The sequence below is a fragment of the Trinickia sp. NRRL B-1857 genome, from assembly GCF_050470685.1.
Classification (GTDB): Bacteria; Pseudomonadota; Gammaproteobacteria; order Burkholderiales; family Burkholderiaceae; genus Trinickia.
This window is the reverse complement of sequence record NZ_JBFLUK010000011.1, coordinates 1-115,343: the sequence shown is the minus strand read 5'-3', so window position 1 is coordinate 115,343 and position 115,343 is coordinate 1. Positions and strand designations below refer to the sequence as shown.

Sequence of the window (115,343 nt, the reverse complement as noted above, 5' to 3'; positions counted from 1 at the left end):
CGCGCTGTACTGGCTCATGCCCCGGCTCGCGGAATTTCAAACGGACTTCCCCGACATCGACGTCCGAGTCTCGACAACTTCGCGCAAGCTCCGCTACGTCGGCGATGCCTTCGATATCGGCGTGCGCTCGGGCCGCGAAGACGCCGCCGGTCTCACGTCGACCACGTTGATGCCCGATATGCGTCTACCGGCGTGCAGTCCGGCCGTCCTGCGCAGCCGGCCGATCGCGACTGTCGCCGATCTGCGCAACCACACGCTCCTGCACTCAACGACCACTCGCACGGCTTGGACCGATTGGTTGCGCCAAGCCGGCGCGCCAGGGTTGCAGGGCAGCCGCCATCTCGACTTCGATCACGTCTTTCTGCAATTGAGCGCTGCCGTAGAAGGCCTCGGCTTGACCTTGGCGTCGCTGCCGCTCATCGAACGCGAAATCGCCGCGGGACGTCTCGTGTGTCCGCTATCGGAGCCCGTATGGCGCGCGCCCGATTACACGCTCGTCGTCAATATCGAGCGTGCGGAGGACAAAGCCGTCCTGGCCTTCAAAAAGTGGATCCTCGCGAAAGCAGCGCCCTTGCGCTCGGAGTCCTCACGGAAGGGAGTCAAACAAAAGGCGCGTCGATAGCAATAGCGATCGCGCGCGTCTCACGCATAAGCGCGATGTAAAGCGTCGACAGCATACCGAAAGGTCACCTTCACGACAGATTCGCATTCGTCATAGACAGTCATTGGCTCGCGCAGATCCGATTCCTGTCTAATAACGATGAGGTGACAACATGCAAGGACGCAGAAGGTGGTCGTACTTGGGCACGGCGGTCACGAGCGCCGTGATCGCCATGGCCGCGGCGCACAACGTGGCACAAGCAAGCGAATTCGGCGGCGATCACGACCATGATCGTGACGCCAAACGCGTCGAGCGCGTGCTGTTGATCAGCATCGACGGTCTCCACGAACAAGACCTCGCGCGTTGCATCGGCGCGAACTCGTGTCCGAACTTGGCGTCCCTCGCGCAATCGGGTATTACCTACACGGGCGCGCATACGCCCGGTCTCTCCGATTCGTTCCCGGGTCTCGCGGCGCTCGTGACGGGCGGCTCGCCGAAGAGCGCCGGCCTCTTCTACGACGTCTCCTACGACCGCACGCTCTATGCGCCGTCGGATACGAATTGCACGGGCAAGCAAGGCTGGAACGTCGTCTTCGACGAAACGACGGGTATCGACGCGCAAAACGGCGGCGCACTGGTTCACCTCGACGGCGGCGGCGCATTCAATCCGCAGGCGATTCCGCACGCGCTCGTCGGCGGCGTCTGTCAGCCCGTCTATCCGCACAACTACGTCAAGACCAACACGATCTTCGAAGTCGTCAAACAGCACATGCCCACGGCGCGCACGGCCTGGGCCGACAAGCACGCTTGGGGCTACGACTGGCTCAATGGACCGTCCGGCCATGGCGTCGACGACCTTGCCCGCACGGAAATCAATTCGATCGATCCGGCGACAAATAGCGATTACACCGACGTTTATACGCACACCGAGAAGTTCGACGCTTTCCACGTCCAGGCGATCTTGAACGAAATCGAAGGCAAGGATTCGACGGGTACGACAAGCGCGGCGGTGCCGACCCTGTTCGGTACGAACTTCCAAACGCTCAGCGTGGCGCAGAAGGCACCCGTCGCCAAGGGCGGCGGCTATCTCGACGCGGACTTCACGCCGGGGCCGCAGGTGGCCGCGGCCATTACGTATGCCGACGCCGCAATCGGGACGATGGTCGAGGCGCTCAAACAGCGCAACCTGTTCTCGAGCACGGCGATCATCGTGACGGCCAAGCACGGTCAATCGCCGACCGACCATACGAAGCTGGTCAAGAACGGCGACACACTCACGAAGCTGCTCGAGGCCAACAACTATCTCGACCCGAACGGCAATTTCGGTCAGAACAACACGGCCTCGGGCAACTTGAACGACGGCACGGGACTTGCCGGAACGGGCTTCGTGCAAACCGACGACGTCGGCCTCATTTGGCTGCGCGATCCCTCGCAACTGAACGCGGCCGTGGCGACCTTGAAAGCGAACTTGGGGTGTAACGCCCCCGGCATTTGCGCAGACGGGCCGCAAGCGTACATTCTGTCCGGTTCGAGCGTCGCGCACCGCTTCGGCAATCCGGCGCTCGGCCGTACGCCCGACATCATCGTGCAGCCGAACCCGGGCGTGATCTACTCGTCGAGCAAGAAGAAGGATGAAGAGCACGGCGGCAACGCACCCGACGATAGCCACCTCGGCTTGCTCGTCTCGCTGCCGGGCATCCATCATGCCCGCACGATCGCGGCGCCGGTCCAAACGACGCAAGTCGCGCCGACCATCTTGCGACTGCTCGATCTGAAGCCGCACTGGCTGCACGCGGTAGAGCGCGAAGGCACGCAGCCGCTGCCGGGCTGCGAACGCGATCGCTAACGAAGTCGATCGGCAACGTCGACGGGCAGCGGTAGACGTACCGGCCGCTGCCCGCTCGATTCGAACTCAGCTTATTGCGCGGCCGCTTGCAACCGGTGCATCAGCGGCTTGAGCGCCGGGTAGAGTTGCTTATAAATATCGAAGCGTTCCCTATACATCGCGTGACGATCCGCGTCCGGCCGAGCCCGCTCGACAAGGTGGACCCATCCGCCTTGCGCGACCTCATGCGATACGAGCTTGACGCCGACGGCGGCGAGCAGCGCCGCGCCCATCGCCGCCTCCACCTCTTCTTCGATCGTCCAAACCGGATAGCCGGTGATGTCCGCGATGATCTGCATCCATAACGGCGAATGCGCCGCGCCGCCGACGACGATCAGCTTGTCGTCGAGCACGTCGGCCCCCTGGCGGCCCGCTTCCATGTTGTGCTTCAGTGCGAACGACACGCCTTCGAGCACGGCGCGATAAAGATGCGCGCGCGTATGCACGAGGTTGAGCCCGATAAAGGCGCCGCTCGCTTTCGCGTCCCAAACCGGGCTGCGTTCGCCCATTAGGTAAGGCAAAAACGTCACGCCTTCCGAGCCGGCTGGGATCGATGCGGCCGCCTCTTCGAGCAATCGGTGGGGATCGCCATGCGGCAACGTACGCGCGACTTCCGTTTCCGCATGACAGAACTGCTCGCGATACCAAGTGACCGAGGCACCCGCGGTGATGGCGCCGCCGAATACATAGAGATCGCGCAGCCCGTTGAACACGTGAGGCATGCTGACAAGGCCGTGCCGCGCGTCGACGTGCTGATGGATATAGCCCCAGCACATGCTCGTGCCGATCATGGCGACATGCTGCCCCGCGCGCGTGGCGCCGGCGGCGAACGTGGCGACGGCCGCATCGACGCCCCCCGCGACAATGGGCGTGCCGGCCGGAAGACCGAGTCGCTCGGTCCATTGCGAAAGCAGTCCGCCGACGACCTCGGTCGATTCGACGAGCCGCTCCGGCATCATCGTCGCCGGGATGCCGAGCAGGTCCAGCGTCGTATCCGACCATTCGCGCCGTGCAACGTCATAGACTCCGCCGATATTGCCGGCCGAACTATGATCGACCGCGATCTCGCCTGTCAGCAGATAGATGACGTAAGCGTTCGGCGGCATGAAGTAGCGCGTATTCGCCCATACGCCGGGGCGATTCTCGCGCAGCCACAACATCTTCGTGAAACCGTAATAGCTATCGACACCGTTGCCCGTAATGTCGAGCAATCGATCGAGATCGACGCGCTCGCGAACCCAATCGACTTCCGCCGTCGCGCGACGATCCATCCAGATCAAGCAAGGGTGCAACGGCCGCATGTCGTTATCGACGGGAATGCCCGATCCGCCGTAAAGGCTGCTGACGCAGACGGCTCGAACGGCCGACGCGTCGATGCCTTGTTCGCCGGCCGCCCGAACGCATTGCGCGATGCACTCGATCACCGCATCGAACCAAACCGAGGGCCATTGCTCGGCCCAAAGCGGCTTCGGCGTGTCGGGCTGATAGGCGGACGAATGCCGGGCGACGATGGCGCCGGTCCCATCGACCAGCAATGCTTTCGTACTTTGCGTGCCGATGTCGATACCAATGACGTATTCCATGTCGATCAAAGGTCCACGTTGTTAGGAAGGATCACCAAATCGCGGATCGTCACGTTGCGAGGCCGGGTCAGCATGTAGAGCACGGCATCCGCGACTTCCACCGGTTGCATCAAGCTGCCTGACGCGAGGGCTTCGTCCATCTTCGCCTTCGGCCAGTCGTCAAGCAAAGCCGTGACGACGGGCCCCGGCGCAACAGCGCCGACGCGAACGCCATGCTTCGACATTTGCCGCCTCGTAGTATGCACGAACGCCTGCACCGCGAACTTCGACGCCGTGTAGATCGGCTCCCAGACGACGGGCACGATGCCGGCAATCGAGCTCGTGAAGACGATGTCGCCCGACTTTTGCGCGATCATGTGCGGCAGCACCGCATGCACCGATCGGAACGCGGCATTGACGTTCAGATTGAGCACGCGGTCCCATTCGTCGGGATTGCCCTCGGCAACGTCGCCGCCGATATAGGCGCCCGCGTTTGCATGAAAAATATCGAGGCCGCCCGCTAAGTCGAGGATTTTCGGCAACAGCGCGGACACTTCCGCACTCCGCAACAGATCCACGGTCAGCGGCAGCGCGCCGGGCCCGAGTTCGGCGCAGCATGCGGCCAGGCGCTCTTTCGCGCGATCGATCAAGACCACCCGCGCGCCCTGCCCGATCAACGCCCGCGCGCACTCCAAGCCGATGCCCGATGCGGCCCCCGTGATAGCCGCGATCTTTCCCTTCAGCGATTCAGACATTCACACCCCTCCTGGGTTTCTCGGTTACGCCCGCCCGTGCGACATGCGGGACTGCCTCGCGAGCGAATCGACGATCACCGCAATGGCAAGCACCGCGCCGGTGATCATGAAGCGCAACGAGGACGATAAGTTCAAGAGCGTCAGGCCGCTCGCGATCGACTGAATCACGATGATGCCGAGCACCGCCGAATAGGCGCTGCCGCGGCCGCCGAACAGGCTCGTGCCGCCGATCACCGCAGCTGCGATGGCGTTCAAGTTGACGTCGCCCGTGCCGGCCTGCTGACTGGCCGAGGCGAGCCGCGCCGCCGTCAGCACGCCGCCGAGCGCGGCGAGACTCGCGCACAGGACGAAGGCGCTTGTATAGATGGCGCCCACCTTGATGCCCGCGCGCCGCGCGGCTTCGTGATTGCCGCCGACGGCATGCATCGAACGACCCCATCGCGTACGCGTCAGCGCGTAGTGCATGACGACGGTAAGCCCGAGGAAGATGCCGAACATCAACGGCACGCCCCGTCCGCGATTCAAGTACGCGACGACGATTTCGAGGAAAACGGACATCGCTGCGCTGCGGATAAGCAAACCCGCGAGAGACGGCACGGACAGATTGACGGCGCGGCGACGCGTCCGCGTCCGCATACCCGCCATCAACATGGCCGCACCCGGCAGCAGGCCAAGCAGATGCGATACGACAGGCGGGATGATCATCAGTTGCCCGAGATCGACGAGCGTCGCCCCATAGGGCAGATTGATCGATCCGGCGGCGCCGAGTACATAGAGCTGCAAGCCGAGAATCGCGAGCAGCCCCGCCAACGTGGAGACGAAGCTCGGCATGCCGAGCCGATTGAAGAGGAGCGCGTACAGTCCTCCCGCTAGTGCGCCGGCAGCAATGGCGATCACGATCGCGAGCCAGACCGGCCAACCGTGATTGACCCATAGCATGCCGACAAGCGCGGAGGCGAAACCGCTCATCGATCCTACGGACAAATCGATCTGACCCACCAGCAGTACGCAGACGATCCCCAGTGAAATCACCCCGACCGTCGAGCAATCGAAGAGCAGATTGACGAGATTGTTCGCGGACAAGAACACCGGATTGAGGCTCGTGAATACGGTCCAAATGAGGATCAACCCCACGATCACCGGCAACGAACCCACGTCGCCCGCGCGTATGCGATCGACGAAGGCGGCAAGGACGTCGCCAACGCCGTCGGCGTGCTTGACGCGGATATCGCTGCGATCGAGCAACGTGCTCGGCGGTGAGGACGCGTGCGTTTCATGCCGAGCGGCATGCTGCGTTCGATTGTTCATGGTCACTCCTTGGCCCGTGCGGCTTGCTCGGCTTGGCGTCGACCGGCGCGCCGCGACACGGCGTTCTCGGTCGCGCCGGTAATCGCGGCGACCAGTTCTTCGTTCGACGAGTCGGGATAGAAAACGCCGTTATTGCGGCCGAGCCGAAGCACGACGATCTTGTCCGCCACGGCACGAACATCCTCCATGTTGTGGCTGATCATGATCACGGCGTGCCCTCGGTCTCGCACCCGTTCGATCAGGTTCAACACTTCGGCGGTCTGCGCAACGCCGAGCGCGGCGGTCGGTTCGTCGAGCATGATCAGCTTGGGGTCGAGCAACAGCGAGCGCGCGATCGCAACCGTTTGGCGTTGTCCACCCGACAGCGAAGCCACGACGTCGCGCACATCGGGGATGCGCGCGCTCAGTTCATTGAGCAGGGTCCAAGCGCGGACTTCCATCGAGATCTCGTCGAGACGCCACGGCGCCGTCTCGCGTCCAAGAAAGATATTGGCGACGACATCGAGGTTTTCGCAGAGCGCGAGATCCTGGAATACCGTCGCGATGCCGAGATCGAGCGCCGTGCCCGGGTTGGAGAGTTCGACTGGCCGGCCGCCGAACGTGATCGTACCGGCGCTCGGTTGATGGACGCCTGCGAGCACTTTGACGAGCGTCGATTTGCCGGCTCCGTTGTCGCCGACTAACGCGACGACTTCGCCGGCATGCACGTCCAGTTCGATATCGGTTAGGGCCGACACGGCCCCGAAGTTTTTGCAGATGCCGCGCAAACTCAGGACGAGTTCGCCCGATTTTGCACGTACCCGATGGTTTTCAGTCATGAGAATGGCACCTCTTCGTTTCGAACGAGCCCGACGCGAGCCGGGCGCATTCGATATCGCCGCGGATCAATGCGAGATCCCTAGCTTTTTGCAGCCGTCCGCATAGCGACCCGAACACAGTTGATCGGCGCCGGCGATGCCTTTGTCGACGACATCCGATTTGATGTTCTTTTGCGTGATGACAGCCGGCTTAAAGAGTTGCGTAGGGGTTTTGAACAGCATCGTCTCGCCCTTCGGCGCTTGGCCCGAGAGGAAGCCCACCGCGACCTTGGCGGCGGCCGCCGCGACGATTTCGCTCGGCTTGAGGATCGTGTTGTATTGATCGCCGGCGATGATCAATTGGAGCCCCGCGAGCGTCGCATCATTGCCCGTTACAGGCGGCACGGGGTTGACGCCCGCCGCCTTGAACGCGGCGATCGTCCCGCCGGCGGTGCCGTCGTTCGCCGCCACGACACCCACGATCTGCGCGCCGAACCGCGTGATTTGCCCGCTCACCCACTGTTGGGCCTTGGGCGGTGCCCAGTCCGGCGTGTCGTACTCCGCGAGCGTCTTGTAGCCGCTACCTTGCAGGCCTTCGTGAATGCCCTTGCGAATGAGCCCCGCGGCCGCATCGGTCGGCGAACCGTTGACCTCTAGCACGCCTCCCTTCGCGGTCGGCACGCCCGTCGCCTTCATATGTTCCACGAGCGACGCGGCTATGGCCTTGCCGATGCCTTCGTTGTCGAACGATACGTAGTAATCGGCCGGCGTCGAAGGAACGGGTCGGTCATAGGCGATCACTTTGACGCCCTGGCTTTGCGCCATGCGCACGAGGGACGCCGCCGCCGTCGAGTCGACCGGGTCGAGCACGATGACCTTGGCCCCTTGCGCGATTGCCGAGTTGAACTGTTGCTGCTGCTGCGCGACGTCGGCGTTCGCGTTCTGGTAAAGCAATTTGCAATCGGGGCAGAGTTTTTTCATGGCTGCCTCGAAGCCGGGAAAATCGTGCTGCTCATACCGAGTCGACGCCTCGTCAGGCATCAAAAAAGCGACCGTTCCACTCGGCGCGGCGAGGGCCGCCGTGCTGCCGATCAGGCTGGACGCTAGGAGGCCGACACCGACTAGCCGGTTTGAAAAGCGCGCCATCGTTTGGAATCGACTCATGTTTGTCTCCGGTTATATGAAGCTTTTTGAGGTTGAGCGAAACCCTCGTGCCGCGATGGACACGATGGTGGGAAAAACGCAGAAATACGCTAGGATTGGGGCTAGTTGCCGGGCGGTGCGAGGGCCGCATTCGCGGGATGCCGAGCCCTGTGCGGCGGTGCCGTCGAGCAGACATCCGCGCTATTGCTCGCCGCATCGACCGCAACGTCGCCGCTGCGCGCGTTCAGGCGTTGCAGCGATCGGAATTCGGAAGGCGACATGCCCTTCGCCGCGCGGAACTGGCGGTTGAAGTTCGATACGTTATTGAACCCGCACTGAAAGCACACCTCGGTGATGCGTGCGTCGTCGGCCAATAACATCTGACAAGCAGCCTCGATGCGCAAACGGTTGACGTATTGCACGAAGGGCATGCCGGTATGGCGATGAAACGCTCTTGAAAACGCACTCACGCTTTGGCCTGCGAGTTGGGCGAGATCCGATTCGCGCAATGCCGAGGTGAGGTTCTTACCGATATACGACAGCGCGTGGCTAAGCCGTGTCGATGCGCTGCTCGATTGACTCGAGGCCGGGCTGGCAAGCAGTGTGCGCTGAGCCGCGCTGCAAAGCCGCTCGAGCAGCAGCAGGAACAGCGAAGTCCGGCGAATGCCGCGTGCCGTCAGTAGCGCTTCGAAAAGCGGCGCGACCGCCACGCTCGTCGCCTCGTCGAACGCGATGCCGCGCCGGGCATCGTCGAGCAGGCCTTGCGCCTCTTTGCATTCCGGAAAAGCCTCGATGCAGCGGCGCATGAAGTCTTGACTGAATTGCATGACCAGATTGCGGCGCTCGATCGTCTCGCCCTCCGCCACGTCGCTCACCCAGTTATGCGGCAGGTTCGGGCCTACCAGCACAAGATGGCCTGGGCCGAACGAACCGATGTGATCGCCGACGAAATACTTCCCGCGCGTTGCGACGATGAGATGCAGCTCGAACTCCGGATGAAAATGCCAGCGGATCGTTCGATACGGATAGCCGTGCTCCCACACCTTGAACGACTCGTCACGTCGGACTTCGACCACCTCAAGATCCGGCCGCATCATTTTGCTGTCTCCACATTTCTATGCTCGCGCCCGCTTGCCTGCGGGACTGCGATCGCTCTTCGCGTTGACAGAAATCTAGGGGGATCGCGGCGCTAACTCCACCAACTTTACGCCTATTTTTCGATACTTTTTTGCTCGATGGGGCTTTTCAAGGCGCACGATGGAAAATTTGTGCAATGCGGCACATGAGCCCGACGCGGCTCGGCGAGTGGAATAGGGCAGGAATTGCGATGAAGAGGGCACCGAGCCACCGGCGTGGAGTGCGGATGCCCTCTTTTGGGCTTGCTAGCGAGTTAGCAGCGGTTGAAAGCGCGTTAGACGCGCTTAAAGCTGATCGCGCTTGCGCGACGTCACGGCTACGGTAGTAGGCGATTCGGCCAGCGGCACGAAGCGGCGCGTGGCGCCGTCGAGCGCGTCGATGCTGCCCCTCTCGATGTCGTACACCCAGCCGTGAAGGTTCATGCGGCCCTGCTCGAGCGCCAGCGCCACGGACGGATGCGTGCGCAGATTCGCCAACTGGGCAATCACGTTTTCCCGCACGAGGCCATCGAGTTTGGCGCGAGGCGTATCGAATTGATGCGCTGCATTGATGGCCTTCGCGGAATCCGAATGGCGCAGCCAATTGGCGACCGCCGGCATATGGTCCAGGCAAGTACAGCGCGAGATCGCGCCCATTGCGCCGCAGTCGGAGTGGCCGCAGATCACGATGTCCTGAATGCCGAGCACGGCCACCGCGTATTCGACGGTAGCCGAGACGCCGCCGGGTTCCGGGCCGTACGAGGGCACGATGTTGCCCGCATTGCGAATGACGAACAGTTCGCCCGGCTCGCGCTGCGTGAGCAGCTCGGGCACGACGCGGCTGTCCGAACAAGTGACGAATAGCGCCTTCGGACTCTGCGTTGTCGCCAGCTGCTTGAATAGCTCGGCACGTTGCGGAAAGACTTCTCGCTGGAAACGCAAGAAGCCGTCGATAACGTCACGCATATGTATTCTCCAAATTCGAATATCCCTCCCGACACGCCGCTCGCTACCTGCGGTGCCGGTGCGGCCGACATTATCGCCTAAGCGGGCCCATCGGCGAAGGTCCGTAAGCGTTGCCGATACGTTCGCGACCAAGCCCAAGGTGCAGGTCTGCGCCTTGCTGTCTTGCTCGCGATTCCCGGAAGCGAACCCTTCCCTTCATTAGACGATTCGTTAGCACGCATGCCAGCTGCCCCCGAAATCGGAAGTGACATCGATAGTGTCTATCGGGCACCGTCCCATTCGTGGGCCGCGGGAACGGGGCCAGGCCTCGCCAGTACAGCGGCCGACAACGATCCGGGCGGCATCGCCACATACTCCCTTGCCGGCGCGCAAGGTGCGCTGTATCCACTCGCGGGACGCTTCGCGCCTGCCGTACTCGGTGTACTGCTGATCGGTACGGGCTTGCTGGCGCTACCGCCGCTTGCGGGCTCGGCGGCGAATGCCGCCGTGAGCGCGTTCGGCTTGCAACACGGCGCCCTACGGGATCGGCGCATCGCGCATGTTGTTTTGGGGCTCATGATTGTGGGTCTAGTTGTGGCCCTGTCGCTATTCGCATTTCATTTCGAACCTATTCACATTCTTTACTCGATCCTGGTACTAGGTGCATGGCTCGCTTGCGAAGCGCTTTCGTATATATAGATAGCGAGGGCGGCGTCTATCGGCTACGGACTGGGCGTCGCGCCAATCGCCGGCAGTCTGGCCGTCGATGCGGCCGATAAGCATTACCACATCGGAGCACAAATCGCGGTCAGATTCGATCGGACTAAATATGAATCTTGCCGAACGCACGGTGCAATCATTACCGCCGGCAAGGCATTGAGCGTTTGCGACGTCAACAATGATTGGAATGAATTCCTATACACGGAGGCTGTCGTCTATGACGCTAGCGACGAGGTTATGCGCCCCTCTCGCGACTACAGCGCCGGATGGCGCGCAGCGGCGCGTTCGCTCGACGGGCTTGCGCCGTTTCGGTCCTATGGCTTCGACGCATATCCGCTCGGCCATCATTATTATCTTTTAACGTTCAGTTACGACACAGAACCTGTTCTTTAGGACGATATGCAGAGAAAAGGAGCCTTTCTACTGGTAAGCGTTATATCGGCGTGCACACTCGCCTATACGCGATACGGCATGATTACGTATGCTCTTCACGCTCTGGTGGACCTCGTCATCGTGCTGATCAGCCTAGCGTTCGCGACCCTTGCGCTCTTTCTAAAATTGTGGCGGCGAGCCGCCTACTATGTGCTATGTGTCGTCCCGATCGCGATAAGCTTTCCGCTTGAAAAAGCCGAGCATGACTATCACTTCGGCGTGCGAGTCGCGATGGCGCTGGAAAAGTCGAAGTACGAATCGTGCAAGCGCAGCGGTGTCACACTCGGAAACGGCAGTGTATTGAACGTTTGCGCCGAAAATTCGGATTGGACAGATTGGGGATTCTCCGAGTCGGTCGTCTACGATTCGAGCGACGAGCTCGCTCGAACAAAACAAGACTACAGCGCTAGTTGGCGCTCTGCCGCCAAATCGCTTAAGGAGAAAGCTCCCTTCGGCGCCGAGGGGTTCGATGCCTTGCCGTTAGGTTCTCACTTTTATCTTGTCACCTTCTACGACGACGCAAATTCCAATATTTAAACGAGCTTCATCCTTTCGATCCCACTCGCCGCTTCAGTCGCGACAAAATCTCCCGCGTATGCTCCCCCACCTTGGCAAGCGGCTGACGAACGCCCAAGCGGCGACCGCCCAACGTGAGCGGGAGGAGCACGACGTCGGTCGTATCGCCCTCATCGGTCTGCATCGGGACCAGACCACCGCTTTGCTTCAAATGCGGGTCGTCGAGCAATTGATCCGGGCGTACGATCGGCGCGTACGGAATACCCGCGCTTTCCAATAGCGGAACCAACGCCTCCGCCCGAATATCCTTGAGAATTTCCCCCAAATCGGCGAGCAATTGCGGGCGCGACTCGACTCGCAAGGCATTCGTCGCATACTCGGGGCGCTGCGCAAGTTCGGGACGGGCAAGGACGTTACATAGCGTCACGAATTGCTTGTCGCTCACCGCACCGACGAACAATTGCTCGCCGTCCGCGAGCGTGAAGACATCGTAGACGCTCCAAGCGGAGACGCGCGCCGGCATCGGCGGAGGCGGCTCCTTCGTCATCGCATACTGTTGCATATGCTGAGCGCTCAAGAATGCGCAGTTCTCGAACAACGCGCTTTGCACTTCTTGTCCACGACCCGTGCGGTCGCGCTCGCGTAGTGCGGCCAGCACACCGATCGCGCCGAACATGCCGCCCATGATGTCGTTGACGGATGTGCCCGCGCGCAAGGGCCGTCCCGGCGGCCCCGTCATATACGCGAGCCCGCCCATCATCTGAACGACTTCGTCGAGCGCCAACCGCTTCTCGTAAGGGCCCGGCAGAAAACCCTTGTGCGAGACATAGATCAGGCGCGGAAACCGTTCCGACAACTCGGCATAGCCAAGGCCGAACTCGTCCATGAGACCGGGCCTGAAATTTTCGAGCACGATGTCGCTCTGCCCGATCAGTTCGCGGGCGTCGGCTTGGCCTTCGGGCGTTCGAATATCGAGCACGACGCTTTTCTTATTGCGATTGAACGTCCGGAAAAAACCGATGCCGAGCCCGGGAAGCTTGCGGGTCTTTTCGCCTCCGGGCGGCTCGATCTTGATTACTTCCGCACCGAGGTCGGCGAGGATCATTCCGCACGTCGGACCCATCACCATATGGGTGAACTCGATCACCCGCACGCCGCTGAGCGGCAAACCGTCGACCGTACTCATGGTTGTCTCGCTCGTTCGAATTCGCTTACCACCATGCTACCTGCATCGGGTCCGTAACCGCCACCCGCAACATTTCGGGAGCGAGATGTTTCCGTTTTCGAACGATCGAAGAAGTAGAACCACCGCTTAGGGCGTTCCCACGCGATAGCAGGCGGGAATCGCGTTCTTGCCGGGCCGCTGGTAGATAAGCTTGTAGCCGCCCGATGGCGATCGCGAATACGGCGAATGCCACGGTAGTGAGCTTGTTTCGCGCCGCGCCCCCGCCCGACGGCTCACATCGCTTCTTTCACCCCCGAGCGGATCAACCACCAATTCACCGGATAGCTGGTGGCAAACCCTGCCAGCATGGCAAGCTGCATCGCAAACCAAAACTCGGGACTCGCAACATCGGCGACGCCCCCATACGCGGGCGTGAACCACAAGAACTGCATCACGGCCATGAGGCCATACATCCCGACCTGCCACGATGTTATCGAGGCACTATCGGCTTTCACGGCGGCAACGATCCCTTGCACCACCGAAAGGTCGCGCATCGGTTTGATAGTGAAGTACTGAAACACGATTCCGAGCAAAAAGGCGACGACGAAGTCCAGGATCCAAACGGCGAACATTTTTTCGCGGAACACCGTATGCCATCCGAACCAGACCGCCAGTGTCGGAAATGCGACGGCGAACCATTCGGCGACGATGTCACCGAGCGTGCAGCCGGCACCGCAGTGGGTGCCCCCTTTCATCACCACGACGGGAAATGACGATGTTCTGTCGTCCTCTCGATCAGGCGGCGCATTGCGCCCCCAAGCGAAATAGGCAGCGAGCCAGATGAACGTGCCGAATAAGGCGGTCAGCGGCCAAACCACGTTCATGATCCCCATCTTTTGCGGCCGCCGAATCTCATCGACCACGATTGCGAGGGCGCAAACCACACCGAGCGCGATGCTCGCGATCGAAAGGATATGCAGCCAGTGGGGAAAGCGCACGTAGGCAGTCACTTCGTCCCTCATTTGGAGGTAAAGTCGAACTGGCCCGGCGAAGCCGGCGGGCCACTGCGACTGCCGGAAGCAGCGGCTGTTCCCGCGCCCGGATTTTCCTTGGCCTCGTTCGACAATGCGCCGTCGGTCGACGCGCATCACGATCTCGAGCCGGCATAGGACGCGGCCGTTTCAATTGGAACGGCCTGCACCAAGGAAATCGTGCAATCGGCGTCTACTATGGAAACGTCGCTCCCAGCCGAAAAGGGATAGAGCATGGTGGAGGAAGCCATACCATGGCGGACGAATCGGGCAATTCCAACGAAGGGAAGCACGGCACGCCGCGCCACGTACGGGTCGCGCCGATTCAACCTATCCCGGCACCGCCGACGGACGACGAGTCGACCGAACCGCTCGCGCTGCCGTGGTTGCTGATTCTGGCGCTAGCTGTCGGATGCATTACAGGTCTTGGTGCGGTCGCGTTCAGAGATCTAATCGGGTTCGTCCACAACCTGCTCTTTCTCCGCCAGGTATCGTTTTCCTACGACGCAAGCCAATTCACGCCCGCTTCCCCCTGGGGCGTACTCGTCATCTTCGTGCCTGTCGTTGGCGGCCTATTGGTCACTTGGATCGTCGATAGCTTCGCTCCCGAGGCGAAAGGCCACGGCGTGCCGGAAGTGATGGATGCCATCTACTATAAGGGTGGCATCATTCGCCCGGTCGTCGCGCTGGTCAAATCGATCGCATCGGCCTTCGCGATCGGCTCGGGCGCGGCGGTCGGACGAGAAGGACCGATCATTCAAATCGGCTCGGCACTTGGATCGACTCTCGGCCAACTCATTCGCATGACGGCTGGACAACGGATCACGCTGGTGGCGGCCGGCGCGGGCGCGGGCATCGCGGCGACCTTCAATACGCCCATCGGAGGGGTTCTGTTCGCCACCGAATTGATGATGCCCGAAATCAGCGTCGACACGTTCTTGCCGGTCGTTCTGGCAACTGGAACGGCCACGTTCATCGGGCGCCTGTTCTTTGGCGCGGAGGCGGCATTCCTCGTTCCCGCAAAACTCGGCGCGATCCCCAATCAACTGAGCAGCGTCCTCACGCTAGCGCTCTATGCCCTGCTCGGCGCGCTGACAGGCGTCGCGGCCGCCGCACTCATCCGGGCACTGCATTGGGCAGAAGACGCCTTCGACCGGATGCCGAACCGCTACCTGCGGCACGCATCGGGAATGCTGCTCGTCGGCGTGTTGATGTACGTTTTATGGCGCAGCGCCGGGCACTATTACGTGGAAGGCGTAGGCTACGCCTCGATTCAGGCAACCCTATACGGCCAACTTCAAGGCGGTGCGTTCCTGCTGCTGCTTGCCGCGAGCAAGCTGTTCGCCACCTCGGTGAGTCTCGGCTCGGGATCGTCCGGCGGCGTGTTTTCGCCGTCGCTATTCATTGGCGCCATGCTCGGTGCGGCGATCGCTTCACTCATCTCGGCTGCCGCACCCGGCGCGCCCGTCAGTGCGCCCGCGTTTGCGATGGTCGGTATGGGCGCGATGGTTGGCGGCGGCACGGGAGCGGCCATGACGGCGGTCGCTATGATTTTCGAAATGACGCGCGACTACGACATCGTGCTGCCGATGATCATTGCCGTGGCAGTCAGCCTGGGCGTGCGCCGCCTCTTATCGGCGGAAAGTATCTATACCCTAAAGCTTCGCCGCCGCGGACATGCCATTCCGAACGCACTGCATGCCAACATGTTTCTCGTGCAGGAAGCCGGGCAAGTGATGGAAACCGATGTACTCGTGCTGGACCACGCGACGCCGTTTCGAGAGATTTTGCCGCGCTCCGAAGGCCTTTTGTTCCGTCATGTCGTCGTCACAAGGGATGACAGAATCTTGGGCGTTCTGCGCATCAACGTCGGCCTGCGGCGAGCGGCGAGTCAGGCGGAATCCGATATTACGGTCGCCGAACTGGCGCAGCGCAACTTCATCGTCGTGACGCAGCACGAAATCGCCTTCAGGGTCATCTCACGGCTATGGAAGCAGCACGCGGCCATGGCGGTGGTCGTGGAACAGGGCGACGCGCATTCACCCGTGCGCGTACTGGGCGTGATTGCGAAAGAGCACGTTGCCGACTCCGTCGCGAGCAGCATCAAGATCTTTTCGGGCAAGCACTAACCGAGGGCTATCTGCCGCCACCTGCCGTTCCCTTGCGTCACCGCCGCGGGTTTCTCTCTATCTGTTTCGACGTGTTCAGGGGGAACTGTTAGTTGTCTATCGACTCTGAGCGTCGGGGCAGAGCTATTAGTCGCTCAGGGCGTTATTGTTTTGAAAGGACACCGGTGTGCGCCGACGTATTCGACGAACGGGGTAAAACGAGTAGACGGGGACCACAAAAATGACAGCGAAGGCCGAGAGGCGCGTGTTCTTCAGCATCGCGGCGCTTGTTTGCCAGGTGTTGCTCCTGGGTGCGATCGTTTCGATGCTCTTCGTTGGGTTCGGCATCGTTAGAAGCGGCGCAGTGGCCGGTGATGCAGATGACATCGCGCCCGTATCGGTCGACACGGTGTTGGCAAGCATTCCCGGCACGCAATCCGGGAACGATGGATCTTCCGGTAGGCAGGGCGTGAACATCAATGTTCCGAACGCGGCGGGTATCCCAATCTCAAAGTCGTTGGATGCGGTTTTGACCAGCGATACTACGAGCCAACCGATATTGAATGCGTGGCTCGACGCCATTCCGACACGCGATCGCCGCTCGTTCGTCGCCGGGTTGACGAAAGTCGTGACGGCAGCCGATCAACACGCGGCATCGTGGGAATGGGACAACCGGCAGCGCTATGTCGCGGCGGCCATGAGCGAATATGCGCGGATCGATATCGATCGCGTCACGGAGATTGCCGACTCCCAGAAGCGTACCGCCGAGAAACTCGCCGACTATCGCAGCGCGTTGGGTACATTGCTCGGGGTTGCCGCGACGCTTACGTTGCTGTTGACGGTCATGGCAATTGAGCGCAATACGCGCCCCCCGCGCGGCTCCGGAGCCGCCCCATCGCGGGGAAATCGGACATGATGCCGCGCATGCTGTTCGGCGCCGGGAGCGTCGCCCTGGGCGCGTCGGGTGACGGCGCTCCTGTTTTCGTTGCGCGTACTTGAAGGGTGCGGGCATCGAGTCAACGTACGATATCGTGCTTGCGGGACCTCTCGATCAATGCTTACTGCGTTTGGACAGGACTTGTATTTTGCCGACGGACCGGCGGTACCGTTCTATGGTTTTCCATACCCGACCCGCATGGCGGTCGTGCGGCTCTCATCCGGGAACACGTGGGTATGGTCGCCGATCGCGCTGACGGAAGATTTAGCCGTCGCCGTAGAGGCCGTCGGGCCGGTCGCGCATATCGTCTCACCGAACAAACTCCATCATCTCGCGCTGTCTGCATGGAAGAGCCGTTGGCCTGAAGCCCGCCTGCATGCGCCGCCGGGCCTTGCCCGAAAAATGAAAGGGTTTCGCTTCGATGCCGAACTTGGCGACGAACCGGACAGGCAATGGATCGTCGACATCGATCAGGTTGTGTTTCGCGGATCGCTTGCGATGGAAGAAGTGGTGTTCTTCCACCGCGTATCACGCACCGCCATCTTCGGCGACCTAATCCAACGCTTTCCCGGCGAGTTGGCTACGGGGTGGAAAGGCACACTTCTGCGGCTTGACGACCTCGTCGGACCGCACGGCAGCACGCCGCGCGAATGGCGACTGAGTTTTCTCTCGCGCGATGCCGCGCGCGCCGCTCGCCAAAGAGTGCTCGATTGGAAGCCCGAGCGGCTTCTGATCGCTCATGGTCAATGCGCAGACAGTGGGGCAACGCATGTCATTGCCGAGGCGTTGCGCTGGATTTGATTGGGCCACGGGGTGCTGTGCTGCACCAGTAACCGACCGACGTATGCGTTACAGCAGACACCCGTTGCCCTTCCTTTGCCGTGCCGGGCGCGAGCGTCGATACCCGCGCAATGTGGGAATCGGCAGGCCAGGGCGGATATCCACACACTATTTGACGCTCGTCAGTCTGCGGTACGCCCGCTTGACCTAATCTCGCTTCAACGAACCGTGAGATGGCTGCGGGGCATGTCCTTCGATCAGCGCATGCTTACGCCTAACTTGCACGTGCGGCTCTCATGCAAACTCAATCGGCTAGCAACCAAGCAACCAGTTCCCCACTGACCGGCAAAGTCATCGCCGTTCGCGGGGCGGTCGTCGACCTGATTTTTCCGGCCGGCACGCTTCCACCTCTGGATAGTTCTCTCTCGATCGAAAGAGACGACGAAAGGATCGTCGCCGAAGTGCAGGCTCATCTGGACGAGCGCACAGTGCGCGCGCTAGCCATGCAATCGACGAGCGGACTGCCGAGAGGCGCGCGTGCTCACGCCTCGTGCCAACCCATCGCGGTACCGGTGGGCGACAAGATGCTCGGCCGGTTGATAGACGTGATGGGGACACCGGGCGACAGGGGCGAGGCGCTGCCCGCTGACGTGACGCGACGCCCCATCCACCAGGCGCCGCCTCCCTTGTCGGCACAGGACAGTGCGACCGGCATCTTTGCAACCGGCATCAAGGTCATCGACCTTCTCGCTCCACTCGCCCGCGGTGGCAAGGCGGCGATGTTCGGCGGCGCAGGCGTCGGCAAGACCGTTCTCGTGATGGAGCTGATTCATGCGATGGTCGAACACTACAAGGGCATATCGGTATTCGCCGGTGTGGGCGAACGTTCGCGAGAGGGGCACGAGTTGCTTCAGGACATGCAGCACTCGGGGGTGCTGCCGAGAACCGTGCTCGTCTACGGCCAAATGAACGAGCCGCCCGGCGCGCGCTGGCGCGTGCCGCTGACGGCATTGACCATCGCCGAACACTTTCGTGACGAACAGCACCAGAACGTTCTGCTGCTGATGGATAACGTCTTTCGCTTCGTCCAAGCCGGCGCGGAAGTCTCGGGCTTGCTCGGGCGTCTACCGTCGCGCGTCGGCTACCAGCCGACACTGGCCACCGAGGTGGCCGCCCTCCAGGAGCGTATCGTCTCGGTCGGCGGCGTGTCGATCACCGCGATCGAGGCCGTCTATGTGCCGGCGGACGACTTCACAGACCCGGCCGTGACGACGATCGCAGCCCACGTCGACAGCACCGTCGTCCTGTCGCGCGCCATGGCCGCGGAGGGTATGTATCCGGCTATAGATCCGATCGCATCGTCGTCGATTCTGCTCGACCCGCTCGTCGTCGGAGCCGAGCATGTCGCAATCGCCACCGAAGTCAGACGCACCATCGAACACTACCGGGAATTGCAGGACGTGATCTCCTTGCTCGGAATCGAAGAGCTGGGCACCGACGATCGACGCATCGTTGGTCGCGCGCGTCGCCTGCAACGGTTTCTGACGCAGCCGTTTTCCGTCACCGAGGCGTTCACGGGCGTTGCCGGACGCTCCGTCACAATCGACGACACGCTCGCCGGATGCAAAGCCATCCTAGCCGGCGAATGCGACACATGGCACGAAAAGTCGCTGTACATGGTGGGTGCGTTGAGCGAAGCGCGCGAGCGCGAAAAGGGTGCGTCATGAGCACGACACTTCGACTGACGATCGCCACGCCGTCCGACATGCTCGTCGACACGCCCGATGTCGTCGCCTTTCGCGGGGAGGACATGACGGGCAGTTTCGGTATTTTGCCCGGCCATACGGATTTCCTGACCGTGCTGGCGCCATGCGTATTGCGCTGGCGCACTGCCGGTGGCCGGCAGCGTCTTTGCGCGGTCAGCGGTGGGGTGCTGCGAGTCGTCGATGGCAAGTCGATCAGCATTGCGTGTCGCGACGCGCAACTCGGCGACGCCCTCGAAACACTCGAAGCGCAAGTGCGCGCAGCCAGGGAAGCACGCATCGACGCGGCGCGCCGGGCGCGGGTTGAACAGACGCGTCTCAACGCTCAGGCGATCCGCCAGATCTTGCGGTACTTACGGCCAGGCGCGACTGGCGCCGCCGGACGTACGGATGGTACCGACGAAGGCAACGGCCATGGACAATAACCCCCCGAAAGCGCCGCTGCACGAGCGCCGCAACGACGAGCACGTTCGCAATCACGGCTCGCATCTTCTCGAGCACACCGTGCAACAGGCGGTACGGCGCGATCGAGACGCACGGGATGTGCCGGAACCCACGTTGGGTGCGAGACTTGGACAAATCGGCATTCTTGGCTGGATGGTCGTCATCCCCACCCTGCTCTGCCTGTGGTTCGGCCATTGGCTCGATCGCCGTTTCAGCACCGGCGTGTTCTTTTCGGCACCGCTGCTGATGGTGGGTGCCGCGGTCGGTTTGTGGCTCGCGTGGCGCTGGATGCACCGCCAAAGTCCGAGGGATTGAACCATGCTGCTCGTTCCGGCACTATCCACGTCCCTCAAGATCGCCGCCGGCGGCATGGCCGGCGGTATCGGCGGCGTTGCATATTTTGCCTCGCTGTTTGCGAACGCACGGTGCTATGCGCGTCGCGCCATCGGCGTCGCGATCGTCTTGCAGGCGCTTCGATTCGGTATGCTCGGTCTGTTGCTATACGGCCTCGCTCACCTTGGACCGATGGCCTTGCTGAGCGGACTCGGCGGCATCGTGATCGCGCGCCACGTGGCGGTTCGGTTCCTCGGGAGGACGCCATGATCCATTCTCCACTTGCAACGGAACCGCTGCTCCGTATCGGCTTCGTACAGATCTCGGCGCCGGTGATGACTACCTGGGCCATCATGGCGCTGATCGTCGGCACCACGCTGTGGATACGAAAGCGCCTGTCGCTGGTTCCCACGAAGCTCCAGGTTGCACTGGAACTGCTCGTGGCGTCGCTGGATAGCCAGATCCGGGACACGATTCAGACTGATCCCGAGCGCTATCGTCCACTGATCGGAACGTTGTTCGCTTTCATCCTCGCATGCAACTGGTCGGGCATGATTCCCGGCATCGAGCCGCCCACGGCGCATCTCGAGACGGATGCCGCGCTCGCCGCGATCGTACTCGGGTCGACCGTCTACTACGGTATGCGCTCACGCGGAATCGTCCGCTATCTCGCATCGTTCGCCGAACCTGCATGGATCATGATCCCCCTCAATCTGATCGAGCAGATCACGCGTACCTTTTCACTCGTCGTTCGCCTGTTCGGCAACGTGATGAGCGGCGTCTTCGTGATCGGTATCGTCCTGTCGCTGGCCGGGCTGCTGGTACCGATTCCGCTGATGGCGCTCGAACTGCTCACCGGGGCGGTTCAGGCCTACATCTTCACGGTACTCGCGACGGTGTTCATCGGTGCCGCACTCGGCGGCGTATCCTCGACGGCTTCACCTCCACGGCAAGGAGCATCATGACCAACTGGATAGAGCTTGTCAGCATCGTTTCGGCGACCGTTGCGGTCTCGTTTGGCGCCATCGGACCTGCGCTCGCAGAGGGACGTGCCGTCGCGGCCGCAATGGACGCATTGGCGCGACAGCCCGAATCGGCCGGCACGATTTCACGCACCTTGTTTGTCGGTCTGGCGATGATCGAGACGATGGCGATCTATTGTCTCGTCGTCGCATTGCTCGTGTTATTTGCCAACCCGTTCGCCAAGTAGGCATTCGACATGCGCATCGACTGGTGGACACTCGGCTTTCAGACCATCAACGTGCTGGTGCTTGTCTGGCTGCTTTCGCGTTTCCTATTCAAGCCGGTCGCCAAGATCATGGCGGACCGCCAGCAAGCAGCGAACGCCTTGATTCAAGATGCTTCGGTGGCGCGCGACACTGCGGAACGCGACCGCAAGCACGCTGCGGACGAGGTCGCGGCACTGGACACGCTGCGATTGCAACGTCTTGGCGAGGTATCGGCCGAGGCCGAACGCCTCAGAGCGTCACTGCTCGCGACGGCGCGCACCGAAGCCGATGCGTTGCGCGCGTCCGCTGAACAAGACGTTGAGATCATGCGGAAAAATGCGTCGCGCGTCGAAGCAGCACGTGCCACCGAGTTTGCACTGGATGTAGCGTCTCGCCTGCTTGCGCGGTTCCCGTCGCATACGCTGGTTGAAGGCTTCATCACCCCGCTTGCCGACGCCGTTCGCGCACTGCCGGATGAAGATCGTCTACAGCTCGGCCGCGGGGCCGAACCGTTGCATCTGATCGTCTCTCGGCCCCTCAGCGAGGACGAATTGAAACAATGCGAGGTGGCCCTAGCTGCCGCGTCGGGCCACGAATTACGTTTGCAGACCGAGGTCGATCCAAAATTGATCGCTGGGCTTGAACTCGTCGCCCCGCATGTCATCGTCCGAAACAGCCTTCGGCACGATCTCGACACCCTGAAGGCCGACCTTTTGCTCGATGACGATGAACGAGATGCCTGACACCGCCGAAACCGCGTGGCTGACCCGGGGCAGGGCCGCGCTCGCGAGACTCAGCCTCGTGCCGCAAGCCGAGCTGGTCGGACGTGTCGAACACGTTGCCGACGGAATCGCGCGCGTCAGCGGACTGCCGCATGTCCGACTGAACGAGTTGCTTCAGTTCGAAGGTGGCCAATTCGGCTTCGCGCTCACACTCGATACCGATACGTTGAGCTGCGTTCTTCTCGACAGTAGCAAAGGTATCGTCGCAGGTTCGCGCGTATCGGCAACCGGACGCGTCGTTGAAGTACCCGTGGGTCCAAGCATGCTCGGTCGTATCGTCGACCCTCTCGGCAGGCCTCTTGACCGCGATGAACCGTTGAAATGTACCGCCTCGCTTCCGGTCGAGCGCCCCGCGCCGGCAATCATCGAGCGAGCGCTGGTATCGCAGCCTGTTGAAACCGGCATTGTGCTGATCGATGCGTTGTTTGCCATCGGGCGCGGGCAACGGGAGCTGATCATTGGCGATCGTGCGACCGGGAAGACCTCCATCGCGATCGATACGATCGTCAATCAGAAACATTCCGATGTGGTTTGCGTCTACGTGGCGATCGGCCAGCGTGCGACGGCGGTCGAACGCGTCATCGATGCGGTCCGCCAGCATGGCGCGCCTGAACGATGCGTGTTCGTCGTCGCGTCCGCAGCCGCCCCGCCCGGGCTGCAATGGATTGCACCGTTCGCGGCATTCAGCATCGCCGAGTACTTCAGGGACCGTGGCGAGCATGCGCTCGTCGTCATCGACGATTTGACCAAGCATGCGGCGACCCACCGTGAACTCTCGCTGCTCACGCGGGAGCCGCCGGGACGGGAGGCCTACCCCGGCGACATCTTCTACTTGCATGCTCGCCTGCTGGAGCGTGCGGCCAAGCTCTCCGCGGAACGCGGAGGCGGCTCGCTTACCGCGATGCCGATCGCCGAAACCGACGCAGGAAACCTGGCCGCCTATATCCCGACCAACCTGATCTCGATCACCGACGGGCAGATCGTGCTGGATGCGCGTTTGTTCGCCGCGAACCAGCGCCCTGCCATCGATGTCGGGCTGAGCGTCAGCCGCGTGGGCGGTAAGGCGCAGATCGCGGCGTTACGCACAGCCGCCGGGAGGTTGCGGCTCGACTACGCTCAGTTTCTTGAACTCGAGATGTTTACCCGCTTCGGTGGACTGAGCGACACGAGAGTGGCAGCGCAGATGGTCCGCGGCGAACGCATCCGTGCATTGATTGCCCAACCGCGTTTCGCACCGCTCCGACCGGTCGGGGAAATCGCGTTGTTGCTCGCACTGGCCGATGGCGTGTTCGACGCCTGCCCGCCCGAAACGGTTGCGGCGGTTCGTGGCGCCCTTCCCGCGCGCCTCGATGCCACCGGGATCGCGGCAAGGCTTGACCCAATCCTGCAAGCAGGCGATGAATTGCCGCCGGATGACCGGTCGACGCTTGTTCGAATCGTCCGGGATCTCGTGCCGCATCCGGCGGACGGCCGGAGCAGCCGATGAGCAACCCGCTCGGCGAGGTTCTGGCGCGTCTCGATACGGTCAGGGAACTCGCATCGGTCGTTACTGCGATGCGCGGCATCGCCGCTGCACGCACGCGCGAGGCGCTCGCCCGCTTGCCGGGCATCCGCGCGTGCGCCGAACAAATCGGCGACGCGATTGCCGACGCTATGACACTCGCCTTGCCTCCCAGTGCCCCGCATGTTCCGATATCCGCCCCGTCAACCGAGGCGCGGATCGTGGTCGTGATTGGCGCGGAACAGGGATTTGTCGGCACATTCAACCACCGTGTCATGCAGGCGGCGCAAACGCCCTCGGCAGGCTCGGTCGAATACTTTGTAATCGGCGATCGAGCCCGGCTCATCGCCGCGCAATCGGGGCTACCGGTCGCATGGTCCGCCGAAATGGTCGTCCATGCCGATGCAGTCCCCGATCTTGCGGCCAGAATCGTCAACGCGTTGTATGGTCGCTTGCAAGACGGAAATATATCGCGCGTGGCGATCGTGCATGGAGCGTCGCAATCGGTCGGTGGCGCAGCGATCACGACGACATCGCTATTGCCGTTCGATTTCCGGCGCTTCAAACCGGTGAACCGCCCTTTCCCGCCAAGGACTACGCTTCCTACTCGCCAGTTGCTGGAGAGACTGACCGAGGAATACGTGTACACACAAGTTTGCGAAGCAATCGTCCTTTCTTTCGCGGCCGAAAACGAGGCGCGAATGCGTGCCATGATCGTCGCGCGACGCAACATCGACGAGACGGCTCAACGGCTGACGAGGGATTCTCACCGTCTGCGTCAGGAGCAGATCACCGCCGAAATCATTGAATTGTCCACCATCGACAGCCGCTTCGCTCAATGAATCCACTGTGGTCGTGCAGGTTGACACTCTGGACACCTGTAGTGCGTTGAGTCGAAGCAATGGACGCCCACGCGCAAGGCATTCGTTGTGCGATCCCGCGTCCCGCGTGGCGGCGCCGCTCGAATACAGGTTCGTGCGCCCCCTACTGATTCGACGCCCCGTTTTCGCGTAGACTGCGCCAGATCTGTTCCCTGTTACGCCCACTCGCGGCGAGCGCCGCGGCTCCCGATATGGAAGGAGGTGTTACGCATGCATGCAATGCCGTTGCCGAGCAGCAGTGCCATTGACTCGACCGCGACCGCGCCTGTGCGCGATCTGCGCCGGGTATCCATCCATCCCGATCACTGGTATCCGCTCGCCTGGTCGCGCGAACTGAAACCGGGCAAGACGCTCGGGGTGCGGTTCGCGGGAGATCCGATCGTGCTCGTGCGGACCCGGTCCAGGGCGATCTTTGCGCTCGAAGATCGATGCGCGCACCGGCAAGTGCCGCTGCATGCCGGCGTGGTGGACGGCGAATCGATCCGCTGCGGCTATCACGGCTGGACTTACGACTGCACCGGCAAATGCGTCGATGTCCCGTATTTGGGACGTGAGCGGCTGCCGAACGGGGTGCGTGCCTACCCCTGCCGCGAGCAGTACGGGTTGATCTTCGTCTTCCCCGGCGACGCCGCGCTGGCCGACGATCGGCCGCTCCCGGCCCTGCCATCGGTCGAGGACAAGGCCTACAAGACCCGCCGCTTCGGCCGCGAGGTCAAGTGCCACTACTCCTTCATGCACGAGAACCTGATGGACATGAACCACCAGTTTCTGCATAGAAAGCAGATGGGACAGATGCGTGCGCGCTCGCTGGGCCGCCGGCGCGGCGACGATTGGGTGGAAGTGGACTACACGTTCGCGCGGATGGAGGGCAAGCAGCCCGTCGGCGAGGCGCTCGTGTTCGGCGGCGCCAAAAAAGACGGCGCGCAAGACGATAAGGACGTGATGACGGTACGCACCGGCTATCCGTACCAAACGCTTCAGATCCGCACGAGCGGCGGCACGTTGGTCATGGACCTCTGGATCGTCTATGTGCCGTTGGATGCCGCGCAACGGACCAACCGCACCTTCGGCCTGCTTTCGATCCGCAAGCCCGGCATTCCGTTTGCGCTCGATATGGCTTGGCCGCTATTGGTTTGGTTTACCGAACGCATCTTCAAGGAGGACCGCTGGATCGTCGAACGCGAGCAAGAGGCGCACGACCAGCAGGGCGCCGATTGGAATCACGAAGTGTTTCCGGTGATCAACGAGCTGCGCGACTTGCTGAGGAACTGCGGCGGCCCGACGGTGATACCGATCCGAGAGGTGGTCGACACGACCACGCAGGCGGCGGTATCGTAGCCGCCGGCGCTTGCGCCTAGTCCACCGGCGGTACCGCGCCTTTCGCTGGCGTCTTGAGCAAGCGCGCGCGCCGCTGCTCCTCATCCACGGCGCACACGATGCGCTGGGCGACCCTCGCTCGGGTGAGCGCGCTGAATCCACGCATCGCCGGCCTCGTGTATGCGCAGGCGGGGCACGCGCCGTTCATCGAGGAGGCCGAACGCTTCGATCGAGACGTCGCTCGGTTCGTCGCACGGTGCAGGACAGCGGATCGTTGGCAAGTAACCCGAGACCGAGTGCCTACGAAAGCTTGTGCAACTGCCGCCGCAATTGATCGAGTTCCCCCGCCGCAAATTGGCTATCGATTTCGGCGTGCGTCTGCTGCCAAATCGGAAACGCTTTAGCGAGCAATCGATCTCCGTCGGCCGTTAGGCTGAGCCGACGGCCGCGCTTATCCTCCTGGTCTTGTTCGATCGTCACGAGACCCCGCCGCTCGAGCGGCTTGAGCGCGGCCGTGAGCGTCGTGCGATCCATCGCCAATAGCGACGACACCTCCTTCATCGAGGCCGGATGCGGCCGATTCAGCGACATCAGCAGCGAAAACTGCCCGTTCGTGAGGTCGACCGGGCGCAACGCATCGTCGAATATGCGCGCGAGATTGCGCGCGGCCCGCTGCGCGTGCAAACACAGGCAGCAATCGCGCACCATGAGCGTCGTTTCGAAAGGAAGCTTTTTTACGTGTGACATGTTGTCATTATGTTGATATCAACCTATATTGTCAACGGCAAGAGCGGCAACACCCGGTTGCCGTCATGCCGTGACCGGATGGAGGACGTATGCAAGATCCACAACTGTTTCTCGCGGTTTTCCTCGGCAGCAAAGAAAGCCCGCGGATGAAAGCTTGGAATGCGCTTTCGGACGAGGCGCGGCGTGCACGCGAGCAAGAAGGCATGGGCGCCTGGAAAGCCTGGGTCGAGAAGCACCAAGCGGCGATCGTCGAGATGGGCGGTCCGCTCGGCAAGACGAAGTCGATCGGCGAACGCGGCATCCACGATACGACCAACGGACTGGCGGCCTTCACGGTCGTGCGTAGCGCGTCGCACGAAGACGCAGCCAAGATGTTCGAGGCGCACCCTCATTTCACGATCTTTCCGGGCGAGTCGGTCGAGGTCATGCCCATTCTTCCGATCCCCGGCGCTTGAGCGGCAAAGTGCGTCGCAGGAATCGATACCTTCGTTGCCCGCAAGCGGGCATTCGCGATAGTTAGGAGAGTTGCGATGAAGCTATATGGATTTGGCGGAACGCGTTCGCAGCGCGCGCTGTGGGGACTTAAAGAAGTCGATGCCGACTTCGAATACATATCGGTGAACTTGCTCGAGGGCGAACACAAACGCCCGGAATTCTTGAAGATCAACCCGGCGGGGAAGGTTCCCGTGCTGATCGATGGCGATCGCGTCATTCCCGAATCGGCGGCGATCGTTCTATATCTCGTCGACAAATACCCCGAGAAAGCCCTCCTGCCCGCCGATCTCGGCGAGCGGGCACAAGCTTATCGCTGGATGCTCTTTGCGGTCACCGAACTCGAACAGCCACTCTGGAGAATCACTCGGCATACGATGCTTTATCCGCCCGATAAGCGTCTGCCGGCCGACATCGCGCTTGCGCGAGAGGATTTCGTCGCCATGGCCGCGATCCTCGACAAACACCTCGATAAGCGCACGTTCATCGTCGGCGAGCGGCTTACGGTGGCCGATTGCGTGACGGTCTATCTGATCGATTGGGCGAACGAATTTCATCTAATCGATGGATTCCCGCGCTTGCAAGCCTATCTGGAACGCTTGTATGCCCGGCCGGAAGCGCCGCAGCGTATCGCCGAAGCACGCAAGGCGGCATGAGAGCGACGCGTCGATGTTCCCTAATTCAGTCTAGAAAGATTTGAAGAAGCCGTGAACGCTATGCAAACCGAACGACGACGAGCTTGGTGATTGAGTCGATTGCGCTATACTCATCGTCATGGATACGAAACCCAACTCGCTGAACTTGCACCGTTGGTGGCGCGCCTGAATCCGGCGGCCCGTTTCCCCACGCATTTCGCACATTTCGCAAACGTGATGCCGCCAGCCCTGGCGGCATTTTTGTTTCCGTTCGCCGACGGCTGGCGTCATCAAACACTTGAGACCCCAGCCCATGACCTGCGCAAACCGCCCCACTATATTGACCGGCGACAGAACCACCGGTCCGCTGCATCTCGGCCACTATGCCGGCTCGCTGCGCGCCCGCGTCGAACTTCAGCATGAAGCGAATCAGTTCTTGCTGCTCGCCGACACGCAGGCCTTGACCGACAACGTCGGTCGACATCGAAAAGTCACTGAAAACGTACTCGAAGTCGCGCTCGACTATCTTGCGGTAGGCATCGATCCTCAAAAGTCGACCATCCTCATACAGTCGCAAGTGCCGGAGTTGGCCGAACTGTCCCAGTACCTGCTCAATCTCGTCACCGTCGCGCGGCTAGAACGCAACCCCACCATCAAGGAAGAAATTCGTCTTCGCGGATTCGAGCGCGATATTCCCGCGGGCTTTCTAACCTATCCGGTAAGTCAGGCCGCCGATATCACCGCGTTCCGGGCAACGCATGTACCCGTAGGCGACGACCAACTCCCCATGATCGAGCAAACCAATGAATTGGTGCGCCGCTTCAACAACACGGTCGACCAGCCGGTGCTCGTCGAATGCGAAGCCGTGCTATCGAATGTCGCTCGCTTGCCCGGCATCGACGGCAAGGCAAAGATGAGTAAGTCCCTTGGAAACGCGATTACTTTAGGTGCAAGCCCCGACGAGATCACGAACGCGGTCAATCGTATGTACACGGATCCGAATCACCTGCGCCTCAGCGATCCGGGGCAAGTGGAAGGCAATGTCGTATTCGCATTTCTCGACGCATTCGAGCCGGACGTGCAAAAGGTGGACGAGCTCAAATCTCGCTATCGTCGCGGCGGACTCGGCGACAGCGTCGTTAAGCGAGTGCTCGACGAGCGCCTTCAGTCGTTGATCGAACCGATCCGTACGCGCCGCCAGGCGTTTGCGCAAGACCGAGGCGAAGTAATGGCTATCGTACGACGCGGCACGATGCGTGCGAGAGAGGTGGCTGGGCAGACGCTGTCGCAAGTCAAAAGCGCGCTAGGTCTCAGCTATTTCTACTGAGTGCGGAGAAAGGCGGATCGGGCCACATGCACGCCGAGCGACTGAAGCTCGGCAAGCTTGCGGTCCCGCTCCTGCGCGGTGAACTGAAGAGGATGCACAAAATTGACACCGCGAAGCACGTCGTTCGACGTCGCCGCCGCGATACGGATCAAGCAATACGGTCTAACGCGCCGGCGAACCTAGCAACCGCGCCGTCGATGTCATGCAGCTTATCCAGACCGAATAGCCCGATGCGAAACGTCTTGAAGTCTTCGCCTTCGTCGCATTGCAGTGGGACGCCGGCCGCGACCTGTAAGCCGATCTCGGCGAACTTTTTGCCCGATCGAACGCCGTCGTCGTCGGTGTAGCTGACCACGACGCCCGGTGCCTGAAAACCTTCGGCCGCGACGCTTTTAAACCCCTTGCCCACCAATAGCGAGCGAACACGCTTACCGAGTTCGAGTTGCTCGGCCTTCACCTTGTCGAAGCCGTATGCCTCCGTTTCCTTGATGACGTCTCGTAGCGTCGAGAGGCTGTCCGTCGGCATCGTGGCGTGATAAGCGTGTCCGCCGTTCTCGTAGGCCTCCATGATTTGCAGCCATTTGCGCAAATCGCAGGCGAAGCTGGTACTGGTCGTTGCATCGATCCTTTCGCGAGCGAGCGCGCCGAGCATGACGAGGGCACAGCACGGCGAGGCACTCCACCCTTTTTGCGGTGCACTAATCAGCACATCGACGCCGGTGGCTTGCATATCGACCCAGACCGTACCGGAGGCGATGCAATCGAGCACGAACATGCCCCCGACCGCATGCACGGCATCGGCCACCGCGCGCATATAGGCATCGGGCAACATCATCCCGGACGCCGTTTCGACGTGGGGCGCAAAAACGAGGTCGGGCTTGTGTTCCCGGATGGCGGCCACGACCTCTTCGATCGGAGCCGGCGCATAAGCAGGCTGCCTTCCTTGCTCCACGGGACGCGCCTTCAACACCGTCGATTCGGCCGGTATGCCGCCCATATCGAAGATCTGCGACCAACGGAAACTAAACCAGCCATTGCGGATGATCAGGCACTTCTTGTTCGTCGCGAACTGACGCGCAACGGCTTCCATGCCGAACGTTCCGCTACCTGGGACCACAACGACCGCCTTGGCGTTGTAGACCTTCTTCAAGGCGCTCGAAATGTCGCGCATCACGCCTTGGAAGCGTTGCGACATATGGTTGATCGAGCGATCGGTGTATACGACCGAATACTCGAGGAGTCCATCGCGATCGACATTGGGAAGTAGACCTGGCATACGCGCCTCCGATAACGGATAAACAATATGCGCAGTATGTCTTACTTCTCTCTTTCAAGTGAAAAAGTCGCCCGACCGTCGCGACAACCGCTACCGCACGATAGTCGATAGTTAGGGTCGGACGGCGACGGCCAAACACGCCCCGAGTTTGCGCGCATTAAGTTTTCGCTGAATCCGCCGATAGAGCGTTGGTCGGGAACCCAGCGAGGCCGCATCGCTTGGTTTAAGCCAAACCATCGCGCCATCTCCTCCCGTGCCATTTGCAAGAACCTGAGTCAGCGCCCCCGGGCTCCAAATGAACCAATGACATCCGGCTCATTTTTCGACGCCGCCCGAACATTTATGCGGCGGTGGCCACGCTATCTACGCACCGATCGTCGGCTCCCCGTCACGGTCATGCTCGTGTTATTGGGGCTCGCCATGTTCGGCACCGGCGTGGCCTACACGTTGAGCTGGCGCGAGCATTTGCATGTGGAGCGCGCCCACGCCTTTCAAGTGCGCAACGACATCGACACGCTGCAAGCGCTCTATCTCGGGGCGAATGCGGACTTCCTGCAAGGATTCGGTAGCGCCCGTTTGGCGTCGTTCGCCTGGCCGGTCTCGCGCGTGGGCATGGCGACGCGGTGTTTCCAGCGGCTTAGCGCGGCTTATGCGCGTCTGCCGCAGAGTGCGGCCACCATCCAGTCATTGCGCGAGGAAACCGCGAGATGGGCTTATCTGCAAGCCGACATCGCCATCAATGCCCGCTTAGATGAAGGCCGGGCCTCGGTCGACAGCGCCGGCTTGCTGGAGGCCAATCGCTTGCTCGAACGAATCGCTTCGCAACTCACGGTACTGCGCGACGAGCAAACGGTCAAACTCAAAGCAGCGGCCGAGAGCGCAGCGCGGCATATGGAAGTCGAAGGCCTGGTCCTCGCCGTCAGCGCCTTGGTCGCCTGCGTATTATTGGGCTATGCCTTCGTCGCGCACTATCGCGCGGGGCTCGCTCGGCAGCGCGCACGCGTCGTCGCGGCGGAGAGCGAACGCCGATTCCGCGAGTATTTCGATCACCATCCGCTGCCGATGCTGATCTTCGACGTGGAAACGCTCGAGATCATCACCGCGAATTGCGCCGCCGCCGCGCAGTACGGCTATTCGAGCACCGAACTCTCCGGGCGCAGTATGGCGTCGCTGTATGCGCAAGCCGACTCGCGCGCATTCCTGCGCGATTTGGCGGCGACGCGCTCCGCGGCCACGAGCAGCGGAGCCGCGGGAATATGCCGGCATCAGCGACGCGACGGCGCGCTGGTCTACGTCGACCTGTCCTATCACTTCCTGACGTATGGAAAGCGCCATGCCTGTTTCATCACGGCCATCGACGTCACGCAACGAAAGAACGCCGAGCTCGAGCTGCGTCTGCGCAGCCGTGCGCTGGACGCGATCGGCAACGGGGTGCTCATTACGCGCGCGACCGACAACGGGCAAATCATTAAGTACGCCAACCCTGCATTCGAGAGAATCACGGGCTACGCACTGAGCGGCATTGTCGGCAACGACTATGAAGCCCTGTGTTCCGGCGGCACCGGCCGTGAGCTTTTTCCGCAGATCAGAAGCATCATCGAGAAGGGCGTGGACGCAAGCAAGCTGCTCCAATGCCGGCGGGCGAACGGTGCATCGTTCTGGAATCAACTGCATGTCGCCGCGGTAAGCGACGAGCGTGGCACTCCGTCGTATCACATCTCGGTGATTAGCGACCTCACCGAACTGATCGATTCGCGCGATCGACTCGTTATGCAGGCGCGTCGCGATGCCCTAACGAATTTGCCGAATCGCGTTACGCTGCATGAACTGATCGATCAGGCGCTCGAGGAAGAACGCCCTTTTGCATTGCTGTTCATGGACCTCGACCACTTCAAGGACGTCAACGACAGCCTCGGCCACAACGCGGGCGACCGGTTACTGTGCGAGGTCGCGCGCCGACTCTCCGATTGCCTAGGCGCGGACGGCATCGTCACGCGCTACGGCGGCGACGAGTTCGTCACGATGCTCGCGAACCCGTACGACGGTCAACGGCTCGCCACGCTGCACGAACGTCTCATTCAAGCGTTCGGCGCGCCCGTCCAAATCGACGACACGCAATTGTCCGTGCAACTGAGCATCGGCGTGGCTTGCTACCCGGAGGACGGAAAGGACGCACAGACGCTTTTGAAGCACGCCGATCTCGCGATGTATCACGTCAAAGCCAACGGACGAAACGGCGTGGAACGCTTCAATCAAACGCTAGCCAGCGTATCCGACCAACGTATCAAGCTTTCGCGCCGGTTGCGCGATGCGCTGGAGCATAAGGCATTCGAATTGGTGTACCAGCCGCAGATCGACGTTCGGGCGAATCGGGTCTGCGGGGTCGAAGCGCTGATTCGGTGGCGCGATGCGGAACTGGGCGTCGTCAGCCCTACCGTCTTTATCCCGCTCGCCGAGGAAAACGGGCTGATCGAAGAACTCGGCGAATGGGTGCTGCATACCGCTTGCATGCAAGCCAAACGCTGGGAGAGCGCCTTGCCCGGCATAAATATGTCGGTCAACGTATCGCCACGCCAACTGGCACGCGAGCATTTTCTCGACGTCGTGCAACGCACGCTGGCGATTACCGGTCTGGCCCCTCACCGGCTCGAAGTCGAAATCACCGAGGGAGCGCTCGTCGCGCCGAACGCGCTTCAAACACTGCGTGCGCTTAGCCAAATGGGCGTATCGATCGCGATAGACGATTTCGGCACCGGATACTCGAGTCTGTCGTACCTACGGACGTTTCACGCCAATCGGCTGAAAATCGATATGTCGTTCGTCCGCGGAATCGGCGTGAGTCATGCGGACGAATCGATCATCCGCGCCGTCAGTGCGCTTGCGCGGAGTTTGAAATTCGAGATTGTCGCGGAAGGTGTCGAACGCGACGAGCAGTTGGATTTCCTCATAGAGGACGGCTGCTCGATCATTCAGGGCTACCTCTTCTCCAAGCCGCTGGCGGCCGCAAGCATCCCCGCCTATGTCGACCAATTTCAAGGTCTTGCTCAATCGCCCGGCCCTAACATTGCGCCAGCGCCGGCAACGCAACAAACGCCCGAACCACGTCCGGATCGAAATGCGATCCCGATCCAGCCGCAATCAGATCAAGCGCGCTGTTCATAGGCATAGCGTCGTGATAGGGGCGCGCCGTCGTCACCGCATCGAAGCAATCGGCCACGGCGATAATTCTCGACCAAAGCGGAATACCGGTTCCTTTCAGCCCCGACGGATAGCCCGCGCCGTCGTACCGTTCATGGTGATGGAGAACCGCTTCGGCTACTCGGTCATGTGCCGGGCCACGCCGGCCTTGAGACACCAAGATCCGCCGCCCGATTTCACTATGCGTCTGCATCTGCTTGAGCTCGCCGGCATCCAGCGGGCCGGGTTTGAACAGTACCCTGTCCGGGATGGCAATCTTCCCGATGTCGTGCGCGAACCCCGCTTCCCTCAGCGTGATGAGGTCGTCGTCTCGAACGCCCAGCGCGCGCCCTATGGATTCACTCAATAGTCCCACCCGCACGCAATGCCCCGATGTGTCGGCGTCCCGTTCGCCCAAAGCGACGAAAAGCGCGCGATCCACATGAGAGCACTCGAGGTGAGCCGCAACAGGCCCTACATTCAACATTGCATTCTCACGTTGTTTTAAATACCGGCATGAGTTCGGCCAGCGCGATCATATCGACCTCACCGGCACCGTAGTTGATTTATCGCAACTGTCGTCGGTTCTTTCGACGACGGCACCTACGCTACGGGAAATGAATACCGCGAATACGAGATTTCCTGGAATGCACACTTCCCTATTTCTTCGCTGTAAAAAGGGCCGATGAAGTAGCGAAACCCATTGTTTGGCGAGACCGCATTCGTTTCACTGGACTAGCGAAAACCCGTTATCGGTCAAATAAGTATGAAATCGGCGCCTCGTCCGCCGTGGCGAGAGAATCTTTCTTGAACCGGAGGGAAATCGAAATCCCATTTCCTCGCCCAGGGCCCCTCCCCGGCGGGCGGAGGCGTTTTCACTTTCGCGCCCGTTTTGCCCCCATCAAGAAAACTCGTATTTGAACGTAAACGCGCTCATACCCGGGGTTCGCGCATTGACGAATACGGGGCAGTACTGATTTTCGTATCGTTTAATAGTGATCGATAAGCTAATGACGCACCCGCAAGATAAGCTTCTTTGGTTGACGGGCCCGATACTCGGCTGTGCCGGCGCGCTGGCATGCTTTGCCGTTTTGTGGGCCGGCGCCGGCGCGGTCGCGATCGGCGCCGTTCTCTCGATCGCCGGCATTGCCGCCGGTTTGCGGCAGCGCCATGCCGATGCACGCGTCGTCGAACAGTTGATGCGGTACTTCGACAGTCAACGCACGTTCAGCGGGACCCTCGCCCCCGTGTGGGCAAGGCATATCGAGTCTTCGCGCAAACAGATGGAAGAGGCGATCACTGCACTCGGCGAGCGGTTCGGCGGTATCGCATCGCGGCTCGATACCGCACTGAATACCTCGGCGGGCGGCGCGGGCGCATCGGGTGGCGGCGATGTCTATGTATCGAGCGAGCTTGAATTGCAGGCCGTCGTTCAACGGCTGCGCACCGCGATGGATAGCAAGGCCGCGATGCTCGCGCAGGTGCAAGGGCTGCATGGCTTCATCGACGAGCTGCGCGATATGGTCGAAGCAATCAAGCTCGTCACGCAACAGACGAACTTGCTCGCCATCAATGCCGCAATCGAAGCCGCGCACGCGGGCGACATCGGCCGTGGATTTGCAACCGTCGCACAGGAAGTGCGCGCGCTCTCGCGCAGATCGAGCGAAACGGGCGCCAATATCGCCGCCAAGATCGAGACGATCCGCGCCGCGATCGTCTCGGCGTCGCTTGCCGCCGAGCAGACCGCCGAGCACGACAGCGCCGCCATGTCCGACTCGGAGCACGCGATCGAACAAGTCCTCACGCGATTTCGCGCGTTCACTCACTCGCTCGAGTCGGCCGCCGACCAGTTGCGCGACGAAAGCCGCAGCATCAAGGCGGAGGTCTACGAAGCGTTGGTGCAGTTGCAGTTTCAAGACCGCGTGAGCCAGATCATGCAGCACGTTAAGGCGAACATCGAACGCCTGCCGTCTGTCGTCGATCGGCATTGCGGCCAATACGAGGCCGGTGTCGCCCTACCCTCGCTCGACGCCAAAGAGTTGCTCGACGAACTCGAGCAAACCTACGCCATGGCCGAGGAGCGCGCGCTGCATCAAAGCGACGCCCACGCCACCGCACCGGCGGCCGAATCGACCTCCGACATTACTTTCTTTTGAGGACCACCCATGGCTAAGACCATCATGATCGTCGACGATTCCGCGTCGGTACGGCAAGTCGTCGGCATCGCGCTTCGCGGCGCCGGCTACGAAGTCATCGAAGGCTGCGACGGCAAGGACGCGCTAGCGAAACTACAAGGGCAAAAGGTCCATCTGATGATCAGCGACCTGAACATGCCGAACATGGACGGCATTTCATTCATCAAGGCCGTTAAACAAATGCCCGCGTACAAGTTCACGCCGATCGTCATGTTGACGACGGAAAGCCAAGACGCCAAGAAGCGCGAGGGCCAATTGGCCGGCGCCAAGGCATGGGTCGTCAAGCCGTTTCAGCCGCCGCAGTTGCTCGCGGCCGTCGAGAAGCTGGTACTGCCTTAAACCGAACGCGTAACGTAACGGAACACCCCGGCGATGAACTCAGCTCATACCGTATCGATCGACACGCCGTTGACGATCTATCACGCAGCCGAACTCAAGGCGTTGCTGCTCGATGCGCTCGCGCATCCGCAATCCCTGTGCGTCGACCTGTCGGCCGTGCCCGAGATCGATAGCGCCGGCGCTCAGTTGCTCGTCGCTATGCGACGCAGCGCATCGGACCTGGGACGAGCCTGCGAATTCGTCGGAGCAAGCGACACCGTGCTGGCGACGCTCACTTTGCTAGGTCTCGCGCAAACGTTAGCGCGGCTCGAACAGTCGAACGAAACGCTTTCGGCGCACACGGAGGCCATTTCGTGAATATCGACGACGCGCTTCAGACATTCATCGCCGAAAGCCGCGAGTTGCTCGCGCAGATGGAAAGCAGCCTGCTCGGCATCCGCGAGATCGCCGATCCGAGCGACGAAATCAACGCCGTCTTCCGTGCCGCGCACACGATCAAAGGATCCTCGGGCCTGTTCGGACTCGACGGCATCGTGGCGTTCACGCACGTAGTGGAGAGCGTGCTCGACCGCGTGCGAGACAACGAAATCGCCATCGACGAATCGCTGATCTCGTTGTTGCTCGCCTGCGGCGATCATATCGGCCTGCTCGTCGAACTGACGGCCGAGCGGGGCCATTGCGAAGACGAGGCCCTCCTCGCACAGGCGCAGCCGCTCGTCGACGCACTTGGCCGCTATCTCCGCGCGTCCGCGCATGCCTCGGACCCGGTGGCAAGCGGCTGCGCGGACGAGGGAGATAAAGCCGCCGCCGCGCCACTCGCCCAGTGCTGGCACATCTCCTTGCAATGCGGCGAACCCGTGCTGCGCAACGGGATGGACCCGCTCTCGATCATCCATTACCTCTCGCGGCTCGGCGACGTCACGAGCGTGAGCACGAACGCCGACCGCGTGCCGGCGCTCGATGCCCTCGATCCCGAAGCCTGCTACCTCAGCCTTGAAATCGAGTTGGTCAGCGACGCCGGCAAAGAAGCCGTCGAGGGCGCGTTCGAATTCATTCGCGAAGACTGCACCCTGCGAATCGAGGCGCGCGATGGCGACGCAGCCGTGCCTATCGCTGAGCCGCTTGCCGAGCCAGAGGCCGACCCCGTCCGAGGTGCCGCGCTCGACTCGCCAGGCCAGCAGACTGCAACCGCCGCCGGCCCCACGCGCTCCGCCGCCGCTCGCGAAAGCAAGTCGTCGGATTCCCACTCGATCCGCGTCGATGCAGACAAGCTCGATCTCTTAATCGATCTCGTGGGCGAGCTCATCACCGCGTCGGCGAGTACGGAGCTTGCAGCGCGGAAAGCACAGAACGCGGAGCTGCGCGAATCCGCGGCAACGCTGAGCAGCTTGATCCAAAAGGTACGAGATAGCGCGCTTCAGTTGCGCATGGTCAAAATCGGCGGGACGTTCAATCGGTTCCGCCGCGTCGTCCACGACGTCGCGCAAGAACTCGGCAAGCAGATCGAACTCGTCGTCGAGGGTGAAGACACGGAACTCGACAAGACTGTCGTCGAGAAAATCGGCGATCCTTTGACGCACCTCGTTCGCAATTCGATGGACCACGGGATAGAGTCCGCGGAGATTCGTCTTGCTCGCGGCAAGCCCGAGCATGGCAAGCTGACGCTAAACGCCTTTCACGACTCCGGGTCCATCGTGATCGAAGTCGGCGACGACGGGGGCGGCCTCGATCGCGACCGCATCCTCGCCAAAGCCGTCGAGCGCGGCATCGTGCCGCCCGAGGCGGCGCTCTCCGACGACGAGATCTACGCGCTCATTTTCGAGCCGGGTTTTTCGACGGCCGAGCGCGTGACGAATTTGTCGGGACGCGGCGTCGGCATGGACGTCGTGAAACGCAACATCACGGCATTGCGCGGCAGCATCGCCATCGATAGCCGGCCCGGGATCGGTACAACGATCTCGGTTCGCTTGCCGCTGACGCTCGCGATCATCGATGGATTTCAGGTATGCGTTGGGGATTCCATCTTCATCTTGCCGCTCGATGCGGTGGAAGAGTGCGTCGAATTCTCGTCGAGCGGCGACCACGACTATACGGACCTGCGAGGACAAGTGCTGCCGTTCATCCGGCTGCGCGAGCGCTTCGAGCTCGAAGGCCCGCATAGCGCACGGCCGAACATCGTCGTCGTCAAACATGCCGGGCAACGGTTCGGGCTGCTCGTCGATCGTCTGCTCGGCGAAGCGCAGACCGTCATCAAGCCCCTGTCGAAAATGTTCGGCAAGGTGCGCGGCGTGAGCGGCTCGACGATTCTCGGCAGCGGCGACGTCGCACTGATTCTCGACATCGCTGATCTCATGGCCATGGCGGGCCCCGCCGGCCCCACTGCTAGCAGCCCGGCGCTCGTCGCCTGTTAGAACTTCAGGACGGCCCCCGATCCGATGGAAAGCCGCACAAACGAATGCAAGCAATGAATCCGATCACCGATTCCGAATTCCGGCAGTTTCAGGCCTTCATTTTCGATGCGGCCGGAATCAGTCTCGCGCCGGCAAAAAAGGCGCTCGTCAGCGGCCGGCTCGCTAAACGCCTACGCGCTTGCCAGCTCGAAAGCTACGGCGACTACTTCAAGTTTCTTTCCAGCGATGCGCATCGCGCCGAGCGGCAGATCGCCATCGACTTGCTGACGACGAACGAAACCTATTTTTTTCGCGAGCCGAGACACTTCGAGTTTCTCGGCGCGATCGCCTCCGAGGCCCGAGGCACGGCATTTCGCGCTTGGAGCGCGGCATGCTCGAGCGGCGAGGAGCCGTACAGTATTGCCATGGTATTGGCGGACCGCCTCGCGGGCCGCCCGTTCGAAGTGGTCGGCACCGATATCAGCACGCGGATGCTGCACGCTGCCGGGCGCGCGCATTACCCGGACATCCGGGCTCGGCAGATGCCGCTCGACTATCGAAAGCGGTTCTGTCTGCGTGGAACCGGCGAACAAGAAGGGACGCTGCTCGTCGAACGCGGGCTACGCCAGCATGTACGATTCGCACAAGCCAATCTCATCGCGTCTTTGCCCGACCTCGGACGGTTCGATATCGTCTTCCTGCGCAACGTGATGATCTATTTCGACACGGCGACGAAGCGCGAGGTCGTCCACCGCGTTGCGTCGCTATTGCGGCCCGACGGCTATCTGTGTATCGGTCACTCCGAGAGTCTGCATGACCTCGGCGTCGATCTGATTCCCGTCTCGCCGTCTATTTTCCGCAAGCCTGGCCGCGCCGGACATTAACGCAAGGCTCCGATGACTCGAATCCGAGTATTGATCGTCGACGACTCGGCCGTCGTCAGGCAAGTCGTTTCCGGCATGCTCACGGCAGCCGGCATCGAAGTCATGGACGCGGTATCGGACCCGATCGCCGCGATGAGTCGTCTCGCGCGCAATTGGCCTGACGTCATCCTGCTCGATGTCGAAATGCCGCGCATGGACGGCATCACGTTCCTCAAAAAGATCATGGCCGAGCGGCCGACGCCCGTCGTCATCTGCTCGACGCTCACCGAAAAAGGCGCACGCACCACGGTGGATGCACTGGCGGCCGGCGCGGTATCGGTCGTCGCCAAGCCGCGACTCGGGCTCAAGCAGTTTCTGCTCGATGCGGCTGACGAATTGACGTCGACGATACGCGCCGCGGCGCGCGTCAATGCCACCCGGCTCGCGCGCCGCCACCCTACCCCGACGCCTACGCCGAAACACACCGCCGATGCGGTACTTCCGCCTAGCGTACCGGGTGCGCTCGCGCAAACGACGGAACGCATTGTGGCGATCGGCACATCGACGGGCGGTACACAAGCGCTCGAAGTCGTCTTGACGGCGTTGCCGCGCGTCTCGCCCGGCATCGTCGTGGTACAACACATGCCCGAGAAGTTCACCGCGGCGTTTGCCGAGCGCCTCAATAAGCTCTGCGAAATCGAAGTCAAAGAAGCCGCAGCGAACGATCGCGTATTGCCTGGGCGCGCGTTGATCGCCCCCGGGGGCAAGCATTTGACGGTGCGCCGCAGCGGCGCACAGTACTACGTCGATGTCATCGACGGGCCGCTCGTCAATCGCCATCGACCGTCGGTCGACGTGTTGTTTCGCTCCGTCGCGCGCTGCGCGGGCCGCAACGCGCTCGGCATCATCATGACCGGTATGGGCGACGACGGCGCCGCCGGCCTCGCCGAAATGCATGCCGCCGGTGCGCGCACCATCGCACAGGACGAGGAGAGCTGTGTCGTTTTCGGCATGCCTCGTGAAGCGATCAAACGCGGCGGCGTCGATAAGATCGTCCCGCTCTCGTCGATCAGCCAAGAGATCGCCCAAATTCTCGCTCAGCGTTCATGAGCCCGGCGCGGCGCGTGACGCCCACGCGCCGCGCGTTTTCAATGCGCAAAAAGCATCGAGCCGCAACGACTTTCGCCGCTGCGGCTCGATGGTAGCGATGTGATTTTCTTAATTTAGTTTGCGATTTCCGCCGCCGTTTGCAGCGCGACCATATCGCTTGCCGACAACACGTGCTCGAGCGCGAGCAGGATCACGAAACGGCCGCGAACCTTGCCCATGCCTCGAATGAAATCGGTACGAATCGATGCGCCGAATACCGGCGGCGGTTCGATCTCCGAGGCAGGGATATCGAGCACTTCATTGACGGCATCGACGACGATGCCGATGTCTTGCCGCTCGCCTTGAAACTCCACTTCGACGATCACGATGCACGTACGCTTCGTGACCTCGGAGGCCGTCTTGCCGAAGCGCGTCAACAAGTCCATGACGGGGACCACTGCGCCGCGCAGATTGATGACGCCGCGCGCGAACGCCGGCATCATCGGTACCGTTGTGAGTGCGGTATAGCTGATGATCTCTTTGATCGACAAGATGCCGATCGCGTAGGCCTCGCCCGCGAGCATGAAGGTCAACACTTGCGCCGGCTCGGCGGCGTTCGCGTCCGAGGGCGCCTTGACGGCCTGAGCCGGCGATTTCGGGGACACCGAAGTCTGATTCATGACTCAGTCCCCCCGATTAGAACTTCGCGAACTGCGACTCGTCGGGCATGTCCGCACTCGTGAATGCGAGTCCCGGCGCCAACGACAAACCACCGGCAGGCTTTTGCGCAGGACGCGTACGTGCTCGCGTCGCCGCCGTCCGGGCACTGCCGGAATCGCCTGCGCGTGCGTTACCGCGGCCGCCTCCGGCTGCGAGGCGGAAGAACGTCATCGCTTGCCGTAGCTGCTCCGATTGACTGCTCATTTCCTCGGCGGTTGCCGCGAGCTCTTCGGAACTGGATGCGTTTTGTTGCGTCGTTTGGCTCAATTGACTGACGGCCACATTGATCTGGCCGACGCCGGACGATTGCTCCTCCGATGCCGCAGTGATCTCTTGCACCAACTCCGACGTCTTCTTGATGTTGGGCACCATCGAGTCGAGCAGCGCGCCGGCGCGTTCGGCCAGCTCGACGCTCGAGCCGGCGACCGTGCCGATTTCCTGCGCCGCGATCTGGCTGCGCTCCGCCAGCTTACGCACCTCGGCCGCGACTACGGCAAAGCCCTTCCCGTGCTCGCCGGCACGGGCCGCCTCGATCGCGGCGTTCAAGGCCAGCAGGTTCGTTTGATAAGCGATGTCGTCGATGATGCCGATCTTTTGCGCGATCTGTTTCATCGCACTGACCGTCGCCTTGACCGCTTCGCCGCTATCGGCGGCTTCTTTCGCCGCTTGCTGCGCCATGCCGTCGGTCACCTTGGCGTTCTCGGTGTTTTGCGTGATCGAGGCCGTCATTTGCTCGATCGACGCGCTCGTCTCTTCGACACCGGCCGCTTGTTCGCTCGACGCTTGGCTTAGCGATTGCGCGGTCGCGCTGACTTCCTCGGAAGCTCCGGCAAGGGCCTCGGCGCCGCTGTTGACCTCGCCCACCACGTGCGACAGCTTCGCGATCATGTTTTTCATCGCCCGCAAGAGTTGGCCGACCTCGTCCTTGTTTTTCGACTCGATGTCGATCGTCAAATCTCCGTCGGCCAATCGATTGGCCGCATCGAGCGCTTGACGCAGGGGGCGGCTGACGCCGCGACTGATAAGGAAGCCGAGCAGCGCGCCGAGCGCGAGCGCAGCGACGATCGTGCCGATCATCACCGTGCGGCTCTGCTCGTAAAGCATCGTGGTGTCGCCGGATTCCTGCTTGGCGGTCGCCTCCTTCACCTCGGCGAGTGCGGTCATGGTGTCGTCGAGTACGTTGGCCTTGGCGCTCAGCGTTGCCATCGCGGCACTGAGCGCGGCGTCGCGCTCGGCCAATTTACTGGAATTAATCAGCGAGACCAGCGTTTCCTGATCGTGCAGATAGGCCTCCCAGGTGCGCGAGAAGCTGTCCAGCAGCTCCTTGCTCTTCTCCGAGTTCATCAGCGGACGCGCCTTTTCCAGGTTGCTCTTCAACAACTCGACCGATTTGTTCATGACGTCGAGATATTTCGCACGGTCTTCCGGCGTCGTAGCCAGCAGCGCGTTGCCGCGTGCGCGACCGATGTAGATGAGGTCGATATTGGCTTCCTTGATGTACGACACACCAAGGACTTCGTTGCTGTACATGTGGTCGGCCAGCTCGTTGATTTTGCCGGCATTGCTGATACCGACGAGACCAACGATGCCGCTAGCCGACGCGACGACGAGAAATGCAGCGATCAGCCGAATGCCGATCTTGATGTTGCCAAGCATGTTGAATTCCCTCGGATCATGAATTTATAAACAGGGACATTCAGGCTCGACTTAGGGACGGATGAACAATCGTGAACCATCGGCCAATGCGGGTTACCCCTGTATAACCGTGGATATCGGTTGGAGATGCGTGGGTCTGAATCCCCATCCCTTAAATTGTTTGTAACATCGCGCAGGCAATGCTTTTCGCGTGAATTAATCGATAGTTATTTCGGGCCGAAGCGTTATTTCGAAGTACGTGCATGGTTCACGACGCACTGCTTTCCTAACGACGGTCGTCATATATGTCCCTCGACTGCGGCATGGCTCCCATTGTGAAGCCCGGTTGCCCATCGGCTAGGGTTCGCCCATTGTCGCCCCCGGTGATGTCCTCGATCAGCGGCAGCACGGCGACCGCCGCGCACAGGCTATCTCGCGTAAGCGGACCCGCCGAAAACGGATGCTCGCAGTTCGTTGCGATGGCGTCCCGGATCTCGATTCGACATCGTGGGGTATACGCCTGGCCGTCGTAGGCAAGCGATACACGGTACACGCGCGCAGGATACGCGGGATTGCTATACAGAAACGAGAAGCGCGGGATCGTATTGGACGCATCCTGCACCGATGCGGACTCGGTTGTTGGGCCTGCGTTCGGCGAATTCTCCATGTCGCGAACATCCTCGATAAGTTCGTTGAATACGCAAGTATCGGGAACGAACCGGATACGAAGATTGACCTCTCTCAAATCGCGTGCACACGGGCCGCCGTTTATCGTCACCGGGTCCCGCGCGCGGGGTCCAGAATCCCAAAACGCATCAAAGCGAAGCGGGGCCGGGCAGATCGACGTTTTGACGTTCGTCAAAGATGTCGCGGGCTGATAAACCGCGTTTATACCCCCGTGTCCGGAGCAGACGGCGTTTGCTCGACCGCATCGCGGGGAATGGAGAGTTTGACCCTGAATCCTCGGTCGGGCAGCGGCCCCGTCGTCACCGTGCCTCGCAAACGCCGCACGCGATCGCGGATGCTCGCGAGACCCGACGACGCAGGCGCACCAACGGATCGTTGTCCAGGCGGCTTGACGCAGACTCCGTCGTCCTGAATCGAAAGGTCGCACATGGATGCGCTACAGCGAAAATCGATGCGGACCTCGGTTGCGGTCGGGGCATGTCGCACGACGTTGGTGAGGCTCTCCTGCACGATACGAAACAGCGCCGTCGATGCGTTTTCGTTGAAGACCATGTCTCCTGTCTCGTCGTTCATGACGATACGCAATGGAGAGCGCTGCTGAAGATCGGCCACCAGCCACTCGAGTGCAGGTAGCAGCCCCAGATCGTCCAATATCGCCGGGCGCAAACCCGCGGCCAGTCTACGAACCGATGAAATGGCGCGATCGAGTGCATCGCGCATCGCCTCCGCGCTCGCCCCCTGCAACGTCACAGCGGGGTCGCCTATGCCTTGCGCAGGAAAAAGCAAACTGATTTTCATTGCGGTCAACTGCTGGCCTAGGTCGTCGTGCAACTCCCGGGCAATGCGTTTCTTTTCTTCTTCGCGCGCCGCCTCGATGTGCGCGGCCAATTCGCTTGCATATTCCAATTGTTTCAGGCGATTGCGCTCGGTCATATCGCGTGTGACCTTCGCGAAACCGAGAAGCTCGCCCGTAGGACCGTATATCGCGCTCACTACGATCTGCGCCCAGAAGCGCGAACCGTCCTTGCGTAAGCGCCACCCCTCTTCTTCTACTCGGCCAACCGCCGCTGCGGTCGCCAATTCCGCTTCGGGCTTGCCGGCCGCGATATCTTCCATCGAATAGAAACGAGAGAAATGCTGTCCGACGATTTCGGGTGCGTCGAAGCCCTTCAAACGCGTGGCGCCGGCATTCCAACTCGTGATGTGCCCTTGCGGGTCGAGCATGAAGACGGCATCGTCGACGGCATCCATGAGCAAACGCAGCCGCTCTTCGCTTTGCCGTAGTTTTTCTTCCCCGTCCCGGCGCTCTGTCAGGTCGCGGGTAATTTTGGCGAATCCGATCAGCGCGCCGTCCTTGTCGCGCAGCGGATTGATGACAACGTTGGCCCAGAACCGCGAGCCGTCTTTGCGCACGCGCCAGCCTTCGTCTTCCCAGCGCCCTAGGGTCGCGGCCCTCGCGAGTTCCTCGCTCGGGTAACCTCGCTCGATTGCCTCGGCGGGGTAAAACACGGAAAAATGTCGACCAATGATTTCGTCCGCATGGTATCCCTTGATGCGCTCGGCGCCCGCATTCCAGCTCGCGACATATCCGTCCGGGTCCAATAGGAAGATCGCATAGTCCCTGATCGCGTCGACCAGCGATCGGTATCGCTCTTCGACGGTCACGCGGTCAAGCATCCTACCGCCTTGCTTCCAGTTGCGACCTTTCGAGCCGGATTCCACGGTGAGTCCTTTCGGCTGAACACTGCCGTTGTCATTACCGCGTTTCCCTCAACGCAGTGCAGGCGCGCGCCATCTCATGCTACATCTTATGGATTTCACACAACAGCGAATTTCAACTATCCGCATGTTTTCAACCGGGTCTGCCGACTTTCAATCCGTAATTGATCGCGGCGCATGGCCGAGAGCCTAGATCGGTGCTGCTGCGGCGTGTGCGATGTAACGCCCGGGCGTCGCGCCGAACGTTTTACGGAATGCGGCGATGAACGCACTCACGTTGTCATAACCCAACTCGAGTGCGATGTTGGTGACCGGCACGCCGTCGGAGACGCGCTCCAGCGCGGCCAGCATCCGTGCTTGCTGGCGCCAGCGCCCGAACGTCAGTCCCGTCTGGGCGACGAATCTCCGGCTCAATGTCCGCTCCGATAAACCGGCCCACTCGGCCCATTGTTCCTGGCGCCGGTTATCCCCAAGGTTGCGCGTCAACGCATCGGTAATCTTGACGAGCGCCGCATCCGTCGGGCGAGGCAGATAGAGCGGCTCCGCTTGGGCAGCCATCAACTCGTCGATGATCACTTCCGCGATGCGCTCCTTCGCGGCATCGAGCGGCGAGCCCGCCCACCTTCCCGCGCGATGCACGGCTTCACGCAGTAAAGCCGTCGTCTTGATTGCACGCGGAGCGACAGGTAGCTCGCGGCATCGCGCTTCGCTAATGAATACGCTCCATCCGGCGAACGGGCCGAACGAGCGCACCGAATGCTCGACATGCGGAGGTATCCAGATGGCATGAATAGCAGGCACGACCCATTGATGCGAGCCGATGCCGACTGCCACCAATCCAGTGAGCGCGCCCATGAGTTGCCCGCGAGGATGACTGTGCGTTGACGTGACGCGCGGCGCAGCTTGCCGAAGTTCGCCCGCGGCGAGGAACGGTCCCTCGTTCGACACGACGAGATCGCCGGAAACGATCGTAGTATTTGTAGTGGTCGCGAAAGACGGTTCGTTCACTTTGACTGAAATAGCGTATCGAATGGCCGTTGCACCGCAGCCCGGATACGGCCGCGCCCATAGACTCCAGCGTCATGGTAACCAAAAGGAGTCGGCCTTGATGAAAGCCGCCGTTGTAATCGAACCGGGAACGAAGCCCATCTACGCGGATTTTGCCCGCCCCGAACCGTCGGGCACCGAGTGTCTCATCGAAGTCCGCGCTGCTGCACTCAGTCAGCTCGCTCGCGGAAAGGCGGCCGGCCGCCATTATTCGTCCTCGACAAGCTATCCGCAGGTGGTCGGCGTGGACGGCGTCGGGCAGGCGAATGACGGTCGACAAGTCTATTTCTTCGGGGCCACCCCACCTTTCGGTGCGATGGCCGAATTCGCGCCCGTAGCGCAGGCGCAATGCATTGCGCTGCCGGCCTCTCTCGACGACGTTACGGCTGCCGCCATCGCCATTCCGGGCATGTCGTCATGGGCGGCGCTGACCGAGCGGGCAAATCTTGTTCGCGGAGAGACGGTCTTGGTGAACGGCGCGACGGGCGAATCGGGACAACTCGCGATCCAAATCGCGCGAATGTTAGGCGCAAGCAAAATCATTGCGACCGGACGCAGCCCGGAGAAGCTCGAGAGGCTGCGCGAGCGTGGCGCCGACGCGACTATCGCGCTGACGAACGACGAGAGCGAGATGAAGGAAGCGTTTTCAGCCGAACTTCGCCACGGTGTCGACGTCGTGCTCGATTACCTATGGGGACCTAGCGCTCGCGCCATACTGCTCGCTGCGGCAACCGACGCACCGGCAGAGCGCGCGCTACGCTTCGTACAGATCGGCTCCATTAGTGGATTGGAAATATCGTTGCCCGCCGCTGTGCTGCGCTCCAAAGCGATTAGCTTGATGGGCAGCGGTATCGGCAGCGTCGCGTTGCCGCGTCTTTTGAGCGCCGTCGAGGCAGTGCTGCACGCCGCGGCCGAAGGCCGTCTGCATATCGCGACGGAAGCGGTACCGCTAGCGCAATTGGGCAGCCATTGGGACGCCCCCGCAGACAAAGGCCGCAAAGTATTTGTGTTGAACTGACGGCGCCGCGACGAACACCGCCGCATCGGTTTTGGGCGTTCGGCGCGACGCCGGCCCGGCATCGATCACGGCCGCCGGGCGATCAGTCGATGCACGCGCTTACCTGAGGACAGGTTGACCGATTCGGCATCGAGCAGCAATTGCGCATCTCCAAGGCCTTCCCTGACTCGCGCGGCATCGAACTCGGCGTAGAGACGGCCCGAAGCATCGCGTTTGGATGCCGATTCCGTCACTCGCCAGCTCAGGTATAGCGTCCCTCCTGGCTTCAGAATGTCGAACAGACGTGCGCAGGCTAGGGTCACCTCCTCCGGCGGCAAATGCATGAGGACGGTTTCGCATAGCACGTTGTCATACGCTTGCGCCTCGATGGAGTCGAGCGCGGGAAGCACATCGCGCTTGAAAACCAGCGTCGGAAATGCGGCCTCGGCCTGTGCAAGCAAACCTTCGGACGCGTCGTAGCCGACCGCGGGGAAGCCATGATCGTTCAGCCACGCAACGTCGCGGCCGGCGCCGCAACCGATGTCCGCCGTTTTGCCGCCTCGTGTGAAGTAACGCTCCAAAAGCGTGTACATATCGACCGGCGCAGGCTGGTCGCGCCACTCGGCCGCGAATCGGCTCGCGCCCGTCGAGTAAGCTTCGATGGTCTGTTCGTCCATAACACATGCCTCAGATGAAGTGGTGGCGATTGCGGCGATGCCTCGGCGCACGCCGCTTGGCCCCGAACGCCATTTCGCGATAATAACCCGGGTTATCCCTAGATCGAACGCGTTTATTTCCTCGAACGTCTTTAATGCTCGATGATTGCCTCGGCGCAGTGCGTCGCTATAAACTCCACGACAAAGAGAAGCAAAAAATAACCGCGCCGAGGGAGACGATGAATCAACTGGAGCAAATGGCGTCGATGGCGATTTTTGCAAAAATCGTCGAGACGATGAGCTACACGGAGGCCGCACGTTTAATCGGAGTGTCGAAATCCGCCGTCAGCAAGGAGCTGGCGCGCCTTGAGGCCACACTCGGCGTCACGCTGCTCAAGCGCACCACGCGCAAAATCGAAATCACCGATGTTGGGCGTACATATTATGAATACTGCGCGCGCATGCTAGTCGAAATGCGTGGCGCCGATGCATTCATGGAGAAATACCACGCCGATCCGGTCGGAAATCTGCGCGTAGCGGCCCCCGTCACATTCGGCAATCTCATGCTAATGCCGGCTTTGAATCAATTCGCCACCAAGTACGTGAACGTACAGGTCGAACTCGATTTAACCGATCGGCAAATCGACCTCGAGGGCCAGAATGTCGACGTCGCAATCACGATCAACCGCAGCAAGCCCGAGCATGCGAACGGCAAGGTGCTCATGGAAATCGACTGGGGGCTGTTCGCCGCGCCGGCCTACCTCGCGCGCCATCCGCCGATCACAGACCCCGAACAACTTTCGCGTCATGGCTTCCTCCTATTTCGAGGCCCCGCTCATACGAGCGTGGTCGCCATGCAGAAGCACAAGCGCGAAGTGGAAGTGCGCGCGCGCTGTGTCATGCGGGCGAACAACAGTCGCGCGCTCCTCAGTTCGGCGCTCGACGGCCTCGGCGTCGCCTACCTGCCGCGTTACGTCGGCAAAGAGGCCGTCGACGACGGCGCGCTCGTGCCGATCTTTCCCGATTGGACATTCGAAACGCGCTTTGCTTTCCTGATGTGGCGCGACGATCCGTTCGTCGCCCCGCGCGTGCTCTCGTTCATTCAGTTCCTAACCGATCACTTCGCTGACATCGACGCCTATTAGCAGTGTCATCGAAGAAAAATCGCCCGGCAGTGCTTCCCACGCATCAATTTGCCGCTTGTGCAGCGATTTCCGGCGTACCCTGCGTCGAGGCCTGCGCCTGCCAGCCGCCACCAAGCGCCTTTGCCAAATAGACCAGCGTCGCCAACTGACGACCGTGAATGGCAACCTCCTGTTCACGGCTCGTCTGGAGTTGCTGCTGAGCACTGATCACATCGATGAATGCTGTCATACCGCCGGCATAACGCTCGTGCGCCATATCTACGAGGCGGCGCGCATCGTCGACGGCCGCATGGGCCTGTCGCGCCGCGGTGTCGAGTACCGATAGACCGGTTACGCCGTCCTGTACCTGCTGCATCGCATCGAGCACCGTCTGTCGATAGCGTGCTTGCGCTTCGGCATAGCCGGCCCGCGCGAAATCGACGCGCGCGCGGCGCTTACCGCCGTCGAATAGCACCGATTCGGCCGACGCGCCGACCGACCAGAGCAACGCCGGCGCGCTGAGCATACTGGCAAAGCGCGTCGCCTCCCAACCGATGCCGGGGTTCAGCACGAGGGTCGGAAAGTAGGCCGCGCGTGCGACGCCGATGCGAGCGTTGGCCGCAGCCATCGCGCGTTCGGCCGATGCGATATCGGGACGCCGTTCGAGTAGCTCGCTCGGCAGCGTCAGTGACACGGCGGGCGGCGGCGTATCGGTCAGCGGCACCACGCGCGGCGCGATCGAGAACGACGCCGCCGGTACGCCGACGAGCGCGGCAAGCGCGTGCTCGTATTGCGCCCGCGTGGCGACGAGCAGTTGCGCCTGAGTGCGCGTCGCATCGAGCTGCGATTGCTGCTGCAAGAGATCGAGACCCGATACGGCGCCGAGATCGTGCCGTGTGCGGACGTAATCGAGCGACTGCTGCTGCAATGCGATCAGTTGCGCCAGTACGTCGCTTTGCGCATCCACGATTCGCAGTGCGACGTAAGTGGTCGCCACGTCGGCCGTGATCACAAGCCGCGCGTTGGCCAGGTCGTCGGCAGCCGCCTGAGCCGAAGCGTTCGCGGCTTCCACTTCGCGGCGAATCCGACCGAACAAATCGAGTTCGTAGCCCACGCTCGCACGCAGGACGATGTCGTTCTGAACGGTCGATACGGTCGGCACCGAATAGTTGATGCGCGGCCGCTCCCCGGAGATCTTCTCGCGCGCCACGTCCGCTTGCAGACCCAGTTGCGGCGCCTGCGCCGACGAGACTTCGGCCAAACTCGCCCGCGCGGCATCGTAATGCGCACTCGCCGCTCGCAGCGTCTGGTTCTCGGCTAGCGCGGCTGTCTCTAGGCTATCGAGCTGCGCATCGCCGAAGCTGCGCCACCAATCAAGCGCAAGCGGCGCGTGGGCCGGCGCCGCCGCGTGCCAATATGCATCGCCGGCCTCGATGTTCCATGCCGCAGGCAGGTCGGCATCGGGCCGCCGGTACTCGGGCCCGGCCGCGCATCCGGCCAGCGCCGCCAGCATCGAGAGCCAACCCCAGCGCGCTTTCACGCGTGCCCCTTCGCCGGGGCTGGTGCGGGTGCGGGTGCGGGTGCGGGTGCGGGTGCGACGATGACTTTATCGCCGTCGGCCAGCGAGTCGCCCGGATTGACGATGACCTGATCTTTCGGCGAGAGCCCGCTCTCTATTTCGAGCGACTGTCCCAGATCGCGCGCGATCACGATAGGCTGCAAATGTACGCGACCGTCGGTGCCCACCACCGCTACGCGCGGCCCCTCGGCGCGAAACAGCAACGCATTGCCGGGCACCTGCAAACGGGCATGAGCGGTATCGGCGAACGACACCTGAACGTAGGCACCGGGCATCAATGCCCCGTCGCGGTTCGGCAGCGTCACTTCCACCTGCATCGACCGCGTCGCCACGTCGATGGCCTGCGCCGTGTGCGTGACGGTGCCCGAGAACGACCGGCGAGCCAGCTCGGCCTGCGTCACGGCGACGTGCGCACCGGGCGCGATGCCCTGGGCATAGGCTTGCGGCACGTCGACGTAGACGCGCAGCGGATCCGTCTGCGCGAGGGCAAACAGAGCACGGCGTGTGCCGCCGTTGCCGGCGTCGACGAGATCGCCGACATCGACGTTGCGCCGCGTGACTACGCCGGCAAACGGCGCGACGATGCGCTTGAACGACTCGAGTTCGCCGAGCCGCTTCACGTTGGCATCGGCCGCGGCGACGGTCGCGGTCGCTTCGTCATAGGCGCTCGAGCGTTCGTCGAGTTCTTGCTGCGAGACCGCATCGTGTGCGCGAAGCTCCCGCCAGCGCGTAAGCGAACTCTTCGCCAAACCCAACGTGACGTTTGCTTGACGCCGCTGCGCGAGCGCCTGAGCCAACTCCTGATCGATCTCGGGCGTATCGAGTTCGGCCAAAAGCTGCCCTTCGCGCACGCGCGTGCCGATGTCGGCATACCAGCGCTTCACATAACCGCTCGCGCGCGCGTAGATCGGCGATTCGACCGCGCCCCGCAACGTCCCCGGCAGCACAAGCGCATCGCCGTGGCGCGGCATTGTCGGCTTGACGACGTAGACATACTGACGCTGGTTGCCGGCCGATGCATCGGCCAAGGCATGTCGATGCTCGATGCCGACGACCACAGTGCGCGCCGTCAGCGCGACGACGGCAAATGCGATCAGCATCGCGGCGAAGCGCAGGCGGCGGCGAACCGTCGCCTTCGACGGCAACGGCACGGCGCCGCCCACGGGCGACGCCTCGGGCGCGGCGTGCAAACGCCCGGCGTTGAGAGATTTCAGAGAGTCGTCCATGTCGTTGCGTTTTGATTGGATCGTCACGACGCTTGCCGCGCGTCTCGCTTGCGCGCAAGCCGCCCATGCAAGACCGAGAATACGACCGGCACGAACACGAGCGTCGAGACCGTCGCGAACAAGAGGCCGCCGATCACGGCACGTCCGAGCGGAGCGTTCTGCTCGGCCGCCTCGCCGATGCCCAGTGCCATCGGCAACATGCCGACGATCATGGCAGTCGCCGTCATCAACACGGGCCGCATACGGGTCGCCCCGGCTTCGAGCGCGGCGGCGATCGGCGTCGCCCCCGCCGTCAGCCGCTCACGCGCGAACGACACCACCAGAATACTATTGGCCGTCGCCACGCCAACCGTCATGATGCCCCCCGTCAGCGCGGGCACCGACAAGCGCGTGCCCGTCAAGAACAGCATCCACGCGATGCCGGCCAACGCGGCAGGCAACGCGCTGACGATGATCAGCGGATCGAGCCACGACTGGAAGTTCACGACGATCAGCAGATACACCAACACGACCGCGACGGCCAGCCCGATGTAGAGCCCCGAGAACGACGAACGCATCGTCTCCACTTGGCCGCGTACGTTGATGTCCGAACCGCGCATGAGCGTCGGCCGCGCCGCTGCGACAAGCTTATCGATCTCGCGCGCGACGCTGCCGAGGTCGCGCCCTTGCACCGATACGAGCACGTCGATGGCCGGTCGGATGTTGTAATGCGACACCTCCGCGGCCAAGCCGCGCCGCTCGACGCGCACGAGATTGCCGAGCAATTGCGGCCGGCCGGTACCGCCCGGGGCCGTCACGGGGATGCGCATGAGGCTGTCGAGCGAGGCCGCATCGTACTGCGGCATCTGAACGCTAAGCGGGTACTGCACGCCGTTGTGCTCATTGAGCCAGAACGCCGGCGCCGTCTGCGAACTGCCGGACAGCGCGACCAGCAAGTTCTGGGCGACGTTCTGCGCGGTCAAGTCCAACTGCTGCAAGCGGGACCGATCCATCTGGAACACGAGCGTCGGCTCGTTCACGCGTTGCTGGATATGCACGTCGACCGTGCCCGGCAGCGAACGCATCGCCTTCATGAGACGACTTGCCACAGCGAAGTTCGCACGCTGATTGGCACCGACGATCTGCACGTCGATTGCCGCGGGCAAGCCGAAATTCAGGATCTGCGTGACGATGTCGGCCGGCTGAAAAAAGAATTCGACGCCCGGAAAGCGCTGCGGCAGCAGTGCACGTAAGCGCTCGATGTAACGTTGCGCGGGCGCATGATCGGCCGCGAGCGCGATCATCAGTTCGCCGTCGAAGGTACCGATAGTGCCCGCATTGCTGTACGACAGATTGATACCGCTATACGGTAGGCCCAGGTTGTCGAGGATCGGACCGCGCTCGCGCAGCGGGACCACTTCGCGGACGACGCCCTCGACCTGATCGGCCAGGCGCGCGGTTTCCTCGATGCGCAGGCCCGTCGGCCCGCGCATATGCAGCCGGATCGCCCCCGAGTCGACCGACGGAAAGAAGTCGGTGCCGACGACGAACAGCAGCGCCGTGGACAGCAGGCATCCGCCTAGGAAAACACCGCCGAACCGGCCGGGCCGCTCGAGCGCCATCGTCAATAGCACGACGTAGTTCGCGTGCAAGCGATCGAACACGCGCTGAAAACGTCGATGCACGCGAGCAAACAGCGACGTCCCCGCTTGCGCATCGTCGACGTGCATCGGGGGATGTTGCGTGAGCAGCAGCGCGAGCGTGGGCACGAGCGTGCGCGACAGCAAATACGAGGCGAGCATCGCAAACACCACCGCCTCGGCGAGCGGTACGAACAAGTAGCGCGCCACGCCCGTCAGGAAGAACATCGGCACGAACACGATGCAGATCGACAGCGTCGACACGAACGCGGGTACGGCGATCTCGCCGGCACCGTCGAGAATGGCCTCGCGCAGCGCGCTGCCCATATGCAGGTGGCGCTCGATGTTCTCGATCGTGACCGTCGCATCGTCGACGAGAATACCCACCGCGAGCGCGAGCCCGCCGAGCGTCATGATATTGATGCTTTCGCCGAGTGCCGACAATGCGATCAGCGAAGCGAGGATCGACAGCGGAATCGAGATGGCGATGATCAGCGTGCTGCGCCAGTTGCCGAGAAACAGCAGCACCATGGCGGCCGTCAGCGCCGCGGCGATAACGGCTTCGCGCGCCACGCCTTGGACCGCCGCCTTCACGAACACCGATTGATCGAACAGCGAAACGATCTTCAAATCGGGCGGCAGCGATTGCGCCACGTGCGGCAACAGCGTGTGAATCGCATCGACGATCGAGAGCGTCGATGCTTCGCCGCTCTTCATCACCGACATCAGCACCCCACGGTGCCCGTCCTGACGCACGACGTTGGTCTGCGGCGAAAACCCGTCTCGTACGTGCGCGACTTCGCCTAGATAGGTCGTCGCACCGTCGACCGTGCGCACCGGAATGCGGTTCAACCCGTCGATCGTATCGGGAGAGGCATTCGTCGTGACCGAATATTCCGTCGCCCCAATCTTGGCCGTACCGCTCGGCAGGATCAGGTTCTGCGCATTGACGGCATTGATGACGTCGCTCGGCGTAAGGCCCTTGGCGAGCAGCGCACGCGTGTCGAGATCGACCGAAATCACGCGCGGCTTGCCGCCGTAGGCGAACGGCACGACGGTCCCCGGAATCGTTACGAGCTGCGGGCGTAGAAAATTGGTGGCCGCATCGTTGAGCGCCTGCTCCGACATTAAGGGACTCGAGATGCCCAATTGCAGCACCGGAATGCTCGATGCCGAGTACGTGAGAATGAGCGGCGGCGTGGCACCGGGCGGCATGAAGCGCAACTGCGCCTCTTCGGCCGAAACGGCTTGCGCCATCGCCGTGCGCACGTCGGTATGCGGTTGCAGAAACAGCTTGATGATCGCGATGCCGGCCAGCGACTGCGACTCGCTATGTTGGATGTTGCTGACGAGCACGGTCAGATTGCGCTCGTTTACGGTCGTGATGCGGTTGGCCATCTCCTCGGCCGATAGACCGTTGTACGACCAGATCACGCTGATGACGGGGATGTCGATGACCGGCAGCACGTCGACGGGCGTGCGCACGAGCGTGAGCGGCGTCGCGAGCACGATCGCGAGCGCCATGACGATGAAGGTATACGGCCGCGCGAGGGCGAGCCTGACGATCCACATTGCGCCGTCCCCGCGTCCGTTGCGCTACTTCGAAAACAGCGCCGCAAAGCGCTTGAGCACCGCCTCGCGGCTGGAGCCACCGCCGCCGTCCGCGGGAGCCGTCGGCGCGGGCAGCAGCTTGATCGCGTCGAGCCCGGGGCGCGCCGCCGCCACGTCGTCGCGGGCGGGAATGATGAATTCGTCGGCGACGTCCTGCTGCCCTTTGCGCGACAGCACGAAGTCGACGAAGCGCTTAGCATCGCGCACATCCTGCGACTGCTTCATGATCATCATCGGGCGCGCGGTCGCGATCGTGCCCGAACGCGGGAAGATCACGTCGATCGGTGCGCCGTGCGCTTTGTCTTCGAGCGCCGTGTGATCGGCTACCGCGAACAGGGCCGCCTTGCCGCCCTTGAGGACGGCATCCATGGCCTGCGCGTTCGAACCGGAGGGCGTGAGGCCGTTCTCGCGCAGCGCGGCGAGCAGAGCCCAGATATCGATGCCGTGCTGCGCGTCGAGCGCCGAGATAAGATCGAGCGTCGAGCCCGACTGCGCGGGATCGACCGTCCCGATCCGGTCGCGATAGGCCGGCGCGACGAGATCGCCCCAGTCCGCGGGCCGCGGCGTGCCGCTGTCGACACGCCATACGAGCGCGAGCGTCGCCACGCCCTGCGCCACGAACTGCGGCGTCCGATAAGCGTCGGCGATATGTTCGTAGCCGGCGGGTCGATACGGCAACAACTCGCCGCGCCGGCTCATCTCCAGCGCCGTGTCCCACGAGCCGAGAATCACGACATCGGCCGGCGCCGCATTCGAATCGGCCAGACGCGCGAGCACTTGCCCCGTATCCCCTTGAAACACGTTGACCTCGATGCCGGTTTCCTGACGGAAATCGGCCGCGAGCCGACGAATGAGCGGCGCGGGGCCGACGCTATAGACGGTCAATGCGTTTGCTTCCGCCGCCGCCGTCGCACAGGCGAGCGCAACGCAGCATGCACTGAGAAGTCGTACAAGGGTTCGTTTCATCGGTATCGATCGAACTACGTTCATTCAGGCGTGAGCGAGTGTTTCTATGTTTCCCAAGCTGCCGAGCCTTGCGCGCCGGGCTTGGACCGCCATACGCCGGCGGCGCACCGCCGAAGCAAGCTGTTCCACCACGCGCTCGGTATCGGCCCAGCCGATGCAGGCGTCGGTGATGCTTTGCCCGTAGACGAGTTCGCAGCCCATACGCAGATCCTGACGACCGTCGACGAGATTCGATTCGATCATCACGCCGACGACGGCTTCGTTGCCCTCACCGACGAGCCGCGCCAAGTAATCGCAAACGAGGAGTTGATTCGCGTGGCGCTTGCGGCTATTGCCGTGCGAGGCATCGATGACCACACGCTCAGGCAAGCCGCGTTGTGCGAGCGCGGCGCAGGCCTCGGCGATGCTCTGCGCGTCGTAATTGGGCTCCTTGCCGCCGCGCAGCACCAAATGGCAAGCGGCGTTGCCCGTCGTGCCGATCGCGGCCAGCGTGCCGTCGGGTGCGACCGAGAGGAACTGGTGCGGACGGCTCGCCGCCTTCAGCGCATCGGCGGCGATCGTGACGTTGCCGTCGGTGCCGTTCTTAAAGCCGATCGGGCACGGCAGCCCCGAGGCGATCTGGCGATGAATCTGCGACTCGGTCGTGCGCGCGCCGATCGCGCCCCACGCGATGAGATCGCTCAAGAAATGCGTGGCCGCCGGTTCGAGGAATTCGGTGGCCGCCGGCACCCCCAGCAGATTGATGTCGATGAGCAAGCGCCGCGCGAGCCGCAGTCCCAGGCGCACGTCGCTGCTACCGTCGAGCAACGGATCGTTGAGCAAGCCTTTCCATCCGTCGATCGTGCGCGGCTTCTCGAAATACGTACGCATGACGATTTCGACGTCGTCCGCATACACGCGGCGCAGCGCCGCGATCTTCTCCGCATAGACGAGTGCGGCGTCGACGTCGTGGATCGAACAGGGTCCGACGACAAGGGCCAAACGATCGTCGTCGCGCGCGACAATCGCACCAAGTGCGCGCCGAGCCCGCTCCACGGTGTCGCCGGCCGCCGCACCGGGCAACACCGTCGACAGCTCGGCAGGCGACGGCAGGGGCGCGACATGCGCGATCTGTCCGCCGTAATAGGCGCCGTTCTGATGAAGGTCTTCGTTCACTTACTCGGTCCTCCACGATCGTTGAATGCGGCGCATTTACGCCGGAGTCGGGTCAAACGAGCCCCACGGCGCCGAGCAAGCAGCCCGCCGCGATGAGATAAATCGGATTGAGCCGCCGCGTTATCGCGACGCCCGTCGCCACGGCCGTGAGCAGCAGTGTGCGCACCCAGCGATCGTCCATGTGCGAGGCGCCGACCGACAGCAGCCAGCCTGTCGCCAGCACGAGACCTACGGTCAGCGGCGCCAGCGAACGGCGAATCAGCTTGTGCCACTCCGTGCCGCTGTGGCGCGCGCCGAGGGTCTCGACGGCGAACGCGAGCAGCGACGTAGGTCCGCACATCGCGAAGATCGAAGCCAGCGCGCCGGGCAAGCTTGCCACCCAGAAGCCGTACATCGCCACGATCTGCACGTTCGGCCCCGGAGCCGCTTGGGCGAGCGCGTTCAGCGCGATGAAGTCCTGATCGGTCATCAAGCGAAGATCGTCGACGAGAAAACGATGCATCTCCGGCAGCACGGCACCCGCGCCGCCGAACGCGATGATCGAGATCAGGAAGAAATGCAGCGCCAACACGCGAGTCAGGCTCAGGTTCATGACGCGCTCCCATTGCGCTTGCCGCCGTCTACGCGGCGCGCCGTCCAGCTCGCATGCTTGCGCATCGCCACCTCGCAAACGATCGCCACGGGGACCAGCACGAGCATCACGTACACGAGCGGCAGATGCAGCACGGCAATCGCAACGAACGGCAGCAAACCGAGCACGACGACGTGCAGGCGACGCGTCAGCGCGCGCGCCAGGCGCAGGCCGGTCTCGATACTGAGGCCCGCGGCCACGGCAGCCATCCCCTTGAGCGCACCGTGCACCTCGGGCAGCTTGCCGTACCAGCGATACAGCAGCGCGAGCGCGATCAGGATCACGAACGGCGGAATCAGGAGGCCCGTGACGGCCGCCAAGGCGCCGCGCCAGCCATACCGTCGCGCCCCGAACATGACGGCGAGGTGCGTTCCGTTCGCGCCCGGGAGCACTTGAGCGAAGCCGAGCAGTTCGGTGAACTCCTGGTCCGTCAGCCACGCCTTCGTATCGACGAGCGTGCGCCTCGCCCATGGCAGGATGCCGCCGAAGCCGCACAAGCCGATCATGGCGAATGCGACGAACAGCGAAGCCGCCGAAACGGGCGCCGGCACACGCTCGTGCGACGACACGCCGGGCTCGGCGAGCGTACTCAGATTGGGGGCAGTGCTCTCGGCTCGCATCGCGTCCTCAGTAGCGGGCGTCCGAAGGCTTGCCGCCCTTGGGCCAATCGTCGACTTTGGGCGGGTAATCGGGACGCGGTTGTTGCGTGACGTAGGCCGCCACGTCGACCGCTTCCTGATCGGTCAGCGAACCGCCTCTGCCGAGCGGCATGTTGTGCTTGATGAACGCCGCAGCCGGACTGAGCCGCGCCATGCTCGCGCCGATGTTGTACGACGCATCGCCCCACAGCGGCGGAATCGAGAACGTCCCGCCTGCCTGCAAACCCTCGCCGTTCGCGCCGTGACACGATGCGCACTGCTGGGTATAGACGGCTTGGCCGTGCACCCGGTCGGGCGTCATCTTCGAGATGTTCGCGATCTTGCCCATGCCGCGGCCCGGCACGAAGTCGCCGGACTTCACGCCGCGCGACAGAAAGGACATGTAGGCGAGCAAGCCGTTCATCTCGCGCGAATCGAACGCGAGCGGCGTGCCGTTCTCCGAGCGCACGAAGCAGTTATTGATCCGCTGCGACAGCGATTCGACGGTCGCGCTGCGGCCGCTGTACGACGGCATGACCCCGTTGATGCCGCCCCACGGCGATGCCTCGGCCTGGATGCCGCCGCCGATATGGCAGCTCGCACACGATATCGCATTGCCGGACACATGGCCCGGTGCATAGTGCGGCGTGTCGAACGTGATGTTGCGCCCGAGCACGATCGCATCGGTATCGGGCCCCGGCGGCAGTGCCGCGATACGTGCGTCGAGGTCGTCGGCGCCGAACGCCGCACCGGCAGCCCATGCCGACAGCATGGCGGCCAGCGCGAGCATCGAGGCATGCTTTCGCTTCGATTTCATCGAGAATCTCCTCCCGTCGATTTTTTTCAAGGACGCGCATCGAGCGGCACGAAGGCCTGATTGTCAGGGCCGACGTAGTTCGCGCTCGGGCGGATGATCTTATTGTCGATGCGCTGCTCGATCACATGCGCGCTCCAGCCCGACGTACGTGCGATAGCAAAAATAGGCGTAAACATCGCCGTGGGCACGCCCATCTGGTTATAAGCAATCGCCGAGAACCAGTCCATGTTCGGGAACATCTTCTTCGAGTCGCGCATCACGTGCATGATGCGCTCGGCGATCTCGAACATCTTGCGGTTGCCCGATTCGTTCGATAGGCGATCGGCGACAGAGCGGATCACCTGATGGCGCGGATCGGCCACCGAGTAGACGGGATGGCCGAAGCCGATGATGACTTCCTTCTTCTCGATCCGGCGACGGATGTCTTCCTCGGCTTCGTCAGGCGTCTCGTAGCGCTTTTGAATCTTGAACGCAACTTCGTTCGCGCAGCCGTGCTTAGGCCCGCGCAGCGCGCCGATCGCACCCGTGATGGCCGAATAGAAATCGGAACCCGTGCTGGCAATCACGCGCGCCGTAAACGTCGATGCGTTGAATTCGTGCTCGGCATACAGGTTGAACGACGTATGCAACGCGCGCACCCACGACTGCGGCGCGGGGCGGCCATGCAGCAAGTGCAGGAAATGGCCGCTGATCGAGTCGTCGTCGGTCTCGACGTCGATGCGCCGGCCGTTTTGGCTGAAGTGAAACCAATAGAGCATCATCGAACCGAGCGACGCCATCAAGCGGTCGGCGATGTCGCGCGTGCCCGAGATCCCATGGTCGTCCTTTTCGGGGAGCACCGTGCCGAGGACCGATACGCCCGTGCGCAAGACGTCGAGGGGGTGTGCGCCGGCCGGCGTGGCCTCGAGCGCTTCCTTGACCGCCGCCGGCAGGCCGCGCAGCGACTTGAGCTTGGCTTTGTAGGCCGCGAGCTCGACCCGGTTCGGCAGCCTGCCGTGCACGAGCAAGTGCGCAATCTCTTCGAATTGGCACACGTCGGCGACGTCGAGAATGTCGTAGCCGCGATAGTGCAAGTCGTTGCCCGCGCGGCCCACCGTGCACAGGCGCGAATCGCCGACCACTACGCCTGACAGCGCAACGGACTTCTTGGGCTTGAAGCCAACGGGCTCCGATGCAATCGCACGCTCATCCATCGTGGGTTCTCCTTGTTTTTGATGCTGGCTTGATGACTAAGTGGAAACGGAAGTCTCGGCAACGTCTTCGCGCGGCACGGCCGTGAGCCGCGCGCGTAGTTCGTGTTTTTGGATCTTGCCCGTCGACGTCTTGGGCAACGGCTCGAAGCGGATCGCCTTCGGCATCTTGAAGCCCGCCAGCCTCGTACGACAGTGCGCGATCAATTCGTCGGCGGTCACCTGCATATCGGGGCGCGTCTCGACGAACGCGCACGGCACCTCGCCCCACTTCTCGTCGCGCATCGCGACGACGGCCACCGCACTGACGGCGGGGTGCTGATAGAGCGCATTTTCGACGTCGATACTGGAGATGTTCTCTCCGCCCGAAATGATGATGTCCTTGCTGCGGTCCTTGATCTGCACATAGCCGTCGGGCCACTGCACGGCTAGATCGCCGGTGTGGAACCATCCGTCCGCAAGCGCCTTGTCGGTCGCCTCGAGGTTGCCGAGATAGCCCTTCATGCACAGGTTGCCGCGAAACATCAATTCGCCGATCGTCGTGCCGTCGGCGGGCACCGGTTCGAGCGTCTCGGGATGCCGGACCGAGAGGCCCAGCTGCAATTGGTAAGCGACGCCTTGGCGAGCGCGCTTCGCGGCGCGCTCCGCGGGATCGAGCGCGTCCCATTCGTCGCGCGGTACGCAGATCGCGGCCGGCCCGTAGGTCTCCGTCAGCCCGTAACCGTGCGACGGGACGATGCCCAGCGTTTCGAGCCGCTTGATCAACGTCGGCGACGGCGCCGCGCCGGCCAGCAACGCATGCACCGCTCGCGTGCTGCGCGCATGCCACGCCTCGAGCCGCGCGTCGATCTCGTCCGCGAGCAGCGTCTGCACGATCGGTGCGCCGCAATAGTGCGTGACGCGTTCGTTGCAGATCAGATCGACGACGAGCGCCGCATCCACGCGCCGCAGGCACACGTTCACCCCGGCCCGCGCGGCGAGTGCCCATGCACAGCTCCAGCCGTTGCAGTGAAAGAGCGGCAGCGTCCAGAGGTACACCGGGTGCATCGGCATGTTCCAATCGAGCACGATGCTAAGCGCACTGAGCGCGGCGCCGCGATGATGGAGCACCACCCCCTTCGGTTTGCCGGTCGTGCCCGACGTGTAGTTCAGCGCAATCGCATCCCACTCGTCGAGCGGGCGCAGCCACGCGAAGTCCGGATCGCCGCCGGCGAGAAAATCCTCGTAAGTGGTCCAGCCGCGCATGCGATCGAGCGAGAACGCGCCCGGCGCCACAGGGTCGACGTCGACGATCACACGCACGTTCGGGCAGGCGGCTTCGATCTCAAGCGCGCGCGCCGCGAACTCCGCATCGACGAGCAGCAGCTTGGCTCCCGAATGCTCGAGCATATAGACGAGCGATGCAGCTTCGAGCCGGTAGTTGAGCGCGGCCAACACCGCGCCCGCCATCGGCACGCCGAAGTGCGCCTCGACCATCGCCGGCGTATTCGGCATCAATACCGCCACCACGTCGCCACGTTCGACACCGGCCTGTCCAAGCGCGCTGGCGAGACGCCGCGTGCGAGCGTAGGTATCGCGCCAGTTGCGCCGCACCGGTCCGTGCACGATTGCCGGTCTGTCGCCGTGCACCTGCGCTGCGCGCGCGATGTAGTCGAGCGGCGTGAGCGCGGCGAAATTCGCGTCACGGCGCGGCAAATCGGTCTGGCTGTCGCTCATGATGCTTCTCCGTGGATCGAACGCTGCGAAGCGGTGGTCTTGGATGAGGCCCTCGAACGAGGGCCGCCGGTCAGGTCGGTTACGTCGGTTAGGTCGGTCAGTCGACGATGAACAGTCTCGCGCCGGTTTCCGTACGCGAGCGATGCGGCTCGGCGTTGTCGGCGACCTGATAGCTCTGGCCTGCCTTCAACGTGAAACGCCGGCCGTCGTCGAGTTCGGTGTCGAGTTCGCCTTCGAGCACGTAGAGGATGTGGCCTTTCGAGCACCAGTGGTCGGCCAGATAGCCCGCCGTGTACTCGACCTCACGCACGCGAATGTCGCCGAATTGACGCGTGCGCCAGTACGCCATACCCGTTTCGCCTTTGTGTTCCGTACGCTCGACGCCCGACCAGTCGGTCACGCCGAACGGAATTTCGTTCATCTTCATGGGAATGCTTCTTCGTGTTGTTGGAGGGAATGGACGGGTGCGCCTTCGTCGCCGGCACTGCCGACGATCGACGTGCGGAATTCCGCACAGAATGCCCCGCGCTCGTCGGCGAGCCACACCTGATGCGGTGCGGGCAGCATCTCCGAGACGCCGAGCGTCTGCGCACGCGCCGAAACCGAGATTAGCGCATCGAGCGAGAGCGGACAGTCGAAGTCGACGAACACCGGCTTCGGCTCGGTATCCGCCTTCACGAAAATATGGCGCGGCAACCCGTGTGCATTGGCCCAGCGCTGCCATGTAAGGAATGCGGGCATGCTTTCGCCGACGCGATCGGCGATCGGCAGCTCGCTTGCCGTAAGCGTCCACGTGCGGCGCTTGAGAATCGTGTGGCCCAGACGGATGCGCTCGGCGATGCCCGCGCCAAGCACGTCGGCGGCCAAGGAGAATGCGGCACGATGAAAATCGCCCGGCAGCACCGTCAACAAGTGCTCGACGAGACCGCTCACGCGGTCCTCCACAAACAGCGTACCGTCCTTTTCGATCAGCGAGAGCCGCGCCGCCGGTACCCGCCGCTCGCCCGGCACACGCGCACTTGCGCCAGGCATCTCGACCTGCCACAGCTCGGGGACATCGAGCCAGTCGATGTGCGAACGCTGGTATGTACTGTCGGAATCGGCTGCGACCATCCGCGAATTGCCGAGCGTATCGCGCACCTCGTCGCGCACGCTGTCCTGGTAAGGACAGAAGGGCTGCGCCACGGGCTGCGAGACCGTATGCACGGTCGGATGCACTTCGCCGATCACAAGATCGAACTGGCCTGCGCGGATCGCGTCGACGCTCGCGGCCGCAATCAGGAAATCGGGCGAGTGCACGCGCGTGCCGAGCGGCTGCGGACCGTTTGCACGCAGGCCCGCTTCCTCGAACGCCGATACGAGCCGGGCGAGGTCACCCGTATCGAGCGCGATCTCTCCATCGACCGGATGTTTGTCGGCCACCACGCTGCTCCATGCCGCACGCAGCAGCGGCCGCAACGCGGCAACCGTCTCTTCCGTCACGCGGTGACGCTGCAATTCGCGAGCGAACGACAACAAGTCGTGCCGAACCGCTACGTCGCCGTTCGCGCGAATACGCACGTAGGCGGCCGAAACGTGCGTGGCGATCGCGCCGGCCAGGCGATCGTAGAGCGCCATCAACGGCACGAGCTCGGTATCGATCGCGCGCCTGACCTCGCCGGCGATACGCACGCGCACATTGCGCGCGCAATCCTCGTAGAACGGAAAGCGGCCCACATACATCTTGCCTTGTTCGCGGCTCACGTCGATGCCGTTCTCGGCCAGCAGCGTCTCGCAATCGGCGAGCGCGGCGCGCCGTTCGTCAAGCGCGCCGGTCGCGAAGCGTTGCCGCTCGCGCTCAAGCGACTCGAACAATTCACGCCAAACGCGCGTACGCGGGTGGCCCGCATCGAGATGCGCAAGGTAGGCGCGCAACGCGCCGAGCGGGTCGGCAAGGCCCGTGGCAACACGGACCCCGCGCGACGCGATGCCCTTGACCAACACGCTGTCGATAGCCGCATCGACGCTCTGTTCCGTGAAGCCCCGCGTGACGCAACGCTCACGCAGCATCGTACGTTTGATACCATGCGCACGCTGAGATTCGAGCTCGTCGAGCACGGCCAACAGTGCGCCGTCGACGGCGATGCGCCGATTGCCGGGCACATGCAACGCGCCTTCCATCAGTGCGCATGCCGGCGAGAGCGAGATCGGCAGCGTCTCGCCAAGTACAGGGTCTTCCGACATCGCCGTCGCCACGCGCGAGATCACCCAATGTTCGAAATACGTGCGCCGCTCCCCGATCCAGCCGCCTTCGCCGAACGTGACGTCGAACGAAGAGGCCCGAGCCTCCACACCATCCGCCGGCGCGAATTCGCCCCAGGCGATCGGCCCGAAAAAACTCGTTGTATCGTTCTTCGCGCATAGCCGCTGCACGTAGCTCCAAGCCAAGCGCAAGCGCTGACGCATCCGGTTGTCGACGCGTTCCGGCGAGCATTCGGCCAGCGTCTCGACACGCTCGAGCGCGCTCGGATTCGACAGAAAGACGGCCTCGCGCAGCAAAGGATCGCGCAGCGTTTCGAACAGCGCGCCCCGTGCCTGCGTAGCGGCCGCCGCAAAGCTCGATTCGAGCGAGGCGCCAAGTTGCGCGAGCTCGACGCGTTCGGCGTAAAGCGGCTCGAGTTCGGCGGCAGCCAGTTCCGTTTGATCGACGGGCCAGTCTTTTGCCGTCAACGGGATGCCCTCGGTCAGCTTGCGCACGACCTTGAGCGTCACGGGCGAGCCGGCCTTCAGCAAGCCCTCGCGAATACGGGCGATACGCGCCTCGATCGATTCGGTCAGCGCATGAAAACGCGCGACCTGTTGTTCATCGAGCCGTACGGCGAAGCGCTCGAGCCAACTAATCGGAAAGCCGGCCGAGCGCATCCAGAAGAACGAGGAGAGCGACATGGTTATCCCTCGGAAACGTCGATGGCTCGACACTGACGCAAGAGCTCGAACGCACGCGCATCCGCCTCCGTCACCGGCGCATGGCCGCGCGCGATCAGTCGCTCGTTCAGCGCGGCGCGATCGGCCGGCTGCTCGAGCGCGTCGTAAATCTGCGCCGCGCGCTCGGGCAACATGCCGAAGCGGTGAGTGCGCTCGTCGTCGACGTAGTACGCCACATAGACACCCGGCACCGCCGGCAACGGCTCGCGCCCGAGCGTGCCCTTCTCGCGCAGCCATTTCGCGAGCTGCGTCGACGAGCGGTAGAGTTCGCAATACGGCGACCGCACCCAGACGACGCTCGCATCGTCCGCTTGGGCTGCCGTTGCACCCGCGTTGCGCGCCGATTCGCCTAGCGCCCCGACGCGCCGCAGCATCGTGACCGCCGCTTGCTCGAGTCCCATCAGATCGCCCATGCCGGCGACGCGCACGGCCTCCTCGTCGTTGCGCAGGAAGGCCAGCGCTTCGGCGCAGTAGGTGTAGACGAAGGGGCCGTAGTCGCGCCAGCCCACCGTGTCCAAGAACCGCGCGCCAAGCTCGCGTACGTCGTGACCGTCGGCCATCAACGCACGCAGCGTCAGCGGCGCGCCGTTTTCGAGCGCGTTGAGGAACGAGTTGCGCATGCGAAAGCGATAGTTCTCGACGAACCAGCGTGCCCCCGACGCTTCGTGAGCGTATTCGCGCGCGACTGCGTATTCGTCGTCGTTCAGCGAGAAGCGCTCTTGCAGATCGTCGACCTGGCCCGCGAGGACGGCGGCGGCCAGCGGCTGCTCGCACATGATGCGGCGCCACGTGAGCCAAACTGTTTGTGCGTTCATGCTCATGCTTGCTCCGCCATCGTCGACATTTCTTGCGGTGCGCCTTTATGGCGATTCCAGATTTCGCGCGCACGGGCGAGGTCGCCCGCGATCATGTCGTGATCGGCCTGTGCCGTGGATTGACCCAGCACGCGCGTGCCGTCGTGGTGCGCCTGGCCTTGGAATTCGAGGATCACTGCCCCCGGATCGGCGCGCGAGAGCACCTCTTCGAGCAGATCCCATACGGGCTCGGGCACCTTGCTGTCGTGCCAGTCGTGATAGCTGCCGCCATACCAGCTGCCGCCCGCGAGGTGAATCGCGATCACGCGATCGAGCGGAATCGTGTCGAGGTAGTCGGCGCAAGAGAACCCGGCCAGATTGACCGAGTTCGTATAGATGTTGTGCAGATCGAGATGCAGGAACGTGCCCGAGCGTTCCACGAGCCGCGCCATGAATTCGGCCTCGCGCATTTGCGCGCCGGGCGTCGGCATGTAATAGGCGGCGTTCTCGTGCGCGAGCGGCATACCGTACGCTTCTTGCACGGCCTTGGCGCGTGCGGCGCAGCGTTCGATTTCGGCGGTGGAAAACTGGACCGGGCTGCTCCAGATGTCGAGCCACGAGTTGTCGCCGTAAAAGCAGTGATTGGCCACCCACGGGCTATCGATCGCTTTGGCGAGCGGCACGTGGCGCCTGATCGCAGCCGTTTCCTCGAGCGGCGCGAAGCCGAAGTCGCAACCATAGTTCGAATGCGCGAGCAGCCGGCCGCGCCCGCGGATTTTTTCGAGTTGCTCGCGCGCGGCGGGACGCATCAGATACGGACCGTCTAGCGGACCCATCAGGTTGTCGAGCAGCACTTCGAACACGTCGACTTCCATGTCCTCGAAATGAAACCAGTCGAGGATCTCAGGGTTGTATTGCAGCCCGACGCCGATGGCGGACGGCTTCGCAAATGTCATGATTGCTCCGAAAAAAGAACGCCCCCGGCCGGGCTGGCCTTGCGCAACGCGGCAACAAACGCGTTGGCGCGGGGGCGTGCGATCTGCATCACGCGAATACTTTGCTTTCGATGACCTCGATATCGTCGAGCGAGAAGTCTTCGAAATCTTGCAGCGCCTCGGCCGGCTTGCTTTCGCATGCGCCCGTGCCTTGCGGGGCGACGTTCGCTTGCGTGTCCGCTGCGCTTTGGCCTTGCTCTTGAGAAACGGTCGTGTCGTTCATGAGATCCTCCGTCAACAGTCAGTGGGGTTGAAAAGCCGAAACCGCGATGCGTGCGACGTTGGCCCAGACAATGAGCCAGCCGCCGAGTGTGCCGATGACCATGGCCGCATAAGTCAGCGTCTCGCGGCGCGTGAGCGACATGCGTCGTCCGCGTACGAGCGCCATAAAGGCCGAGAACGAGCGCTGCCGTAGCCGCGGCATATTCAAAAGCTCCGTCATCGCCAGGTAGCCGTCGCCGTTGAAGATGGGCAGCAGCGTCGGGATCAGCGCGAGCGACGGACTGGCGATCGCGACCGTCGCCGCGTAGCGGACGGCGCTGCCCGGCGCTGCCCATTCCCAGACGAAGACGGCGAGCGCCGCAAAGATGAGACTCGCGAACGGGCCCGCGAAGATCGTCACGGCCCGAGCCGTCTTGTCGAGACGACTCCATTCCCGCTGCACGGGCCACGCCCAACCCGTCGCAATCACGACGTACACGGCTACTCCGATTTCCGTCACGCGAACGCGATAAGCCCGGCATGCAAGCGCATGGCCGAACTCGTGCACGACGATCGACGCGATCACCATCGCGTAGTGAATCGGAATCCACGCAAAGCCCGTCGAATACACCGTCACTAGATCGCGCCCGAACGCACGCCCGTTCAATCCGAGCATCACGCAGGCCGCCGCGACGATCACGCCGAATGCGCCGAACGCCGTGCGCGTCGCAAGCCAAGGCATGCGCCTCATCATGGCGTCGAGCATGTCGTGCGGATCGAATCGAAACAGCGTGATCATCAGCACGCGCTTGAACGGGCCGTAGGTGATGCCGGCCGATTGCGAGCGCGGCTTGCCCGAGCGCGAGGCCGACGGCCGCGACGGATCGGTCAAGATGCCGAGCGCGAGCATCCGCTCTTCGAACTGCTTGACGGTCGCCGCCGACGCGCGCACGGCGTGTTCCTCGCGTAGCCGCTCGACGATCTGATCGATCGAACATGTTCCGTCGAACATGCGCGCGACGAGCAGTTCGCGCTTGCCGAGGACGAACGACTCTTCCGAGACACGATCGCGTAACACGAAGCGCTCCGGCTGCCCGGGCTCGACGAGCGTCTCGATGTCGAGATCCTCGCGCAAGCGGGTGTATTCACCCACGATTCGTTGGGCGAGTTCCTGGTTCAACTGCGCGCTCCCGGCAGCGTGGCGACGGTCGAGCGCATCTTGGCCTGCTCATCCGCCGCGCCTTCGCGTACCGCGGCCGCGAACGCATCCGCGCTCATCGGCTCGCCCGCGCGGCCCAGCACGTAGACCCCGCCGGGGCGCGTGGGTCCCGTCAAGAGCTCGTCCGTCGAAAGGACCGGCTCCCAACCGTGCTTACGCATCAAGAGCCCGATGCTGCGCAACGTCAAATAGCGCCGATGCGTATGGCTGAAGGTACCGAGTTCCACGCCGCCGAGCAGCGCGCGCCCTTCGATAAACAGCAGCCCGCCTTCACGCGTCGCGCGACGGCAGAGTTCCAGCGTGCGATTGACGTCATGCACATGCTCGAGCGAGCCCGTGATCACGACGAGATCGAAGTGCGCGTCGGGCAGCACCATATCCTCGGCACCGACCGTTTCGATCTTGAGCTTCAAATGGCGGGCGCCGTATTCGGCGTAGCCCGCGTCGGGATCGGTGCCGAGCACTTCCCAGCCGCGCTTGGCGAACGGCACCATGAGGCCGCCCGCCGAGCAACCGACGTCGAGCAGACGTCCCGTGGCGGGCAGGTACGACTCGAGCGATTGCAGCAGTCGTTCGCCGCGCCGCAGTTGATCGACCATGAACGCCCGCTCGGGCTCGGTTGCACCGAACAGATTCATACGGTAATGCTTGCGGTAGTAGGCGTCATAAAACTCGGGCTCGAAGCGCGGGTTCTGCATGACGAAGCCGCACGTGTCGCACATGACGACCGGCAGCTTCCAGCGCCGGCTCTGCCCGATTTCGACCTCGTCCACGAGCGTGGAGAAATGCGTGCCGCCGCAGACGTCGCACGGCTGGTCGGCGCATGCGTAGTCGTCCTCGACGCCGACGGCACGCAGATAATCGCGTACCGTATCGAGCTGCTCGGCGCCCGTTTCCGATTCGCTCACTTGATGCATAGGAAACCTTCGAAGCAGATGTGCTTAAAGACGGTCACGACGTCGCTGAAGCCCGCACGCTTGAGCATGTCGACATTGCCGGCCGTCGAGAACGGCTCGAGCACGCCCTTTAAACTGCGCGTCTTTTGCATGATCTGCTCGCAGTCGTAGCCCTGCTTGAGCTTGTATTCGTTGTAGAGCGCCACCGAGATGTCTTGGAACCGCGCATCGGGCGCGCGCACCTTCTCGAACAGCAGGAACGCACCGCCCCAATTCAGGCTTTCGTAGACCTTGTCGATGAGCGTCTGACGCAGCCGGGGGCGCACGAACTGCACCGTGTAGTACGCGACCATCAGATCGCTCTTCTCGTACGGATGCAGGTTGATGTCGTCGACGAGGAAATTCACGTTCGCCATCGGGTCCACTTCGTTCGCGGCCGTCTTACGGGCTTGCGCGATCATGTCGGGCTCGACGTCGATGCCGATCCATTTGGCCGTGGGGCCGTGGCGCCGCGCGAGTTTGCGCGTGAGCGCTCCCGTTGAGCAGCCAAGTTCGTAGCAGACCGAATGCGCGCTCACGAAGAAGTCGCTGATCTCCGCAATGAGTTCGTGCCCTTCCGCATAGCGCGGCACCGATTTCGACACGTGGTCGTCGAAGTGCTTGGCCGTTTCCCCGGCGAACGTCCATGCCGCGTTGCCGGTCACGATCGAGTCGCCGACGGAGGCGATTTTCAGGTTTGTGTCCATGCGTAACCTTTGTCGTTGCTGCTGGATTTCGGAGGCAGCACGCCCCCTGCCGCGTTCTTACGGAAAGAGCGCGGCGCGAGACGGCTTTGAGAGACTGCGAAGACCGATTGGCCGGGCGTTACGGATTCGGTTGAATGCTGATGTCGCGCTGACCGCTGCGGCTGCGTTTGCCGCCGAACCACACGTCGCCCCAGTTCTTCACGCTGATCGGCAGCAGCGGCAGCAGGTGGAGCCCGGCGAGCGAGTAGTCGGGATGCTCGTCGAGCCCGTTCGTGAACCCGGGCGGACGGCGCGTCACGGGGCAGCGCGTTCTGGTGAAGTAGTCCCACACGCTGAGGATGGCGCCGTAATTCGAGTCGGTGAAGTTCTGCGTGCGGCCGTGATGGATGTTGTGATAAAGCGGCGTCACGAACACCTTGCCAAGCCACTGCTCGAGCCGGTCGGGCAGACGGATGTTGCTATGGTGGAAGACGCCGTAGCAAAACACGAATGCTTCGTACGCCCCGACGGTCTCCGGCGGCACGGCCAGCAAGAACAGTACGGGCAGCTTCGTGGCCAGCGCGAAGAACTTCTCCGCGAAGTGATTGCGGATACCCGTCGTCACGTCCAGATGCTCGTCGATGTGATGAACGGCATGGAAGCGCCACAGCAACGGAATGCGGTGCGCAAGCATGTGTTGCAGGAAATGCGTGAGATCGAGGATCAGGAAATCGATGAAGAGCGCAAGCGCGCCGTGATACCAATCCGGCCGATGCAAGCGATACGGGACATCGCGCACGATATAGAGCACGAGCGGCGCAATGACCATCGGCGAAAATATCAGCTTATACGTTATGCCCAGACCAAAATTATTGATCAAACGGTCACGCTTATTTCCCTCGAAGATAATTCGAGGAAAGATTCTTTCGATAATAAAGAAGGCCACAAAGACTCCGACCGCAACAATCAATGACATGCTGATCGTGTGAGGCAGCAAGGATTTCAAAATATCCCCCTTCAGGCCACGCCGGTGCATTTAGAAAGAAAACGTTGCCATTCTCGGCTGCCGCCAGACCGTGCGACAGCTCACCGCCGGAATCAACGGCGAGATTTTCTGCAACCCTTGGAATCTTTGTTATACGCAGAACTGATAAGCATATGCGCAGCTACAATAAACATTAACGATTTTGGGCGCAAGATGCTTGCCCGGCTTGCAATATTGTTTCCGGGTGGAAACGCAAGCAGGCGATTTGCCGGACGCGAACCTACTATAAAATTTAGGTCCGTCTGCCAGTTGTGTCAGTTGACACCGACGATCCTTGTTATCCTAGTCACAATTACCGCCAAATGCCATGAATGCCCCTGAATTTACCGAGAACGATTTCCTCGGCTTTTATCGACGGCTTACCGAAGCGGGCGAGCAATGGTGGCGCGTCACGATCGGAGATCGGCCCCATACCTATCGCATTCAGCACGGTATGGGGAATACGCCCGGGGACATCGATCTCGTGGTCGATGCGGAAAACCTGCGGGCGAAACTCAAGAAGTGGCATCGCGAGGGGTTCGTACCCGACGCGGCCGGCGCGCACGCGTCCTTGGGCGAAGAGACCGGCGATGCAAGCGTCGCATTCATGAGCGAGCTTGCGCGTGTGTCCGCCATCTATCGCGACGGCAAGTGGCACCACAGTGAATGTCGCGATAAGAGCGAAGTCCCGCTCCCTGCCACCGTATTCATCGGCCGCATCGCATTCGCCTGCGGCGCAGGCCACGCGCTCGTGCCGCGGATCAACCCCGCTTATCTGTTCTCGTCGCGGTTCGACGACATCGTCCTCGACATTCTCGAGAACAAGCGGGTGATGCTGATCGGCCATACAGGGGCCGGCAAAACGAGCTTCATCGAGCAGGTGGCCGCGCGCGCACGCTATGGCGTGCTGCGCTCGAACATGAACGGACAGACGACGGCCGGCGATTTTGTCGGCTTCTGGACGGTCAAGGGCGGCGAAACGATCTGGGTGGACGGGGTGCTTCCGACTGCGATGCGCGAGGGGCTATGGCTCATCGTCGACGAGATCGATTTCGCGGAGCCGTCGATTCTGGCCGCATTGACGGCCGTGCTCGAACCGCAAGGGCGTCTCGTCCTGAAAGAGAAAGGCCATGAGATCGTCGAGCCGCATCCGGACTTTCGGCTGTTCGCCACGGCCAATGCCGTCGGCGCGATGAGCCGGTTCCGACATCTGTATCAAGGCGCCAACCTGATGAACGAGGCGTTTCTCGATCGTTGGCGCGTCTATCGCATCGACTATCTAACGCCCGACGAGGAAGCGGACGTACTGGTCCGCACGCTCGCACCGCACATGACGCGGCTTCTCGCCGATACGCTGGCCAGCATCGCCGCCGAGTGCCGCGCGGCGTTCTTACGGGAGGATCTATCGAGCGCATTTTCGACGCGCCGCCTGATCGACTGGGCCGAACTCATGCTGCGCACGGGCGACCCCGAGCGAGCGGCGGAGCCGGCCATCTATGCGAAGGTGGCCCCCGAAGATGCGGCGTTCATTCGTGCCATCGTCCGTCACCACATCGCGCCGAATTCATGAGCACGGCACGAGCCGCACGCGCTAGAGGCGATCAAGAGGGCTTCGCCTTCGAATCGACGCTCGGCAAGATCGCGCGTGTCATTACCGGACGCTACGGCGTCTCGGTCGTATTCAGCCCCGACGGCCCGCGCGTCGAGCGGGGGCGCATCGTCATCCCCGATCGTGCCGGCGACACAGCGCTGGAGAAGGATGTGCTCGTCGGGTACTTGGATCTGCTCGCCGCACGCGCCAAGCACTCGACGCTCGACGCGCTTGCCGCTCTGCCGGCCGGCGTGACGGCAGAACTCGCGCAGGTCATCGAGGACCGGCGGGTCGCATCGTTGTTGATGGAAAGCTATCCCGGCGCTCGCTGGTTCCTTGGCGTACTGCGCGCGCATGCGGCGCGCGACGCGGAGCGGCGCTGGCCTCGCCTGCATTGGCGGGCGCGATTGGTATGGCGTATCGAGCGCGCGCTTTGGAACGAAGTGCCGACTGCGATCGAAACGCAAAGCCACTCTTTGTCGGCAGCCTTGCATGCGGCCGGCGAGTTGATCGATGCAGCGCGCACGAGTCGCTCGAGCCGCGAAAGCATCGAGCGCGCGCAGGCGATCGTCACGCGCGTGCGCGCGCTGTCGGCCGGCGGTGCGAACAACATGATGTTCACGACGCAGGCGGCCGAAGACATCGAGACCGACCGCTCGGCATCCACGTTCGAATCGTTCGACGACACCTTTGCGCTCGAAGATCCGCTGGCGGCCGACGGTACGCGGCAGGAATTCACCGAACCGTCGGCGGATGCCTCGCGCGAAGCGGTTGGTATGGGCCGGTCGCCGCTCGGTGCGGCGGCACGCGACGATGTCGGGGCGGCGGACGAGCCGAAGGACGCGGCCGGCCGCAGGCCTCTAGATGCCGCGGCTCATGCGCGTCCCCAACTGTCGATACCGTTGGCCACCGAGTTCGACGTGGAAGCGGATTTAACGGGCGCGGGTGAGCCTGCGGCTTGGCGCGCGCTGCGACAAGCTGCGCGCGCGCAGACGGCGCCGCTGAAGGATCGGCTCGAACGCGCACTGAGCGCGGACGAGCGCATCCGCTGGCGCCGCGAGCAGGAGCGCGGTGAAATCGATCGCGCCGCACTGGCCAAGCTCGCGACATCGCCGGGTTACCGCACACCGTTTCGCACACTGCGCGCGGCCAAGGGCCGCGACGTCGCTATTACGCTGCTGCTCGACCGCAGCGGTTCGATGGCCGGCAAGAAGATCGAACTCGCACAACTGTGCATCGCCGCGCTCGCCGACGCGCTGACGCAGCTATCGTTCGAATGCGAAGTGCTCGGTTACAGCTCGGTCGAGTGCGCGCCGATGCGCGAATTGCTCGAACGGCAACGTGCGATCGGCACGGATTTGAGCGGCTATAACCGATTCGTCGAACGGCTCGATTTGAAAATCTATAAACGCTTTGGCTCGCCGGAGCTCAGCGGTCTCGCATGTATCGATTGCGGCTACGAGAATCCCGACGGCGAAGCGCTGGCCTGGGCGGCCGCTCGGCTTGCAGAGCAACGCGCCGCACGGCGGATCCTCATGGTGTTTTCCGATGGCTATCCGTCGACAGGCGACGGCGATCCGCGGGTGCTGCGCAGTGACTTGCGCGCACGCGTGGAGGCAATCGGTGTGCGCGGGATCGAGCTGGTCGGTGTTGGCGTACTGACCGATGCCGTTGAGTCGTTCTATCCGCATAGCCTCGTTGTGAGCCGGCTGGCCGAGTTGCCGTCCACCGTGCTCGGGGTACTGAGCCGGATGTTGCTTGAGCGGTAGCGATGGGTGTTATGTCTGCCCGACAACGGGATTCCCAACTGTTTCACGACCTCGGTGATGTGCGCTAGGCATTTCTTGACACTCTCGTCATGTAGGTCGGACAGCTTCGGGTTGTTGTACTTTTTTGACTTGATTTCGAGATAGCCGGCCACCTCCTTTGAGGAAGCATCCTGTTTGCCACCCTTGCTTACTACGATCGAACGGTAAGGTGCGTGCACAACGCATGACTTTTCTCCCAATTGGACCGGTCAATGGCGCAAGCCGCGCTCGTTCGGCCATTTCAAAGCGCATACGGATAGGCTCCAAGTGTTGCCGGCTCGATTTCGTCCAAGCATCGATCGTCCGTCGTTACGCTGCGCCCCTGGCGGCGCGGAGAATTCACACTTCGTCCATCTGACGTAGTTGATTTTGAGAATGAATAGTTCTAATATCACCTCATGACTACCGCCAACCCTTTACGAACCCGCGCGCGTTCCGCCGAACGCGGTCGACCGCGCGAATTCGATGTCGAGCAAGCGATCGATGCCGCTGCCCGCGTCTTTTGGGAGCACGGCTACCACGCAACGCCTGTCGACGCCCTATGCGACGCGACAGGGGTATTTCGTGGGAGTTTGTATCGAACCTTCGGCGATAAGCATGGCTTGCTCGTCGCAGCGTTCGATCGCTATGCGGAAGGCGCCATCGCTCGGTTGAAGGAGCGACTGGCCGCCGATATGCCGCCGGCCGACGCGCTGCGCGAGGCGCTAACGCATTACACGCTGGTCAGCGCGAATCTTCTGGATCGACACGGCTGCTTTATCACCAATGCAGCCATCGAACTGCTGCCGGACGACCAGACCATGCGCGCCCACATCGAATCGACGCTGCATCGCATCGCTACGCAGTTCAGTCTTGCAATCGCGCGCGGCCAGGAGGCCGGCCAATTCGATCGGGGCCTCGATGCAGAGGAGGTCGGGCGATTTCTGCTTTGCATCGTTCAGGGGCTACGGGTGCTGGGCAAGACCGACATGGATAAATCAGCGCTTTCGTCGATCGTGGACATGACGATGCGTGCACTGGTCTGAAACCAACCTTTCCATCGACGCGCAAGCGCGTTTTCACGGGTGCCGGCAATGTCGGCATTTTTTAAACCTATTTTGAGAACGATCAGTCATGAAATCGAATTCGGCGTCACCTGCATCGTCGATCGGTTATGGCAAAGGCGTCGCGTTGTGTCTGTCGGCTACGGTGCTGATGGGTGCCATGTTTCCCGTGATGACCGACGCGCTCGCTCGGGTCGACCCATTCACCTTTACGTCGCTGCGCTATCTGATAGCGGGGATTGCATTCGCGATGCTGCTCCGGCATCGTGAAGGAGCCGGCGCCTTCACGGCGGACGGCCACTCGCTCGTCGTTGCATGGTTGCTCGGCTCTGTCGGCTTTTGCGGATTTGGCTCGTTCGTGTTCCTTGGGCAACAACTTGCCGGGCCGGACGGCGCGCTCGACGCGTCGATCATGATGGCAACCCAACCCATGATGGGCTTGCTTTTGAGTTCTTGGCTACGACGCAGTGCACCGCCAGTGCTGTCGCTCGTGTTTGTCGCCCTATCGTTTTCCGGCGTGTCGCTCGTGATCACAAGAGGTGATCTGCTGGCCGCCATACATGGACCTCAGCACTATGCCGCTAGCGGGCTGATCGTCCTCGGCGCATTCTGTTGGGTGATATATACGTTCGGCTCTATGCGCTTCGCGCGCTGGTCCGCGTTAAAGTACACGACGATGACGACCTGGCTCGGTCTGACGACGATCGTGACGGTGAACGCGGTCTTGATCGCGGTGCATGCGGTGCACGCGCCGACGCTCTCGACGTTGTACTCGATCGCACCGCATCTGCTCTACATGGGGCCCGTCGCAGGTTTCGGCGCGATATTGTTTTGGGTCTCCGGGAATCGGATCTTGGGCCCAATGAATGGAGTACTGTTCATGGACGTGGTGCCGATCACCGCATTCGTCGTATCGGCGCTGACAGGCTTTGTCCCAGTGCCGGCGCAGATTGCGGGCGCTGCGCTGACTGCCGTCGCGCTTGTCATGAACAACGTATATTTGCGCCGCCGCGCATTGCGGATGGCGATGCCGCCGCGGCCTGTCCAGCCCGCAGCAGCCAGCGGCGGGCAGTAGCGCACTGCGTCTGAATAGTCATTGCTTGAATAACCCCTTGGCTTTGCCGAGCCTGAACGCATTGAGGGGCTTGGATCGACGTGATATCTGGAGGCCTGATCGTCGCGCTAGGAATCAAGCAGGCATTCCGTTGAAAAGTGGGGGCTTTCAATATCCGGCAGATTTTTACAGGTTTTCTCCTGTATCCGTCACTTACAGCTGATGGCTTGTAAAATTGGCATTACAGATGCTATCCTGTTTTTGCCTTTTACAAATGATTTCCTGTTTTAGCGACACACACCGTGGACTACCCCGTCATAACTCCTCAGCAGTTGCGCCCGCTCTTGGTGGGCTTTCGCAAGGCTGCCGGCTTGACGCAGGCACAGTTGGCTGCGCGCCTGGGGGTAACCCAGCAGACATACGCCCAACTCGAGGCAAGGCCCGAGTCCGCTAGCCTAGATCGTCTCCATCTTATCTTCAAGCTGCTCAACGTCAGCCTCGTTTTGACACAAGCGTCAGCCCCTGCGAGACTCGAGGGCCCGAGCGCGAAGCGGGCCAAAAGCGCCGAGGGATCTGCCCCAATGAGGCGGCTGGCCGGGACGAAGAGCGACGTCAAACCGCGCGCACCGCGCAACGCCAAGACCGGCACGAAACAGGCGACGGGGCATGCCGAACCTCCACCGAAGCGTCGATCCGGCGAGCCTCGCCCTATCGCTCCAATCATCAAGAAGCGGGAGAATTGGTAACGATGGGTCGCAGAGCGCATGCCAAACGCCTGGAATTGTGGATGAACGGTATTCCCGTCGGAAGGTGGGAAACCACGCGCGACGGTCAGAAGCTCACCTACCTCGAGTCCTGGGTCGAGGACAAGCAAGGACGACCCCTCTCGCTCTCACTGCCCTTCACCCCAGGAAACCAGCCTTATCGAGGAAAGGTCGTGTCGAACTTTTTCGACAACCTGCTTCCCGACAGCGACACGATTCGTGAGCGTATCGCCATACGTCACAAAACCCAGGGCACTGCTCCCTTCGAGTTGTTATCCGCCTTAGGACGGGACTGCGCCGGCGCGATCCAAATACTCCTGCCCGGCGAGCGGCCGGTCGATCTCCAACAGATCCGCGGAACGCCCATGAGCGAGGCTAGCATCGCGCGCTTGCTGCGAGATGTCACCGCTCCGCCGTTTGGACAGCATATCCCCATCGACGATCTTCGACTCTCCATTGCGGGTGCGCAGGAGAAAAGCGCGCTTCTATGGCATGACAACCAATGGCTCCGACCCGAGGGGAGCACCCCCACCACGCATATTCTGAAACTCCCGCTTGGGCTCGTAGGAAACATGCGGGCCGACATGCGGACCTCCATCGAGAACGAGTGGCTATGCTCGAAGATAGTCGCCGCCTACGGATTGCCGATCGCCAGCTGCGAAATCGCCAATTTCGAGGATCAGAAAGTGCTCGTGGTAACGAGATTCGACCGGAAGTTAGCGAGTGATGGCTCTTGGATCCTGCGCCTCCCCCAAGAGGATATGTGCCAGGCTACAGGTACGTCTTCCAATAGCAAATACGAAGCGGATGGTGGCCCTGGTATCCAGCAAATTATGAGCATTCTCACGGGTTCAGAACAGGCTAGGCTCGACCAATTCAATTTCTTCAAGGCGCAGATCGTTTTCTGGATCCTCGCGGCGCCCGACGGTCATGCGAAGAATTTCAGCATCGCCCATCGCCAGTCAAACCGTTATGCCGCCACGCCGCTCTATGATGTGCTGTCCGCCCATCCGATCATTGGGAATGGACGGAACCAGCTTTCTCCTCGCCGAGTCAAGCTTGCCATGGCGGTTCGCGGCAAGAACGCGCATTACCTCGTCGGCGAGATCCGTCGACGTCATTGGGTTACGCAGGGGCAGCGCGTCACGCTGGCGCCAGAGGAGGTTGACGAGATGATCGACACGCTAACCGGAATGACAGAAACGGTTATCCAAAACGTGACGGCACAGCTGCCGAGTGGTTTCCCTCAGGACATCTCAGACAAGATCTTCGAAGGTATGCGAGCGCAAAGCAAAAAGCTCGCTGCACGGTAGCCCTCTATTGTCGTGATCGCTGCGAGCCTGCGCATGGAAGCGTTACCGTTTCAAACAATACAAAACATCGGGACAGCCTTCCTCATTCCTACTTCCATCGCTGTATGCGATGGCAACGAAGCCATGCCGCTCATAAAACGCAGCGGCGTCGTGGTTCATTTGGAACGTATAGAGTTGCAGCTCGAGCGCTGTCTGCGACTTAACCGATTCCAGTAAGGCAGTACCGATGCCCTGTCGCTTGTATCGAGGAGATACGTACAACTGATCGAGCCATGCCACCCCATTCGAGACGGAGTGCGCGGCCATGCCGGCGATTTCGCCGTCGCATACGGCCACCGTAACGGCACCCGATGGGATTAGGACGTTGGCGATCCATCTCCGCACGGCCGCATCGGTGTGAACGAGCGGTGCGTACGATGCCAGCGCATGGCGAGACTGCAAATACACGTCGGCCAACTCCCTAGCATCGGCCGGGGTTGCTCCGCGTAATATCAAGGGCATGTATCCACTCCGAAATCGTCAAGACCGCACAACAATAACAAAAATGAATTGACCGAACGCTTGAGAAATCGCTCTCCCGGAGAGGCGCATGCTTCAGTCGAACGTCCGCACGATAGTGGACGCCTTAGTTGCAATCAGCCACGCGCCCTCAACCTGATGCAATACGAAATGATCGTTGAATAGCTTGTTTCCAATCCGCACTCTCACCGTTGCCGTTGAAAGATTGTCCGAAATATTTTCCATCGAGAGGATAGCCTCATCCCTGGGCGCGCCGACGGATTGAGGACTTGGCCTTCCGTTGATGAGTGCCGCGTATTCCTGCGCGGAAAGAATGTGCAGTTGGTCTTCCTGAACCCACTGGACTCGACAGCTCGGATGGAAGATCTGACTGAAGTCACGGCTTTTCGGCTCATAAGCCAAATTGAAATAGTCGTGAATTACAGCGATTAGGGCTTCGGTTTGTGTCATTTCGGGCTTTCCTCAGTCGTTGAGCGCCTCGTACAATGAACGATCCTTTCGCTCTCGAATAGTGCAAATCGGTCATCGCTGCCATTACAGGAAGACATCAATCATGGAAGACCTCGCCGGCGGACTGGTCGGCGGCTTGGTTGCGCTTGCAGCCCTAGCCGAGTCGAAGAGCTTCGGGCGTGCCGCATCTCGTCTAGGCAAGACGCAGCCTGCGATAAGCCGCGCTATTCAACGATTGGAGGACCGGCTGCGAGCAAAGCTCGTGCATCGCACCAGCCGATACGTTGAAGTCACGGATGCTGGGCATGAGCTGTTGTCAAAAGTGCTGCCGTTACTCCAAGGGATCGAAGAAGCGACGATAGGCGCATCGGATCAAACTTCAGTTGTCAAAGGAACGCTACGTGTGGCGTGCGATGCGGCGTTCGCTCGTGTTGTATTAGCGCCGGAGTTAGCCCAGTTTCTGAAGGACCACCCCGCGCTTCAACTGAAGCTGGAGACGCGCAACGACCTCTCGGACTTGGTGAGCGACGGATTCGATCTCGCTATACGGTTCGGACCGCCCTCCGTATCGACCTTGGTCTGTCGCAAACTTTACAGTCCGAGGGTACTAACGGTGGCCGCACCGTCCTACCTTGAGCAACGCGGTCGACCCAAGACGCCGAACGATCTAGTCGATGACGGCCATGAGTGCATCCTGGCCATCGACCCAGCTACCGGCCGGCCCTTCGAATGGGAGTTTTGGCGCGGCAAAGAGAAGGTAAAGGTGGCCGTTCAAGGAAACCTAACCGTCACCGATGCCGGAACGAAACTCGGGGCTTGTCTTGCAGGCTACGGAATCGCGCAGATAATCGACCTAGGCATCGACGCGCACCTGCGTGCCGGCACGCTAGTGCCCGTTCTAACGAACTGGCCCGACGAGACGTTCCCTCTGTATGTCTACTACCCTAGCCGGAATCACGTTCCGGCCAAGGTAAGAGCGTTCATCGACTTTGTCGTCGGCATGATGCCGGGTCTTCTAGAACCGCCACATTCCTCGCCAGCGCGCTAAGCGACGGCCTCCAACGAGGCCGACATGAAAAACGACGAGAAATTTCGATGCCGATGGTCCTCGGCAATATCGGCCTCACTGCGGCGGCAAGCCAGCGGCCATTTGCCACCGTAATACCGGGTGAGTCCAGCCAGCTGGCATGACCCAAGCGCCGTTCGCGCTGAAATCCCACCCTACGAAGCTCGCGGGATCGCTCATTTGCGCCGTTGTCAGGCCGTGGCTCGCCGGCACGCCACCACCGCCGTTCGTCACCCCTGTCGTTTGGACGTTCCAGTAATTGTCGGCGCTCGCCCCGCCCGTATTATTGCCCGCAATGGCGACGGGAGAGCCGCCATCGAACGGGTTCTGGAAGACCGCCCCGGTAATGAACGACTGGCTGATCGCCCCCTTGTTCCGGTAGACGAGCCCCTCCGCGTAGCCGCCAGGGTGGAGGCCTGAGGCCGGTCCAGTCGCGTAGCTCTGAGAAATCGTGCCGTCATTCTCCCCCACCAGTTCGGCCACGCTCATAGTGCCTTGGACTGCGACGTCAGCAGCCGACCGCTCAATGAGCCCCTGATTTTGGCCCACCAAACCGCCGGCCATTACCACGAAAACGTCTAGCGAGCCGCTCGCGAACACGTTTGCGACGAGCCCTTGGTTGATGCCGACGAGCAAACCGGCAGGCGCAAGCGTGATACTGGGACCTCCTTCTACTACCGAGACTACCGAGGAGTAGCTGTTCGTCAGGTTCAGGTTGCGGACCACCCCAGAAGAGCCAATTGCGCCGAAGAGCCCCGCTGACAGCAGCGTGCCGTCGTCCAAATTTACGGGCACGATCGTGATGCCGTTGATCGTATGCCCCATCCCATCGAACTGACCGGAAAACGGCGACGTGAAGCTGCCAATCGAAATGACGCTAGCGCCAGCGCCATCGAGGTTCTTGCCGAGTGCGTAGTTGCCCGTTAGATTTTGTGAGATGTTTTGCAGATCGGCGAGCGAGTTCGCGAGTTCATAGCCGGTGATCTGCGTCGTCAGCCCGCTACCGGTGGCCGGCGTCCATACTGCATTCGCGCGAAGGGTGCCCGGCGTATAAGTCCCGTTCATGTCGTAGAGGGCGCTCACGATGCCCGTGCTGTGCGACCAGTCGACTGTACCGTTGTTGGTGACGCTGCCGTGATTGTCGATACCGGCTGCGTCGGCCCGCAGCGTGAGGTCGCCGGCGCCTCGATTCTGGATCGTCGCGCCTTTGGCGAGGGCAATCGAACCGTAGGCCCCGAACGTCAGCGATGCGTTGCCGTTCCAAAGAATGTTCGAGCCAACGCCGATGTCGCCTTGCGTTGTCGTGACGTTCACGGAAGTACCGGCGCTCAGGCTGTTCGAGAGCGCGACGCTGACCGGCCAGTTGACGGCCAGACTAGGGGCGGTGATGTTCCAGATACCGGCCACGACAGTGGTGGGGCCGTATAGGCAAGGCGAGAACGTCGCGGCAATCGTGTCGACGATGCCGCCCGTGCCGTCGGCATTCGTCGCATCGACTCGTCCGGCTTGCTTCACGTAGCCGGTGTCCGCGACAAGCCACACGTGGCCGTCGCGTGCCGCCGTCCCGGTCGCCCGGACCACCGAATGATTGCCGCCGAACGCGTAGATGTTGCCGTCGGCGGCTTGCAGGCTAATCTGTGCCGCCTGCAATGTGCCGCTGTTCCTCACGGAGCCGTGGCTGCCTGTCTGCACGAACACTTGCCGGCTCGAGATCGAATCTTGCAGCAGCACCGTTTGGCCGGCAGCGAGTTCGACCGAGCCCGTCGGCGCCGAGATGCTGCCGAAATTGCTAACCATCTTGCGCGCGATCAGGAAGACGTCTCCGCCGCTCGAACCGATCGTGCCGAGGTTGACGATTTGCGCGGTTGAGTTGCCGGTGAGCGTCAGCGCACCGCCCGCCATGAACGCGGCGTTATCCGCATCGAGCGTCGTTGCGACGAAACGGCCGCCCGTCGAAATGACACCGGTGGGACCGACGACCACGCCATGCGGGTTGATCAGATAAACGCTACCGGTGGACGAAAGTGTCCCTCCAATCCACGACAGGAAACTGCCGGTGACCCGATTGAGCGTGGTGCCGCTGCCGTTGTCGATGTCGACGCGATTGCCATGGCCGATCGAAAAGCTCGTCCAGTCGATAATGCCGCGGTTCGACGTCTGATTGATCGTCAACTGCCTGCCAGTGCGATCGAACGAGCCTGTGCCGGCGACGAATTGACCGCCGCTCGGCAGCGGGCCGGCGTGCGCGTGAACCGACGTGAACAAGACGGCGACGGCGAACGAAATAGCGGAAACGGATCTTGCTTTATACGATGCGGAATTTGACGGTTTCATGGTCTCACTCTTAGTGGTTCCGTCGCCCTGGCCGCGCGGCAACGGCACGGCGCTATTGCGGACGCCGTGTTGTGCATTGCATAAGGACAAACCAATGAAGCGCTGACTCGCCAATGTCGGCAGGCTGGAATAGCAAAGTCGAATAGGTCAGATAAGTCGATATCGAGGGTAGGCGTTCGCCACCGCGAATTCGCGGCGAAATCGGTCAATCCTTAGCTGTTTCTCGCCCGCTTCATTGAGAAAATTGCGCCGAAACTCGGGATCGCGCCGGAAAGACCATTCAGAAAGCGACGAACGGGCCAGCGAATCGCCCACTGGCCCGGCATATGCGCCGCGCGCTCGTCGACGTCAACTCGAAGGAGACCTGTCAATCCACCATTCCGGAAATGCCATTTCTTGAATTTCTTGATTTTGGACAAATACTTGCATTTTTGACTGTTACCGACGGCGCACCATCCGCTTACAATAACTTGGTGCCCCCAAGCGTGTAATCGCCGAGTTTCGAGAATTCGGTTCTTTCATCAGGTGAACGTTGCATGCGTGTTTTTGCGCGGCTCATGAGCCCCGGTGCAACGCCTACGTCGCCTACCCCTATTCGCTCGACAAACTGCCATGTCGTCTTCACGCATCCTCGCTCCCGCATTGCGCTCGCTCGTCTGTACCGCGGACGAAGCTGCTGCTCATATTCGCCCCAACATGACCGTTGCGATGAGCGGCTTTACCGGATCGGGCTACCCCAAGGCGGTGCCGAGCGCACTGGCTAAGCAGATCGAAGCGGCGCACGAACGCGGAGACGATTTCCGCATCAATGTGCTGACGGGCGCCTCGACGGCTCCTGAGCTCGATGGGGCGCTCGGCCGCGCCGACGGCATCTCCATGCGGCTGCCCTATCAATCGGATCCCACCCTGCGCAGCAAGATCAATGCGGGCGAACTCGAGTACCAGGACATTCACTTGAGTCACGTGGCTCAATACGCGTGGTTCGGTCTGTTCGGCGAGATCGATGTGGCGATCGTCGAAGTCGCGGGCATCCGCGAAGACGGGCTCTTGATTCCTTCCGCCTCGGTCGGCAACAACAAGACCTGGCTCGAGTTGGCCAAGAAAGTGATCCTCGAAGTGAACGCCCGTCAGCCGGCCGGTCTCGACGGGATGCACGATATCTACTATGGCACCGCGCTGCCGCCGAACCGCAAGCCGATTCCGTTAACCAAGACCAGCGATCGCATCGGCGAGCCGTATTTGCGATGCCCCGCCGACAAGATCGTCGCGATCGTGGAGACCGATGCACCGGACCGCAGCAATGCCTTTTCCGCACCGGACACGACGTCGAAGCAGATTGCCGGGCATTTGCTCGATTTTCTGCGTCACGAAGTTTCGCGCGGTCGCCTGCCGGCGAATCTGCTGCCCTTGCAGTCGGGGGTCGGCAACATCACGAATGCGGTACTCGCGGAGCTGAGCTCCGCCGGGTTCTCGAATCTGACGGCGTATACGGAGGTGATTCAGGACGGGATGCTCGACTTGCTCGCCGACGGCACGCTTAGCTTCGCGTCGGCGACGGCGCTGTCGCTGAGCCCGGACGCAGTGAAACGCTTCGCGAACGAAATCGACGCGCTGCGCGATAAGATCGTCCTGCGTCCGCAAGAGATCAGCAACCATCCGGAACTGGTGCGCCGCCTAGGCTGTATTGCTATGAACGGGATGATCGAGGCCGATATCTACGGCAACGTCAACTCGACGCATGTGATGGGCACGAAGATTCAGAATGGCATCGGAGGGTCGGGAGATTTTGCGCGCAACGGATATCTGTCGTGCTTCATGTCGGCCAGCACGGCGAAGGACGGGGCGATCTCCCGGATCGTGCCGATGGCGAGCCACGTCGATCATACGGAGCACGATGTGGCCGTGGTCGTGACCGAGCAGGGCATCGCCGATCTACGCGGACTCTCGCCGAAGCAGCGCGCGAGGAAAATCATCGCGAACTGTGCACATCCAGATTTCAGGCCGATGCTCGAGGATTATTTCGAGCGTGCGTGCCATGAAAGCTTTGGCAAGCAGACGCCGCATTTGCTGGCCGAATCGCTCAGTTGGCACGAACGCTTCGTGCGCACCGGTTCGATGAAACCTTAGAGAAGGGGGACGTCATGACCAAACGCAGGTTTCGCATCGTAGCGAAGGGGCTGTTGATCGTTGCTTCGCTCTACCTATCCACGTCCCATGCGCAATTGGGCAACCTTCTCAATCAAGGCGGCAACAGCGGTTCGTCGGGTGGACTGCCTAACCTAGGCGGGTTAGGTAAAGGACTCTCGGTTCAATCGCTGACATCCGGCAGTACCGGCAACGTCGCGGGTGTTCTGGAATTTTGCATCAAGAACAACTATCTTGGCGGCGGCGCAACGTCGGTCAAGGATGCCCTGATAGGCAAGCTTGCGGGTGGTTCACCTTCGTCCGACAGCGGTTATGCGGACGGTTCGAAGGGCATTCTCAACAGCGGTGATGGCCAACGACTCGATTTGAGCGGCGGCGGCCTGCAAAAGCAGGTCACAAAGCAGATATGCGACAAGATTCTTGCCCAAGGAAAATCGATGTTGTAAGCGGGTATCCCCAATGGATTGTCCGGAATCGCACTTTTGGAACCAGCCCTCTGCTGCATTGCAAGCCTGTTTGGCATCATCGCCGGACGGCTTGAGCCACTCCGAAGCATCCCAAAGGGCCATACGCTTCGGTCCGAATACACTGCGCTCCCGCGGTGAACGATCCCTCATCTTCCAGTATCTGAGCCACTTCAGAAATCCGCTGGTGATGATCCTGCTCGCCGCCAGCGCCGTATCGGCGCTAACGGGCGAGATCACCGGATTCGTGGTCATCTGGGTCATCGTTGTCATCAGCGTGACGCTGGATTTCGTTCAGGAATATCGCGCAGGGCGCGCTGCGGAACAGCTCAAACAAACGGTTGCCGTTCGCGCGAACGTGTTACGTGATGGACATCCGCAGGAAGTGCCGATCGCCACGCTGGTTCCCGGCGATGTCGTTCTGCTTGCCGCCGGGGATCTGATGCCGGCAGATTGCCGCTTGATCGAGGCCAAGGATTTCTTTGTCAACCAGGCATTGCTGACGGGTGAATCCTACCCAGTCGAGAAGCATGCGACCGACCTTGCCGAGCCGACGAGCGACCTCAGCCAAGCCGAGAACGCTATCTTCATGGGAACGTCCGTGATCAGCGGAATGGCAAAGGCGATGGTGTGCCGGATCGGGGCGGCTACCGCCGTCGGCAACGTCGCCGATTCCCTCGTGGCCAAGGCTCCGCCCACCGCTTTTGAGCTGGGTACGCATAGTTTCGGCATGTTGATCATGCGCTTGACCGTCCTGCTGGTGCTTTTCGTATTTCTGGTCAACGCACTGTTCCATCGCCCCTTCCTGGAGTCGTTCCTCTTCGCTATCGCGCTTGCGGTCGGGCTGACGCCGGAACTCCTGCCGATGGTGGTGACGGTCACCCTCTCGCGCGGCGCACTGTGCATGGCTCGGCAGCATGTCATCGTCAAGCAGCTCGCCGCGATTCATAACCTCGGCAGCATGGACGTCCTGTGCACCGACAAGACGGGCACGCTGACCGAGGCACGCATCCATTTGGAGCGACATCTGAATGCGCAAGGGCAAGATAGCGCGCAGGTGCTGCGACTGGCTTACCTCAATAGTTATTTTGAAACCGGCCTCAAAAGCCCCTTGGATGCCGCCATCCTCGAGCACAGGGAGATCGAGGTCGGGCAGTGGCGCAAGATCGACGAGGTACCGTTCGATTTCGAGCGCAGGCGTGTCTCGGTGTTGGTCGACGATGCTCAGCAGCGATTGCTAGTGGTCAAGGGGGCGCCCGAGGACATCCTCAAACTTTCGACGCGATACGCCAGAGGCGAGGCACTGGCAACGCAACCTCTGGACGAGGGCGCACTCGCGAGTATTCAGGCATTGCACGACAGTCTTGAGCGAGAAGGCTTCAAGGTGCTCGGCATCGCGTGGCGATCGGTCGCGCCGGACTACGCGCACGCGGTACTGAGCGATGAAACCGAGCTAATCTTTGCCGGCTTTGCGGCCTTCCTCGATCCCCCCAAGCCCAGCGCGGCCAAAGCGCTCAAAGACTTGGCCGAGATTGGCGTGGACGTCAAGATCGTCACAGGCGACAGCGAGCTGGTGACCCGACACGTGTTTGCACAACTTGGCCTGCCGGTCACGGGGGTGCTTACCGGCAACGAGATCCAGCAAATGGACGACCCCTCCCTCGCGGTGCAGTTAAAGCACACCAACTTGCTTTGCCGGGTCACGCCGGCGCAGAAAAACCGCGTCATCCTGAGCTTGAAAGCTCACGGGCATACCGTCGGTTATCTTGGCGATGGGATCAACGACGCCCCCTCGCTTCACTCCGCGGATATCGGCATTTCGGTCGATAGCGCAGTAGACGTCGCCAAGGCGGCGGCAGCGATGATCTTGCTGCGGCAAGACTTGAACGTATTGCGTGCCGGCGTGCTGGAGGGCCGACGGACCTTCGCCAACATCATGAAGTACATCATGATGGGAACCAGCTCGAATTTCGGCAACATGTTTAGCATGGCGGGCGCAACGATGTTTCTCGCCTTCTTGCCGATGCTGCCGGCGCAGATTCTTCTCAACAACCTCCTTTACGATGTTTCGGAACTGCCCATTCCGATGGATAACGTGGATGACGATTTCCTTACCCATCCGAAGCATTGGGATACGAAGTTCATTCGCAATTTCATGTGGGTGGTCGGCCCAGTGAGTTCGGTCTTCGACTTTCTGACGTTTTTCATCATGTTGAAGGCCTTCCGTGCGGGTGAGGCGCTATTCCACACCGGCTGGTTCATCGAATCGATCGCCACTCAGGTATTGGTGATATTTGTTATTAGAACCCAGCGAAGTCCATTCAAGAGCAGACCAAGTCGAGTCTTGACGATTACGTCGCTCGCGGTCGTGCTAATTGCCGGCGCATTGCCCTTCATGCCGTTTGCCGCGCTTCTCGGCTTCGTCGCACCCCCGCCTCAGTTCTTCCTGATCCTATTGGCGATGCTGCTCTGCTATTTAGTCACCGTGGAATGGATAAAGCGACTGTTTTACCGCCACTTCGCGGCACACTGAGGCGGCAAGGTGCTGGGGGGGGCCGAGGAACGCGTTGATCGAGCGCGCTTGGCGGCGAGATAAGCCACCGGCCGGCCATTCACCATCTTGTATCTGCTTTCGTAAAACGAGTTCGGCGTACGTGCGATGCGATCATTTCCCCGCACGACGCGGGACCTTGCGGCGCGTGCAATCACGCATTCGAGTTGCCGCCACGAATGAACGAGTAGCGATCGATGTCGGCTCTCAAGGCCCATCCTTGGCTCTTCCAATATGAATGCGCGAGTCGATTCGACTTGAGAACATCGACATGGCTCTTAACAATCCCGAGGCTTTCAAGTTCGTCTAAACATGTCGTGACCAGCGCATTGGCAATTCCCTTCCGGCGATGGGCCGGCTCCACGACGAGATGCTGCAAATATCCACGGCGACCGTCATGTCCGGACATGAGGCAGCCCACTATGCCGTCGCCGACTGTTGCTACCAAGCTCAAGCCTGGATTGCGCTCAAGGTATCGTTGAGTAGCCGCTCGCGAGTCGGCATCTCTGAAAGTCACGCCCGGCGTTCTCTTCATCAATTCGATGACAGCATCGTAGTCTTCGATCGTCATTGTCCGAATCTTAACCATCTCATCTCCCCTACCGTTCGCTTTGCTCTACGGTAACAGCGCAATCGGAAAACCGCTCCCGTGCCGTGCGATCAAGCCAGTCCATACGCTTTCCGCGCTAACGCCAACGCCAGCACCTCGGCCGGGTCCACCAGCGTCCATTGTCGAGCTTCGTCAACGAACGGCATCGCGAGCGGAATCTCCGTGCATGCCATCACCATCGGCAAATCGCCGTGCCGTTCGTGCAGCACCCTGCCCACCGCGGCGAATCGCTCTCGTGCAAGGTCGAGCCGGCCGGCCTTGACGCCGTCGTAGATGCCCTCCATCAGCGCGCCGCGCTCCGCAGCAGAAGGCAACACGCAGCCGATCCCGCACGCATCGAGCGCCTCTTGATAGAGCGCCATCCGGTACGTTCCATCCGTTGCCAACAACATCGCCGATGTGACGCCCGACGCGCGTAGATGCGCCGCCGTTTCCCGCGCGATATGCAGCAGTTCGACGTCCGGCTGCGCTTGCTGCAAAACCGCCTGCCACGCGTGTGCGGTATTGCAAGCAACCGCCACGGCGCGAGCGCCGAGCCCCACGAGCCGCTCGATCGCCAACGACATGCCTTCCAGCGGCTGGGGCGCATTCGGATCGAGCAACGCCGCGCTGCGGTCCACCACCGGAATCTGCGCGAGCCAATGCTCGGGAAACGCTTGATCGACGATCGGCGTGTCGTGCTCGCGCAAACAGCGCTCGCACGCCGACAAGAACAGACGCACGAAATCGACACCGGCAGCGGGCCCCATTCCCCCGAGGATACCGACGGGATAGCGTGCACTCAGTCTCGCCTTGAGCTCAGGTCGTGAAACGCCGGACACGAAGCACGTGCCGGTCGGCAGGAGCGGGTCAGTAGTCATCGCGATACGGGTGGACAAACATCAGATTAGGGTTATCCCCAATGAAACTATATTTTCGTCCTGGCTATTGTGGCGAAAAAATATTTTCATGTCCAAATTCTCAACCGTATTCGGAGTGCAATGAGCAAGTCAGAGGCTTCCGTCGTCGACCGTATCGCGCAGGTGTTGCCCTCGTTGAGCGACGCGCATCGGCGCCTTGCCGACTACGTGCTAGCGAAGCCGTTCAAGGTCGCCGTGATGACCATCGACGAGTTCGCGAGTGCCTGCGAGGTATCCAACGCAACAGCCAATCGCTTTGTGCGCAAGCTTGGCTTACCGGGGTATCCGCAGTTTCGGGCGCTCCTTGCGCAAGGCTTCGAGCAAGCGCTCGCACCGGTGGAGCGTCTGCGCCTGGAGCGCACGCGCGCGGCATCGGCCGCGGATATCTTTTCCGCGTCGCTGTACGAGGACCAACGCAATTTCGAACTGACCCGGATGTCGCTCAGCGCCGACGAGTGCGAAAAAGCCGTACAGGCGGTGCTTAGCGCGCGCCGGATTTTCGTTCTCGGCTTCGGCTCCAGCGGGTTTCTCGCCGGATTCTTGCAACGCAATCTCACGGTGCACTGCGACGTCGTGAAAAGCCTCGCAACGCTGGGCGGCGTCTCCGAAGCGGCTCGCCAGATCTCGCGCGTGCGCAAGGGCGATCTGCTGATCTCGATCTGCTTTCCGCGCTATCTCGCGGACACGGTCACGCTGACGAAAGCGGCTCGAGACGCCGGCGCCGACGTACTCGCCATCACCGACAAGCCCACCTCGCCCCTCGCCAAGCACGCCGACATCTGCCTGTATGCATCGAGCGAACGCCAGTACCTCTCCAACTCGGAAACGGCGGCGCTCGGCATGATCGAAGCGCTGTCGGCGGCGGTTGCGCACCGCTCCGAAAACTCGCTCGACGACGTGGCGCAGCTGACCGAAGCGGTGATGCCATGGCTGAACAACCAGGACGAAAACGATGACTGACGCTGTATTGGCGATCCACGGCGGCGCGGGCGCAATGGCACGCGCGCAAGCCACCGTCGAAATGCGCGAGGCGTACGAAACCGCGCTCGCTCGCATCTTGCAAGATGCGGGCCGAGTGCTGGAGCAAGGCGGCAGCGCACTCGACGCGGTCACCGAAGCCGTGCGCCTGCTCGAAGAATGCCCGCTCTTCAATGCAGGGCATGGTGCCGTGTTCACGAGCGCCGGTACGCACGAGCTCGACGCATCGATCATGGACGGCCGCACGCTCAACGCCGGAGCCGTGGCCAATCTGCGTACGGTGCGCAATCCCGTGCTCGCGGCGCGCGCGGTGATGGAGCGCAGCCAACATGTCATGTTCGTCGGCGAAGGCGCCGAGGCGTTCGCGCGAGCGCAAGGGCTCGAATGCGTGGACCCGTCGTTCTTCTCCACGCCGCTGCGCCGCGAACAGCTCGAACGCGTGCAGCAAACCGATGTGCAGCACACTGCGCTCGATCACGATGCCGCTGCGACCGGCGCGGTGCCGTTGTCGTTTGCTCGCGCCCCGCAAAACGCAGCGCCGCTCGACGAAGACCGCAAGCTCGGCACGGTCGGCGCCGTGGCGCTCGATGCACACGGCAACCTCGCCGCCGCGACTTCGACGGGCGGCATGACCAACAAGCAGCCGGGCCGCGTCGGCGACGCACCGATCATCGGCGCCGGATGCTATGCGGACAACCGCACCTGCGCCATCTCGACCACGGGCAGCGGCGAAATGTTCATCCGCATGGTCGTGGCGCACGACATCGCGGCACGCATGGAATACGGCGGTGCGTCGCTGGATGAAGCCGCGCATCACGTGGTCCACGAGAGGCTGCCGCAAATCGACGGACGCGGCGGTTTGGTCGCCGTCGATGCGCAAGGCAACGTCAGCATGCCGTTCAACACGGAAGGGATGTACCGGGGCTTCATTCGCGCAGGACAGCCCCCGGTCGTCGCCATCTACAAGTAAATCGACCACGGGCGTTCGCGAGGAGCAAGCCCGGCTCTTTTCTTCGGAAGAATCACGATGAGCGAGAAAACTGCCGCCTTCGCGGACATGGCGACCGAGCGGGTTGTCCAAGTTGAAGACCTGAGCGTCGAGTTCAGAGGATCCGAGCGCACCGTCGAGGCGGTCAAGCATCTTTCGTTTCATATCGACCGCGGCGAAACGCTTGCGATCGTCGGCGAATCGGGCTCGGGAAAGTCGGTCACGTCGCTCGCGCTGATGCGACTCGTCGAGTACGGCGGCGGCCGCATCACCGGCGGTCGTCTCGGGTTTCGCCGGCGCGGGGGGCAGACGGTCGATATCGCACAATGCTCGGGGCAACAGATGCGCGCGATGCGCGGCGCCGATCTGGCGATGATCTTCCAGGAGCCGATGACGTCGCTCAACCCCGTGTTTCCGGTGGGCGAACAAATCGCCGAGTCGATCCGCCTGCACCAAGGACTCGGCGCGGAGCAAGCACGTGCGCAAGCGCTGCGCATGCTCGACCAGGTACGCATCCCCGACGCGAAAAATGTGCTTGGACGCTATCCGCATCAACTGTCGGGCGGTATGCGCCAGCGCGTAATGATCGCGATGGCGCTTGCCTGCAAGCCGGCGCTTCTGATCGCGGACGAACCGACGACGGCGCTGGACGTGACGGTGCAGGCGCAGATCCTGCAATTGATTCGCGAATTGCAGTGCGAAATGCAGATGGGCGTGATGTTCATCACGCACGACATGGGCGTCGTGGCGGAAGTCGCCGACCGCGTGCTCGTCATGCTACGCGGGGAAGCCGTCGAGACAGGGCCGTCGCAGCAGATCTTCGATGCGCCTTCCCATCTCTATACCCGTGCGCTGCTAGCGGCGGTGCCTCGGCTGGGATCGATGCGCGGCACCGATTCGCCGGAGCGCTTCCCGCTGCTCGCAGGCACCGACGTGGCACCGCAGAAAGCGTCGACCGCGCCCGCCGCCGCAGCGCCGGAGCGCGAGCCCATCTTGAGCGTGCGCGACCTGACTACGCGCTTCGATATCCGCACGGGGCTTTTGAGCCGCGTCACGCGTCGCGTGCATGCGGTCGAAAAGATTAGCTTCGATCTACATCGCGGCGAGACCTTGGCGCTAGTGGGCGAATCGGGTTGCGGTAAATCGACGACCGGCCGTTCGCTGCTACAACTGGTCAAGAGCCAGAGCGGCCAAATCATGTTCGACGGCCAGGACATCAGCCGTCTCCACGGCGACGCATTGCGCGACCTGCGCCGGCATATCCAATTCGTATTTCAGGACCCGTTGGCCTCGCTCGATCCGAGGCTGACGGTCGGCTACTCGATTATGGAGCCGATGCGCATCCATCGCCTATACGCGACTCGCGAGGCGGAAGCACGCATGCGTTATTTGCTCGAGCGCGTGGGCTTGCCCTTTGACGCGGCGCAGCGCTATCCGCACGAGTTCTCGGGTGGACAGCGTCAGCGGATTTGCATTGCGCGGGCGCTCGCCACGAACCCGAAGGTCGTGATTGCCGACGAATCGGTGTCTGCACTCGACGTTTCCATTCAAGCGCAGATCGTGAACTTGCTGATCGACTTGCAGCGCGAAATGGGCATGGCCCTGTTGTTTATTTCGCACGACATGGCCGTGGTGGAACGCGTGAGTCATCGGGTGGCGGTCATGTATCTCGGCCAAATCGTCGAGATCGGCTCGCGCCGCGACATCTTCGAAAACCCCCAGCACCCCTATACCAAACGGTTGATGGCAGCCGTGCCCGTCGCGGACCCGCAGCGGCGCCATCTCGACCGGAAGCTGCTGTCGGGCGAAATCCCAAGCCCGATCCGCGACGTAGGCGACGAACCCGTCGTCGCCCCGCTCAAGCAGATCGACAAAGACCACTACGTCGCGCAGCACGCCATTGCCGCGCAGTTTTGATGCACCCACCCGCAACGAGGAGTTCAACCATGCGAACGTTTCGCGCGAAACAATGGATAGGGGCCGCCGCGCTGGCCTTTGGGGTTTTCACCGCCCCGATGGCGATGGCCGCGAAGGACGTGACCGTCGCGGTGCCCATCACGCTCGATTCGCTGGATCCGTACAACACGAATTCGACGCTGGCGCAGGCCGTCGGCAAGTCGTATTACGAGGGGCTGTTCGGGTTCGACAAGAACCTGAAAGTCCAGCCGCTGCTCGCGGAGAGCTACACGGCGAGCCCGGACGGGCTGAGCTATATCTTCAAGCTCCGTCAGGGCGTGAAGTTCCAGGACGGGACGGACTTCAATGCCGAAGCGGTCAAGGTCAACCTCGACCGCGTGCTCGACAAGAGCAACGGGCTTGCACGCTACAACCAGTTCAATCGCATCAAATCGGTGACCGTGGTGGATCCTTATACGGTCAAGATCGAACTCAACGAGCCGTTCTCGGCGCTCATCAACGCGCTTGCCCATCCGTCCGCGATGATGATCTCGCCGACGGCGCTGAAAAAATGGGGCAAAGACATTGCGCTTCATCCCGTCGGTACGGGCCCGTTCGAATTCGTCGAATGGAAACCGGCCGAGTACCTGAAGGTCAAGAAGTTCGACGGCTATTGGCACAAGGGCTATCCGAAGATCGACACGCTGACCTTCCGCACGGTGACCGATAACAACACTCGCGCGGCGGTCGTGCAAACGGGCGAGGCGCAGTTCGCGTATCCGGTGCCGTACGAGCAAGCGAGCATCCTGAAGGCGAATCCGAAGCTTAATTTGGTCGCGACGCCGTCGATCACGACGCGCTATGTGTCGATGAACACGCTACAAAAGCCGTTCGACGACGTGCGGGTACGCGAGGCCGTCAACTATGCAATCAACAAAGACGCGCTTGCCAAGGTCGCATTCGCCGGCTACGCCTTCCCGGCTCAAGGCGTGGTGCCGCAGGGCGTAGCGTTCGCGGACAAGATGGCCCCGTGGCCGTACGACCCCGCGAAGGCGCGCGAGTTGCTGAAGGAAGCGGGATACCCGACGGGTTTCTCCACGTCGCTGTGGTCGGGCTATAACGACGGTACGTCGGCAAAGGTCGTGCAGTTTATCCAGCAGCAACTTGCACAAGTCGGCATCAAGACCTCGATCGAAATGCTCGAGTCCGGCCAGCGCGTGCAGCGTGTCCAGACCGTGAAGGATCCGAAAACCGCGCCGGTACGCATGTACTACGGCGGGTGGTCGGCTTCGACGGGCGAGGCCGATTGGGCGCTGCGTCCGCTGCTGACCACCAACGGTTGGCCGCCCGTGTTCTACAACACGGCGTACTACTCGAATAAGGACGTCGACAAGGATATCTCCGATGCGCTCTTGATCACCGACGCCGCCAAGCGAGAACAGCTCTACGCCGATGCGCAGCAGCGCGTTTGGAAGGACGCACCGTGGGCGTTTCTCACGACGGATCGCAATCTGTCGGTGCAGAGCAAAAGCTTGACCGGTTTCTATGTCATGCCCGATAGCTCGTTCAACTTCAGCGACGTCGATCTGACGCAATAAGCGGATCACGCATCCGGTATCGGAGCGCGGGCGGGACGCCCCTCTCGCGCTCGTCAACGCGGACTTGCCATGTTTGTCTATATCGTCAAGCGGCTTCTCGGCGCCGTCCCCACCCTGGTATTCGTCGCGGTCGCGGTGTTCCTGTTCGTGCATGTGTTGCCGGGCGATCCGGCCCGCCTCGCGGCCGGGCCCGATGCGGATGAAGCGACCGTCACACTTGTGCGCCACCAACTCGGACTGGATTTGCCGATGCCCGAGCAGTTCGTGCGCTACTTCGATCGCGTGCTGCACGGCGATCTGGGCCAATCGCTACGGACGAAGCGACCGGTATCCCAAGAGATCGCCGACCGCTTCATGCCTACGTTCGTCCTGACGATCACCAGCATGGTGTGGTCGGTCGTATTCGGGCTCGTGGTGGGTGTCGTGTCGGCGGTCTGGCGCAACCGCGCGCCGGATGCGGTCGGCATGACGCTCGCCGTATCGGGCATCTCGTTCCCGGCGTTCGCTCTCGGCATGGTGTTGATGCAGATCTTTTCGGTTCAGCTCGGCTGGCTACCGTCGATCGGCGCCGGGTCGTGGCAGCACTACATCTTGCCGTCGATCACGCTCGGCGCCGGCGTGGCCGCGGTCATGGCGCGCTTCACGCGCGCCGCGTTCGTCGAGGTGATGCAGGAAGACTACGTGCGTACGGCGCGGGCCAAGGGCCTGTCCGAGTGGTTCGTCGTCGTCAAGCACACGTTCCGCAATGCGTTGATCCCGGTCGTGACGATGATGGGCCTTCAGTTCGGCTTTCTGCTCGGCGGCTCGATCGTCGTGGAGGCGGTGTTTGCTTGGCCGGGTATGGGCAGTCTGCTCGTCGATTCCGTGAACATGCGCGACTACCCCGTGATCCAGGGGTTGATCTTGTTGTTCTCCGTCGAGTTCATCGCGATCAACATCGTCGTGGACGTCCTGTACGGATTGATCAATCCGACCATCCACTATCAGTAAGGGTGCCGCCATGAATCGAATCGAAGCCCCCGCGTTGCGCATGAACGTCGCACCGGAAGGCCGCGTGCGCACGCCAGCCCGCGAGTTCTGGCGTAAATTCCGCAAGCAGAAGCTGGCCATGTGGGCCGGCGTATTCGTGCTGCTGCTCGTGCTCGTTGCAATCGTCGCACCGTTGATCGTACCGTTCGATCCGGAAAACTACTTCGACTACGACGCGTTGAACGCCGGTCCGTCCTGGCTGCATTGGATGGGGGTGGATGCGCTCGGGCGCGACGAGTTCAGTCGCATCGTGATGGGCTCGCGCATTTCGTTGGCTGCGGGCTTCGTCTCCGTGGCACTGGGTGCTGTCGTCGGCACGGTCATGGGCCTGCTGGCGGGCTACTACGAAGGCTGGTGGGACCGCATTGCAATGCGGGTATCGGACGTGCTGCTCGCCTTCCCCGGCATTTTGCTCGCCATCGGCGTGGTGGCGGTTTTAGGCTCGAGCATGGTCAACGTCATCATCGCCGTCGCCGTTTTCAGCGTGCCGGCATTCGCGCGACTCGTGCGCGCGAGCACGCTATCGATCAAGCACATGCTTTATATCGAGGCGATGCGTAGCATCGGCGCGTCGGACTGGGTAATCATCTTCCGCCACATCCTGCCCGGCACGATTTCTCCGATCGTGGTGTATGGGACGATGCGCATCGGCACGTCGATCATCACGGCGGCGAGCTTGTCGTTTCTCGGTATGGGCGCACAACCGCCGACGCCCGAGTGGGGCGCCATGCTCAACGATGCGCGCTCGGACATGATGCTGGCGCCGCACGTGGCGATCTTCCCCGCGGTCGCGATCTTTCTGACCGTCCTTGCATTCAATCTGCTCGGCGACGGGCTGCGCGATGCGCTCGACCCCAAGCTCGACCGGTGACGCGAGCCGGTATCCACTAGTGAACTCAAGGTGTCGAATGCCAGAACAACCATCCGGCGCGTCTGGTGCAGACGTTTCCGAAACGCTCCCGAGGATCGGCGTTCTTCCGTCGGGACCGCGCGATCTGATCAGCGACGTCCCCGGCGTCACGGTCGGACATGCGACGCTCGACCATGGCGACGTTCAGACCGGGGTCACCGTCGTCATGCCCGGTGAAGGCGATACGTTTCTACGAAAAGTGCCGGCGGCCACGGCGGTCATCAACGGCTTCGGCAAGAGTGCCGGACTCATACAGGTGCAGGAATTGGGCGTGCTCGAAACGCCCATCGCGCTGACGAATACGTTTTCCGTCGGCGCGGTTGCATCCGCGCAAATACGTGCCGCCGTGAGTCGCCATCCGGAGATCGGCCGCGAATGGTCGACGGTCAATCCGCTCGTGTTCGAGTGCAACGACGGCTACCTGAACGATATTCAGGCGATGGCGGTATCGGCGGAGCACTATGCGAAAGCTTGCCAGGAAGCGACGGCCGAGTTCGCGCAAGGCTCCGTCGGAGCGGGGCGAGGGATGTCGTCGTTCAGCTTTAAAGGAGGCATTGGCTCCGCCTCGCGCATCGCCACGTTACCGAATGACCAACGACATACGTTAGGCGCGCTCGTGCTGGCCAACTACGGGCGCCTCGAGACCTTGACGGTAGCGGGACAGCCGCTTGGGCGCCGCATCGCCGCAAGCAAACCACAAAAGGCCAACGAGCGGGCGGAGCCGGAAAAAGGCTCGATCATTATGATCATCGCGACCGACGCGCCGCTCGATACGCGGCAGCTTGAGCGCTTGGCGAAGCGCTCGGCGGCCGGGCTTGCTCGCACGGGTTCGGTCTACGGACATGGCAGCGGCGACATTGCGCTCGCGTTCAGCTCGGCATGGCGGGTTCCGCATCTGGCGAGCGAGCCGATGCCCGCCGTCAGGATGCTGCACGAATCGATGCTCGATCCGCTCTTCGACGCATGCGCCGAAGCTGTCGAGCAGGCCATCGTCCATGCGCTCTGGCGTGCCACCACCGTCACCGGGAGAGCGGGTCATCGGCGTGAAGCGATAGCGAACGCCGTGCCGAATTGGCGCGACCTGCTGGCGCTTCAGCATTCAAGCGAACGATCACAATGAAAATCCTAATCTCCACCGATATCGAAGGCGTGGCCGGCGTCACTCACGTCGAGCAGACGCGCAACGGCAATCCGGAGTACGAGCGCGCGCGCGCATGGATGACCGACGAGGCCAATGCGGCGATCCGCGGCGCATTCGCGGGCGGCGCGACGGAGGTGATCGTCAACGATTCGCACGGAGGCTTTCGCAATCTGCTGCTCGATCGGCTCGATCCGCGCGCGCAGACGATCACAGGCAAGCCGCGTTACCTGGGCATGATGGCCGGCGTCGAGCAGGATTGCGATGCGGTTTATCTGATCGGCTATCACGCGCGTTCGCAATCCACCGGGGTGCTTGCGCACACGATCAACAGCTTCGCGTTTAGAAGCGTGCGTGTGAATGGCGCCGAGCTTGGCGAGGCGGGGCTTTACGGCGCGCTTGCGGGGGAATTCGGGGTACCGGTTGCGTTGATGTCCGGAGACGACGTTTTCCTGGCCGAGACGGCGCCGACTTTTCCTGGCGCGATCGGCGTGGAAACCAAACGCGCGTACGGCAATACGGTTTGCACGAGCCTTGCGCCGTCTCGCGCGTGTGCGCTCATCGAAGAGGCGGCTAGAGCCGCGCTACCCCATGTACGTGACCTTCAGCCGTATGCGATCCATGGGCCGTTGGAGTGCGAATTGACGACGCAAACGCCTGGCCAAGCCGATTTGTTTTGCCAATGGCCGGATATGCAGCGCGTCGACGGCAGCACGTTGTGTTTTAGCGCCGAGAGCATGCGGTCGTTGGTACGGAAACTCAATTGCCTTTCCGCTATGTCGTTCATGTTGCGCTGATTTGGTGGTGGCAGGCCTCAATATCCGCGACGATGTGCCGTTAAACAAGATCCGGATTGCTGCCTGCAACGAACCGAAAAACGCTGACCGAAAATCGCAGCCGATCTCGGCCATCGCGGCTCACGGCGATCCGATTCATTCCGGCAATAAAAACGACAAGAGGGCGAAATGGCAGAGTGCAGCAATTGTGGAAAGACATTCCTGATCGGTGGGCGATCGATCGACGGGTATCGTTATTGCGGAACACGATGTTCAGATTCGCATTGGATCATTGCAACGGCAGACCAGTTGCCCGCCGAAGTGATTCAGCCGTTGGTGGAGAAATGGCGGCATGGTCCCTGCCCGATATGTAGACGCAACGACAGCCCGATCGACGTGCACGCGGAACACCGGGTGATGTCGTTCCTCATCGCGACGCAATGGTCCACGCGACGCCATGTTTGCTGCCGGCGATGCGGTCAAAAGAAGCAATTCCTTGCGATCCTTCAATCCAGTGTTTTGGGATGGTGGGGCATTCCGTGGGGGCTCATCTTTACCCCGATTCAGATCGTACGGAACTTCGTGGGCGCCAGCAGACGCGACAAGGATTCGGCCACGATACAGTTCGAGCAAGCCGTTCGCAGGCAGGTAGCGGCCCAACAGCTGCAACGCGGGAAAGCCGGCACGTCGGCCTGACGAATATCCGCTGGCCCGAGCGTATCGGGCGGAGGGACGGACCTCGGGCGACTGTATGTTGCACGAGGGAAAGTCCGTTTCAGACGAAATCACGCCGCAGCAGCATTCGTCTGCCTGAGAGAGCGCGTTCAATCCCCTCCGCGGTGTCAATCAAACTTGATCAAGTCCTTAAAGATCAGATGCCCCCAGCTATTTCCGCTTGCCTGCACAAGCAGTCCGCCTTCCGAGAGACCGCCAAGTTGGATCGCCGAAAAGCCGAGATTTTCCGCAAGTGCACCGACCTCGGCCGCGGCGTCGCCATCGTCGCTCGCCAAGAACACCACTCGCCTGCCACCGCTCACGGCCGGATCTTGCTCGAAGACGGCTGCGGGCAAATGATTGAAGCCCTTAACCAGCCTCGCGCCGGCGAAAGCCCGTGCGACGACCTTGGCAGAAGATGGCTCCCCTAGTGCCTCAAGGGGCACGCCGTAGGCATTGGTCACATCGACGATGATCTTTCCCTGCCAGCTCGACAACGCCTTCGCGACGTCCGGGTGCGATTCGAAACGAACCGCCAAAAAGATGACGTCCGCCTTGACCGCTTCCGCCAGTTTTTTGGGAACGATCGCGGGTCCGATCGCGGCCGCGGCGGATGCGAAGCTTTCGGGATCGCGCGTGGTTGCCACGGATACTTCGATACCGCTTCTCGCAAACGCCCTAGCGAGCGCTTGGCCGAACTTGCCGAACCCAATAATTGCGTAGCTCATAGATTCCTCTTTGGTTTTACCGCGCCCTGCTGGACTCGATTATCGAACGGAGCAGCCAGCCGAGCGCTTCCTGCCGGCGGCCGAAGATGAAAACGCGGGCCCCTTCCTCGATGAAGCGCTTTGCCGCGGCGCGGCCGATACCCGTGGGCCACCGGTGATCACAGCGGTCTTTCCATTCAATCCGTTCATGTCGTGCACCCCTGGAACAAAAGCGATAGGTCCGATTCTGGCGCGCTTGATTCATGAAGCCAATTGACTAAATATCTATAGCTGCCATCTACTTTTTCGATAGCCATGCTCGACAACGTCACCATCAATCAACTTCGGGCCTTCGTCGCCGTGTGCGACCAAGGGAGCTTCTCCGGGGCCGCGCGAGAGCTCAAGCGCGCACAGTCGGCGATCAGTCATGCGATCAACGCACTCGAAAGTGCGTTCGATGTGGTGCTGTTCGAGCGCAACGCGCGCAAGGCGACGCTCACGCCTGCGGGCCGCAGCCTCCTGCCCGATGCTCGTGGAGTGATTTCGCGTACCGAAGAAATGAAGATGCGCGCGGTGTCGATTGCGGAAGCCGGGGTACCGCAGGTCTCGATTGCGGTGGACACTTACTTTCCGCGCGCGCATCTAATCGACTGTCTACGTACCGTGCAGGCGGACTTTCCAACGGCTGCAATCAATCTGCGCATGACGACCATGCAGGGTGGCGAGCGTCTGGTTATCGAAGGCACGTGCGCATTGGCGGTGACGATCATGGACGTGCCGGAGCTGAACCCTGGCACCATGGAAAGACTGCATCTATGTGAAGCACGAATGGTGACGGTCTGTGCACCATCGCACCCGTTGGCCGCCATCGCAGGGCCGATTTCGAAAGAGGAATTCGGCCGGCACATCCAGCTCGTCGTAACCGACAACCAGTCCGATGCAGAGAAGACGCAGCAGGGGGTCGCCAGTGAACGTCAATGGCGGGTCAACGATCTCGGCGCGAAGCACGATCTGCTCAGGGGTGGCTTATGCTGGGGGCACATGCCGCAACATATGGTCGAGCAAGACCTCGCAAATGGCGCACTCGTCGAGCTTCGACGGCGCGCATGGCATATGCGTGCTCTCACGTTCATGATTTCACAGCGGCGCGGGTACTCGTTTTCCGAATGCGAAACGCGGCTGGTCGAGCTCCTCGCCGATCCCCAGCGCTTGCCGAAGAAAACCGGCCAGCGCTCTGTCTCGCGCAAAGGCAAAAAAGCGGCCGGCATCCCCGCCCACGCACGGCCTATGCGATGATGCGCCACGATCAGCAAGAGGTAAGAGAATGACTATCCAATTCGATGAGGCAACGACGGCGGCGATCGCCGCGTTTGCGCAACTAGACTTCGATACGGCAATGCAGGCGATGCGCGCCGAGGCCGACTACGACCACGAACGGGACCAATGGATCTCGCGCTACATCGACGAGTATGGCGGCGGCGCGGACGATGCGGAATACGACGCCTTGCACGCGCAAGCCCAAGAAACCCCGGAATATGCGCAGTTCCTCGATTCGGTTCGCAAGGAGATATTGCAATACTTCGGCGTGGACGAAGACCAGCTGGACTGCGTGGTTCTGCTGCGCAATATCGATAGCGATGAGCTGTGGGCGGAGGTCAACCGGCTACGGAGCGAGCTCGGAACCGGTGAAGTGAGCGGAGATCTCTGATCGTCGCTTAGCGTGACGTCGTCCATGACGAACACGTTGTCGTAAATCGCAACTCGTTTATCTTTTCCGAGTTTGCCGCCAGACAGGGGCTCATTCGAAGTATGTTGAGCCCCCTCGAGCAATGAACTCCGGCTAGAGCGTCGCACGAACGGATACGTCCGCTGATACCTTCGTGTGATGGAGCCTCGCCGCTCGAACCTCCAGAATGCGCTAACCGTGATCGATAGCCGTCACCCCGACGGCGCATCGCACCACGCTTTCGCCCGAGGAGGCTTGCGCACCATGGACGTTCAAACTATCCGCGACTTGGCTTTTGCCACACCGCTAAGTCGGCCGGCATATCCGATGGGACCGTACCGCTTCATTCAACGCGAGTTCCTCGTCATCTCTTATCGCACCGATCCGGAACTGCTGCGCGCCGTCGTGCCGGAGCCGTTGGAGATAGCCGAACCGCTCGTGCATTACGAATTCATTCGGATGCCGGACTCCACCGGCTTTGGAAACTACTCCGAATCCGGCCAAGTCATTCCGGTAACGTACGAAGGGCGGCGCGGCAATTACACCCATGCGATGTTTCTCGACGATCATCCGCCGCTGGCCGCCGGGCGCGAACTCTGGGGCTTCCCGAAAAAGCTCGCAAACCCTCGCTTAGCAGTCGAGACCGACACCCTCGTGGGGACGCTCGATTACGGTCCGGTCCGCGTAGCAACGGGCACGATGGGCTACAAACACCAAACGATCGACAGCGATCAGGTTCGCGACGCCCTCGCGAACACCCCGAATTTCCTGCTCAAGATCCTGCCTCATGTCGACGGCTCCGCCCGCGTCTGCGAGTTGGTCTGTTATTTCCTCAAAGACGTCCAGGTGAAAGGGGCATGGACGGGCCCGGCTGCGCTCTCGCTCTTCCCACACGCGTTAGCGCCGGTCGCCTCGCTGCCGGTCCTCGAGGTCGTCGGCGCAAAGCACTACGTCGCGGACCTCACGCTCGGGCTGGGCGAAGTCGTCTACGACTATCTGCGGCGCTAACGAACCCAACGCATGATGCCTGGCACGCACAACGCCTGCCCGGCCCGACATTCAATGGAGAACGCCATGAAACTTCAAGGTAAAACCGCCGTCGTGACAGGTGCCGCCAGCGGCATCGGCAAAGCCATCGCCGAACTATTGGCGAGCGAGGGCGCAACGGTCGCCATCGCCGATCTCAACGAGGACGCGGCAAACACCGTCGCGCACGCGATCAGAGCCAAGGGTGGTCATGCCATCGGCCTTGCCATGGACGTGGCCGATGAGACCGCAGTCGAGCGCGCAATCGAATCCGTCGCCGAGCGCTTCGGCGGCATCGACATCCTCGTGTCGAACGCGGGCATCCAAATCGTCAATCCGGTACATGAATACAGCTTCGCCGATTGGAAACGCATGCAAGCGATTCACTTGGACGGCGCATTCCTGACCACGCGTGCGGCGCTCAAACATATGTACCGCGACAAGCGCGGCGGCACGATCATCTATATGGGCTCGGTCCATTCCCATGAGGCATCGCCGCTCAAATGCGCGTATGTCACGGCCAAACACGGACTGCTCGGCCTTGCACGCGTCGTGGCCAAGGAAGGCGGCGAGCACAACGTGCGCTCCCATGTGATTTGCCCCGGCTTCGTCCGCACGCCGCTGGTCGACAAACAAATCCCCGAGCAGGCGCGCGAACTCGGCATCAGCGAAGAGGAAGTGATACGCCGCGTCATGCTGGGCGGCACGGTAGATGGCGTATTCACCACGGTCGACGACGTCGCACAGACCGCGCTCTTCTTGTGCGCCTATCCCTCGAATGCGCTAACAGGCCAATCGTTCGTCGTCAGCCACGGCTGGTACATGCAGTAAGTGCGTGGTCGATGCTCGCGGCGGGCGCACGAACGCTGCGAGCATTCTCATGCGAATCGATGAGGGAGTTTCACATGTTCCAGGACAAGCAAGGGTTGCAAGGATCGTCCGGGCCCGCGAAGGCAACGGCACGATCGACGTCAACCATCGAGATCGACCGCGACTACGCCGTCACTGCGCTCGTACTCCAAGGCGGCGGCGCACTCGGCTCCTATCAGGCCGGCGTCTACCAAGGGCTGGCCGAAGCCGGCATCCGGCCGAATTGGGTCGCGGGCATTTCCATCGGCGCGCTCAATGCCGCGATCATCGCCGGCAACGCACCCGAACATCGCGTGTCCAAATTGCGCGAGTTCTGGGTCCACATTTGCCGCCAGCCCTGGCTGCCCAGCCTCTTGCCGTACGAGATGATCGCCGAGACCGCGCAGCACTGGCCCGACCCGCTGCGAATTTGGTTTGACGGCATCGAAGCAGCCCGTGCGTTGTTCGAGGGGCAGCGTGGGTTCTTCTCTCCCCGCTTCTGGTCGCCAGGATCGATGCACTCTGCCACGCCTCACAGCGCAAGCTACTACGATACGACGCCCTTGAAGTCCACGCTCGAGCGCTTTGCCGATTTCGATCGGATCAACCGCCACCAAGAGATGCGCGTATCGGTCGGCGCCGTGAACGTGCGCACCGGCAATTTCGTCTACTTCGACAACACCAAAACGATCTTGCGCGCGGAGCATTTCATGGCCTCCGGAGCCTTGCCGCCGGGCTTTCCCGCCGTGGAGATCGACGGCGAATTCTATTGGGACGGCGGACTCGTTTCCAATACGCCGCTTTCCGCAATTCTGAAGGCGCAGCCTAGACGCAATTCGCTGATCTTTCAGGTCGACTTATGGAGCGCTCGCGGCGGCGTGCCCGACAACCTCCTCGGCGTCGCCACGCGTCAAAAGGATGTGCAGTATTCCAGCCGCACCCGCTTCATCACAGACTACATGAGCGAACAGCAAAACTTCCGCGTCATGTTGAACGAGGTCATGGCCCTCGTGCCGCCGGAAAATCGCCAGCACGAAGCCTATCTGCGTGCGGCCGAACGTGCGTGCAACGCACGTCGAAATGTCGTTCAATTGATCTATCGCGACAAGTCGTTCGAGGGCAGCGCGAAGGATTTTCAGTTCGGCCCGCTGACCATGAACGAGCATTGGGGCAGTGGACTCGATGACATCCGCGAAACGCTGGCACATCCCGAATGGCTGGCGATGCCGACGCAAGACAACCCGTTCGTCACGCACGACATCCATCGCCAGCGCGATACCGCTCACCCGTAACTTGTCGCCATGGATTGCGGCGCCGCGTCGATAAGATAGCGCGGCGCCGGTGCCGAACTGGCCCGATCGTGCCGCGCCGTGCGGTCGATGTCGATCGACATCTTGACGAGATCGGCGAACGTACGAGCCGACATCTTGCGCATCACTCTGCCGCGATGAACTTTGACCGTCACTTCGCTGATACCGATTTCGCCGGCGATCTGCTTGTTCATGAGCCCGGAAACCGCCAACATCATGACCTCGCGTTCGCGGTCGGTGAGCGTCGCATAGCGCCCACGCAAGTCATCGCCGCACCTTGCCGCCCGGCGCGTCTTCCGATCCACGGCAATCGCTTGCGCGACCGCATCGAGTAGGGCCTGGTCGCGAAACGGCTTCGTCAAAAAGTCCACCGCGCCGGCCTTCATCGCCTGCACCGTCATTTCGATATCGCCGTAGCCCGTGATGAAGACGATCGGCAGGTCGATGTCGCGCCGTTTCAACGCTTGCTGAACGTCGAGCCCGTTGGCGCCGCGCAGCCGAACATCGAGCACGAGGCAACTCGGCTCCTCGCCGATTTCGATCGACAGGAAAGTCTCCGCCGACGAAAAAGACGTTGTGCGCATGCCCACCGAATGCAGCAAATCGACGAGCGCGTCGTTCATGTCCGGATCGTCGTCGAGAACATAGACCAAAGGTTCGAGACACTCGCGTCCTCGACGCGGCATCGATGTGATTACGCTCACAATATGCTCCGGTGTCAACGTTCGGCAGCTTGCATCGTTCGTCTTCGGCGCGGGCGCCGGCTCATGCTGCGCACTTGCCCGCATAGCCATTGAATTCGGTCAAACAATTGAGATCGAGTGCGCGAATCCGCTCGGTCATGAAGTCGATAAAAACGCGAATGCGCGCCGGCAGATGCTGCCTCGTGAGGTAGCAAATGTAATGACCGCGATCGTCGGGTGCATACCGCGCCATGACGACGACAAGCTCGCCCGCAGCAATATGGCTGCAAATCTGATAGCCCGCCATCTGTGCGATGCCCTGCCCCCTCAGTACCGCTTGCAAAACCAAATCGGCATCGTTGAACGCAATACGCGCCTCGGGCAGAAACTTGCGTACGCACCCGTCGACCTTGAACTCCCATTCGAATGTCTTGCCGCCAGCGACGCGAAGGTTGATGCACTCGTGCAGACATAAATCGTCCAATGTGCCCGGCAGGCCGTGCGCGTCGATATAGGAAGGGGAAGCACAGAGTGCCATCTGCATCGGAATCAGTTGCTTGGCCACGATGCTCGAATCCTCGATGCGGCCATTGCGAAACGCTACGTCGATCCGGTCCGTTGCGAAATCGGCGGGGCGCTCGTCGAGCACAAGATCGACGACGATGTCCGGATAGACTTTCATAAAGGCATCGAGCAGCGGTGCAACGATCTTCCTACCGAATGCGACCGGCGATCCGATACGCAGCAAGCCGCTGGGCGGTCCATGCCGAAGCTCCAGCATATCGTTCATGGCTTCCACGATATGCGTCACGCCCTGATGACAGTTGTGGAAAAACCGTTGACCCTCGCGCGTCAGTTGCGTGGTGCGCGTGGTGCGCTGAAACAGCCGCGTACTGAGCTGCATTTCCAGCTTCTGCACGCTCCGGCTCACGGCCGACCGGCCGATCCCGAGGCGCTCTCCCGCTTTTGCAAAACTGCCCTCGGTGGCGACGGCCATAAACGCCATGATCCCCGCGTAGCTCGCCGAGAAGCTCGTAGACAGCCCGTCGGGCCGGCACGGCGGACAAAGGCGAATGCTATGTTCCGACAACTGCGATTGGTTCATTTGTGCCCCTCCGATAAGGCATCCCATCAGCGCTCGCTCGCCCCCACGCCACATGTCCCGAGACGCGGCACGCGCACCACGAACCGCGCGCCGCCCTCGGGCGGGCTCACAGCCTCGAGACTCCCGGCATGCTCCGTGACGATGCGGCGGCAAATCGCCAATCCCATCCCCGTTCCCCCTTCTTTTGTCGTATAGAACGCATCGAACAAGTGCGGCACGGCATGCGTCGCGATACCGCGCCCCGTATCGCTGACGGCAATCACCGCATTGCGCCCCTCGACGGACAGGGCTACGGTAAGCCGCCGCGTCGCCACCGAGTTCTCGACCATTGCCTCGATCGCGTTCACGATCAAGTTGACGATCAACTGTTGCAGCGCGACGCGTGCGGCCATCACCTGAACATCGCCGTCGACGAGCTCGAGCGCTACATCGATCCCGTTGTGTCGAAGCTCATCCTCGAGCCATCGCACCGAGTCGGACAGCAACGCGTTCAGCGAAAGCGGCAGCTTTGGTCCGGCCGTCGGAGACGCCAGCTTCCTAAGCGCCGAGAGCGTAGCGCTCGCACGTTGCACGTCTTCGACCAACCGTTCCAGCGAAGCAATGGCCGCTGCCACATCGGGCGGGTCGCGGCGCAGCCATCGCAAGGCCGACTGTCCCCGCGTCAATGCCGATCCGACCGGTTGCAGCGCGTCATGCACGATGAACGCAACCGCTCGCCCGAGCATAGCCAGCCGATCCGTATGCACCGGATCACGCGCCATGATGGGCGGCCTCGTTTTGCCGAACGATTCTCGCGATTTCGACATCGGCCTGCGCGCCGTACTGCTCGAACACATCTGTGCGATAGCTCGTGTTGGAAGCCGCGCCGAGCTGCGTTCCGGAATCGTCGTGCGTATCGGCATCGACCTGCATCGACAAGCCGATCCGAAGGGGATGCGCTGCCAGCTCGCTCGGATCGATCCGGATGCGAACCGGCAGCCGCTGGACGACCTTGATCCAATTACCCGTGGCGTTCTGCGCCGGCAGCGTGGCGAATGCACTGCCCGTGCCCGCCGAAAATCCCTCGATCCGGCCGTGATACGTGACACTCGATCCGTAGACGTCCGCCGTCAGCGTCACCGGTTGTCCGATACGCATCCGTTTGAGCTGGACCTCTTTGAAATTGGCATCGACCCACACACCGTCAAGCGGCACGATCGCCATCAACGGTGTCCCTGGGGCGACGCGCTGGCCGACTTGCACCGAACGCCGCGCCACATAACCCGTCACCGGCGCCGGCAGCGTATCGCGCGCGTACGCCAAATAAGCATCCCTGACTTTGGCTGCCGCCGCCTGCACATCGGGATGCGTCTCGACCGTCGTACGGGCCGTCAGCGCTCGATTGGCCTCGGCTTGGCGGCGTGCCGCATCCAATGCGGCTCGCGCGGCGTTGACCGTGTCGCGAGCATGGGCGATGTCTTCGGCCGACACCGCGCCGGTGGATGCGACCGCCTGCCGGCGGCGCAGATCGTCGACGGCACGCGCGAGATCGGACTCGCGCTGCGCCACATTCGCCGCATAGAAGTCGTTGTTCACGTACAAGCTGCTGACGCGCCGCACGGTTTCGCCCAGTGCGGCCTTCGCGTTCGCCAGCGCGATCTCCGAATCCGCCGGATCGAGCGCGACGACCGCCTGGCCTGCCTTTACGATTTGCGTGTCATCCGCATCGACAGCCACCACCGTCCCGGATACTTGCGGGGTCAGTTGAACCAGGTTGCCGCTGACATAGGCGTCGTCGGTCGATTCGTAAAAGCGCGCATAGCTGTAGTAGTAGGCCCCGTAGACCGCGCCGGCCGCCGCCACGACAAGCGCAAGCAAAACGAGCATGTGCTTGCGGCGGCTCGAAGGCGTCGGTCCCGCGCCGCCGGCCGCTGGCCGCGCCTCGTCCCCGCCTGCGCGCCTCACGCGGTCGTCGCCGATCGAATCCGCGCGTTCGCGATCGGACGTGATGGTATCGCTCATTTCAACTCTCCTGGCTGGTGTGCGAACTGCGGCTCAATGCGCAGCGGCAATATGGGCGCCTCGGCCGTCGGCATCGAGGGAATGCAGCGCTTGTGCGGAGGTGTCGACATAGCCTCCCCCGAGCGCTGCGGCGAGCGCGATCTGCTGATCGCGGCGGCTCATCTTCAGATTGACGACGGCCTGATCGGCATTCAATGCGACGACGTCGGCATTGAGCACCGTCAATTGATTGGTAAGTCCAGCCTTGTATTGCGTCAGTGCCAATTGGTCGGCCCCGCGAGCGGCCTGCTGCGCCGATTGCGCATCGACGAGTTGCGCGTCGCTCGACCGAATGTCTCCAAGCTGCGTCGCGATGTCCGAAAGCGCCGTGACCAGTGTTTGGTTGTAAGCGGCAACCGCGTAGTCGAACGCCGCATAGCGGCCCTTCAGTTGTGCGCGCAACGCACCGGCGTCGAAAATCGGCAGATGGATCGCCGGTCCGGCGGATGCCGTGCGGCTAGCCGCAGTAAGAAAGCGGCCGAATCCGAATGCATCGAAGCCGATCGCGGCGCTCAGATTGATATCCGGATAAAACTCCGCTTTGGCTTCCTTCACCTCGTGCATCGTCGCGTCTACACGCCAGCGGGCGGCTACGATATCGGGCCGTCGGCTAATGAGATCGGCAGGCAAATTGTCGGGCAGCTTCACGTCGTCGCCGGCGCTCAGCGCCGGCCGCTCGATCGAGAGGCCGCGATCGGGCCCTGCCCCGATGAGCGCCGCCAATTGATAACGCGTCGTGGTAATACTGCCGTCCAATGCCGTGACGGCGGCGCGGCTCGTCGCCAAGTTCGCCAATGCGCTCTTGCGTTCCACTTCGGTATCGAGGCCTATGGCGACCCGGCCCGCGGTAACGGTATCGATCTGCTTCCGGCGTTCGACCTCCTGCGCGGCTACGTCGCGCAGCGCGAACAGGCGAGCGAGCCGGTTGTAAGTGCGCGCGATTGCCGTTTCGAGCGTGAGCTTGGCGAATTGCGCATCGGCGTCGCTCGCTTGCGCTTGCGACAGCGCCGCGTTCATCGCTTCGCGATTCTTGCCCCACAGATCGAGATCGAACGACGCCGACAGTAGGCCCCGATTCTCAGTCTGCCAGTTGCCGGCGAACGGCGGCGGAATCATCGCCGAAGCGCTGTACTGCTCGCGGGTCAGCGAGTAATTCGCATCGACGCGCGGCAGGGTATTCGCCCGCGCCGTTTCGCCATAGGCTTGCGCCTGCCTCACCCGCGCCATGGCTTGTTCGATCGTGGGGCTCGCCTTCAACGCCTCGTCGATCAGCGTTTTGAGCTGGGCGTCGCCGAACTGCTCGACCCAATCGGCGGCCGGCCAGCGGCCCTGCTCGGCCGGCAGACTCAGTGCGGTCTCGAACTGCCTCGGCTCGGCGATCCGCTTGTCGCTATGAATACCCGCATAGTTGGCGCAAGCCGGCAATATCGCCGCGACGAGCGCCGGGATAACCCATTTCGAGGCTGTGAGCGTTGACGCCAAGGCAAGAATTGCGCGGTTTCATTTTTGCACCGTCCAGTCAATGAGTTGAACTGAGCACGCCGGCTCAGTGGCCACCCGCACCGGCTGCGCCGGCGGCGCCGCCCTTGGCCGGTCGCGTCAGCCAAATCAGCGGGATGATCAAAATGAAGATCACGGCGGATAGCCAAAAGATGTCGTTCAGACCCAGCATCGCCGCTTGGGTGTTGAGCGAATATTCGAAGACGGCGCGCGCTTTGTCGGCGCTCGCATCGAGCGTGCTCTGCAACGCCGCGATTGCACTCGTGAAGGTCGGATTGTTGATGCTCGTCTGCTCGACGAGCCGCTCGTGGTGCAGGATCGTTCGGTTGTTCCAGCCCGTACTGAGCAGAGACGTCCCTACCGCGCCGGCGAAGATGCGCGCAAAGTTCGACAGCCCGGCCGCCGACGGAATCCGCTCGGGCGGCAGCCCGGACAGAATGATCGCGGTAAGCGGCGTGAAGAAAAGCGCCGTCGGGATCCCTTGCAACAGCGTCGGCAAAACGAGCGTATAAGTATCGACGCCCGTCGTGTAATGCGAACGCATGAGGAAGACGCCGGCGAACCCGACGAACGCCAACGTCGCCAACACACGCATGTCCGAACGCGGCATGATCTTGCCCATCAAAGGCGCAAGCACGACGGAAAAGATTCCGAGCGGCGCGTGACGAGCCCGCGTCACCGAGCGGTAGCCTAGATAGCCCTGAATCCATTGCGGCAGCACGACGAGGTTCGCGAAGAACAGGGCGAAGGCGACCGAAATGGCCACGGTGCCGCCGGCGAAATTACGCCCGGCGAACAGCCGCAAATCGACGACGGGCTTTTCCTCCGTGAGCTCCCAAATCAAGAAGAACACGAAGCCTACCGCTGCCACGATAGTGAGCAGCCAGATCACGGGCGAGTTGAACCAGTCGAGGTCCTTACCCTTGTCGAGCATGATTTGCAGCGACGCCACCCAGACGATCAAGGAAATCAGCCCGATCTTGTCGATCGGCAGCTTGCGCGCCGGCGTCTCGCGTTCTCGATAAATCATCCAGATCGCGCCGGCGGCAAACAAGCCCACGGGAACGTTGATATAGAAGATCCACGACCAGCTATACCGATCGGTGATCCATCCGCCCAGCGCGGGCCCCGCGATCGGCCCAACCGTTGCCGTCATGGCCCAGAGCGACAGCGCGCTCGAACTCTTGTCTTTGGGAAACGACGCCAGCAGCAGCGCTTGCGAAAGCGGCACCAGCGGCCCCGCCACTGCGCCCTGCACCACGCGGGCCGCAAGCAGCACAAGAGATTCGGCGCGAGCCGCATGCCGCCGACGACAAGACGAACAGAAGAATCGCCCCGACGAACAGCTTCACTTGACCGACCCGTTGCGTGAGCCATCCCGTTAGGGGAATCGATACGGCATTAGACGCGGCAAAGAGTGTAATGACCCACGTACCCTCATCCACGGACACGCCCAGATTGCCCGAAAGCGTCGGAATGGCAACATTCGCAATCGACGAATCGAGCACGTTCATGAAAGTGGCGAGTGCAACTGCAAACGTGCCGATACCAAATCGGATGCGGTCAACGGTGCAGCGGCGACTGCCTTGGATTCCATGTTCATGTTTCATCCTTTAGAGTCTTAACTAATCGGCTACTGTTGCTTCGATCGGCCGATCGATTCGCATTGGCATCCGATCCGTGGAATCGTTCTAAGCTCGACGGAGTTGATCGACGAAGCAATGCGTCGCGATCGACGAACGAAATCGATGGCTAACGCACGAGATCCGCGAGGCCCAGTGACGGAAAGCGCGGCTCCTTCGCGCTAGCACGCGCAGCGTGGCGATGCCTAACCAGGGATGCGTGAGGCATCGACGCACCTGCTCGCTCCGTGCGAAGCCTTGTACGCACCACGTGCAGAAATGCTCGCAGTTGTTCGTCAAAATCCGGTATCTGTCTTCACCCAAGCGCGATTGGGCCCGTGCCACGACATTCATTCGCGATACACGGCATTGGGCTCCGACTGCACCCGATCGGTCTGCCCGCAGAAAAACTTTGTAACGAAACGACTTCGACAGGCCGTCGCTCAATTGAGTGATGAAAGCCGCCGTAATGAATCACCTGTCCGTTTCCTGCATATATTCCGTGGTGCGAATAACCTTCGCGTTCGCTTGACGAGATGCGCACCCAAGTCGATCGCGCCGGCATCATCCGGCGACGTTGCAATCCAGTCGATATCGAAAGTTTTCATGGCGAGCCACCCACCTCGGCGCTACGATGCGTTCATTGCCCGCAAGCGTTTTGCGAATGAATGCGTCGAAGCAGTAAGATCCCTGCCCGGGTTCGAACGCAAAGCGGCCCCTCCGAGGCACGTTGCACCTCGGCAGAAATCGATCGCTACATGAAGTCAGTCAGATCGAGCTGTGGCCGCCTTGCGATGACTGCATGGTAGGTGTGGGGTCCGCAGCGCGGTAGATCTGCGCGCGAACACTCACCGTTTCCTGGTGGACACCAATACGCACCGTCGAGGTCGCATCGGCGAATTTAGGGTGATGTGAATTCACCCAGGCAAAGGACGTCGAGCGCCCGAATCTCGGTCGTCATGAAATCGACAAACGCTCGAATGCGCGATGGCAAGTGCTGCCGGCTCAGATAGCAGATAAAGTGGCCGCGGTCGTCGGGCACATAGCGCTTCAACGCGATCACCAGGTCATTGCGCGCGACGTAATCGCAGACTTGATAGCCGGCAGTTGCGCGATACCGCGGCCATCGAGGACTGCCGTCAGTACCAAATCGATATCGCTGAAAGTCAATCGAGCCGCCGGCAAGTACTTATGAACGCGCCCGTCGACTTTGAACTCCCACTCCAAGACGCGGCCGCCCGCGAGTCTCAAGTTGACGCACGCGTGCTGATCCAACTCTTCGAGCGACGACGGAAGACCGTACTGCTCCGCATACGCCCGCGAGGCACAAAGCACCCTTTCCATCGGCACCAGTTGCTTCGCGATGATGCTCGAATCTTCGATGCGTCCGTCGCGGAACCCCACATCGATCCGTTCGGAGACGAAGTCGACCGGCCGATCGTCGAGCAGCAGATCGATCGCCACCTCGGGATAAGCCGCCATGAATTTTTCGAGCAGCGGGGCCACCACCTTCCTACCGAAACCGACCGTCGAGCTGACGCGCAAAAGCCCACGCGGCGGACCTTCACGGAGCTCGAGCATCTCGTTGACCGCCTCGACGATCCGCTCGACTCCTGATGACAATTCTCGAAGAATCGCTCCCCTTCGAGCGTCAGGTGAGTCGTCCGCGTGGTTCGAAGAAACAATCGCGTGCTCAATTGCGCTTCGAGCTTTTGCACATTGCGGCACACTGCCGAACGCCCAATGCCGAGCCGCTCTCCCGCCTTCGCGAAACTGCCTTCGGTGGCTACCGCCATGAAGGCGATGATGCCGGCATAGCTCGTCGCGAAACAGGTCGATAAATCGTCGCTACGATTGGGCAAGCCAATGCGAAATCCGACCCGCTGCGTATCCGATTGGTCCATTGGCGCCCTGCTCCGCTTCGCTGCACATCCGGCGTAGATAGGCTTGCAGTGTAGGACACATCATGTCGATCCGACACGGGCCCCAACCCTCGCTCGTTAAGCGTTTCATCCATAAATAGTGCTTTAGATTGGTGTCGAACGGGAAACACGATGCGTACCGGAACGATGCTACCGCCGGCTTCGAGCGCTGGCCTACCATTGAGTCGACGTGCCCGTTCAGGGGAACGTGCATGACTGAATTCGAGAATGCCGATGGATGACAAGAACCTCAATTCGCCGCCGCTTGCACTGCTCGACAGGTATAGGGGCCAGGACTTTCTTCCGCTCTATACGACGACGGTCACCGTATCGGGCGGCGCCACCGGCCACGGCCGCGCCTCCGGCGTCGCGCGTTCGATGACGGGAATTTGGATCTGAACTTGCGCCTTCCCACCGAATTCGGGGGACCGGGCGACGGCACGAATCCCGAGCAACTGTTTGCAGCCGGTTTTGCCGCGTGCTTTCACGGCGCGCTCAATCTGCTCGCCAAGCGTGACGGAATGCGGCTCGACGATATCGTCGTAGCGGCACAAGTCTCGTTCGGGCGCGACCCGATGGACGGCGGCTACGCTTTGGTCATCGATCTTCGCGTCCGAATGCCGAGCGTCGAGAGGCGCGTGGCGGAAGAATTCGTTCGAAATGCCGAACGCTTGTGCCCTTACGCAAAAATGGCACGGCAAGGGACCGTCAATATCGTCGCGGTAATCGACTAACACAGCTTGCACCTCCTGTTGCACGACACTTCTTCTCGGCCGCATACGACTCGCAATGACACGAAAGACGACGCTGAGCCCACCCCCGCTAACGCTGCTCGACAAGTACCATGGGAAGGAAATCCAAACCCTGTACTCGACCACCGTTACCGTCACGGGGGGCGAAGCGGGCCATGGTCGCGCGTCAGGGCTCGCACGCTCCGATGACGGCGAGCTCCTCATCGACTTGCGCCTGCCGAAAGCGCTCGGCGGGCCCGGGGGCGGCACGAATCCGGAGCAGCTATTCGCAGCCGGTTACGCGGCTTGCTTCCATGGCGCGTTGAGCCTGCTTGCGGCACGCGCGGCGATCC

105 protein-coding genes and 7 pseudogenes (1 of these 112 running past the window's edge) are annotated in these 115,343 nt (G+C 62.0%); 57 read left to right on the top strand and 55 right to left on the bottom strand.

Annotation, left to right across the window (positions count from 1 at the left end; translation table 11 throughout):
• Together gcvA and AB1286_RS21595 are read left to right on the top strand one after the other, a co-directional pair.
• A protein-coding gene (gene gcvA / locus AB1286_RS21600) for a transcriptional regulator GcvA (RefSeq protein ID WP_430365294.1) crosses the window boundary here: on the top strand, positions 1–622 show its 3' portion. 350 nt of this gene lie to the left of the window's left edge; 622 of the gene's 972 nt are visible here — the last part of the coding sequence; the start codon falls outside the window, past its left edge; its stop codon occupies positions 620–622.
• Positions 623–773: 151 nt separating this feature from the next.
• Positions 774–2,447 carry an alkaline phosphatase family protein gene (locus tag AB1286_RS21595; RefSeq protein ID WP_430365293.1) on the top strand — a complete coding sequence of 558 codons (1,674 nt, stop codon included), beginning with the start codon at positions 774–776 and terminating at the stop codon, positions 2,445–2,447.
• Positions 2,448–2,518: 71 nt separating this feature from the next.
• Here the strand turns inward: AB1286_RS21595 and AB1286_RS21590 are convergent, their stop codons facing one another.
• The 7 genes from AB1286_RS21590 to AB1286_RS21560 all read right to left on the bottom strand — a co-directional run bounded on the left by AB1286_RS21590 (position 2,519) and on the right by AB1286_RS21560 (position 10,132).
• The gene (locus AB1286_RS21590) at positions 2,519–4,069 is read right to left on the bottom strand and encodes an FGGY-family carbohydrate kinase (RefSeq protein WP_430365292.1); all 1,551 of its coding nucleotides are present in this window, start codon (positions 4,067–4,069) and stop codon (positions 2,519–2,521) included.
• A gap of 5 nt (positions 4,070–4,074) precedes the next feature.
• Entirely contained in the window at positions 4,075–4,803 is a 729-nt protein-coding gene (locus AB1286_RS21585) for an SDR family oxidoreductase (protein ID WP_430365291.1), read from the bottom strand.
• Positions 4,804–4,827: 24 nt separating this feature from the next.
• On the bottom strand, positions 4,828–6,111 hold the full coding sequence (locus AB1286_RS21580) for a sugar ABC transporter permease (RefSeq protein ID WP_430365290.1): 1,284 nt from the start codon (positions 6,109–6,111) through the stop codon (positions 4,828–4,830).
• A gap of 2 nt (positions 6,112–6,113) precedes the next feature.
• Positions 6,114–6,929 carry an ATP-binding cassette domain-containing protein gene (locus tag AB1286_RS21575; protein ID WP_430365289.1) on the bottom strand — a complete coding sequence of 272 codons (816 nt, stop codon included), beginning with the start codon at positions 6,927–6,929 and terminating at the stop codon, positions 6,114–6,116.
• Positions 6,930–6,995: 66 nt separating this feature from the next.
• The gene (locus AB1286_RS21570) at positions 6,996–8,054 is read right to left on the bottom strand and encodes an ABC transporter substrate-binding protein (protein ID WP_430367275.1); all 1,059 of its coding nucleotides are present in this window, start codon (positions 8,052–8,054) and stop codon (positions 6,996–6,998) included.
• 119 nt (positions 8,055–8,173) lie between these two features.
• Positions 8,174–9,148: an AraC family transcriptional regulator gene (locus AB1286_RS21565; protein WP_430365288.1), complete on the bottom strand. Its 975-nt coding sequence runs from the start codon at positions 9,146–9,148 to the stop codon at positions 8,174–8,176.
• A gap of 324 nt (positions 9,149–9,472) precedes the next feature.
• On the bottom strand, positions 9,473–10,132 hold the full coding sequence (locus AB1286_RS21560) for a carbonic anhydrase (protein ID WP_430365287.1): 660 nt from the start codon (positions 10,130–10,132) through the stop codon (positions 9,473–9,475).
• A gap of 219 nt (positions 10,133–10,351) precedes the next feature.
• Here AB1286_RS21560 and AB1286_RS21555 point away from each other — a divergent pair, with 219 nt between their 5' ends.
• Together AB1286_RS21555 and AB1286_RS21550 are read left to right on the top strand one after the other, a co-directional pair.
• A complete protein-coding gene (locus AB1286_RS21555) occupies positions 10,352–10,810 on the top strand; it encodes a hypothetical protein (RefSeq protein ID WP_430365286.1) in 459 nt (152 codons plus the stop codon).
• Positions 10,811–11,329: 519 nt separating this feature from the next.
• Entirely contained in the window at positions 11,330–11,800 is a 471-nt protein-coding gene (locus AB1286_RS21550; protein ID WP_430365285.1) for a hypothetical protein, read from the top strand.
• A gap of 7 nt (positions 11,801–11,807) precedes the next feature.
• Here the strand turns inward: AB1286_RS21550 and AB1286_RS21545 are convergent, their stop codons facing one another.
• A complete protein-coding gene (locus tag AB1286_RS21545; protein WP_430365284.1) occupies positions 11,808–12,965 on the bottom strand; it encodes a CaiB/BaiF CoA transferase family protein in 1,158 nt (385 codons plus the stop codon).
• A 272-nt stretch (positions 12,966–13,237) separates the two neighbouring features.
• Positions 13,238–13,954 (bottom strand): DUF4396 domain-containing protein, encoded by a 717-nt coding sequence (locus tag AB1286_RS21540; protein ID WP_430365283.1) that lies wholly within the window; start codon positions 13,952–13,954, stop codon positions 13,238–13,240.
• A gap of 275 nt (positions 13,955–14,229) precedes the next feature.
• Between AB1286_RS21540 and AB1286_RS21535 the strand changes: the two genes are divergently transcribed.
• A complete protein-coding gene (locus tag AB1286_RS21535; protein WP_430365282.1) occupies positions 14,230–16,104 on the top strand; it encodes a chloride channel protein in 1,875 nt (624 codons plus the stop codon).
• 126 nt (positions 16,105–16,230) lie between these two features.
• Here the strand turns inward: AB1286_RS21535 and AB1286_RS21530 are convergent, their stop codons facing one another.
• Positions 16,231–16,560 (bottom strand): hypothetical protein, encoded by a 330-nt coding sequence (locus tag AB1286_RS21530; RefSeq protein ID WP_430365281.1) that lies wholly within the window; start codon positions 16,558–16,560, stop codon positions 16,231–16,233.
• Between the two features lie 52 nt (positions 16,561–16,612).
• Between AB1286_RS21530 and AB1286_RS21525 the strand changes: the two genes are divergently transcribed.
• The 13 genes and pseudogenes from AB1286_RS21525 to AB1286_RS21465 all read left to right on the top strand — a co-directional run.
• A complete protein-coding gene (locus AB1286_RS21525) occupies positions 16,613–16,999 on the top strand; it encodes a hypothetical protein (RefSeq protein ID WP_430365280.1) in 387 nt (128 codons plus the stop codon).
• Positions 17,000–17,137: 138 nt separating this feature from the next.
• A complete protein-coding gene (locus AB1286_RS21520; protein WP_430365279.1) occupies positions 17,138–17,821 on the top strand; it encodes a DUF4336 domain-containing protein in 684 nt (227 codons plus the stop codon).
• 275 nt (positions 17,822–18,096) lie between these two features.
• Positions 18,097–19,527 (top strand): F0F1 ATP synthase subunit beta, encoded by a 1,431-nt coding sequence (gene atpD / locus AB1286_RS21515; RefSeq protein ID WP_430365278.1) that lies wholly within the window; start codon positions 18,097–18,099, stop codon positions 19,525–19,527.
• Entirely contained in the window at positions 19,524–19,988 is a 465-nt protein-coding gene (locus tag AB1286_RS21510) for a F0F1 ATP synthase subunit epsilon (protein WP_430365277.1), read from the top strand. The genes atpD and AB1286_RS21510 overlap by 4 nt, the downstream gene beginning before the upstream one ends.
• A 16-nt stretch (positions 19,989–20,004) precedes the next feature.
• On the top strand, positions 20,005–20,322 hold the full coding sequence (locus AB1286_RS21505) for an AtpZ/AtpI family protein (protein ID WP_430367274.1): 318 nt from the start codon (positions 20,005–20,007) through the stop codon (positions 20,320–20,322).
• Between the two features lie 3 nt (positions 20,323–20,325).
• Entirely contained in the window at positions 20,326–20,610 is a 285-nt protein-coding gene (locus AB1286_RS21500) for an ATP synthase subunit I (protein ID WP_430365276.1), read from the top strand.
• Positions 20,607–21,305, top strand: coding sequence for a F0F1 ATP synthase subunit A (locus AB1286_RS21495; RefSeq protein WP_430365275.1), 699 nt, complete (start codon positions 20,607–20,609; stop codon positions 21,303–21,305). Before AB1286_RS21500 ends, AB1286_RS21495 begins: the two co-directional genes overlap by 4 nt.
• Positions 21,302–21,550, top strand: coding sequence for a F0F1 ATP synthase subunit C (locus AB1286_RS21490; protein WP_430365274.1), 249 nt, complete (start codon positions 21,302–21,304; stop codon positions 21,548–21,550). The genes AB1286_RS21495 and AB1286_RS21490 overlap by 4 nt, the downstream gene beginning before the upstream one ends.
• Before the next feature lie 9 nt (positions 21,551–21,559).
• A complete protein-coding gene (locus AB1286_RS21485) occupies positions 21,560–22,312 on the top strand; it encodes a F0F1 ATP synthase subunit delta (protein ID WP_430365273.1) in 753 nt (250 codons plus the stop codon).
• The gene (locus AB1286_RS21480; protein ID WP_430365272.1) at positions 22,296–23,837 is read left to right on the top strand and encodes a F0F1 ATP synthase subunit alpha; all 1,542 of its coding nucleotides are present in this window, start codon (positions 22,296–22,298) and stop codon (positions 23,835–23,837) included. The genes AB1286_RS21485 and AB1286_RS21480 overlap by 17 nt, the downstream gene beginning before the upstream one ends.
• Positions 23,834–24,694, top strand: coding sequence for a F0F1 ATP synthase subunit gamma (locus AB1286_RS21475; RefSeq protein ID WP_430365271.1), 861 nt, complete (start codon positions 23,834–23,836; stop codon positions 24,692–24,694). The genes AB1286_RS21480 and AB1286_RS21475 overlap by 4 nt, the downstream gene beginning before the upstream one ends.
• A gap of 249 nt (positions 24,695–24,943) precedes the next feature.
• Positions 24,944–26,071, top strand: coding sequence for a Rieske 2Fe-2S domain-containing protein (locus AB1286_RS21470; RefSeq protein ID WP_430365270.1), 1,128 nt, complete (start codon positions 24,944–24,946; stop codon positions 26,069–26,071).
• Between the two features lie 52 nt (positions 26,072–26,123).
• Positions 26,124–26,301 (top strand): annotated as a pseudogene (locus tag AB1286_RS21465) (alpha/beta fold hydrolase); the annotation flags it as partial.
• Positions 26,302–26,350: 49 nt separating this feature from the next.
• Here AB1286_RS21465 and AB1286_RS21460 read toward each other — a convergent pair.
• Positions 26,351–26,797, bottom strand: a complete 447-nt coding sequence (locus tag AB1286_RS21460) for a MarR family winged helix-turn-helix transcriptional regulator (RefSeq protein WP_430365269.1) — start codon at positions 26,795–26,797, stop codon at positions 26,351–26,353.
• A gap of 89 nt (positions 26,798–26,886) precedes the next feature.
• Here AB1286_RS21460 and AB1286_RS21455 point away from each other — a divergent pair, with 89 nt between their 5' ends.
• The 3 genes from AB1286_RS21455 to trpS all read left to right on the top strand — a co-directional run bounded on the left by AB1286_RS21455 (position 26,887) and on the right by trpS (position 29,251).
• Positions 26,887–27,252, top strand: coding sequence for a hypothetical protein (locus tag AB1286_RS21455; protein WP_430365268.1), 366 nt, complete (start codon positions 26,887–26,889; stop codon positions 27,250–27,252).
• A gap of 75 nt (positions 27,253–27,327) precedes the next feature.
• Positions 27,328–27,945: a glutathione S-transferase family protein gene (locus tag AB1286_RS21450; RefSeq protein ID WP_430365267.1), complete on the top strand. Its 618-nt coding sequence runs from the start codon at positions 27,328–27,330 to the stop codon at positions 27,943–27,945.
• Positions 27,946–28,237: 292 nt separating this feature from the next.
• A complete protein-coding gene (gene trpS / locus AB1286_RS21445) occupies positions 28,238–29,251 on the top strand; it encodes a tryptophan--tRNA ligase (RefSeq protein WP_430365266.1) in 1,014 nt (337 codons plus the stop codon).
• A 148-nt stretch (positions 29,252–29,399) separates the two neighbouring features.
• Here trpS and AB1286_RS21440 read toward each other — a convergent pair whose 3' ends face one another.
• Entirely contained in the window at positions 29,400–30,527 is a 1,128-nt protein-coding gene (locus AB1286_RS21440; RefSeq protein WP_430365265.1) for an aminotransferase class V-fold PLP-dependent enzyme, read from the bottom strand.
• Between the two features lie 342 nt (positions 30,528–30,869).
• On the opposite strand from AB1286_RS21440, the gene AB1286_RS21435 reads away from it, so the two are divergent.
• Complete coding sequence (locus AB1286_RS21435; protein WP_430365264.1) at positions 30,870–33,689, top strand: putative bifunctional diguanylate cyclase/phosphodiesterase; 2,820 nt, start codon at positions 30,870–30,872, stop codon at positions 33,687–33,689.
• Here the strand turns inward: AB1286_RS21435 and AB1286_RS21430 are convergent.
• Positions 33,586–34,146 (bottom strand): HD-GYP domain-containing protein, encoded by a 561-nt coding sequence (locus tag AB1286_RS21430; RefSeq protein WP_430365263.1) that lies wholly within the window; start codon positions 34,144–34,146, stop codon positions 33,586–33,588. The two genes, AB1286_RS21435 and AB1286_RS21430, sit on opposite strands and share 104 nt — an antisense overlap.
• A 568-nt stretch (positions 34,147–34,714) precedes the next feature.
• Between AB1286_RS21430 and AB1286_RS21425 the strand changes: the two genes are divergently transcribed.
• The 6 genes from AB1286_RS21425 to AB1286_RS21400 are packed head-to-tail and all read left to right on the top strand — an operon-like array spanning position 34,715 to position 40,601.
• Positions 34,715–35,860 carry a methyl-accepting chemotaxis protein gene (locus AB1286_RS21425; RefSeq protein WP_430365262.1) on the top strand — a complete coding sequence of 382 codons (1,146 nt, stop codon included), beginning with the start codon at positions 34,715–34,717 and terminating at the stop codon, positions 35,858–35,860.
• 9 nt (positions 35,861–35,869) lie between these two features.
• The gene (locus AB1286_RS21420; protein WP_430365261.1) at positions 35,870–36,238 is read left to right on the top strand and encodes a response regulator; all 369 of its coding nucleotides are present in this window, start codon (positions 35,870–35,872) and stop codon (positions 36,236–36,238) included.
• A 33-nt stretch (positions 36,239–36,271) separates the two neighbouring features.
• Positions 36,272–36,595 carry an STAS domain-containing protein gene (locus tag AB1286_RS21415; RefSeq protein WP_430365260.1) on the top strand — a complete coding sequence of 108 codons (324 nt, stop codon included), beginning with the start codon at positions 36,272–36,274 and terminating at the stop codon, positions 36,593–36,595.
• Positions 36,592–38,649 carry a chemotaxis protein CheA gene (locus AB1286_RS21410; protein ID WP_430365259.1) on the top strand — a complete coding sequence of 686 codons (2,058 nt, stop codon included), beginning with the start codon at positions 36,592–36,594 and terminating at the stop codon, positions 38,647–38,649. The genes AB1286_RS21415 and AB1286_RS21410 overlap by 4 nt, the downstream gene beginning before the upstream one ends.
• Before the next feature lie 53 nt (positions 38,650–38,702).
• Positions 38,703–39,512: a CheR family methyltransferase gene (locus tag AB1286_RS21405; RefSeq protein ID WP_430365258.1), complete on the top strand. Its 810-nt coding sequence runs from the start codon at positions 38,703–38,705 to the stop codon at positions 39,510–39,512.
• Between the two features lie 12 nt (positions 39,513–39,524).
• Positions 39,525–40,601 (top strand): protein-glutamate methylesterase/protein-glutamine glutaminase, encoded by a 1,077-nt coding sequence (locus AB1286_RS21400; RefSeq protein WP_430365257.1) that lies wholly within the window; start codon positions 39,525–39,527, stop codon positions 40,599–40,601.
• Between the two features lie 113 nt (positions 40,602–40,714).
• Here AB1286_RS21400 and AB1286_RS21395 read toward each other — a convergent pair whose 3' ends face one another.
• From AB1286_RS21395 to AB1286_RS21370, 6 genes and pseudogenes are all read right to left on the bottom strand, one after another.
• Positions 40,715–41,260 carry a chemotaxis protein CheW gene (locus AB1286_RS21395; RefSeq protein WP_430365256.1) on the bottom strand — a complete coding sequence of 182 codons (546 nt, stop codon included), beginning with the start codon at positions 41,258–41,260 and terminating at the stop codon, positions 40,715–40,717.
• A gap of 16 nt (positions 41,261–41,276) precedes the next feature.
• Entirely contained in the window at positions 41,277–42,956 is a 1,680-nt protein-coding gene (locus AB1286_RS21390) for a methyl-accepting chemotaxis protein (RefSeq protein ID WP_430365255.1), read from the bottom strand.
• A gap of 265 nt (positions 42,957–43,221) precedes the next feature.
• The gene (locus AB1286_RS21385; protein WP_430365254.1) at positions 43,222–43,602 is read right to left on the bottom strand and encodes a hypothetical protein; all 381 of its coding nucleotides are present in this window, start codon (positions 43,600–43,602) and stop codon (positions 43,222–43,224) included.
• Positions 43,603–43,823: 221 nt separating this feature from the next.
• Positions 43,824–44,273 (bottom strand): sensor histidine kinase, encoded by a 450-nt coding sequence (locus AB1286_RS21380; RefSeq protein ID WP_430367273.1) that lies wholly within the window; start codon positions 44,271–44,273, stop codon positions 43,824–43,826.
• Positions 44,274–44,288: 15 nt separating this feature from the next.
• Positions 44,289–45,299: pseudogene (locus AB1286_RS21375) on the bottom strand (PAS domain S-box protein); the annotation flags it as partial.
• 231 nt (positions 45,300–45,530) lie between these two features.
• Positions 45,531–46,289, bottom strand: a complete 759-nt coding sequence (locus tag AB1286_RS21370; protein ID WP_430365253.1) for an AraC family transcriptional regulator — start codon at positions 46,287–46,289, stop codon at positions 45,531–45,533.
• Positions 46,290–46,449: 160 nt separating this feature from the next.
• Here AB1286_RS21370 and AB1286_RS21365 point away from each other — a divergent pair, with 160 nt between their 5' ends.
• Positions 46,450–47,406: a quinone oxidoreductase family protein gene (locus tag AB1286_RS21365; RefSeq protein WP_430365252.1), complete on the top strand. Its 957-nt coding sequence runs from the start codon at positions 46,450–46,452 to the stop codon at positions 47,404–47,406.
• Positions 47,407–47,471: 65 nt separating this feature from the next.
• Here the strand turns inward: AB1286_RS21365 and AB1286_RS21360 are convergent, their stop codons facing one another.
• Positions 47,472–48,062 carry a class I SAM-dependent methyltransferase gene (locus tag AB1286_RS21360; RefSeq protein WP_430365251.1) on the bottom strand — a complete coding sequence of 197 codons (591 nt, stop codon included), beginning with the start codon at positions 48,060–48,062 and terminating at the stop codon, positions 47,472–47,474.
• A gap of 218 nt (positions 48,063–48,280) precedes the next feature.
• Between AB1286_RS21360 and AB1286_RS21355 the strand changes: the two genes are divergently transcribed.
• Complete coding sequence (locus AB1286_RS21355) at positions 48,281–49,186, top strand: LysR family transcriptional regulator (protein ID WP_430365250.1); 906 nt, start codon at positions 48,281–48,283, stop codon at positions 49,184–49,186.
• A 43-nt stretch (positions 49,187–49,229) separates the two neighbouring features.
• Here AB1286_RS21355 and AB1286_RS21350 read toward each other — a convergent pair whose 3' ends face one another.
• The 19 genes from AB1286_RS21350 to AB1286_RS21260 form a co-directional block, all read right to left on the bottom strand.
• On the bottom strand, positions 49,230–50,678 hold the full coding sequence (locus AB1286_RS21350) for an efflux transporter outer membrane subunit (RefSeq protein ID WP_430367272.1): 1,449 nt from the start codon (positions 50,676–50,678) through the stop codon (positions 49,230–49,232).
• 23 nt (positions 50,679–50,701) lie between these two features.
• Positions 50,702–51,970 carry an efflux RND transporter periplasmic adaptor subunit gene (locus AB1286_RS21345; protein ID WP_430365249.1) on the bottom strand — a complete coding sequence of 423 codons (1,269 nt, stop codon included), beginning with the start codon at positions 51,968–51,970 and terminating at the stop codon, positions 50,702–50,704.
• A gap of 23 nt (positions 51,971–51,993) precedes the next feature.
• Positions 51,994–55,161: an efflux RND transporter permease subunit gene (locus tag AB1286_RS21340; protein ID WP_430365248.1), complete on the bottom strand. Its 3,168-nt coding sequence runs from the start codon at positions 55,159–55,161 to the stop codon at positions 51,994–51,996.
• Between the two features lie 24 nt (positions 55,162–55,185).
• Positions 55,186–56,166, bottom strand: coding sequence for an extracellular solute-binding protein (locus tag AB1286_RS21335; RefSeq protein ID WP_430365247.1), 981 nt, complete (start codon positions 56,164–56,166; stop codon positions 55,186–55,188).
• A gap of 24 nt (positions 56,167–56,190) precedes the next feature.
• Complete coding sequence (locus tag AB1286_RS21330) at positions 56,191–57,321, bottom strand: 3-deoxy-7-phosphoheptulonate synthase (protein ID WP_430365246.1); 1,131 nt, start codon at positions 57,319–57,321, stop codon at positions 56,191–56,193.
• Between the two features lie 52 nt (positions 57,322–57,373).
• Entirely contained in the window at positions 57,374–57,913 is a 540-nt protein-coding gene (locus tag AB1286_RS21325; protein ID WP_430365245.1) for a chromate transporter, read from the bottom strand.
• Positions 57,910–58,572: a chromate transporter gene (locus AB1286_RS21320; protein ID WP_430365244.1), complete on the bottom strand. Its 663-nt coding sequence runs from the start codon at positions 58,570–58,572 to the stop codon at positions 57,910–57,912. Before AB1286_RS21320 ends, AB1286_RS21325 begins: the two co-directional genes overlap by 4 nt.
• 7 nt (positions 58,573–58,579) lie before the next feature.
• Positions 58,580–59,407 (bottom strand): c-type cytochrome, encoded by an 828-nt coding sequence (locus AB1286_RS21315; RefSeq protein WP_430365243.1) that lies wholly within the window; start codon positions 59,405–59,407, stop codon positions 58,580–58,582.
• A gap of 26 nt (positions 59,408–59,433) precedes the next feature.
• Positions 59,434–60,600 (bottom strand): bifunctional 2-methylcitrate synthase/citrate synthase, encoded by a 1,167-nt coding sequence (gene prpC / locus AB1286_RS21310; RefSeq protein WP_430365242.1) that lies wholly within the window; start codon positions 60,598–60,600, stop codon positions 59,434–59,436.
• A gap of 36 nt (positions 60,601–60,636) precedes the next feature.
• Positions 60,637–62,313, bottom strand: coding sequence for an AMP-binding protein (locus AB1286_RS21305; RefSeq protein ID WP_430365241.1), 1,677 nt, complete (start codon positions 62,311–62,313; stop codon positions 60,637–60,639).
• A 97-nt stretch (positions 62,314–62,410) separates the two neighbouring features.
• Positions 62,411–62,740 (bottom strand): DHCW motif cupin fold protein, encoded by a 330-nt coding sequence (locus AB1286_RS21300; protein ID WP_430365240.1) that lies wholly within the window; start codon positions 62,738–62,740, stop codon positions 62,411–62,413.
• Complete coding sequence (locus AB1286_RS21295) at positions 62,737–65,238, bottom strand: lantibiotic dehydratase (protein ID WP_430365239.1); 2,502 nt, start codon at positions 65,236–65,238, stop codon at positions 62,737–62,739. Before AB1286_RS21295 ends, AB1286_RS21300 begins: the two co-directional genes overlap by 4 nt.
• A 2-nt stretch (positions 65,239–65,240) precedes the next feature.
• Entirely contained in the window at positions 65,241–66,092 is an 852-nt protein-coding gene (locus AB1286_RS21290; protein WP_430365238.1) for a hypothetical protein, read from the bottom strand.
• A gap of 2 nt (positions 66,093–66,094) precedes the next feature.
• Positions 66,095–67,027 carry a DUF692 domain-containing protein gene (locus tag AB1286_RS21285; protein ID WP_430365237.1) on the bottom strand — a complete coding sequence of 311 codons (933 nt, stop codon included), beginning with the start codon at positions 67,025–67,027 and terminating at the stop codon, positions 66,095–66,097.
• 88 nt (positions 67,028–67,115) lie between these two features.
• The gene (locus AB1286_RS21280; RefSeq protein WP_430365236.1) at positions 67,116–67,289 is read right to left on the bottom strand and encodes a hypothetical protein; all 174 of its coding nucleotides are present in this window, start codon (positions 67,287–67,289) and stop codon (positions 67,116–67,118) included.
• An 18-nt stretch (positions 67,290–67,307) separates the two neighbouring features.
• Positions 67,308–68,447, bottom strand: coding sequence for a M50 family metallopeptidase (locus AB1286_RS21275; RefSeq protein ID WP_430365235.1), 1,140 nt, complete (start codon positions 68,445–68,447; stop codon positions 67,308–67,310).
• Positions 68,444–69,403, bottom strand: coding sequence for a class I SAM-dependent methyltransferase (locus AB1286_RS21270; RefSeq protein WP_430365234.1), 960 nt, complete (start codon positions 69,401–69,403; stop codon positions 68,444–68,446). The genes AB1286_RS21275 and AB1286_RS21270 overlap by 4 nt, the downstream gene beginning before the upstream one ends.
• Positions 69,391–70,128: a methyltransferase domain-containing protein gene (locus tag AB1286_RS21265; RefSeq protein WP_430365233.1), complete on the bottom strand. Its 738-nt coding sequence runs from the start codon at positions 70,126–70,128 to the stop codon at positions 69,391–69,393. The genes AB1286_RS21270 and AB1286_RS21265 overlap by 13 nt, the downstream gene beginning before the upstream one ends.
• 118 nt (positions 70,129–70,246) lie before the next feature.
• On the bottom strand, positions 70,247–70,987 hold the full coding sequence (locus tag AB1286_RS21260; RefSeq protein WP_430365232.1) for a sterol desaturase family protein: 741 nt from the start codon (positions 70,985–70,987) through the stop codon (positions 70,247–70,249).
• Between the two features lie 472 nt (positions 70,988–71,459).
• On the opposite strand from AB1286_RS21260, the gene AB1286_RS21255 reads away from it, so the two are divergent.
• The 6 genes from AB1286_RS21255 (at position 71,460) to AB1286_RS21230 (ending at position 78,704) form a co-directional block, all read left to right on the top strand.
• Positions 71,460–72,701: an AAA family ATPase gene (locus tag AB1286_RS21255; protein WP_430365231.1), complete on the top strand. Its 1,242-nt coding sequence runs from the start codon at positions 71,460–71,462 to the stop codon at positions 72,699–72,701.
• Positions 72,698–74,491: a cobaltochelatase CobT-related protein gene (locus AB1286_RS21250; RefSeq protein WP_430365230.1), complete on the top strand. Its 1,794-nt coding sequence runs from the start codon at positions 72,698–72,700 to the stop codon at positions 74,489–74,491. Before AB1286_RS21255 ends, AB1286_RS21250 begins: the two co-directional genes overlap by 4 nt.
• Before the next feature lie 437 nt (positions 74,492–74,928).
• Entirely contained in the window at positions 74,929–75,555 is a 627-nt protein-coding gene (locus AB1286_RS21245) for a TetR/AcrR family transcriptional regulator (protein ID WP_430365229.1), read from the top strand.
• 88 nt (positions 75,556–75,643) lie between these two features.
• Complete coding sequence (locus tag AB1286_RS21240; protein ID WP_430365228.1) at positions 75,644–76,648, top strand: DMT family transporter; 1,005 nt, start codon at positions 75,644–75,646, stop codon at positions 76,646–76,648.
• Between the two features lie 281 nt (positions 76,649–76,929).
• Positions 76,930–77,373 carry a helix-turn-helix transcriptional regulator gene (locus AB1286_RS21235; RefSeq protein ID WP_430365227.1) on the top strand — a complete coding sequence of 148 codons (444 nt, stop codon included), beginning with the start codon at positions 76,930–76,932 and terminating at the stop codon, positions 77,371–77,373.
• A 2-nt stretch (positions 77,374–77,375) separates the two neighbouring features.
• Complete coding sequence (locus AB1286_RS21230) at positions 77,376–78,704, top strand: type II toxin-antitoxin system HipA family toxin (RefSeq protein ID WP_430365226.1); 1,329 nt, start codon at positions 77,376–77,378, stop codon at positions 78,702–78,704.
• Between the two features lie 42 nt (positions 78,705–78,746).
• Here the strand turns inward: AB1286_RS21230 and AB1286_RS21225 are convergent, their stop codons facing one another.
• Positions 78,747–79,205, bottom strand: coding sequence for an N-acetyltransferase family protein (locus AB1286_RS21225; RefSeq protein WP_430365225.1), 459 nt, complete (start codon positions 79,203–79,205; stop codon positions 78,747–78,749).
• A 93-nt stretch (positions 79,206–79,298) separates the two neighbouring features.
• Entirely contained in the window at positions 79,299–79,673 is a 375-nt protein-coding gene (locus AB1286_RS21220) for a nuclear transport factor 2 family protein (RefSeq protein ID WP_430365224.1), read from the bottom strand.
• Positions 79,674–79,776: 103 nt separating this feature from the next.
• Here AB1286_RS21220 and AB1286_RS21215 point away from each other — a divergent pair, with 103 nt between their 5' ends.
• Positions 79,777–80,721 carry a LysR family transcriptional regulator gene (locus tag AB1286_RS21215; RefSeq protein ID WP_430365223.1) on the top strand — a complete coding sequence of 315 codons (945 nt, stop codon included), beginning with the start codon at positions 79,777–79,779 and terminating at the stop codon, positions 80,719–80,721.
• A gap of 75 nt (positions 80,722–80,796) precedes the next feature.
• On the opposite strand, the gene AB1286_RS21210 is transcribed toward AB1286_RS21215, so the two are convergent.
• Positions 80,797–83,073 (bottom strand): filamentous hemagglutinin N-terminal domain-containing protein, encoded by a 2,277-nt coding sequence (locus AB1286_RS21210; RefSeq protein ID WP_430365222.1) that lies wholly within the window; start codon positions 83,071–83,073, stop codon positions 80,797–80,799.
• 612 nt (positions 83,074–83,685) lie between these two features.
• Here AB1286_RS21210 and AB1286_RS21205 point away from each other — a divergent pair.
• Genes AB1286_RS21205 through mgtA form a run of 3 tightly spaced genes read left to right on the top strand, consistent with a single transcriptional unit; the run spans position 83,686 to position 88,215 of the window.
• Positions 83,686–85,200 carry an acetyl-CoA hydrolase/transferase family protein gene (locus tag AB1286_RS21205; protein ID WP_430365221.1) on the top strand — a complete coding sequence of 505 codons (1,515 nt, stop codon included), beginning with the start codon at positions 83,686–83,688 and terminating at the stop codon, positions 85,198–85,200.
• Positions 85,201–85,214: 14 nt separating this feature from the next.
• Entirely contained in the window at positions 85,215–85,664 is a 450-nt protein-coding gene (locus AB1286_RS21200; protein WP_430365220.1) for a DUF2501 domain-containing protein, read from the top strand.
• A gap of 13 nt (positions 85,665–85,677) precedes the next feature.
• Positions 85,678–88,215 (top strand): magnesium-translocating P-type ATPase, encoded by a 2,538-nt coding sequence (mgtA, locus tag AB1286_RS21195; RefSeq protein ID WP_430365219.1) that lies wholly within the window; start codon positions 85,678–85,680, stop codon positions 88,213–88,215.
• A 172-nt stretch (positions 88,216–88,387) separates the two neighbouring features.
• Here the strand turns inward: mgtA and AB1286_RS21190 are convergent, their stop codons facing one another.
• Both AB1286_RS21190 and AB1286_RS21185 read right to left on the bottom strand, forming a co-directional pair.
• Complete coding sequence (locus AB1286_RS21190) at positions 88,388–88,804, bottom strand: GNAT family N-acetyltransferase (protein ID WP_430365218.1); 417 nt, start codon at positions 88,802–88,804, stop codon at positions 88,388–88,390.
• Between the two features lie 89 nt (positions 88,805–88,893).
• Positions 88,894–89,703, bottom strand: coding sequence for an aspartate/glutamate racemase family protein (locus tag AB1286_RS21185; RefSeq protein ID WP_430365217.1), 810 nt, complete (start codon positions 89,701–89,703; stop codon positions 88,894–88,896).
• Between the two features lie 120 nt (positions 89,704–89,823).
• Between AB1286_RS21185 and AB1286_RS21180 the strand changes: the two genes are divergently transcribed.
• The 10 genes from AB1286_RS21180 (at position 89,824) to AB1286_RS21135 (ending at position 99,751) form a co-directional block, all read left to right on the top strand.
• On the top strand, positions 89,824–90,702 hold the full coding sequence (locus AB1286_RS21180; RefSeq protein WP_430365216.1) for a MurR/RpiR family transcriptional regulator: 879 nt from the start codon (positions 89,824–89,826) through the stop codon (positions 90,700–90,702).
• Complete coding sequence (locus tag AB1286_RS21175; protein WP_430365215.1) at positions 90,695–91,690, top strand: isoaspartyl peptidase/L-asparaginase family protein; 996 nt, start codon at positions 90,695–90,697, stop codon at positions 91,688–91,690. Before AB1286_RS21180 ends, AB1286_RS21175 begins: the two co-directional genes overlap by 8 nt.
• 57 nt (positions 91,691–91,747) lie before the next feature.
• Entirely contained in the window at positions 91,748–93,625 is a 1,878-nt protein-coding gene (locus AB1286_RS21170; protein ID WP_430365214.1) for a dipeptide ABC transporter ATP-binding protein, read from the top strand.
• A gap of 29 nt (positions 93,626–93,654) precedes the next feature.
• On the top strand, positions 93,655–95,202 hold the full coding sequence (gsiB, locus tag AB1286_RS21165) for a glutathione ABC transporter substrate-binding protein GsiB (protein ID WP_430365213.1): 1,548 nt from the start codon (positions 93,655–93,657) through the stop codon (positions 95,200–95,202).
• A 69-nt stretch (positions 95,203–95,271) separates the two neighbouring features.
• On the top strand, positions 95,272–96,192 hold the full coding sequence (gene gsiC, locus AB1286_RS21160; protein WP_430365212.1) for a glutathione ABC transporter permease GsiC: 921 nt from the start codon (positions 95,272–95,274) through the stop codon (positions 96,190–96,192).
• 10 nt (positions 96,193–96,202) lie between these two features.
• A complete protein-coding gene (gene gsiD / locus AB1286_RS21155) occupies positions 96,203–97,102 on the top strand; it encodes a glutathione ABC transporter permease GsiD (protein ID WP_430365211.1) in 900 nt (299 codons plus the stop codon).
• A gap of 37 nt (positions 97,103–97,139) precedes the next feature.
• Entirely contained in the window at positions 97,140–98,261 is a 1,122-nt protein-coding gene (locus tag AB1286_RS21150; RefSeq protein ID WP_430365210.1) for a P1 family peptidase, read from the top strand.
• On the top strand, positions 98,258–99,076 hold the full coding sequence (locus tag AB1286_RS21145; RefSeq protein ID WP_430365209.1) for a M55 family metallopeptidase: 819 nt from the start codon (positions 98,258–98,260) through the stop codon (positions 99,074–99,076). The genes AB1286_RS21150 and AB1286_RS21145 overlap by 4 nt, the downstream gene beginning before the upstream one ends.
• A 7-nt stretch (positions 99,077–99,083) precedes the next feature.
• Positions 99,084–99,281, top strand: a complete 198-nt coding sequence (locus tag AB1286_RS21140) for a hypothetical protein (protein WP_430365208.1) — start codon at positions 99,084–99,086, stop codon at positions 99,279–99,281.
• Positions 99,245–99,751: a hypothetical protein gene (locus AB1286_RS21135; RefSeq protein WP_430365207.1), complete on the top strand. Its 507-nt coding sequence runs from the start codon at positions 99,245–99,247 to the stop codon at positions 99,749–99,751. The genes AB1286_RS21140 and AB1286_RS21135 overlap by 37 nt, the downstream gene beginning before the upstream one ends.
• Before the next feature lie 146 nt (positions 99,752–99,897).
• On the opposite strand, the gene AB1286_RS21130 is transcribed toward AB1286_RS21135, so the two are convergent.
• Both AB1286_RS21130 and AB1286_RS21125 read right to left on the bottom strand, forming a co-directional pair.
• Positions 99,898–100,497: an NADPH-dependent F420 reductase gene (locus AB1286_RS21130; RefSeq protein WP_430365206.1), complete on the bottom strand. Its 600-nt coding sequence runs from the start codon at positions 100,495–100,497 to the stop codon at positions 99,898–99,900.
• A 22-nt stretch (positions 100,498–100,519) separates the two neighbouring features.
• Positions 100,520–100,686: pseudogene (locus tag AB1286_RS21125) on the bottom strand (SDR family NAD(P)-dependent oxidoreductase); the annotation flags it as partial.
• A 105-nt stretch (positions 100,687–100,791) separates the two neighbouring features.
• On the opposite strand from AB1286_RS21125, the gene AB1286_RS21120 reads away from it, so the two are divergent.
• The 5 genes from AB1286_RS21120 to AB1286_RS21100 all read left to right on the top strand — a co-directional run bounded on the left by AB1286_RS21120 (position 100,792) and on the right by AB1286_RS21100 (position 105,369).
• Positions 100,792–101,772, top strand: a complete 981-nt coding sequence (locus tag AB1286_RS21120) for a LysR family transcriptional regulator (protein ID WP_430365205.1) — start codon at positions 100,792–100,794, stop codon at positions 101,770–101,772.
• A gap of 28 nt (positions 101,773–101,800) precedes the next feature.
• Positions 101,801–102,184, top strand: coding sequence for an ATP-dependent protease (locus AB1286_RS21115; protein ID WP_430365204.1), 384 nt, complete (start codon positions 101,801–101,803; stop codon positions 102,182–102,184).
• Positions 102,185–102,466: 282 nt separating this feature from the next.
• Positions 102,467–103,210, top strand: coding sequence for an acetoacetate decarboxylase (locus tag AB1286_RS21110; protein ID WP_430365203.1), 744 nt, complete (start codon positions 102,467–102,469; stop codon positions 103,208–103,210).
• Between the two features lie 66 nt (positions 103,211–103,276).
• On the top strand, positions 103,277–104,059 hold the full coding sequence (locus AB1286_RS21105; RefSeq protein WP_430365202.1) for a 3-hydroxybutyrate dehydrogenase: 783 nt from the start codon (positions 103,277–103,279) through the stop codon (positions 104,057–104,059).
• Between the two features lie 59 nt (positions 104,060–104,118).
• Positions 104,119–105,369 (top strand): DUF3734 domain-containing protein, encoded by a 1,251-nt coding sequence (locus AB1286_RS21100; RefSeq protein WP_430365201.1) that lies wholly within the window; start codon positions 104,119–104,121, stop codon positions 105,367–105,369.
• Here the strand turns inward: AB1286_RS21100 and AB1286_RS21095 are convergent.
• From AB1286_RS21095 to AB1286_RS21055, 9 genes and pseudogenes are all read right to left on the bottom strand, one after another.
• A complete protein-coding gene (locus tag AB1286_RS21095; protein WP_430365200.1) occupies positions 105,360–106,091 on the bottom strand; it encodes a response regulator transcription factor in 732 nt (243 codons plus the stop codon). The two genes, AB1286_RS21100 and AB1286_RS21095, sit on opposite strands and share 10 nt — an antisense overlap.
• A 61-nt stretch (positions 106,092–106,152) precedes the next feature.
• Positions 106,153–107,175: a LysR family transcriptional regulator gene (locus AB1286_RS21090; RefSeq protein ID WP_430365199.1), complete on the bottom strand. Its 1,023-nt coding sequence runs from the start codon at positions 107,173–107,175 to the stop codon at positions 106,153–106,155.
• A 26-nt stretch (positions 107,176–107,201) separates the two neighbouring features.
• Positions 107,202–107,936 (bottom strand): sensor histidine kinase, encoded by a 735-nt coding sequence (locus AB1286_RS21085; protein ID WP_430365198.1) that lies wholly within the window; start codon positions 107,934–107,936, stop codon positions 107,202–107,204.
• On the bottom strand, positions 107,926–109,176 hold the full coding sequence (locus AB1286_RS21080) for an HlyD family efflux transporter periplasmic adaptor subunit (protein ID WP_430365197.1): 1,251 nt from the start codon (positions 109,174–109,176) through the stop codon (positions 107,926–107,928). The genes AB1286_RS21085 and AB1286_RS21080 overlap by 11 nt, the downstream gene beginning before the upstream one ends.
• A 33-nt stretch (positions 109,177–109,209) precedes the next feature.
• On the bottom strand, positions 109,210–110,697 hold the full coding sequence (locus tag AB1286_RS21075; protein WP_430365196.1) for an efflux transporter outer membrane subunit: 1,488 nt from the start codon (positions 110,695–110,697) through the stop codon (positions 109,210–109,212).
• A gap of 64 nt (positions 110,698–110,761) precedes the next feature.
• Positions 110,762–112,312: pseudogene (locus AB1286_RS21070) on the bottom strand (DHA2 family efflux MFS transporter permease subunit).
• 94 nt (positions 112,313–112,406) lie between these two features.
• Complete coding sequence (locus AB1286_RS21065; RefSeq protein WP_430365195.1) at positions 112,407–112,691, bottom strand: lecithin retinol acyltransferase family protein; 285 nt, start codon at positions 112,689–112,691, stop codon at positions 112,407–112,409.
• Positions 112,654–112,902, bottom strand: a complete 249-nt coding sequence (locus tag AB1286_RS21060) for a lecithin retinol acyltransferase family protein (protein ID WP_430367271.1) — start codon at positions 112,900–112,902, stop codon at positions 112,654–112,656. Before AB1286_RS21060 ends, AB1286_RS21065 begins: the two co-directional genes overlap by 38 nt.
• Before the next feature lie 336 nt (positions 112,903–113,238).
• Positions 113,239–114,241, bottom strand: a pseudogene (locus AB1286_RS21055) (LysR family transcriptional regulator).
• Positions 114,242–114,493: 252 nt separating this feature from the next.
• Here AB1286_RS21055 and AB1286_RS21050 point away from each other — a divergent pair.
• Positions 114,494–114,993: pseudogene (locus AB1286_RS21050) on the top strand (Ohr family peroxiredoxin).
• A 55-nt stretch (positions 114,994–115,048) separates the two neighbouring features.
• Positions 115,049–115,343: pseudogene (locus AB1286_RS21045) on the top strand (peroxiredoxin); the annotation flags it as partial.

Excerpts from the sequence above, each read along its gene's own strand:
- AB1286_RS21190 (WP_430365218.1), bottom strand. The coding sequence starts at position 88,804 with ATGACGATCGAAGACTACGATGCTGTCATCGAATTGATGAAGAGAACG.
- AB1286_RS21395 (WP_430365256.1), bottom strand. The coding sequence starts at position 41,260 with ATGAATCAGACTTCGGTGTCCCCGAAATCGCCGGCTCAGGCCGTCAAG.
- AB1286_RS21225 (WP_430365225.1), bottom strand. The coding sequence starts at position 79,205 with ATGCCCTTGATATTACGCGGAGCAACCCCGGCCGATGCTAGGGAGTTG.
- AB1286_RS21590 (WP_430365292.1), bottom strand. The coding sequence starts at position 4,069 with ATGGAATACGTCATTGGTATCGACATCGGCACGCAAAGTACGAAAGCA.
- AB1286_RS21520 (WP_430365279.1), top strand. The coding sequence starts at position 17,138 with ATGCTTACTGCGTTTGGACAGGACTTGTATTTTGCCGACGGACCGGCG.
- AB1286_RS21335 (WP_430365247.1), bottom strand. The coding sequence starts at position 56,166 with ATGAAACGAACCCTTGTACGACTTCTCAGTGCATGCTGCGTTGCGCTC.
- AB1286_RS21065 (WP_430365195.1), bottom strand. The coding sequence starts at position 112,691 with ATGAATGTCGTGGCACGGGCCCAATCGCGCTTGGGTGAAGACAGATAC.
- AB1286_RS21240 (WP_430365228.1), top strand. The coding sequence starts at position 75,644 with ATGAAATCGAATTCGGCGTCACCTGCATCGTCGATCGGTTATGGCAAA.
- AB1286_RS21575 (WP_430365289.1), bottom strand. The coding sequence starts at position 6,929 with ATGACTGAAAACCATCGGGTACGTGCAAAATCGGGCGAACTCGTCCTG.
- AB1286_RS21250 (WP_430365230.1), top strand. The coding sequence starts at position 72,698 with ATGAGCACGGCACGAGCCGCACGCGCTAGAGGCGATCAAGAGGGCTTC.
- AB1286_RS21490 (WP_430365274.1), top strand. The coding sequence starts at position 21,302 with ATGACCAACTGGATAGAGCTTGTCAGCATCGTTTCGGCGACCGTTGCG.
- AB1286_RS21580 (WP_430365290.1), bottom strand. The coding sequence starts at position 6,111 with ATGAACAATCGAACGCAGCATGCCGCTCGGCATGAAACGCACGCGTCC.
- AB1286_RS21115 (WP_430365204.1), top strand. The coding sequence starts at position 101,801 with ATGACTATCCAATTCGATGAGGCAACGACGGCGGCGATCGCCGCGTTT.
- AB1286_RS21320 (WP_430365244.1), bottom strand. The coding sequence starts at position 58,572 with ATGCGAGCCGAGAGCACTGCCCCCAATCTGAGTACGCTCGCCGAGCCC.
- AB1286_RS21495 (WP_430365275.1), top strand. The coding sequence starts at position 20,607 with ATGATCCATTCTCCACTTGCAACGGAACCGCTGCTCCGTATCGGCTTC.
- AB1286_RS21415 (WP_430365260.1), top strand. The coding sequence starts at position 36,272 with ATGAACTCAGCTCATACCGTATCGATCGACACGCCGTTGACGATCTAT.
- AB1286_RS21405 (WP_430365258.1), top strand. The coding sequence starts at position 38,703 with ATGAATCCGATCACCGATTCCGAATTCCGGCAGTTTCAGGCCTTCATT.
- AB1286_RS21215 (WP_430365223.1), top strand. The coding sequence starts at position 79,777 with ATGGAAGACCTCGCCGGCGGACTGGTCGGCGGCTTGGTTGCGCTTGCA.
- AB1286_RS21230 (WP_430365226.1), top strand. The coding sequence starts at position 77,376 with ATGGGTCGCAGAGCGCATGCCAAACGCCTGGAATTGTGGATGAACGGT.
- gsiC (WP_430365212.1), top strand. The coding sequence starts at position 95,272 with ATGTTTGTCTATATCGTCAAGCGGCTTCTCGGCGCCGTCCCCACCCTG.
- AB1286_RS21255 (WP_430365231.1), top strand. The coding sequence starts at position 71,460 with ATGAATGCCCCTGAATTTACCGAGAACGATTTCCTCGGCTTTTATCGA.
- AB1286_RS21135 (WP_430365207.1), top strand. The coding sequence starts at position 99,245 with ATGGCAGAGTGCAGCAATTGTGGAAAGACATTCCTGATCGGTGGGCGA.
- AB1286_RS21295 (WP_430365239.1), bottom strand. The coding sequence starts at position 65,238 with ATGTCGCTCTCCTCGTTCTTCTGGATGCGCTCGGCCGGCTTTCCGATT.
- AB1286_RS21425 (WP_430365262.1), top strand. The coding sequence starts at position 34,715 with ATGACGCACCCGCAAGATAAGCTTCTTTGGTTGACGGGCCCGATACTC.
- AB1286_RS21400 (WP_430365257.1), top strand. The coding sequence starts at position 39,525 with ATGACTCGAATCCGAGTATTGATCGTCGACGACTCGGCCGTCGTCAGG.
- AB1286_RS21440 (WP_430365265.1), bottom strand. The coding sequence starts at position 30,527 with ATGCCAGGTCTACTTCCCAATGTCGATCGCGATGGACTCCTCGAGTAT.
- AB1286_RS21080 (WP_430365197.1), bottom strand. The coding sequence starts at position 109,176 with ATGAGCGATACCATCACGTCCGATCGCGAACGCGCGGATTCGATCGGC.
- AB1286_RS21300 (WP_430365240.1), bottom strand. The coding sequence starts at position 62,740 with ATGAAGATGAACGAAATTCCGTTCGGCGTGACCGACTGGTCGGGCGTC.
- AB1286_RS21565 (WP_430365288.1), bottom strand. The coding sequence starts at position 9,148 with ATGATGCGGCCGGATCTTGAGGTGGTCGAAGTCCGACGTGACGAGTCG.
- AB1286_RS21290 (WP_430365238.1), bottom strand. The coding sequence starts at position 66,092 with ATGAACGCACAAACAGTTTGGCTCACGTGGCGCCGCATCATGTGCGAG.
- AB1286_RS21180 (WP_430365216.1), top strand. The coding sequence starts at position 89,824 with ATGAGCAAGTCAGAGGCTTCCGTCGTCGACCGTATCGCGCAGGTGTTG.
- AB1286_RS21185 (WP_430365217.1), bottom strand. The coding sequence starts at position 89,703 with ATGACTACTGACCCGCTCCTGCCGACCGGCACGTGCTTCGTGTCCGGC.
- AB1286_RS21340 (WP_430365248.1), bottom strand. The coding sequence starts at position 55,161 with ATGTGGATCGTCAGGCTCGCCCTCGCGCGGCCGTATACCTTCATCGTC.
- AB1286_RS21060 (WP_430367271.1), bottom strand. The coding sequence starts at position 112,902 with ATGCCGGCGCGATCGACTTGGGTGCGCATCTCGTCAAGCGAACGCGAA.
- AB1286_RS21205 (WP_430365221.1), top strand. The coding sequence starts at position 83,686 with ATGTCGTCTTCACGCATCCTCGCTCCCGCATTGCGCTCGCTCGTCTGT.
- AB1286_RS21460 (WP_430365269.1), bottom strand. The coding sequence starts at position 26,797 with ATGTCACACGTAAAAAAGCTTCCTTTCGAAACGACGCTCATGGTGCGC.
- AB1286_RS21245 (WP_430365229.1), top strand. The coding sequence starts at position 74,929 with ATGACTACCGCCAACCCTTTACGAACCCGCGCGCGTTCCGCCGAACGC.
- AB1286_RS21350 (WP_430367272.1), bottom strand. The coding sequence starts at position 50,678 with ATGCTGGCGGCGCTGGCCGGATGCGCGGCCGGGCCCGAGTACCGGCGG.
- AB1286_RS21270 (WP_430365234.1), bottom strand. The coding sequence starts at position 69,403 with ATGCATCAAGTGAGCGAATCGGAAACGGGCGCCGAGCAGCTCGATACG.
- trpS (WP_430365266.1), top strand. The coding sequence starts at position 28,238 with ATGACCTGCGCAAACCGCCCCACTATATTGACCGGCGACAGAACCACC.
- AB1286_RS21325 (WP_430365245.1), bottom strand. The coding sequence starts at position 57,913 with ATGAACCTGAGCCTGACTCGCGTGTTGGCGCTGCATTTCTTCCTGATC.
- AB1286_RS21360 (WP_430365251.1), bottom strand. The coding sequence starts at position 48,062 with ATGGACGAACAGACCATCGAAGCTTACTCGACGGGCGCGAGCCGATTC.
- AB1286_RS21545 (WP_430365284.1), bottom strand. The coding sequence starts at position 12,965 with ATGAGTACGGTCGACGGTTTGCCGCTCAGCGGCGTGCGGGTGATCGAG.
- AB1286_RS21585 (WP_430365291.1), bottom strand. The coding sequence starts at position 4,803 with ATGTCTGAATCGCTGAAGGGAAAGATCGCGGCTATCACGGGGGCCGCA.
- AB1286_RS21085 (WP_430365198.1), bottom strand. The coding sequence starts at position 107,936 with ATGGCGCGTGATCCGGTGCATACGGATCGGCTGGCTATGCTCGGGCGA.
- AB1286_RS21200 (WP_430365220.1), top strand. The coding sequence starts at position 85,215 with ATGACCAAACGCAGGTTTCGCATCGTAGCGAAGGGGCTGTTGATCGTT.
- AB1286_RS21390 (WP_430365255.1), bottom strand. The coding sequence starts at position 42,956 with ATGCTTGGCAACATCAAGATCGGCATTCGGCTGATCGCTGCATTTCTC.
- prpC (WP_430365242.1), bottom strand. The coding sequence starts at position 60,600 with ATGGATGAGCGTGCGATTGCATCGGAGCCCGTTGGCTTCAAGCCCAAG.
- AB1286_RS21435 (WP_430365264.1), top strand. The coding sequence starts at position 30,870 with ATGCGGCGGTGGCCACGCTATCTACGCACCGATCGTCGGCTCCCCGTC.
- atpD (WP_430365278.1), top strand. The coding sequence starts at position 18,097 with ATGCAAACTCAATCGGCTAGCAACCAAGCAACCAGTTCCCCACTGACC.
- AB1286_RS21455 (WP_430365268.1), top strand. The coding sequence starts at position 26,887 with ATGCAAGATCCACAACTGTTTCTCGCGGTTTTCCTCGGCAGCAAAGAA.
- AB1286_RS21150 (WP_430365210.1), top strand. The coding sequence starts at position 97,140 with ATGCCAGAACAACCATCCGGCGCGTCTGGTGCAGACGTTTCCGAAACG.
- AB1286_RS21355 (WP_430365250.1), top strand. The coding sequence starts at position 48,281 with ATGAATCAACTGGAGCAAATGGCGTCGATGGCGATTTTTGCAAAAATC.
- AB1286_RS21385 (WP_430365254.1), bottom strand. The coding sequence starts at position 43,602 with ATGGAGAATTCGCCGAACGCAGGCCCAACAACCGAGTCCGCATCGGTG.
- AB1286_RS21145 (WP_430365209.1), top strand. The coding sequence starts at position 98,258 with ATGAAAATCCTAATCTCCACCGATATCGAAGGCGTGGCCGGCGTCACT.
- AB1286_RS21595 (WP_430365293.1), top strand. The coding sequence starts at position 774 with ATGCAAGGACGCAGAAGGTGGTCGTACTTGGGCACGGCGGTCACGAGC.
- AB1286_RS21280 (WP_430365236.1), bottom strand. The coding sequence starts at position 67,289 with ATGAACGACACGACCGTTTCTCAAGAGCAAGGCCAAAGCGCAGCGGAC.
- AB1286_RS21105 (WP_430365202.1), top strand. The coding sequence starts at position 103,277 with ATGAAACTTCAAGGTAAAACCGCCGTCGTGACAGGTGCCGCCAGCGGC.
- AB1286_RS21535 (WP_430365282.1), top strand. The coding sequence starts at position 14,230 with ATGGCGGACGAATCGGGCAATTCCAACGAAGGGAAGCACGGCACGCCG.
- AB1286_RS21570 (WP_430367275.1), bottom strand. The coding sequence starts at position 8,054 with ATGGCGCGCTTTTCAAACCGGCTAGTCGGTGTCGGCCTCCTAGCGTCC.
- AB1286_RS21130 (WP_430365206.1), bottom strand. The coding sequence starts at position 100,497 with ATGAGCTACGCAATTATTGGGTTCGGCAAGTTCGGCCAAGCGCTCGCT.
- AB1286_RS21420 (WP_430365261.1), top strand. The coding sequence starts at position 35,870 with ATGGCTAAGACCATCATGATCGTCGACGATTCCGCGTCGGTACGGCAA.
- AB1286_RS21485 (WP_430365273.1), top strand. The coding sequence starts at position 21,560 with ATGCGCATCGACTGGTGGACACTCGGCTTTCAGACCATCAACGTGCTG.
- AB1286_RS21345 (WP_430365249.1), bottom strand. The coding sequence starts at position 51,970 with ATGGACGACTCTCTGAAATCTCTCAACGCCGGGCGTTTGCACGCCGCG.
- AB1286_RS21170 (WP_430365214.1), top strand. The coding sequence starts at position 91,748 with ATGAGCGAGAAAACTGCCGCCTTCGCGGACATGGCGACCGAGCGGGTT.
- AB1286_RS21210 (WP_430365222.1), bottom strand. The coding sequence starts at position 83,073 with ATGAAACCGTCAAATTCCGCATCGTATAAAGCAAGATCCGTTTCCGCT.
- AB1286_RS21475 (WP_430365271.1), top strand. The coding sequence starts at position 23,834 with ATGAGCAACCCGCTCGGCGAGGTTCTGGCGCGTCTCGATACGGTCAGG.
- AB1286_RS21100 (WP_430365201.1), top strand. The coding sequence starts at position 104,119 with ATGAGGGAGTTTCACATGTTCCAGGACAAGCAAGGGTTGCAAGGATCG.
- AB1286_RS21560 (WP_430365287.1), bottom strand. The coding sequence starts at position 10,132 with ATGCGTGACGTTATCGACGGCTTCTTGCGTTTCCAGCGAGAAGTCTTT.
- AB1286_RS21500 (WP_430365276.1), top strand. The coding sequence starts at position 20,326 with ATGCTGCTCGTTCCGGCACTATCCACGTCCCTCAAGATCGCCGCCGGC.
- mgtA (WP_430365219.1), top strand. The coding sequence starts at position 85,678 with ATGGATTGTCCGGAATCGCACTTTTGGAACCAGCCCTCTGCTGCATTG.
- AB1286_RS21285 (WP_430365237.1), bottom strand. The coding sequence starts at position 67,027 with ATGACATTTGCGAAGCCGTCCGCCATCGGCGTCGGGCTGCAATACAAC.
- AB1286_RS21470 (WP_430365270.1), top strand. The coding sequence starts at position 24,944 with ATGCATGCAATGCCGTTGCCGAGCAGCAGTGCCATTGACTCGACCGCG.
- AB1286_RS21450 (WP_430365267.1), top strand. The coding sequence starts at position 27,328 with ATGAAGCTATATGGATTTGGCGGAACGCGTTCGCAGCGCGCGCTGTGG.
- AB1286_RS21175 (WP_430365215.1), top strand. The coding sequence starts at position 90,695 with ATGACTGACGCTGTATTGGCGATCCACGGCGGCGCGGGCGCAATGGCA.
- AB1286_RS21365 (WP_430365252.1), top strand. The coding sequence starts at position 46,450 with ATGAAAGCCGCCGTTGTAATCGAACCGGGAACGAAGCCCATCTACGCG.
- AB1286_RS21110 (WP_430365203.1), top strand. The coding sequence starts at position 102,467 with ATGGACGTTCAAACTATCCGCGACTTGGCTTTTGCCACACCGCTAAGT.
- AB1286_RS21530 (WP_430365281.1), bottom strand. The coding sequence starts at position 16,560 with ATGTTCACGCCCTGCCTACCGGAAGATCCATCGTTCCCGGATTGCGTG.
- AB1286_RS21305 (WP_430365241.1), bottom strand. The coding sequence starts at position 62,313 with ATGAGCGACAGCCAGACCGATTTGCCGCGCCGTGACGCGAATTTCGCC.
- gsiD (WP_430365211.1), top strand. The coding sequence starts at position 96,203 with ATGAATCGAATCGAAGCCCCCGCGTTGCGCATGAACGTCGCACCGGAA.
- AB1286_RS21265 (WP_430365233.1), bottom strand. The coding sequence starts at position 70,128 with ATGGACACAAACCTGAAAATCGCCTCCGTCGGCGACTCGATCGTGACC.
- AB1286_RS21480 (WP_430365272.1), top strand. The coding sequence starts at position 22,296 with ATGAACGAGATGCCTGACACCGCCGAAACCGCGTGGCTGACCCGGGGC.
- AB1286_RS21120 (WP_430365205.1), top strand. The coding sequence starts at position 100,792 with ATGCTCGACAACGTCACCATCAATCAACTTCGGGCCTTCGTCGCCGTG.
- AB1286_RS21090 (WP_430365199.1), bottom strand. The coding sequence starts at position 107,175 with ATGAACCAATCGCAGTTGTCGGAACATAGCATTCGCCTTTGTCCGCCG.
- AB1286_RS21555 (WP_430365286.1), top strand. The coding sequence starts at position 10,352 with ATGCCAGCTGCCCCCGAAATCGGAAGTGACATCGATAGTGTCTATCGG.
- AB1286_RS21315 (WP_430365243.1), bottom strand. The coding sequence starts at position 59,407 with ATGAAATCGAAGCGAAAGCATGCCTCGATGCTCGCGCTGGCCGCCATG.
- gsiB (WP_430365213.1), top strand. The coding sequence starts at position 93,655 with ATGCGAACGTTTCGCGCGAAACAATGGATAGGGGCCGCCGCGCTGGCC.
- AB1286_RS21510 (WP_430365277.1), top strand. The coding sequence starts at position 19,524 with ATGAGCACGACACTTCGACTGACGATCGCCACGCCGTCCGACATGCTC.
- AB1286_RS21220 (WP_430365224.1), bottom strand. The coding sequence starts at position 79,673 with ATGACACAAACCGAAGCCCTAATCGCTGTAATTCACGACTATTTCAAT.